We start from the raw sequence: 115,343 nt of genomic DNA, 5'->3' as shown, positions 1-115,343 counted from the left end.
AGTACCATCGAGTCGATCCGCCAGTTGGCCCAGGAAGTGGAGACCGCTTCGGGTACGATCGAGGCATTGGCCCAGGAAACGTCCAGTATCGGCGCCGTGCTCGAAGTGATCCGTGGCATCGCCGAACAAACCAACCTGTTGGCGCTGAACGCTGCCATCGAAGCGGCGCGGGCCGGTGAGCAGGGCCGTGGTTTTGCCGTGGTGGCCGATGAAGTGAGGGCGCTTGCGGCCCGCACCCAGGACTCGACCAAAGACATTCAGGTTCGTATCGAGCGCTTGCAAAGCGGTGTCGCCAAGGCTGTGCAAGCCATGCATGTGGGCAGCAGCAAGGCCCGGGACAGTGTCGAACGTGCAGCGGGTGTCGACCAGGTGCTTAGCGGTACCGGCGGTTCGATCCAGCGGATCAACGACATGGCCGCGCAGATTGCCAGTGCTTGCGAGGAGCAGAGCAGCGTCACCGAGGAGATTGCCCGCAACATCTCCGATATCCGCGACTTGTCCAACGAAGCGGCTGCCAATTCCGCCCAGAGCATGCATGCCAGCCGACAGCTTTCCTCTCTGTCGCAAAACCTGGCTGGGCTGGTCGGCCGCTTCCGCACCTGAGGCAGGCGCGCTGTGACCATCGGCGATAGCCTGCGAGCGTTGCATCAGGACGGTTTCGTCCTGATGCCAGCCGTACTGGATGCCGAGCAGATTGCCGACCTGCGCCATGCCATCGACCAGTTGAAGCCTCAGCACTGGGACTACAGCGGCGTCATCGATCATTACAAATGTGTGTTCAATCGCAACCCGTTCTGGCTGCCGTTCCTGGAGGTGGCCGGCGTGATCGAATTGGCCGAGGCGGCCCTGGGCGATGACTGTCATGTTATCGGCCAGACGGCCTGGCGCTGCCATCCGGGTTTCAAAGGGGCGCCGTTGCACCTGGATTACCTGGCGATGAAATTGCCGCCCACGCTGTTGGCCGACCCGGCCTTCGAGCTGCCAATGCAGGTGTTCACCGCGCAGTTTTACCTGGATGACATCGACGCCGACTTGAGCCCGACCCAGGTGATTCCTGGCAGCCACAAGGCTGGTCGAGCGCCGGTAGCGGGTGAAGCGCAATGGCAGGGGCGCTCCGCGCAGCCCGTGTTGTGCCGGGCGGGCGATGTCTTGATATTGCGCAGCGAACTGTGGCACGCCGGCAGCGACAACCGCACCGCCGACCGCACCCGCTACATGCTCCAAGTGCATTATGGCCGGCGGATGGTCGCACAGAAGTTTTCACCCTATCTGCACTGGCAGTTCAACCCTGAGGTGCTGGCCGCGGCGACACCTCGCCAGCGGCGGTTACTGGGTGATCACCAGGAAGCTGAATACGATTGAGGCTGGCTCAGTCAGATCCATACATCATTGACCGCCGTTCGCTCATTGGTTTCTTCGCCGGTATTGATGACGCCGCGAGGCTCGATCAGCAGCAGTTTCACTTCCTGCGCGGCGCTGGGCTTGTGCTCCACACCTTTTTTGACCACGTACATCTCGCCTGGGCCCAGGGTCACCGCGCCATCGCGAAAGTCGATACGCAGCTCGCCTTCCAGCACGATGAAGGTTTCATCGGTGTCGGCGTGGGTGTGCCAGACGAAGTCACCTTCGAGCCGGGCGAGCTTGAATTGGTAGTCGTTCATTTCGGCCACGACTTTTGGCGTCCACTGTTCCTGGAACAGGGTGTATTTCTGGGCGAAGTTGATGGGGCAATAGCGGGTCATCGAGGCATGCTCCTGGGTGGGTGGTGCGTCCTACTTTATTGTTCGAGCCAACGTGCGTATTGGATGATCGTGCAGCTTTTTGCCGCGCGCAGTCGATGCCTTAGCGCAGCATGTTCAGCCAGCGTGCCGGTGAAATGCCAAAGGCCTGTGTATGCAGCCGGGTCATGTGGCTCTGATCGAAAAAACCACAGGCCAGGGCCACTTCGCTCAATGGCGTGCCGTGGAATGCCAGGCGCCGGGCTTCATGCAAGCGCCGCTGGGTGATGTAGCGATAGGGGCTGGTGCCGTACAGCGCCCGGAAATCCCGGGACAGGCTCCATCGATCCCTGCCGCTTGCTTGCACCAGGTCGTCCAGGGTGATCACCTGGTCGAGGGCATCGTGAATGAACAGGCGGGCACGTTCTGCTGCCGGGTAGTCGATCAATCGCCGTCCACGCCGATTGCCCGCCGCAAGGTCGAGCGCCTGGGCCACGTCGTAGATGGCGTCCTCTTCCTCCAGCGGGTCGAGGGGGTGATCCAGGCTGTTCAACAATCTGCGGGTCGCGATGTTGAGGCGAGCGTCGTTGGACAATCCACCTTCGATGAAAGGCAATGGCTTGCCTCCCAGTACATGCTGGATCATCGACGGTTCTATGTAGAACATCCGGTAGCGAAAGCCCTCGCGCGTCCCGGCTTCGCCATCGTGTACCTCGTCCGGGTGCAGGACGATGGTGCCGCCGGGCTGGCTGTGGCGTTTGCTGTGGCGATAGTTGAAGCTCTGCACACCCGAAAGCGTGATGCCGATGGCGTAGGTGTCATGGCGATGGGTGCTGTAGCCATGGCCACTGAAATAAGCCTCGATGCGTTCCATTTTCCTCGATTCGGGTGCTCGCACCAGCCAGTCGCGGTTGTGGATGGATCGAGTCATTGCGCCGGGCCTCCTGCTTTTTGTCCGTATACCCTACCTGCCTGGAAACTTTCGTCACAGAAAAAAACGGCTCAGGTTGCAACGCCCGTTCACTTGAGAGGATTCACCCTGTGGCGCGGGCGCTTGCTCCCGCTCGGTTGCGCAGCAACCGCAAAATCTTGGGGCCGCTTCGCAGCCCAGCGGGAGCAAGCTCCCTCGCCACAGTTCAGATCTCTTTTACCGGCGTCTCACCCTGGACATTCTTGATCAACCCGATCACATGAAGGCAGTCACTCTTGTTCACATAGGATTCGCCACTGGCGATCGTTTCGTGGTTGCCGGCCCTCAAGCGCCAGCGCCATTGGCCTTTTCCGGTGCTCGGGGTGCCTCGGGTCTGTCGATAGATTTCAAAGTACATCGGTTCGCTCCCTGCGATTGATTCACTCAAGACATGCGTTGGACATGTGGCTGCAAGCCTAGCCAAGTGGGTGGTTTTGGCTACGGGAAAATCGTTTCCATTGGTTATCGAATATTGCCGGATCGGGCATTCGACCATTTCCATGAAGAAAGTCATGTTGCGAACATAGGGTCGGCTGGAAGTTCGGGCTGGATCCTTGCGTTGCCCTGCCTGGTCCTGCTTAATACGTTTCGATGCCTAGGGCCGGAAGCCCGAAGGGACTGAAAACACTATAAGAAAAAGAGCCATCAAGTGACTGAATATCCAGGAGTGGATCTACAAGGTCGTCTAACGCTTTCGCTTGTCATCCCGGTCTACAACGAAGCCCAGTCCATCGATTTGTTCATGGCCCGGATCGACCAGGTCTTTGCCGATGAATCACTGGTGAGCCTGGAGCTGGTGTTCGTCAACGACGGCAGCGCGGACGATACGTTGGTGCTGCTGCTGGACAGGCAGAAGGCCGACCCGCGCATCCGGATCGTCGACCTGAGTCGCAATTTCGGCAAGGAGGCGGCCTTGAGTGCCGGCCTGCAAGCCGCCCGTGGCCAGGCGGTGGTGCCGATCGATGTCGATCTGCAGGATCCTCCCGAAGTCATCCTGGAAATGATCGCCCATTGGCGCAACGGCGCCGAAGTGGTGCTGGGCCATCGGATCAATCGCGACTCCGATTCCTGGGCCAAACAGGTATCCGCCAACGGCTTCTACCGACTGCATAACAAGATCGCCGACCACAAGCTGCCGGAAAATGTCGGCGATTTTCGCTTGATGGATCGCTGCGTGGTCGATGCCTTGCTAACCCTGCCGGAATCGCGTCGCTTCATGAAAGGGTTGTTTGCCTGGGTGGGGTTCCGGACTACCTACGTGGACTACGTCAGGCCTGAGCGCAGCGCCGGAGAAAGCAAGTTCAATGGCTGGCGCTTGTGGAATTTTGCCCTCGAAGGCATCACCAGCTTCAGCACCGAACCGCTGCGTATCTGGACGTACCTGGGGCTTTGCGTCTCGCTGGTGTCCTTTGCGTTCGCCATTTTCATCGTGTTGCGGACCTTGATTTCCGGGGTCGACCTGCCGGGTTATGCCTCGCTGATGGTCGCGGTCACCTTCTTGGGCGGGTTGCAACTGATCGGCATCGGCGTGTTGGGTGAATACCTGGGCCGCACCTATATCGAATCCAAGCGTCGACCGGTTTTCCTGGTGCGGCGCATCTATGACGCCAAGGACTGACCATGGACCTCAAGGAAACCGACATCCTCGGTCCCGATATCGAGCAGCACTGGTACTACCGGTCGAAAGCGCGGGCCATGCTCCACATGCTCAAGGGCACCTCGGCCAGTACGCTGCTGGACGTGGGCGCAGGGTCGGGCTTTTTTTCCCATCACTTGTTGACCCATACCGCAACCGCCCAGGCCTGGTGCGTGGACATCAGCTACCCGGCCGACTCCGACGCCAGTACCGCCGGTAAACCGGTCCGCTACCGACGCGCCATCGACACGCTGGACGCCGACCTGGTGTTGCTGATGGATGTGCTGGAACACGTGGACGATGACGTGGGCCTGCTCAAGGCCTATGTCGACAAGGTGCCGTCCGGCAGCCGCTTCCTGATCACCGTGCCTGCGTTCCAGTTCCTCTGGAGCGGGCATGACGATTTTCTCGAGCACAAGCGCCGCTATACCCTCAAGCAGTTGGAGAGCGTCGTGGCGCAGGCGGGTTTGCAGGTGCAGCAAGGTGCGTACTACTTCGGCCTGGTATTTCCCATTGCCGCCGGCCTGCGCCTGTTGCAGCGCAAAGCCTCCGGGGCACCGGCCAAGTCGCAGCTTGCCCGGCATCATCCGCTGGTCAATGGCGTGTTGAGGACACTGTGCAGCCTGGAGCGTCCATTCATGGGGGCCAATCGCATTGCTGGCCTGACGGTGTTCTGCCTGGCGCAGAAGCCGTGACCTGGACGCACTCGCCCTTGCTGCGACGTGCCTTGCGTTTTGCCATGACCGGCCTGCTCGTCACTGGCATCCACGTGGTGGCGGCCGTGTTGTTTGTGCACCTGGTCCTGGCCAACCCGCCATTGGCCAATGGTTTCGCCTTTGTCGTGGCGACCGTGGTGTCGTACCTGATCAACACCCTCTGGAGTTTTTCCAGCCGCTTGCATGGCCGGACCCTCGGCCGTTTCGTGGTGGTCTCGATCGGCGGATTCGGGCTGGCGATGCTCGTGGCCTGGGCGGCCCAGCGCGTCGGCCTGGATTACCTGGCGGGCATCGCGGCCGTGGCGCTGATCATCCCGGTGTACACCTTCATCCTGCATAATTTCTGGACGTATCGATGACCCTTCGTAGTCAGCGTTTCCCGGTTTCCTTGTTGCCCATATTGTTGGGCGCGCTGGCGTTCCTGTTGGTGATCGGTCCTCGGGTGCTGGATCCGACCAACATCGCCTGGCTGGGGGAGGGCGATGCGGCGACCCATTACATGGGCTGGGCGTTTTTCCGCAGTTCACCCTGGACCTTTCCGTTGGGCATGAACCCTTCCTATGGTCTGGAGTTGGGCAACGGCATCATTTTTTCCGACTCCAATCCGTTGCTGGCGTTCTTGTTCAAACCCTTTCACGCCTGGCTTCCCGAGACGTTCCAGTACTTCGGCCTGTGGTTGCTGGCCTGTTTCGTCCTGCAAGCCTGGTTCGCCTGGAAACTCGTCGGACTGCTGACGCCGTCGCTGTGGATCAGGCTGTTGGGTACTGGGTTATTTGTGTTTTCGCCGCCGATGTTTCTGCGCATGGGCGGGCACCTGTCGCTGTCCGGGCATTTTCTGATCCTCGCGGCCTTGTACCTGGCGCTGCGGCCCGGCTTGCAGAAGCGGCGGCTGGCCTGGGGCGTGCTGTTGGCCGCCACCGCGCTGGTGCATGCGTACCTGTTGGCGATGGTGGCGTTGATCTGGCTGGCCGACCTTGCCAGCCAGGCCACGAAGGGGCGGTTGTCCCGGCGTGATGCCTTGATTGAACTGGGCGGCTTGTTTGTGCTGGTGGCGTTCTGTTGTTGGCAGGCGGGTTATTTCAGCGTGGGTGGCGGGACCGTGGCGGGCGGTTTTGGGTTGTATCGCCTGAATGTGATGTCGCTGGTCAACCCTAGCGGCTGGTCCTATACCTTGCGCGATATGCCCCAGGGCCCCGGGGACTACGAAGGTTTCAATTACCTGGGATTGGGCGTCCTCATGCTGGCGATCTGCGCCGGCGTGGCTTTACTGCAAGGCAACACAGGTTTGGCGAATGCCGTGCGCCACAGGCGCCTGTTGCTGTGGGCATTGATCGGGCTGACGCTGTTTTCGCTGACCAACCATCTCGGCATCGGCATGCAGAACGTGCATTACTGGCTGCCCAAACCCCTTGAGCTTGTGGCGAACGTCTTTCGCGCGTCCGGTCGGATGTTCTGGCCGGTGTTCTACGCCATCATCTTTGCGGTGATTTTCCTGGTGATCCGCGGCAACAAACCACGGGCGGCGGCGTGCCTGCTGGCCATGGCCCTGGTGGTGCAGGTCCTGGATACCCGCGCGGGATGGGCCGGCCTGCGCCAGAGCCGGATGACGCCGGCGGCCTCGAGTTGGCCTACGCCCCTGAATGATCCGTTCTGGGCCAGTGCGGCCGTTCATTATTCGAAAGTCCGCACGTTATTGCCGCAGAACCAGCCGGACAACTGGCTGCTGACCAGCCAATACGCCCTGACGCACGGCCTGGAAACCGATGGCGTGTACTTGGGACGCATGAGTGACCGGGCGATCGAGCGAGCCCAGCGACACGCCGAGCAGATGCTTGCCAGCGGCCAGTACGCCGCGGATTCGCTGTACATCCTCGGCCCTGTCGCCGCGCTCCAGGCGGCGAAAACCGTCAATCGCCCGACCGACCTGTTGACCCGTATCGATGGCCTGGTGGTGCTGGCGCCGGGCTGGAAGACATGCGCCCAATGCCCACCGTTCGCCGATGAAACACTGGACATGCAGGTCAAGCTCGGTGAGCGCCAAGTGTTCAGCCGAGCCAACGCGATGTTGGCCGATGGCTGGGGGCGGGTCGAGGATTGGGGCACCTGGTCGGAAGGGCCTGAGGCTGAGGTTGTTTTACGCATACCGCCAGAAGCGCATGCTATCTCGATCGAAGCCGCCGCGTTCGTGCAGCCCTCCCACACGCGCCAGCGGGTGGAGGTGTCGATCAACGGTGTCGCGGCGCTGGCGACGCAGTTCAACCGACTGCAGGACAACACGCTGGAACTGCCCCTGACGCAGGCCATTCGAGAAACGATTGGCGCGGAGGGGCGGTTGCGCGTGCGGTTCCATTTACCTGATGCCATCAGTCCCAAGGCGCTGGGGTTGGGCAGCGATGAGCGAGTCATGGCGCTGGGACTGAAATCACTGACTGTGAAGTAGTTTTCCACTTCACAATGGCTTACTCACTGTGGCGAGGGAGCTTGCTCCCGCTGGGCTGCGAAGCGGCCCCAAATATTTTGCGGTTGCTGCGCAACCGAGCGGGAGCAAGCTCCCTCGCCACAAAAGCAAGGGCCTCTTCCGACTCTTTGGAGGGTGTGCCCAGGCGACTGGACGTTTAGCGCATAGACGCACCACCCCCAGCGTTCCTACACTGCACTCCATCAAGGGATCGAGGGGCAGTGGATGAACCGCAACGAATTGCGCAAGGCCGACATCAACCTGATGGTGGTGTTCGAAACGTTGATGCTTGAGCGCAACGTGACACGGGTGGCGGAAAAACTGTTCCTGGGCCAACCGACCATCAGCTCGGCCCTCAATCGGCTGCGCAAGATGTTCAACGATCCGCTGTTCATTCGCGTCGGCCACCGCATGGAACCGACGGCCCGGGCCGAGGAAATCATCCAGCACCTGTCGCCGGCGCTCGATTCGCTGTCGGTGGCGTTGAGCCTGACCCACGATTTCGATCCCGCCAACAGCGCCATGACATTCCGCATCGGCCTGTCGGACGACGTCGAGTTCGGCCTGTTGCCGCCCCTGTTGAGCAGCCTGCGGCAAGAGGCGCCGCAAATCGTGTTCGTGGTCCAGCATGTCGATTACTGGCGCATCCCCGATCTACTGGCATCGGGCGACATCACCGTGGGCATCAGCCAGACGCGCGGCCTGCCGGCCAACGCCAAGCGCAAATTGTTGCGACACATCCAACCCCGCGTGTTGCGCGCCGATGCGTCGGACACGCCGCTGACCCTGGACGAATACTGCTCGCGACCTCATGTGCTGGTGTCCCACACCGCCAACGTCGCCGGGTTCGCTGACGAATGGCTGGCGGAGATCGGGCGCAAGCGCCAGGTTGTGCTGTCGGTGCCGCAATACAGCGCATTGCCGGCGTTGCTGGCCGGTACTGACCTGATCGCCAGCCTGCCGGACTATACCGCCGCCGCCATGGCGGCCTCGGGGCAACTGTTCAACGAACCCTTTCCCTTCAAGACCCCGACCCTGGACTTGTCCATGGTCTGGTTGAGCCATGTCGACAGTGACCCGGCCGAGCGCTGGTTGCGCTCGCGGTTGGAGGCCTTCATGGGCGAGCGCGGGCCCTTGGCACAACCTTGACGCGGGCCTGCCGCGAAACAAAATCCTGCCCCAACGAATAAAGTCGAGGTAAGGTTGTGACCGCTGAAACCACCTCGTCATATTTTTCGAATCGGAGTCGAACACATGCCTCACCTGCACATGGAGTACACCGCCAACCTGCCCGAGCTGAAGGCCGAAGTCGCATTGCTGCGCCTGAACAATGCACTGGTGGCCTCCGGTCAATTTTCCGCCGAGCACGACATCAAGAGCCGGGCCGTGAAACTGGAGACGTTCCGGGTGGGTACAGGGATGGGCGAGCGGGGTTTCGTGCATGTGAAGCTGGCCCTGCTCAGTGGCCGTTCGCCGGAAATCAAGAAGCAATTGGCCGAAAGCCTGCTGGCGGTGATCCAGGACCTGGGGCCATGGCCGGCCGAGGTCAGCGTGCAACTGTGCGTGGAGATCCTCGACATCGACCGAGAGCCCTATGCCAAGGCCTTGATCGGTTAATGACGCGCAGGCGTTGCGTGGGCGCAGGCCTTGATGATCTGTTCGCGTAGCCAGGCATTGGCACTGTCCTGATCGAGGGCCGGGCTCCACTGCATGTCCAAGGTAAACCCCGGCAAACCCTTGGGCGCTTCGTGGTGATTGAAGATCGCCTCGTTGGCCAGCAGTTTCTGGATGCGGCGGGGCAGGGTCAGGATGAAGTCAGTGCCGGTGATCATCTTCAGCGCGGCACTGTAGCTGTTGGCGCGCGCGGCGATTTGCCGGTGATGGGCCTGCCGCGACAGCCAGCCGTCCACCCTGTTGCTCGCTGACGCCCAAGGCGTCGCAAACACGTGTCGGCGCTGTACGAAAGATTGAACGCTCAGTTGCGGCTCAAGTGGCGTCGCCCGTTTGTCCACGACGCAGACCCAATCTTCCTCCAGCAACTGCCGGGATCTGAAATCGGCATGGTCGCCGTGAACGTTCGGGCCGAAGCAGATCACCAAGTCCAGGCTGCCGTCGCGTAATTCCTCGGCGGGAATGTCGGCTTCAAGCTTGTGCACGTTCACCACCACCGGCAAATTGGCGTAATCGAAGCCTTGCAGCAGTTGCGGCAGGATCAGGTGTTCGAAATATTCTGGTGCGCAGATGTTGAAGGTGACGGCTTGCCGAGTTGGATCAAAGGTCGGCGGACCGGCATGGCAAAGGTTGATGCTTTGTAAAATGGCGCGCACATGGTTGTACATGCCCTCGGCCTTGCAGGTGGGGCGCATGCCGGTGCGGGTGTTGATAAACAGTTCGTCCTCGAAACAGGTTCGCAGTTTCTTGAGGCAATAACTGACGGTTGACTGGCTGACGCACAAGGCCTCGGACACACCGGTGACGCTGCTTTGCTCGTACACGGCGCTAAACACCATGAGGTCCTGCATGTCGAGCTTTCTGAGGGCGTTACTGTTCAGCATCCGTTCTGTCTCTCACTCTGCTTCCTTGCGCGGATCTTGCGCAAACCAGGCTGACGATCGTAACGGAACGATAGTGCCAAGAGAATGCCAGGCAGGCCTTTTCATGGTCGGGAACGGGACAGATTGTGTAGGGAACACGACGTGTCGATCAACGACCGACTCGTTTGCTTAAGTTTAGTTAGCGATGATCCAAGCTTCATCAAATCCATGTTTAACCGCCCAAGGTGCCGTGGGACGCTTGCCCGATGTGTTTCCTGTGATGCGCTCATGGACGCTTGGCCCCTGGCAGTGCAATACCCTCCATCCGCCGCAGTCGATCCGGTCGGCAGGTGCACGCCTGCCATGGCCCCCTCCCTTAGTGCGCTGCCCTCCGAGCTGGCTTTTTGGGCGCTCTGGCATTGTCGCCATGCGCGTCCTCCGGACACTCGTTTTTCCTGTTGAACCTCCACGGTGCTCGCTCAATGGCGAGCACAAACTGACGGTGCGTTGTCGCCCGTCCGACACGGAAATACGAGTTTTCTCATGAGCCTTGCCAAGATGTCTTTCGCACCCGTGCAACACGCCCAGGCGTTCCTTGCGCAAAACCCCGATATCGAGTTGTTCGAGTTGTTCATTCTCGATAACAACGGCGTGCCCCGGGGCAAGTTGTTGCATCGGGACGAGTTGCTGGCGGTCTATGAAAGTGGTCGGCCGCTGCCCAGTACGATTCTCGGGCTGACCCTCAATGGCGACGATGTGGAAAATTCCGGGCTGGTGTGGGACGTCGGCGACATCGATTGCCGCGCCTATCCCCTCAGCGGCAGTTTGCAGCGTATGCCGTGGCGGTTGATTCCCACGGCCGCGGTGCAGGTCAGTATGCATCCCCAGGAAGGCATGCCAGCGACCATCGCCGATCCGCGTTATCTGCTCAGCCAGGTGATCGAAGCCCTGCAGGCCGACGGTTTTTATCCGGTGATGGCGGCGGAGCTGGAGTTTTATCTGCTGGACACACAGCGCGACAGCCAAGGCCGGCCGCAACCGGCGCGGGACGCTGACGGTGGTCGGCCGCGCGCCACCCAGGTCTATGGTTTGCGTGAACTGGAGCAGTTAGAGCCGTTCCTCGCCGACCTGTACGCCGCATGCAAGCTACAAGGCATTCCGGCCCGCACCGCGATTTCCGAATACGCCCCGGGACAAGTGGAAATCACCCTTGAACACCGCAGCGATGCCTTGCAAGCCATGGATGAAGCGGTGCGCTACAAACGACTGGTCAAGGGCGTGGCCCACAAGCACGGCATGCAGGCGTGTTTCATGGCCAAGCCGTTCGAGCACTTGGCGGGCTCCGGCCTGCACATGCATGTCAGCCTGGCCGACCGCGATGGCCACAATCTGTTTGCCAGTGAGGCCGGCGACGGGACGCCACTGTTGCGCCATGCCGTGGGCGGGATGCTCGATACCTTACTCGATTCGTTGTTGATGTTTTGCCCGAACGCCAACTCCTACCGGCGCTTCCAAAGCAACAGCTACGCACCGCTGGCCGCCACCTGGGGCGTGGACAACCGCACCGTGAGCCTGAGGGTACCGGGCGGCCCGGCGTTCTCGCGGCACATCGAGCATCGTATTTGCGGCGCCGATGCCAACCCTTACCTGGCGGCTGCGGCGATATTGGCCGGCATCCATCACGGCTTGCGTGAACAATGCGATCCCGGGAAACCTGTGGAAGGCAACGGCTACGCCCAGGCGACCGAGCTGCTGCCCACTGACTGGCTCACTACCCTGCGTGCCCTTGAAGCTTCGACTTGGGCGCGGGGAGCGTTTGGCGAGGCGTTCCTGGGTGTTTATCTGGCGGTCAAGCGCGCCGAATACCGGCAGTTCATGGGGGAAGTCGGGGAGCAGGATTGGCGCTGGTATCTGAATCAGGCTTAGCAGCAGATTAAATAATTATTTAACAGCAACTTTTTCACGAAAAATTGATGGTGGGCTACCTAAAGTTTGTGTTGCCGTAGAAAACATTTTTTTCACATGTTTTCTGCGGCATTTCTTTTTCAAAGAGCAACTTCAGGAAGCCGTCAACCCTCATGCTGACTATTAAAGCCGTGCGCCCCGAGTGGGTGACGCTGGCCGCCAGTGCCTTTTTGTTAGTGGGCTTCAACCTCGTGCTCTGGCAACACTTGCTGGCGATCACGACGGCGGACGCTCGGGGCCTGCTGATGTGCGTGGCGTTTGGCCTGATGATTTTCTGTGCGTTCAACCTGGTGTTGACGCTCGTGGCCTTCCGTCCGCTGCTCAAGCCGGTGCTGATGCTGTTATTCCTGATCAGCGCCGGCGTGGCGTATTTCATGGCCCAATACGGCGTCTTGATCGATGCCGGCATGTTGCGCAACTTCGCTGAAACCAATGCCACGGAAGTCCGTGACCTGTTGTCGTTGAAGTTGTTTGTCTATATCGGCTTATTGGGGGGCTTGCCGTGCTGGTTGTTGTTCAAGACCCCGATCAACTACCGTCGTTGGCCAAAGGAGTTATTAAGTAAGTTACTGGTCGGCGTGGCCTCGGCCGCGGTGATCGGCGTCGTTGCCCTGGTCAACTACCAAGGTTTGTCGTCACTGTTTCGCAACCACCACGAGTTGCGCTTGATGGTCGTACCGAGCAATTACATCGGTGCCTCGCTTGGGTACTTGCGTGAACAGGTCGCGTCGGCCAAGCAGCCGTTCATCACCTTGGGCGAGGACGCGAGCCGCAACCCGGCCTGGCAAACCCATGGCCGCAAATCCCTGACCGTCCTGGTGGTGGGCGAGAGTGCCCGGGCCGAGAACTTCGGCATCCTCGGTTATCACCGCGACACTACGCCGACATTGGACAAGGAGGCCGGCCTGATCGCCTTCACCGACGTGCATTCCTGCGGCACCGAGACCGCCGTGTCGGTGCCCTGCATGTTCTCCAACATGGGACGCAAGAACTACGACGCCAGCAAGGCCAAGAATGAGGAGGGCTTGCTGGATGTGCTCAAGCGCGCCGGGCTGGAGGTGATCTGGCGGGACAATCAATCTGGCTGCAAGGGCACCTGCGACCGGGTCACGCTGCAGGATGTCAGCAACCTCAAGGACCCGGCGCTGTGCGCCAACAGTGAGTGCCGCGATGAGATGCTGCTCCAGGGGCTGCAGCATTTCATCGACACCCTCGACAAGGACACGGTACTGGTGCTGCACCAGATGGGCAGCCACGGGCCGGAATACTTCAAGCGCTACCCCAAGGAATACGAGCATTTCACGCCGGTGTGCGAAAGCAATGCGCTGAACAATTGCAGCCGCGAGAGCATCGTCAATGGCTATGACAACACGCTGGTGTACACCGATCATGTGCTGTCGACCCTGATCGATCTGCTGCGGGCCAACCAGGACAAGGTCGACACGGCCATGCTGTACCTGTCGGACCATGGCGAGTCCCTGGGCGAGTACAACCTGTTTCTCCATGGCACGCCCTACGTGCTCGCCCCGGAACAACAGAAACACGTGGCGATGCTGGCCTGGTTCTCCGACAGCTACCAGAAGTCCTTTTCGGTCGACACCCATTGCCTGCAACTGAGTCGTGAAAAGCCCTTGAGCCAAGACAACCTGTTTCATTCGATGCTCGGGTTGCTGGAAGTCAACAGCCAGGTCTACAACCGCGACCTGGACCTGTTCGCCAATTGTCGCGGCGCGGTGATTGATGGTGTCCTGGCACGGGAGTGAACGCCTGGACCTTTTTTTCACGCGGGGTTGGTTAACCTGTCAGCCAGCCTTTTCCAAGAGCCGTTTGTATGTCCGGGTTACCCCCATCCACCATTGAGCTTGAGTTCGCCAGGCAGCATGACCAGGAGCATGCGCAGGTTTGCTGCCGACCGGCACCTCGCCGCTTGCGCCTGGCGTTCTGGCGCGACGAACAAATGGTGCGCAATGCCCTGAAAGTGGCGGGCGAGCCGGGGTTGGTGCTGGACGTGGCCTGTGGGGCAGGGCGGTTCTGGCCGGTGCTGGCCGAGCATGCCAACCGGGTGATCCTGGCGGCGGACCCGTCGCCGGACATGCTCGAACACGCGCTCACCCACCATGGCGACACGTTGCTCCAGCGGGTCAAGACCTTCCCGAGTTCGGCATTCACCCTTGGGCTGTCGGCCAACGCAGTGGACTGTATTTTCTGTTTGCAACTGTTTCGCCACCTCCGCGCCAGCGAGCATCGCCTGGTGCTGTTGCGCGAGTTTCATCGGGTCAGTCGCGATACGGTGATCGTTTCGGTGAAAATCGAAGGGCGTCTCAAGATGGGCCAGGTGCCGCAACGCAGCCTGGCCGACAAGGCCGATGTCGAAGCCGAGTTTCGCCAGGCGGGTTTCAGCGTGCTTTGGTATCAGGATTTCCTACCCGGTTTTGCGCTGACGCGTGTTTATGTATTGCGTAAGACCGGTTAATTCTTGATGTAGGACTATTCTTGCTTTTTCGCAGGCGATTTCTCTCAGACAGATGCTCTACGGATGCTCGCAATCGCCAGCGGCGATATATACTGCGCGCCATTCTTCAAGGGAGAGCCGTGTGGCCATCGATATTCACTGGATTCGCGACAACGATAGCCTCGGTCAGTTTTGCGCCGAGTGGCAGCAGTTGCCATTCGTCGCCCTCGACACCGAATTCATGCGGGTCGACACCTTTTATCCCATTGCTGGCTTATTGCAGATTGGCGACGGCAAGCGTGCCTACCTGATCGACCCCTTGACCATCGACAACTGGCAGCCGTTGGCCGCTCTGCTGGAAAACCCGGCGGTGCTCAAGGTGTTGCACGCTTGCAGCGAAGACCTTGAAGTGCTGCTGCGCCTGACCGGTAGCCTGCCCGCGCCGCTGTTCGATACGCAACTGGCTGCCGCCTACCTGAACCTGGGTTTCTCCATGGGCTATTCGCGGTTGGTGCAGGAAGTGCTGGGCATCGAGCTGCCCAAGGGCGAGACCCGTTCCGATTGGTTGCAACGGCCCCTGTCCGAGACGCAAATCAGCTATGCGGCAGAAGATGCGGTGCATCTGGCGGAGGTTTTCGTAGAACTGCGCCCGAAGCTTTCCGACGAAAAATACCGCTGGGTCTTGGAGGATGGCGCCGAACTGGTGGCCAACCTGCGTCGCGAAGTCGACCCGTACGAGGTCTACCGCGAGGCCAAGCTGGCCTGGAAACTGTCCCGCGCCCAATTGGCCGTGCTGCGCGAGCTGTGCGCCTGGCGCGAACGTGAAGCACGGGCCCGCGACCTGCCGCGCAACCGCATCATCCGTGAACATTCGCTGTGGCCCCTGGCCCGCACCCAGCCGGATAACCTCGGCGCGCTGGCGAAAATCGAAGACATGCACCCGCGTACCGTGCGCCAGGACGGCCAGTTTCTGTTGGATCTGATCCAGCGCGCCGCCAGCATCCCGCCTGAGCAATGGCCGCCGGCCGTGGCCGAACCGTTGCCCATCGAGGCCGCTGCCCTGGTCAAGCGCCTGCGGGCGTTGGGGCAGGTTGAAGCCGAGCGCCTGGGCATTGCCCCGGAGCTGATGCTGCGCAAGAAAACCCTCGAGGCGCTGATCAAGAGCGGCTTTCCCGAGGGCCCCTACCAATTGCCCGATTCGCTGCGTGGCTGGCGCCGCGAATTGATGGGCCAGGCGCTGCTCGACAGCCTGGCCACTGCCGGAGAACAGCCTTGAAACGTATCTGCTCCATCTACCGCAGCTCGAAGAAAAACGAGATGTACCTGTATGTGCTCAAGAGCGATGCCTTGGAGCGTGTGCCCGAGCCATTGATGGCCGCCTTCGGCAAGGCGATCCACGCCTTTGACCTGGTGCTGAGCCCCGAGCGTGAGCTGTCCCGGGAAGACATCAACAAAGTGCTGGAAAACCTCGACACCCAGGGCTATCACTTGCAGATGCCACCGGCCGAAGACGAATACATCGAGCATTTGCCCGAAGAGTTGTTGCGCCGTAACGACCCGGTCTGATGGTATTGGAGGCGCCTGTCCTGGGCGCTTCTTGAAAAACGGAATGATTTATTGACGACGATCGCAAGGATAGAGCGACACTCTGTCGGCGCTCGTCTGCACTGTTTTTGAAAGGTTTGATTCATGCGCGTTCTGATTGCCGAACACGATCACGCGGTGTATGCCCAGCTTCTGCGTCAGGCTGCACCCGATATTGAAGTGCTGACCAGCGGCGATTCCGCCGAGCTGTCGCGACTGGCCACCGATTGCCCGGTCTGGCTCGGCCAGCCTGATCTGCTGGCCACCCTGTTGCGTCAAGGCCACCAACCCCGTTGGCTGCAATCGACCTGGGCGGGCATAACGCCGCTGCTGGCCGATGGCTTGAGCCGCGATTACCGCCTGACCCGTGCCGTGGGCATTTTTGGCCAAGTGATGGCTGAGTATGTGCTGACCTACATGCTCGGCCATGAGCGCGAGGTACTGGCCCGGTTGGTCAGCCAGGTCGAGCGCAAGTGGGACAACCGCCAGGGCCAAGGCTTGGCTGGACGCAAGGTATTGATTGTCGGGACGGGGGACATCGGCCAGCGTGTGGCGCAGTTCCTGGTGCCGTTCGGCGTGCAGCTGTACGGCATCGCCAGCGAAGCCAGGGAAATGGCGCCGTTCATCGAGGTCGGGGCACTGAAGGATCTGCCGCGTCTGGTGGGCGAGGTGGATTACGTGATCAATCTGCTGCCCAACACGCCAGAGACCCATGACATCTACGATGCGGCGCTGTTCAAGCAATTCAAGCCGACCGGGTTGTTCATCAACGTTGGCCGCGGCGTGGCGGTTGTGGACGCGGACCTGGTGCAAGCCCTGAAGGAAGGGCACCTGGCCGGTGCGGTGATCGACGTCTGCCGCCAGGAGCCGCTGCCGCAGCGCCATCCGTTCTGGACCGCCTGGGGCCTGCTGCTGACCGGCCACAGTTCGGCACCGACCTCGCCACCAATGATGGCGCAGTTGTTCCTGGAAAATCTGCGGGCCTATCAGGCGGGCGAAGCACTGCGTGGTGAAGTGGATTTCAGCCGGGGTTACTGAAGCCATCCTCGATCAAACTGTGGGAGCGGGCTTGCTCGCGATAGCGGAGTGCCAGTCGCCATCAAAGTGGCTGAGCTGACGCCATCGCGAGCAAGCTCGCTCCCACAGGGGGAACTCCGGCGGCTACAAAAGGGGCTACAGGGTGAAGTCGCCTTCTGCCACCAGTTCGCTCAGCGGCCGGCGTGGGCTTGGGACTTCGCGGGCCTGGAGGTATTCGGCCAAGGTCGATTTGTCCCCCAGCTTGCCAATCGCCACGGCGGCGTGCAGGGCGTAGCCTTCCGGGATCTTCAGTTCCTTGCGGGTCAGTTCCTGGTCGAAACCGGCCATGCCATGGGTGTGCCAGCCGCTGAGGCTGGCTTGCAGCGCCAGGTGGCCCCAGGCCGCGCCGGTGTCGAAGGTGTGGCTCTGCGCCGGGGTTTCCTCGGTGGCGCCGGGCACCGCGAAGGTGGTTTTCGAGACGATGATCACCAGCGCCGAGGCGTGTTGGGCCCAGCCGCGGTTGAACTCGTTGAGCAAGCCCAGGAAACGCTCCCAGTTCGGCGTGTCGCGCCGTGCGTACAGGAAACGCCAAGGCTGGGAGTTGTAGGCCGAAGGGGCCCAGCGTGCGGCTTCGAAGAAGCTCAGCAAGGTTTCTTCGGCAATGCTTTCGCCGGTAAAGGCGCGGGGCGACCAGCGTTCGATGAACTGAGGGTGGATCGCGTAATCGGCAATGCGGGAGTTGGCGCTCATGGGCTTACCTGGCTCGAGTGTGGAAAGACAATCAAGCAACCTACGTCCCGCCGCCCGGCCTGACAAGCCCCTGTATACCGACAGTCGCCAATGCTTGGCCTCAAGAGGCCCCGGCACTAGACTGTCGGCCTTTTCACCACCTGATGTTGATGCTCGAACCATGGCCGCCAAAGTCGAACCGTTCTGGATACGCAAAACCCTCGATCAGCTCGATCCCCAGGAATGGGAATCGCTGTGCGACGGCTGTGGCCTGTGTTGCCTGCAAAAGCTCGAAGACGAAGATGACAACAGCGTCTACTACACCCGCATCGCCTGCAAACTGCTGGACCTGAAAACCTGCCAGTGCACCGACTACCCCAACCGTCGTGAGTACGTGCCCGATTGCATCCAGCTCACGCCGGGCAAGGCCGATGAGTTCAAATGGCTGCCGCCGACCTGCGGTTATCGGCTGGTCAGCGAGGGCAAGGACTTGCCCTTGTGGCACCACCTGGTCTGCGGGGATCGCGATGCCGTGCACCATGAACGCATTTCCCAGTCCGGACGTATGCTGGCCGAAGGCAGCGTGCCGGAAGACGACTGGGAAGATCATCTGATTTTTCGCGCCGGCTGAACCACCGGGCGGCGCGCCACCTGGGAGAACCCATGGCTGCAGGATTGAAACGGATACTGGCGGCCGGGTTGCTGGCAGTGTGCGGGCCGCTGTGGGCGGCGCAGAAAGTCGACCTGGATTATCACGTGCACCTGTTGCCCCAGGGCGACCAGGCCGAAGTGCGCCTGACCCTGGCCCGGGGTTCAGCGGTGCGCAGCCTGGATTTCGACCTCGGCGACGGCAGTCGCTACAGCGATTTCAAGGCCGACGGCCAATGGCAGCTCACCCCTGGCAAAGAAGCCCGTGGTGTCTGGCGTCCGGCCGCGGACAAGGCGAGCCTGAGCTACCGCGTGCGCATCAGCCATGCCCGCAAGAACGCCACCTTCGAAACCCGCATGACCCCGACCTGGGCGTTGCTGCGCGGCGATGATCTGGTGCCGTCGGCCAAGCTCGATCAGCAGGACGGCATCGAACTGGTGGCGCGTCTTGAGGTTGAATTGCCTGACGGCTGGAAAAGCATCGAGACCCCTTGGCCGCGCATCGGCAAGCAGCGCTTCCGCATCGACAACCCCTCGCGCCTGTTCGACCGTCCCACGGGCTGGATGCTCGCCGGCAAACTGGGCAGCCGCCGTACCCGCCTGGGTGAAACCGAAGTGACCGTGGCCTCGCCCCGGGGCCAGGGCATGCGCCGGATGGATGTGCTGACGCTGCTGACGTTCGTTTGGCCGCAGGTGCAAGCGCTGGTGCCGCGCCATCCGGCCAAGTTGCTGATTGTCGGCGCCGGCGATCCGCTGTGGCGTGGCGCCCAGGCCGGCCATGACTCGATTTACCTGCACAGCCGCCCGCCGCTGGTCAGCGAGCGGGGCAGCAGCCCGTTGTTGCGGGAGTTGGTGCAGGCACTGGCCCGGGTCAATGATCAGGACCGTAGCGATTGGATCAGCGAGGGGCTGACCGAGTATTACGCAGTCGAACTGCTGCGCCGCGCCGGCGGCTTGAGTGATGAGCGCTACCAGACCCTGAACGACCGGCTCGCCCATGACAGCAAGGGCGTCACCACGTTGCGCGGCGAGCAGATCAGCCCGGCGGCCGTGGCCAAGGCGGTATTGCTGTTGCAGGAGCTGGACCGCGAGATTCGCCTGAAGACCCGTAACAAGCGTTCGCTGGATGATGTGTTGCAGGGGGCGATGCGCCTGGAAACCGTCGACACCGAGGAGTTTGTCCAGCTCAGTGAAAGTGTTTTGGGTGGGGCTTCCACTGTGCTGGATACCCAGTTACTTCAGTAATACCGCCTTCGCGAGCAGGCTCGCTCCCACACTGGATCTTCAGTGGACAGATTATTTGTGCATGACTCGATCAATGTGGGAGCGAGCCTGCTCGCGATGAGGCCATCAGCGGCACTGCAAAAATCAGAGCCCAACCTTCGGCGAATTCAACGAATCATTCCCCGTCACCGTAGCCGTGCCAGTCGCCGCCTCGGCGTTGGCCTTCAGGCGACTCAGCTCTTCACCGGCCTGCTCGATGCGGGCGCGGGCGTTGTCCAGGTTCTGGCGATTCTTTTCCAGCAGGCTCTTGGCCGAGCAATGCCCGGTGATGCCCCGCGCCAACGCCATGCCGCCGATCGCCAGTTGAGCCAGCCCGATCACCCCGCCACGGCGTAGACCCTTGCCCATCATCAGCACACCGCCGGCCAACGAGCCAATGCGCTCCCAGCCGTGCACGTTTTGCGGCGGATGGGATTGGAAAGGGGTGCGCTCAATCGGCTCGAACGGATTGTTATCGCTCATGATCTGTCTCCAGTGTGGGGATTGGTATAAAGCTGACTGCCTGAGCGATTGCCTTGTTCAATCGAATATCGCACCGATCAGCGGAATTGCGGTCCCGAACGGGTGTTGTTGCCTTTGGCCATGCGGTCGTACAACACGACGTTGACGGTAGCGGCCAGGTTCATGCAACCGGTGGTGGGGATGTACACCACGTCCTCGCACCAATCGCGAATCTCCTTGTCCAGCGAGCCGTCTTCCGGGCCGAAGATGTACAGCGCCCGGTCCGGGTGGGTGTATTCGGGCAGCGAGCGGGCACCTTCCACCAGCTCGACGGCCACTGGCACACAGCCCAGGGGCAGGATTTTCTTCAGGTCGTCGATACCGATCAGCGGGATGTCGTAGTGGACTTTCTTGGTGTCGGTGACGAAGTCGGCGGCGCGCTCATAGCGCTTGCCGGTGTAGAACACCGACGCCACGCCGTAGCAACCGGCGGCACGCATGACCGAACCGACGTTTTCCGGTGACTTGGGGTTGAACAGACCGATGCAGCTATAGCGTTTGTTGGCCACGGGCGGGGTGCCTTTGGGGAAAAGGCGCGATTATACGGGGAATGGGGGAGGGTGGTCAGGTTCGAGATGTGTGGTGTTTGTTTGATTGCCATCGCGAGCAAGCTCGCTCCCACAGGGTTTTGTGAACGCCGAAAATCCACTGTGGGAGCGAGCTTGCTCGCGATGACGGCCTTGCAGCCTGTAAAAATTCTTGGGTGATGACGATTACTCGTCTTTCTTCATCAACCCAGCCAACGCGGCGAACGGGTTGTGGGTCGCCTTGGCAATCTTCGGGGTGCTCAGGGAGCCGTCGCCGAAGTATTGCTGGTCGGTGTAGCGCGAGTGCTCGTTGTCGTGGCAGTACAGGCACAGCAGTTCCCAGTTGGAACCGTCCTGCGGATTGTTGTCATGGTTGTGGTCGCGGTGGTGAACGGTCAGTTCGCTCAGGCGCTTGCCGGAAAACTCACGGGCGCAGCGGCCACAGACATGGGGATACATTTTCAGGGCTTTGTCGCGGTAGCCCATCTCCCGGTCGCGCTGGGCATCGGCGAGGATGCGGTCCAGCTTGGCGGTGTTGGACGGTGGCGTTGACGAACTCATGGGTTCACCTTTGTAGAAAAGACTGATGACGGTTGGACAGAGTTTAGCTCAGCCCTTGAGCTTCTCGGCAATCCAGATGGTGTGGCGAGTGCCTTTGTTGCCATGGGCGAACACTTGCACCTCTTCGGCCTTGAAACCGGCCTTCTTCAGCTTGTCGGAAAACTGCCGGTCAGCGCTGGCCGACCATACCGCCAGCACGCCCTTGGGCCGCAGGGCCTTGGCGCAAGCGGCCAGGCCACCGGCCGAATACAGCCAACTGTTGGCTTTCTGGGTCAGGCCTTCCGGGCCGTTGTCGACATCGAGCATGATCGCGTCGAACCCCTGGGGTTCGGCTTGCAGCACCTTGGCCACGTCTTCCATGCGGATCACGGTGCGCGGGTCCGCCAGCGGCCGCCCGGCCTTTTCACCCAGGGGGCCACGGTTCCACTCGACCACGCCGGGCACCAGTTCGGCCACCACCACTTCGGCGGTCTTGCCCAGGTGCTTGAGGGCCGAGGCAAGGGTGAAGCCCATGCCGAGGCCACCGATCAGCACGCGCGAGCCGGGACGACCGGCGACCTTGCGGCAAGGAATCTCGGCCAGGGCGTCTTCGGAACCGTGCATGCGGGTGTTCATCAGTTGCCCGCCGTCGCCGCCCTGGATCTTGATGACGAAGTCTTCGCCGTACTCGAACAGGCACAGGGCACCGCCGTTGTCAGGGATGGGCGTGGTGTCGAGCAGAACGAAACGTTTCATGGAGATCTCGTAGGAGGGCAGACCGGCGCGGTAACGACTAGCCTTAAAGCAGACAATAGCCACGGAGCCATTGATGAAGTGCATCATTCTAACGGCCATTGCCCTGGCGGCGCTCTCAATAAGTTGCGCCCAGGCTCAACAACCGACGATCCCGGTCAACCCGCCGAGCATCCCCGGATCGCCGGGCACTGCCACGCCCATGCCGTATCCACCGGTCACGCCCAACGGCGTGCCCAAGGCCGGCCCGGGAAATGGTGGGCCACCCTTGCTGCCGCCGATCGAAATGCCCAAGCCGCCCAAGGACCAGCCGATACCGGGCATGGAGCCGAAGCCGGTGAAGGCCAAGTCGCCGGGGGGGTAGAACGCCCACACGACGCAATAACCTGTGGGAGCGAGCTTGCTCGCGATGGCGGTGTATCAGTCAACATTGATACTGGCTGAACTGACGCTATCGCGAGCAAGCTCGCTCCCACAGGGGGCTCCGGCTAGGTTTAATGGTGCGGTCAGACCTGCTGCGACAACAGCTGCCCATCGGCCATGCGCAGGCGCTTGGACAGGGAAACGGCAAGGGCGCGGATGATCTTGGCGGCGATCTTGGGGGCGTCGTTGAGCATTTTTTCCAAGGAATCCTTGCCCAGGTTCAGCAACTGGCAATCACTGGCGGCGATGCAACTGGCCGAGCGCCGTTCGCCGTCGAGCACGGCCATTTCGCCGAAGGCCCGGCCGCTGCGCAGCGTGGCGATGGTCACGGGTTGGCCGTCGGGGCCGGTTTTCTGCACGGCCACCTGGCCGGTGTGGATGATGCACATGAAGCTGCCGGCATCGCCTTCGCGGAAAATCGCTTCGCCCTCGGCGATGGCGCTGATGCTGAAATAGCCCGACGCCGCGGCGAAGTCTACGGGTAGCAACTGGTCGAACAGGCCGCAGTCCATCAGCCAGTCGCGGATTTCTTTGTTCAGTAAGGTCGGTTCTGACATGTTGGCACGGTCTTTTTCTTGTCGTTTTCTGCGGTTTTTTGGATTGTTTTGAGTGTAGGCGAACCCCTGTGGGAGCGAGCTTGCTCGCGATAGCGGCGTATCAGTCGACAACCATGTGGCTGAACTGGCGCCATCGCGAGCAAGCTCGCTCCCACATTGGAACAGCGTCATGTCTGAGCCTTGCGCATGCAGCTAAGACCCGGCCATCCCACAGAGTTCCTCAGACCCGCCCCAAAACCTTCAAGACAAATGCGTATTCGAGCGCTACGTCACGTAATCCCTGGTAGCGCCCGCTCATTCCGCCGTGGCCGGCGCCCAGTTCGGTCTTGAGCAGCAGGGGGTTGTCGTCGGTCTTGGTGGCGCGCAATTTCGCCACCCACTTGGCTGCTTCCCAGTACTGCACGCGGCTGTCGTTGTAGCCAGCGATCACCAGCAGCGCCGGGTACGCCTGGGCGCTGACGTTTTCGTACGGGGCGTAGGCCCGGATCCGATCATAAACGTCCGGCTCCTCTGGATTGCCCCATTCGTCGTATTCGGTGATGGTCAGCGGCAGGTCTGGGTCGAGCATGGTGTTGAGCACATCGACGAACGGCACTTCGGCAATCGCCACCTTGAACAGCTCCGGGCGTTGGTTGAGCACCGCGCCGATCAGCAGGCCACCGGCACTGCCGCCGCTGATCGCCAGTTGTCCTGCGGTGGTGAAACCGTTGGCGATCAAATGTTCGGCGCAGGCGATGAAGTCGCCGAATGTGTTGTGCTTATGTTCCTGCTTGCCGGCGCGATACCAGGCTTCCCCCAGCTCGCCGCCGCCCCGTACATGGGCGATGGCAAACGCCACGCCGCGGTCGAGCAGGCTCAGCCGCGAATGGGAAAACCACGGGTCGAGGCTTTCGCCATAGGCACCGTAGCCGTACAAGTACAGCGGCACCGGTCGGCCGAGGTCTTCGCGCCTGACCACCAGGCTGATGGGCACCTGGGTGCCGTCCGCCGCCGTGGCCCAGAGCCGCTGGCTGACATAGGCATCGGCATCGAACGGCCCCAGCACCGGGGTTTGCTTGAGCACCACCTGGGCGCCGCTGGCCAGGTCCAACTGGCGGATCTGCGCCGGACGGTTCAAGGCCTCGTAACGCAGGCGAATGCGATCGCTAATGAATTCCAGGCTGTTCTGCACATGCAGGCTGTAGGCCGCGTCCGGTAGTTGCACCCGATACGCCGGCAAACCCTGGGGATGTACCTCGATGATCGGCAGGCCGCCTTCGCGCAGGCTCAAGGTCATGGCCCCGGCGTTCAGGCTCAGGCCGTCGATCATCACCGTGTCGCTGTGGGGGATCAGGTTCTGCCAGTCGGCCTCGGTGGGTGCCACGCCGGTGTCGACGGCCTGATACAGGGCGAAGTTGATCCCGTCGCGGTTACTGCGGATCAACCAGGTCCATTGGCCATCGAGCAGGCCGTGGTCGACGTCGTATTCGTGGTTCTCCAGGCGTGGCGCCAGGCAGGTGAAGGGGTGTTGCGGCTGCGCAGCGTCCAGCACCCAGACTTCGCTGGTGGTCTTGCTACCGAGGGACAGGATCAACTGCTTTTCCGAACTCGAACGATAGCAATGCAAGAAGAAACGTCCGTCCGGCTCATGGAACACTTCTTCGGCGGCCGTGCCGTCCAGGCGATAGCGCCAGAGTTTGTGGGGGCGGTGGGTGTCGTCCAGTTCGCCAAAAAACAGTGTCAGGCTGTCGTTGGCCCAGGTCATGCTGCCGTCGCAATTGTCGAAGGACAGTTCGCTGACCTTGTCGTTGGACAATTCCTTCACGAACAGGGTGTAGATCTCGTCTCCCGTGGTGTCCAGGCTGTAGGCCAGGCGCTGGTGGTCGGGGCTGATGCTGAAGGCGCCCAGGGCAAAGAAACCGCCGCCAGCCAACGCGTTCGGGTCCAGCAGCAGTTGTTCGTGGCGCTCGTCCACGGTCAGGCTGTCGTCAGCCGGGCGCGGGCAACGGTAATGGCGTGGGTATTCGTCACCGGCGGTGGTGCGGGTGTAATACAGGTACGGGCCCCAGGGCGAGGGCAGCGACAGGTCGGTCTCGAGGATCCGGCCCTTGATTTCCTGGAACAGGGTTTCGCGCAGTTCGGCCTGATCGGCGAGTTGCGCCTCCTGGTAGCTGTTTTCCGCCTTGAGGTAGTCGAGCACGGCGTCGGTGTCGCGTTCCTGCAGCCAGGCGTACGGGTCAACACCAGCGTCCCTGCGGGCGATCGGGGCGTTGGAAACGTGGGCAGATAGGGACATGAAAGGCTCTCGAACGTTGTACGAAAAGGGACACGCGGCCTGGACAGAACCCACCGCCCAGGCCATTCGCCAGACGCCGGGGCAGCCTGACGCGCGAAAAGCCGTTACTATAAGCGCCTCTTTGCCTGCCTTGCCATGGACACCATGACCGAGAATGACTATCTGATCGCCTGGGGCCTCTACGCCTTCGCCGCCCTGGGCTGCCTGCTGGTGTGGATGCGCATGACGCGCTGGATGTGGCGCTGGTTGCGTGAACCGCTGCGCTTGCTGATGGCGGTGTTGCTGTTCAGCCCTACCGTCGTCGACCCGGTGAAGGACAAGGTTGCCCCGGCCTTGGCCATTGTCGCCCTGGACATCTTGTTCAAGGTCGGCAACAACGCCTGGCGGGCGGCGTCCGACCTGCTCATGTACGGCATGATCGCCTTCGGCCTCTACCTGGTGATCGTGCTGATCCGCTTCCCCATCGAGCGGGCCGCCAACGCGCGCAAGGAACGGGCTGCCGCCGCCAAAGCCGCCGCCGCGGCCGATGAGCCGGAGGACGAACCACCATTCGGCGTGGCCGGGGATGACCGTTACGGTCGCCCACCCGTGCCGAGCAACCCCCAGCGTTCGCGTATCGAACCGCGCCTGTAAGCAGGCCTGCCCCTTGAAGCGAGAGTTCGAGCATGTGTGAGTTACTGGGCATGAGCGCCAATGTGCCGACCGACATCGTGTTCAGCTTCACCGGGCTGATGCAGCGCGGCGGCAAGACCGGGCCGCACCGGGACGGCTGGGGCATCGCCTTCTACGAGGGCCGTGGCCTGCGCCTGTTCCAGGACCCGGCCGCCAGCAGCGAATCGGAAGTGGCGAACCTGGTGCAGCGTTATCCGATCAAGAGCGAAGTGGTGATCGGGCACATTCGCCAGGCCAACGTCGGCAAGGTCTGCCTGTCCAACACCCATCCGTTCGTGCGTGAGTTGTGGGGCCGCAACTGGTGTTTCGCCCACAACGGCCAGCTCGCCGATTTCCAGCCGGGCGTGAGCTTCTACCGCCCGGTGGGCGACACCGACAGCGAAGCGGCTTTCTGCGATCTGCTCAACCGCGTGCGCCAGGCCTTCCCCGAACCGGTGGAAGTGGAACAGTTGCTGCCGTCGTTGATCGAGGCCTGCACCGAATACCGCAGCAAAGGCGTGTTCAATTGCCTGCTCAGCGATGGCGACTGGCTGTTCTGCTATTGCTCGACCAAACTGGCCCAGATCACCCGTCGCGCGCCGTTCGGCCCGGCGCGGCTCAAGGATGTGGACGTGATTGTCGATTTCCAGGCGGAAACCACACCCAACGACGTGGTCACGGTGATCGCCACCGAACCCTTGACCGAAAACGAAACCTGGACCCGCTACGAACCGGGCCAATGGAGCCTGTGGCGACGCGGCGAATGCGTCAGCCAGGGCCGGACCGAATAAGGACGTCACGCTATGTTGCTCAGTTATCTACGGCTGGTGTTGTTCGCGGTGGGCCTGTTGGTTGGGGTCCAGGTGCCAGGGTTCATCAATGATTACGCCAAGCGGGTCGAGGCTCACCTGATCGAGGCGCAGACCGGCCTGCAAGGTTTCCAGGGCACCGCCAACCAGTTTTTCAAGGGCGACATGCAGGCGCTGGTGGCCCATTACCGCGCCAGCGAAGACCCGATCTTTCGCAGCGATGCCGACAGCCTGAACACCTTGCTCGTGCGCCAGCAGGCCTTGGACAAGCAATTCCAGGCGATGCAAGGCCCGTGGTACATCCGCCTGCTGCAAGTGGCGCTGGCCGCCGATCCGGACATCCGCAAGGAAACCTGGAACGGCTACAGCTACCAGATCCTGCTGACCCCCGAAGCGATGATCTGGGGCATCAGCGGCGCGATGTTGCTGTCGTTCGGCCTGGAATGCCTGTTCCGCCTGATCGACTGGGTGGTGCTGGGCGGCAAGCGCCTGCGCCAGGGCCGGCCGATCGAAGAGCGTGACCTGCGCGGGCTCTGACTCGATGGTTCAGTGAGCTTCCTGTGGCGAGGGAGCTTGCTCCCGCTGGGGCGCGCAGCGGCCCCAAGATTTTGCGAGCGCCACGCACTCGAGCGGGAGCAAGCTCCCTCGCCACAAAAGCGGTCTGCCTTTGCGGGTGATGTGCTGCCCAATCAAATTTTTCTTATGACCCAACCAAGGTTTTATTCGTTGGACGGGATCGGCCGTGCGCTCAAGAATCGGGGCAACGGTCTCCACGTCAGCGTCGTCGAGACTCACAACAATAAAACCGTGGAGAACCACCATGAGTGCACCCGACACGCTCGGCGTCCCCCAACCCCAGGCCCGTTCTGGCCCGTTCGATTGGTATCGCAACATCAACCAGCAGGAACGTCGCACCTTCTGGAGCTGCAAGATCGGTTACGCCCTGGACGGCATGGACACCCAGATGCTCAGTTTCGTGGTGCCGACCCTGATCGCGATGTGGGGCATCACCACCGGCCAGGCAGGCCTGATCCACACCAGCACCTTGATCGCGTCGGCCATTGGCGGCTGGGTGGCGGGTATTCTCTCGGACCGGATCGGTCGGGTGCGCACCTTGCAACTGACGGTGCTGTGGTTCGCGTTCTTCACCTTCCTGTGCGGCTTTGCCCAGAACTATGAGCAGCTGTTGATCGCCCGCACCTTGATGGGCTTCGGCTTCGGCGGCGAATGGACCGCCGGTGCGGTGTTGATGGGCGAGGTGATCCGTGCCAAGGACCGCGGCAAGGCGGTGGGCATGGTGCAATCGGGTTGGGCGCTGGGCTGGGGCATGACGGCGATTCTGTATGCGCTGCTGTTCTCGGTGTTGCCGCCGGAAGATGCCTGGCGCGCACTGTTCATCCTCGGCATCGTGCCGGCGGTGTTCGTGATTTTCGTCCGCCGGCTGGTCAAGGACCCGGAAGTCTATAACCAGACCAAGGCCCGCCTGACGCCGGAAAATCCCGCGAAGTTCTACGAGATTTTTGCCCCTGGCATCCTCTTCACCACCCTGCGTGCCTCGCTGCTGACCACCGGTGCCCTGGGGGGCTACTACGCCATCACGTCCTGGCTGCCGACGTTCCTCAAGAATGAACGGGGCTTGAGTGTATTGAGCACCGGTGGCTACCTGGCGATGGTGATCGTCGGCTCCTACGTGGGCTATGTCATCAGCGCGTACCTGTCGGACATCCTGGGACGAAAGAAGAACTTCGTCCTGTACGCTGTCGGCTCGTTCACCATCGTCCTGCTGTACACCCAGGTGCCGGTGAGCAATAACGTGATGCTGTGGTTGGGCTTTCCCCTGGGCTTTTTCGCTTCCGGGATGTTCAGCGGCATGGGCTCGTTCCTCACCGAGCTGTTTCCTACGCGCATCCGCGGTTCGGGCCAGGGCTTTTGCTACAACATTGGCCGGGCGGTGGCGGCATTGTTCCCGCTGTTGATCGGTATCTTGAGCCAGAAGGTGCCGCTGAGCGTGGGTATCGGCGCCTTCGCGGCGGTGTCCTACGGCGTGGTGATCCTCGCGGCCCTGAGCCTGCCGGAAACCCAAGGCAAGCAGTTGGAAGCCGAGTAACTGATACCCTGTGGGGGCCTGGGCTCCATGGCTTGGCCCCACAGTCAAAGAAGAAAAAACCTACAGGAGCGTTCACCGTGAACCGCCTGCTACTGAATTGCGATATCGGCGAAAGCTTCGGCAGCTGGACCATGGGTCTGGACGCCGAGGTGATGCCCTTCATCGATTGCGCCAACATTGCCTGCGGCTTCCATGCCGGCGACCCGAGCATCATGCGCAAGACCGTCAGCCTGGCCCTGAGCCACGGCGTGCGGATCGGCGCGCACCCGGCCTATCAGGACCTGGCGGGCTTCGGCCGTCGTTCCATGGCCTATGGCGCCCAGGAACTGCAGGACTTGCTGCACTACCAGATCGGCGCCCTCGACGGCATCTGCCGGGCTCAGGGCGGGCGAGTCAGCTACGTCAAGCCCCACGGAGCGATGTACAACGACATGATGGCCAACCCGGCGCAACTGCGCGCCGTGATCCAGGCCGTCGCGGCCTATGACCGGCAACTGCCACTGATGCTCATGGCGACCCGGGACAACAGCGCCGCCCAGGCCCTGGGCGACGAGTACGGCCTGACCCTGTGGTTCGAGGCCTTTGCCGATCGGGCCTATGACAGTGCCGGTCGCCTGGTTTCGCGGCAGGCACCGGGGGCGGTGCATCACGATCCCGAGATTATCATCGGGCAGGCCCTGACCATCGCCCGTGGCGATGCATTGACCGCCAGCGACGGCAGTGCCTTGCACCTCATGGCCAATACCTTGTGCGTGCACGGTGACAACGCCAGCTCAGTGGCGGCCGTGCAGCGCATCCGCGAAGCCCTGGACCGGCAGAGTGCGCCATGAAACCACGCGTGGAAGTGGTGGCGGTGGACTGCCTGATGGTGCGCCTGTTCGATGAGATCGCCGAGGCCAACATGCCCTGGATGCTCGCCGCCAGCGAGCGCCTGCGAGCGGTGTTTGCCGAGCGTTTGATCGATCTGGTGCCGTCCTACACCACCTTGATGGTGCACTACGATTTGCTCGCCCTGAACCCGGTCCAGGCCCGCGATTTGATCGGCGAGGCGTTGCATAACCTCTCGCCGGATGCCCGCTCGGCCGGCCAATGCCATGTGTTGCCGGTGTGGTACGACCTGAGCGTCGGGCCGGAGCTTGAGCTGCTGGCGAGCCGCAGCGGCTTGACGGTCGCCCAGGTGATCCGCTGCCACAGCGAACGGGAGTACCAGGTGTTTGCCCTGGGCTTCGCCCCCGGTTTCGCCTTCATGGGGCTGGTGGACGAAGCGCTGGCCGCACCGCGCCTCGACACGCCACGCAAGCGCGTGGCAGCGGGCAGCGTCGGTATTGCCGAGCGTCAGACCGCGGCGTATCCAGTGGTCTCGCCCGGCGGCTGGAACCTGATCGGGCGCACCCCGGCCAAGCTGTTCGATCGTGAGCGTGACGGCTACAGCCTGATGCAGCCGGGGGACACGGTGCGTTTTGCCCCTGTGGACCACGCCGAATTCATCGCCCTGGGTGGCGACGACACACCGTTGGAGGCCCAGGCATGAGCCGGTTGTTGATCGAGGCCAGCACCCCGCTGTGCCTGTTGCAGGATGCCGGCCGTTTCGGCGTGAGACACCTGGGCGTAACCCAGGGCGGCGCGGCGGATTGGTTGTCGATGGCCTGGGCCAATTGGATGCTGGGCAATGACCTGGACGCGGCGGTGGTGGAAATTACCCTCGGCGGCTTTACCGTGGTGGCCGAAGAAGATTGCGTGCTGGCGCTGGCCGGGGCTGACCTGGGCGCGCGGATAGACGGCCAGGGCGTGGCATCGTGGCGTTTCTTCAGCTTGCGCAAAGGCCAGGTCCTGGCGCTCACCCAGCCCGTGCTTGGTGCCCGGGCCTACCTGGCGGCCCCTGGTGGTTTTGATGCGCCTGCGGTGCTGGGCAGCCGGGCAACGGTGGTGCGCGAGGAACTCGGTGGCCTGGACGGGCGGGGGCGGGCGCTGAGTCGCGGTGAACACTTGCGCTATTCGGGCTTGGCGACGCCGCGGCCCATGCCCCACACGCGGATTCCGGATTTCCAGCAAGCGCAGCCGCTGGACCTGATCCTCGGTGCGCAGAATGGCGCGTTCAGTGGACGCAGTCTGTTCGATGCGTTCAACACTGCGTGGACGCTGGACAGTCGCGCCGATCGCATGGGCATGCGCTTGCTGGGCACGGCGTTGGAATATCAGGGGCCGGCGATGATTTCCGAGGGCATTCCCCTCGGTGCCGTGCAGGTGCCGCCGGACGGCCAGCCGATCGTGTTGCTCAATGACCGGCAAACCATCGGTGGTTACCCACGCCTGGGGGCGTTGACGCCGCTGTCCCTGGCCCGGCTGGCGCAATGCCTGCCGGGGGCGCAGGTGCGGTTGCGGCCGGTGGTGCAGGAGGTTGCGCATCGGCAGCAGGTGGAGTGTATGCAGGTGTTTTTGAACAGCTGAAAAGCATCGCGAGCAAGCTCGCTCCCACAGGGGATTTCAGTGTGACGAAGAACCAGTGTGGGAGCGAGCTTGCTCGCGAAGAGGCCCTGAAGGGCACCAAAGATCACTTGGAGAGAAACCGCATCCCTTCCTCCAACCCCCGCAACGTCAGCGGATACATCCGGTCCTCCACCAACTCGCGCACGATGTTGGTCGAGGCGGTATAGCCCCAGGTGTCCTTGGGGTACGGGTTGATCCAGATGAGTTTCTTGTACTTCTCCATGAAGCGTTGCATCCACACATAACCGGCTTCTTCGTTCCAGTGTTCGACGCTGCCGCCGGCCTGGGTGATTTCATAGGGCGCCATGGCGGCGTCGCCGATGAAGATCACTTTGTAGTCGGCACCGTACTTGTGCAGCAGATCCTGGGTCGAGGTGCGCTCCGAGGTGCGGCGCAGGTTGTTCTTCCACACCGATTCGTAGACGAAGTTGTGGAAGTAGAAATACTCCAGGTGCTTGAACTCGGTCTTGCAGGCCGAGAACAGCTCTTCGCAGATTTTCACGTGTGCATCCATCGAGCCACCGATGTCGAACAGCAGCAACAGCTTGACGGTGTTGCGTCGCTCCGGGCGCATCTGGATGTTCAAGAGGCCGGCGTCCCGGGCGGTGTGGTCGATGGTGCCGTCGATGTCCAGTTCTTCGGCCGCGCCCTGGCGGGCGAACTTGCGCAGGCGACGCAGGGCGATCTTGATGTTGCGGGTGCCCAATTCCACCTGGTCGTCGAGGTTCTTGTATTCGCGCTGGTCCCAGACCTTTACGGCCTTGCCCTGGCGCTTGCCGGCGTCGCCGACCCGAATGCCCTCGGGGTTGAAGCCGCCGGAGCCGAACGGGCTGGTGCCGCCGGTGCCGATCCACTTGTTGCCACCGGCATGGCGCTCCTTCTGTTCTTCCAGGCGTTTCTTGAATGCTTCGATCAGCTTGTCCAGGCCACCCAGGGACTGGATCTGCGCCCGTTCCTCGTCGGTCAGCGAACGCTCGAATTCCTTGCGCAACCAGTCTTCGGGAATCAGCGCCTGGAGGTGATCGTCGAGTTTCTCCAAACCGTTGAAGTAGGCGGCGAAGGCCCGGTCGAACTTGTCGAAATGCCGTTCGTCCTTCACCAGGATCGCCCGGGACAGATAATAGAATTCGTCCATGTCAGCGAAGATCACCCGCTGTTTCAGCGCGTTGATCAGGTCCAGCAGTTCACGCACCGACACGGGCACCTTGGCGGCGCGCATCTCATTGAACAGGTTAAGCAGCATGGCAATCGCCCTCGCTCTTGTTAAACGAAGAGGATCAGCGGGTGCCGCGACGGCTCATGAACGCCAGGCGCTCGAGCAGTTGCACGTCCTGTTCGTTCTTCACCAGGGCGCCGGCCAGCGGCGGAATGGCCTTGGTCGGATCACGCTCGCGCAGCACCGCTTCGCCGATGTTGTCGGCCATCAGCAGCTTGAGCCAGTCCACCAGTTCGGAGGTGGAAGGTTTTTTCTTCAGGCCCGGCACCTTGCGCACGTCGAAGAACACGTCCAGCGCTTCGCTGACCAGGTCCTTCTTGATGTCCGGGTAATGCACATCGACGATTTTCTGCAGGGTGACGCGGTCGGGGAAGGCGATGTAATGGAAGAAGCAGCGACGCAGGAAGGCGTCCGGCAGTTCCTTTTCGTTGTTGGAGGTAATGATGATGATCGGGCGCTGCTTGGCCTTGATGGTTTCGTCGGTCTCGTAGACGTAGAACTCCATCTTGTCGAGCTCTTGCAGCAGGTCGTTGGGGAACTCGATGTCGGCCTTGTCGATTTCGTCGATCAGCAGGATCACCCGCTCCTCGGACTCGAAGGCTTCCCAGAGCTTGCCCTTCTTCAGGTAGTTGCGCACGTCGTTGACCTTGTCCACGCCCAACTGCGAGTCCCGCAGGCGGCTGACCGCGTCGTACTCGTACAAACCCTGGTGGGCCTTGGTGGTGGACTTGATGTGCCAGGTGATCAGGCGCGCGCCGAAGGACTCGGCCAATTGCTCGGCCAGCATGGTCTTGCCGGTGCCTGGTTCGCCCTTGACCAGCAACGGCCGCTCCAGGGTGATGGCGGCGTTCACGGCCAGTTTCAGGTCATCGGTGGCCACGTAGGCGCTGGTGCCTTCGAACTTCATCTGCAATTTCCTCGAACGTGTCGCCGGCCCGGCGAGGCGGGGCGCGCGAAATAAATATCGTGCCCGACTATAACGCGAGGCCGCGCCGACTGTGAACGCAGACGCTGTATTCAGTCTCTGAATGGGGCGTCACATGTTGACTCAGTCTTGTGGCGAGGGAGCTTGCTCCCGCTCGAGTGCGCAGCGCTCGCAGGCTTTTAGGGCCGCTTCGCGGCCCAGCGGGAGCAAGCTCCCTCGCCACTAAAAGCCGCAAACCTTAATCGGGCGAAGGCGGTGGCTGTTCATAACGGGCATTGAAGGCCTGGACGAAACCGTTGCGCAGTATCTGCAGGAAGGCTTCGAAGGCGCTGATGTCCTGCTGGTGAACATTGCCGCTGAGTTCCACCCGGGTGGCGAACTGGTTCTTGCGCTGGTTCTTGAGGGCCGTTTCGCCGGTCCCGACCAGCGCTTCCCAGACCGAGCGGAAGATGTTCTTGTTCTGGTTCTCCACGTCCTGCTGCCAGTCGAATACGTCGACATCCCGCAGCAATGGCTTGATGTAGCCGCTGAGCCGGGCGTTATCGGCTTCAGCCTCGATCACCAGGTCGCCGTGGCCGGCATTGAAATCGAACTTGCCATAGGCGGCGGCAAAATCGTTGAGGCGCTTGAGTTCGATGTTCCTGGCCCGCAGGCGGAAATCGAAATCCTCGAAGTCGCTCAAGGGGTCGAAAGTAGCCTGCATTTCCAGGGGCGCATGCTCGGCCACCAGGGCCTTGCCTTCGAAGCGGGCGTCGCGCTTGCCTTCGGTGTCGACCACGTTGGTCAGGTTATAGAAGCTGGCGTTGACGTCAGTGGCCCGCAGGTTGACCGGGGGCTTGGAGTTGAAGTTGCGAAAGGTGACCTTGCCTTCCCGGATGCGCACTTCGTTGAAGGTGATGGGCAACAGTTTGCTCAGTTGCTCGCGCCAGTTGGTGCCCTGGCCGGTCTGGGAGTTCTGCCGGTTGGCCCCGCCGTCGACGAAGTTCACTTCGGGGCGGGTGAACTCAACCTCGGACACCACCGCATGGTCGTACCACAGCGAGTGCCAGCTCACCGACAGGTCCACCAGCGGGGCGTTGACGAACGGCACCGGGACCTTGCCGTCGACCTTGACGATTTCCAGGCCGTTGATCCGGTAGGCACCGCGCCACAGGGCCAGGTCCACATCAGTGATCTGGCCGCGATAATCGCCCATGTCGGCCAGTTTATCGTTCAGGTAGTCGCGTACCAGGTAAGGCAGGGCGAAATGCAGGGCCACCAGCACCGCGACGAGGGTGGCGAAAACCCACAGTGGCCAGCGGTATCGACGCTTCATGTCTGTCAGTCTCCAGCGTTTGTTGGGGGAGCGCCTCCTAATGCCATTGACTGTCGCAACAACGGGAACGTTCGGTGCAACTGGACGCCCATGGGCAACAGGCATACCTTTAAAGGCTTCAATTCCGCCCCATCAAGGACCCAGCCATGAGCCGCATATTCGCTGACAACGCCCATTCCATCGGCAATACGCCACTGGTACAGATCAACCGCATTGCGCCGCGCGGCGTGACCATCCTGGCCAAGATCGAGGGGCGTAACCCAGGGTATTCGGTCAAGTGCCGGATCGGCGCAAACATGATCTGGGACGCTGAAAGCTCGGGCAAGCTCAAGCCGGGCATGACCATTGTCGAACCGACCTCGGGCAACACCGGGATCGGCCTGGCGTTCGTCGCCGCCGCCCGTGGCTACAAGCTGATGCTGACCATGCCGGCCTCCATGAGCATCGAGCGGCGCAAGGTGCTCAAGGCCCTGGGCGCGGAGTTGGTGCTCACCGAGCCGGCGAAGGGCATGAAGGGCGCCATCGAAAAAGCCGCCGAGATCCTGGCCAGCGATCCGTCCAAATATTTCATGCCGCAGCAGTTCGATAACCCGGCGAACCCGGCGATCCACGAAAAAACCACCGGCCCGGAAATCTGGAACGACACCGACGGCGCCGTGGACGTGCTGGTCGCGGGCGTGGGCACCGGCGGAACCATTACCGGGGTTTCGCGGTATATCAAGAACACCTGTGGCAAGCCGATCCTGTCGGTGGCGGTCGAGCCCGAGGTGTCGCCGGTGATCACCCAGGCGATGGCGGGGGATGAAATCAAGCCCAGCCCCCACAAGATCCAGGGGATCGGCGCCGGGTTCGTGCCGAAGAACCTCGATCTGTCCATCGTCGACCTGGTCGAGCGCGTCACTGACGACGAGTCCAAGGCCATGGCCCTGCGCTTGATGCAGGAGGAGGGCATCCTCTGCGGGATCTCCTGCGGCGCGGCAATGGCCGTGGCCGTGCGCCTGGCGGAAAAACCGGAAATGCAGGGCAAGACCATCGTCGTGATCCTGCCGGATTCGGGCGAGCGGTATTTGTCGAGCATGTTGTTCAGCGATCTGTTTACCGAGCAGGAGACTCAGCAGTAACCGCAGACAGGATGGGTGGCGAGCACTGCTTGTGTGGCGAGGGAGCTTGCTCCCGCTCGACTGCGCAGCAGGCGCCCCGGATTCAACCCGGGTCGCCAAATCCCGGGGGCGCGCTCCGCACGCCAGCGGGAGCAAGCTCCCTCGCCACAAGAGCACTCGCGATCTCAGGTAGGTTGACTGATTGTTCGATGCGTCAGCCAAGGTTCAGGTGGCGCCTGTTAAAAAGTGTTTATTGCGTTTCACTCAACAGAGAATCTTCCGTCAGACGGTTTTTACCCGGGCCATGGGTATTTAACATGGCCCCCGACTACGTCGGGCAGTAGGCGTTGCGTCAGTTGTTTTTGGACAAGGAGTTTAAAAAATGACCGTTTCGTTTGTCGCCAAGGCCTCGGTGTTGCTGCTGTTCCTGGGCAGTACGCTTTATGTGCATTTGCGTGGTAAGGCGCGGCTGCCGGTGTTGCGTCAGTTCGTCAACCACTCGGCGCTGTTCGCCCCCTATAACGCCTTGATGTACCTGTTCTCCGGCGTGCCCTCGAGGCCTTACCTGGATCGCAGCCAATTTCCCGAACTGGATGTGCTCAAGGACAACTGGCAAGTCATCCGCGACGAAGCCATGCACTTGTTCGACGATGGCTACATTCGAGCCGCCGAGAAGAACAACGATGCGGGCTTCGGTTCGTTCTTCAAGAAGGGTTGGAAGCGCTTCTACCTCAAGTGGTACGACAAACCGCTGCCGTCGGCTGAGTTGCTGTGCCCGAGGACGGTTGAACTGGTCAGTCGGATCCCTAGCGTCCGGGGCGCGATGTTTGCCTTGCTGCCCGGTGGTAGCCACCTGAACCCTCATCGAGACCCCTTCGCCGGTTCGTTGCGTTATCACCTGGGGCTCTCAACCCCCAATTCCGAGGAGTGCCGGATCTTTGTCGACGGTCAGATCTATGCCTGGCGCGACGGCGAAGACGTCATGTTCGATGAAACCTATGTGCACTGGGTCAAGAACGAAACCCCGCAGACCCGCCTGATCCTGTTCTGTGATGTCGAGCGGCCCTTGAAAAGTCGGCTGATGACCCGCCTCAACCGCACCATCAGCGCGTTCCTCGGCCGTGCCACCGCGCCACAGAACCTGGACGATGAACACGTCGGTGGCATCAACCAGGCCTATGCCTGGAGCAAGTCGTTCAGCGACGGCATCAGCGGCCGGGTCAAACAGTTCAAACGCAAGCATCCCAAGGCCTACCGGGTGATGCGACCGGTGTTGGCGGTGGCGGTGCTGACGGCGCTTGGCTATTGGTTGTTCGTTTAAAACATTGCGTAGTCCATCGGGCGCTGGTTATAGTCAGCGCTCTTCGGGTTTTCGAACCCACTCTCCAAGAGATCGGCTCATGCCTGCATCCCCTGTCATCGCGGTCGTGGTTCCAGCGTTCAACGCTGGCGTCGTGCCGTGTGGGAACCAGCAGCCTGCGCAGATCGGTCAATACCCCCCACCTGTCCGTAGCTCATCGGTGTACGCCGTCGTATCACCGCCGGGCGCTGGCATTCAGGGCTGATCGGCAACGGTTGCCATCCCCTGTGCCCGCCTGAAAAAAACTACTGGACTTCAGCTTCGGCTGAGTTGGCTTTTTGCCTGACTACAGGTGGTATCCATGTTTTCCCTTTCCAAAAACGCCTTGTTGGCGGCGGCTTCCACGAGCCTGTTCGTTTTGCTGTGGAGCAGCGGGGCGATCTTTTCCAAGCTGGGCCTGGCCCACGCTTCACCCTTCGCTTTTCTGCTGATCCGTTTTGCCATCGCGCTGTTCGCGCTGGTGCTGTTGATTCCGTTGCTCAAGTTGAAGTTGCCCAAGACCGGCAAGCCGATGCTGTACGCGGTGATCACCGGTCTGGTGCTGCTGGGCGCCTACCAGATTTTTTATCTGCTGGCGCTGCAAATGAGTGTCACGCCTGGGGTCATGGCGACCTTGATGGGCGTGCAACCGATCCTGACCGTGGTGCTCATGGAGCGACAACGTTCCTGGTCGCGGATGTTCGGCCTGGTGTTGGGCTTGGTCGGGTTGGTCATGGTGGTGTACCAGGGCATCGGCCTGGCCGGCATGTCCCTGGCGGGGATGCTGTGCGGGTTGCTGGCACTGGTCAGCATGACGGCCGGCTCCATCATGCAGAAGCGCATCACCGACAACCCACTGGGCACGCTGCCGGTGCAGTACCTGGCCGGGCTGGTGCTGTGCGCGGTCTTCGTGCCGTTCCAGCCGTTCCATTTTGAATACAGCACGGGGTTCTTCGTGCCGGTATTGTGGATGGGACTGGTGGTGTCGGTGCTGGCGACGTTGCTGCTGTACCGTTTGATTGCCCGGGGCAATCTGGTGAACGTCACCAGCCTGTTCTACCTGGTGCCGGCGGTGACGGCGATCATGGACTACCTGGTGTTCGGCAACCGGCTGGCGTTGCTGAGCTTGCTGGGGATGGTGCTGATCATCGTGGGGTTGGTGTTTGTGTTTCGTAAGAGCCGCTAGCCCTTAGCTGTTCGCTGGCTGTACCACCGCTATCGCGAGCAAGCTCGCTCCCACAAAGAACCGCGTATAACCCTGTGGGAGCGAGCTTGCTCGCGATGGCGTACTACCGGGCAGACACTTCAGCTGGTTTAACAGCTGCGGGCTTGAGCACCAACCACAACGCCGCCGCAATCAACACCCCGCCATACAAATGCGCCATCCCCAACGGCTCATCCAGCAACAACGCCCCCCACAACACACCGAACGGCGGAATCAGGAATGTCACGGTCATGGACTTGACCGGGCCGATGGAACTGAGCAGACGGAAATAAAGGATGTACGCCAGCGCGGTGCACACCAGGCCCAGGCCCAGCAGTGACAACCAGACACTCCAGCCACCCCAACTGGCCGGCGGTTGGCTGATGACGCTGTAGCCAAACAGCGGCAGCAAGAACACCGTGGCGCCGAACATGCTGCCCAGAGCCGAAAGGCGGCTGTCCAGGCCACCTTGGTGATCGAGCCAGCGCCGGGTGAGGAAACCGGCAAAGCCGTAGCAGGTCGTGGCCAGCAGGCAGGCGAGGGCGCCCATCAACAGTTGCAGGTCGAACGCCACCGGGCCGGCGCGGGTCAGGATGCCCACGCCGAGCAGACCGAGGAAGACCCCGCCGACCTTGGCCAAGGTGAGTTTTTCGCTGAAGAACAAACCGCCGATCAACACCCCCATCAGCGGCGTGGTGGCATTGAAGATTGCCGAGTAACCGGCCGGCAGCACCTGGGCCGCCAGCGAATAGAACGTGGCCGGAATGCCCGAGTTGATCAGGCCCAGCATCATCACGACTTTGAGCTTGCCGCGAAAATTCCAGTCGACGCGCATCAGGGCCAGGATCACCAGCAGCCCGACGAAGGCGATGGACACACGGAAGAAGGCAGTGGGAATCGTGCCGATGACGGGGGCGATAATGCGCATGAACAGGAAACTGGCGCCCCAGATGGCGGCCAATGACAGTAAACGCAGGATATCGACGAGGTTCACGAGCCACTCCTTCCTTGATGGGGGGGCAAGTGTCGCCGCCTTGCATACCGATGGCAATGGTTGCGTTGCCGCGTGATTGGCCTCTAAGCTCAGTCGCCAATAACAAGCATGACCCGCCGAGGTTTACCTTATGCCGCAGCCATGGCCCGCTATCGAAATCGCCCGTTCGATCCTCGACGGCTTCGACGATTATCGTGAGCATTTCCGGCAGATTACCGATGGCGCTCGCGCCCGGTTCGAGCAGGCCCAGTGGCTGGAGGCCCAAGCGGCTTCGGCGGCGCGCATCAACTTGTATGAAGAAAAAGTCTTCGAAACCGTCGCCAAGCTGCACAAGGCCTTCGATGAGGAAGCCCTGATGGATGTGGGCTGCTGGCCGTTGGTCAAAAGTGCCTACATCAGCCTGATCGACCTGCGCTTCGACGATGAGCTGTCGGAAACCTGGTACAACTCGATCTTCTGCGGGCTGTTCAGCCACGACCTGATCAGCGACGGCACCATGTTCATCCACACCACCCGGCCCAGCCTGCGCCGGGCCCGCGCCGCCCAGACGCGCACCTACAAGCCCCAGGGACAGTTGGACCGGATGCTGGAGAGCGTCTTCGCCGATTACCGTTTCAGCGAGGACTACGCCGATTTGCCGGGGGACCTGCAGCGCCTCGAAGCGCAGTTGCGCGAGAACCTGCCGGACTGGGTCTGCAAGGACCCGGAGCTGACGGTGGAGTTGTTTTCCTCGGTGCTCTATCGCAACAAGGGCGCCTACCTGGTGGGCCGGATCTACACCCGCGACGACCAATGGCCGCTGGTGATCCCGCTGTTGCACCGCGAGGGCCGGGGTATCCAGATCGATGCGCTGATCACCGACGAGGCGCAGGTGTCGATCATCTTCTCGTTCACCCGTTCGTACTTCATGGTGGACGTGCCGGTGCCGGCGGAATTCATCGGCTTCCTCAAGCGCATCCTGCCGGGCAAGCACATCGCCGAGCTATACACCTCCATTGGTTTCTACAAGCACGGCAAGTCCGAGTTCTACCGGGCACTGATCAATCACCTGGCGAACACCGACGACCAGTTCATCATGGCGCCGGGCGTGCGCGGGATGGTCATGAGCGTGTTCACCCTGCCGGGCTTCAACACCGTGTTCAAGATCATCAAGGACCGCTTCTCGCCGTCGAAAAACGTCGACCGGGCCACGGTGATCGAGAAATACCGACTGGTGAAAAGCGTCGACCGGGTCGGGCGCATGGCTGATACCCAGGAGTTCGCCGATTTCCGCTTTCCCCTGAGCAAATTCGAGCCGGCCTGCCTGGAGGAACTGTTGGATGTGGCGCCCTCCACGGTGTCGGTGGAAGGCGAGACGGTGCTGATTCGCCACTGCTGGACCGAACGCCGGATGACGCCGCTGAACCTCTATCTGGAAAACGCCAACCCGGACCAGGTGCGCGAGGCGCTGGAAGACTATGGCCTGGCGATCAAGCAACTGGCGGCGGCCAATATCTTCCCCGGCGACATGCTGCTCAAGAACTTCGGCGTGACCCGCCACGGCCGTGTGGTGTTCTACGACTACGATGAAATCTGCTTCCTCACCGAAGCCAACTTCCGCCACATCCCCCAGCCCCGTACACCGGAAGACGAAATGGCTTCCGAGCCCTGGTATTCCATCGGCCCGCTGGACGTCTTCCCGGAGGAGTTCCCGCCGTTCCTGTTCGCCGACGCCGGGCAGCGCAAGCTGTTCGACCAGTTGCACGGCGAGTTGTACAACGCTGACTACTGGAAAGGCCTGCAGGACGCGATCCGGGCGGGGAAAGTGATCGATGTGTTCCCGTATCGGCGCAAGGATCTGGACAGCGAATAACGCCAGGCGAGCAAACGAAGCCACTGTGGCTTGTGGCTTGTGGCTTGTGGCTTGTGGCTTGTGGCTTGTGGCTTGTAGTTTGTGCTCTGTGCTCTGTGCTCTGTGCTCTGTGCTCTGTGTTCTGTGGTTTGTGGTTTGTGTGGCTTTTGTGGCGAGGGAGCTTGCTCCCGCTGGACTGCGCAGCAGGCCCCTGCGTTCTGTCCGTCACATCGCGGTGCCGAATACTGCTGCGGGCTGCTTCGCACCCCAGCGGGAGCAAGCGCCCTCGCCACAAAAGCCCAGCCTTGGCACAAACCTCCTGTGGGAGGGCGGTGGGGCTGCTTTGTGTGCTCGGCGCAATGACCGCAAATCTGCGACAATCGCCCCTTGCTCAAACCGACGACCCTTGCGTACCTGATGACTGACCAAGCCCCCGCTATCGACAAACTGCTGAAAAACCTCGACCACGCCATGCTCGCCGACCGTCACCGGTTGCGGCGGCAGTTGCTCGAGCTGCGCAAGAAGCCCGACGAGGCCAAGCTGGCCCAGTGGGTGGCGCGCATGCAGGCGTCGTGCGATCAGGTGCTGGCGCGCAAGGCGAGCCTGCCGGTGATCCGCTATGACGATAATTTGCCGATCGCCGCCAAGCGCGACGAAATCAAGGAAGCGCTGCTCAAGCACCAGGTGCTGATCATCGCGGGCGAGACCGGCTCGGGCAAAACCACGCAATTGCCGAAGATCTGCCTGGAAATCGGTCGTGGCCAGCATGGCTTGATCGGCCACACCCAGCCGCGCCGGATCGCCGCCCGCAGCGTCGCAAGCCGCGTGGCCGAGGAACTTGCCACGCCATTGGGGGCGCTGGTGGGTTATCAGGTGCGCTTCGAGGACCAGAGCGACGCTAACACCCTGATCAAGCTGATGACCGACGGCATCCTGCTGGCCGAGACCCAGAATGACCGCTACCTCGAGCGCTACGACACGATCATCGTCGACGAAGCCCACGAACGCAGCCTGAACATCGACTTCCTGCTCGGCTACCTCAAGACCCTGCTGCCGCGTCGCCCGGACCTGAAAGTCATCATCACGTCGGCGACCATCGACCTGGAGCGCTTTTCCAAGCACTTCGATGACGCGCCGATCGTCGAAGTCTCGGGCCGTACCTTCCCGGTGGAAACCTGGTATCGCCCGCTGACCCTGGAGCAGGACGAGGAGGGCAACCGGGTCGAGGACGACTTGACCGTCGACCAGGCGATCCTCGCCACCCTCGACGAAATCGCCGCCTACGAGCGCAGCGAGCGCCGCAGCCCCGGGGATGTGCTGGTGTTCCTGCCGGGCGAGCGGGAGATTCGCGACGCCGCGGAAATGCTGCGCAAGGCCCAGCTCAAGCACACCGAGATCTTGCCGTTGTATGCGCGATTGTCGCCGGCCGAACAGCAGCGGATTTTCCAGTCCCACCCGGGCCGTCGCGTGGTGTTGGCGACCAACGTCGCCGAAACCTCGCTCACTGTGCCGGGCATCCGCTACGTGATCGACAGCGGTACCGCACGCATCAGCCGCTACAGCTATCGGGCCAAGGTCCAGCGCCTGCCCATCGAGGCCATTTCCCAGGCCAGCGCCAACCAGCGCAAGGGTCGCTGCGGACGGGTCGAGCCGGGAATCTGTGTGCGGCTGTACAGCGAAGAAGATTTTCTTGGGCGGCCGGAATTCACCGATCCCGAAATCCTGCGCACCAACCTGGCGGCGGTGATCCTGCAGATGCTGCACCTGCGCCTTGGCGAGATCACCGATTTCCCGTTCATCGAGCCGCCGGATGGCAAGGCCATCAGCGACGGTTTCAACCTGCTGCAAGAACTCTCGGCGGTGGACCGCAACAGTCAGCTGACCCCGCTGGGTCGGCAGTTGGCGCGCCTGCCGGTGGACCCGCGCATGGGCCGCATGCTGCTGGAAGCGGCGAAGCTGGGCAGCCTCCAGGAAGTGCTGATCGTCGCCAGCGCCATGTCGATCCAGGACCCGCGCGAGCGTCCGCCGGAACGGCAACAAGCGGCCGACCAGGCCCACGCCCAATGGAAGGATGTCGACTCGGACTTCGCCGGGCTGGTCAACCTGTGGCGCGGTTTCGAAGAGCAGCGCCAGGCCCTGACCGCCAGCCCGCTGCGCAACTGGTGCCGCAAGAACTTCCTCAACTACCTGCGCCTGCGCGAGTGGCGTGATTCCCATCGCCAGTTGAGCTTGATCTGCCGCGACATGCAGTTGAGCCTCAACAAAGACCCGGCCGACTACCCGAAACTGCACAAGGCGGTGCTGTCGGGGCTGTTGAGCCAGATCGGCCAGAAAACCGAAGACGGTGATTACCTCGGCGCTCGCCAGCGGCGGCTCTGGGTCCACCCCTCGTCGGGGCTGGGCAAGAAGCGTCCGCAGTGGCTGATGACCGCCGAGCTGGTGGAAACCACCAAGTTGTATGCGCGCATGGTGGCCAAGATCGAACCGGACTGGATCGAGCCGCTGGCGGGGCACCTGATCAAGAAAAACCACTTCGAACCCCATTGGGAGAAGAAGCGCGGGCAAGTGGTGGCCTATGAGCAGATCACCCTGTTCGGGCTCATCGTCGTCGGTCGCCGGCCGGTGCACTACGGGCCGGTGGACCCGGTGGTGTCCCGTGAACTGTTCATCCGCGAGGCGCTGGTGCGCGGCGAGATCCAGTCCAAGGCCAAATGCCTGGGCGCCAATACCCGGCTGCTGGAACAACTCGACGAACTGGAAGCCAAGGCCCGTCGCCGCGACATCCTGGCCGACGAAGAAACCCTGTTTGCGTTCTACGATGCGCGCCTGCCGGCCGAGATCCACCAGACCGCAACGTTCGACAGTTGGTACCGGATCAACAGCCAGAAAGACCCGCAATTGCTGATCATGCGCGAGGAGGACGTGCTGGCCCGTGAAGCCAGCGAAGTCACCGCCACGCAGTACCCCGACACCTTGCGCGTCGGTGACCTGACCTTGCCGCTGAGCTATCACTTCGAGCCCAACCATCCCCGTGACGGCGTGACGCTACGGGTTCCGGCGCCATTGCTGCCGATGCTGCCGCCGGAACGCCTGGAATGGCTGGTGCCGGGGATGATCGAGGCCAAGTGCATCGCCCTGGTGCGCAACCTGCCCAAGGCCCTGCGCAAGAACTTCGTGCCGGTGCCGGATTTCGTCAAGGCGGCGCTGCAGCGCATCACCTTCGCCGAGGGCTCGCTGCCGCAGGCCCTGGGCCGTGAGCTGCTGCGCATGACCGGGGCGCGGGTCAGTGACGAAGCCTGGGCCGAAGCGGCCCAGCAGGTCGAAAGCCACCTGCGCATGAACCTGGAAATCGTCGACGGCCAGGGCAAGTTCCTCGGCGAAGGCCGCGACCTGGCCGAGCTGACGGCACGCTTTGCCGAGGCCAGCCAGGCGGCCTTGGCCGTGCCGCAAACGGCGAAAAGCCAGGCGCCGGTGGAGGCGAAGGTCTTCGCGCCGGTGGCGGAGAAAACCCAACAGAAGATCGCCGGGCTGTCGATGACGGTGTACCCGGCGTTGGTGGAAGAGGGTGGCGTGGTCAAGGAAGGGCGTTTCCCGACGCCAGCCGAAGCCGAATTCCAGCATCGCCGCGCCTTGCAGCGCTTGCTGATGCAGCAATTGGCCGAGTCGGCCAAGTTTCTGCGTGGCAAGTTGCCGGGGCTGACGGAGCTTGGCCTGCTGTACCGCGACTTGGGCCGTATCGACGGCCTGGTGGAAGACATTCTGCTCGCCAGCCTCGACAGCTGCGTGCTCGAAGGTGAGGCGAGCCTGCCCCGTGACGGCGCCGCCCTGGCCGCCCTGGCCGAGCGCAAGCGCGGCGGCTGGACCGAGCACGCCGAACGCCTGGCGAAGTTGACCCTGGACATCCTCAAGCTCTGGCACAGCCTGCAAAAACGTTTCAAGGGCAAGATCGACCTGGCCCAGGCCGTGGCGCTGAACGACATCAAGCAGCAACTCAGCCACCTGGTGTACCCAGGCTTCGTGCGGGAAACCCCGCACCAATGGCTCAAGGAACTGCCGCGTTACCTCAAGGCCATCGAGCAACGCTTCGAGAAGCTCGGCAGCCAAGTGCAGAAAGACCGGGTCTGGAGCGGCGAACTGTCGAACCTCTGGGCCCAATACCAGGCCCGCGCCAGCAAACACGCCCAGGAAGGCAAGCGCGACCCGCAATTGGAGCTGTACCGCTGGTGGCTGGAGGAATACCGGGTGTCGTTGTTCGCCCAGCAGTTGGGCACCAAGGTGCCGATTTCCGACAAGCGCCTGGGCAAGCAGTGGGGGCAGGTGGAGGGTTGATCAGATAAGTTGGACAGCACCACATTTCCCCTGTGGGTGCCCGCCTGCTCGGGATCGCGTTGTTCCACCAAAAATCAATGCTGCTGACCCACCGCTATCGCGCGCAGGCTCGCTCCCACAGGGTTTTGTGTGGTCAGTAAGGGAGAATGGGCCAAACCCCAGCGTTTATGGCAAACTTCGCGCCTATAAATGCCGGTTCCGTGGTTTTGAGCTTCAATGCCACGGGCGGATCGGAATAAAGCGATGCCAGGGCTGCTTCCCCGGATGGAAAAAGTCCCTTTGCGTGTTGGTACGTCGGTGCCAATACTTTCTGCCTGAACAGATCAGAGACACGACCCATGCATAACGTCGTCATCAGCGGCACCGGCCTGTACACCCCGGCCAACAGCATCTCCAACGAAGAACTGGTGCAATCTTTCAATACCTATGTCGCCCAATTCAACGCTGATAACGCCGCTGCCATCGAGCGTGGTGAAGTCGAGGCCTTGACCGAATCCAACGCCGCGTTCATCGAAAAGGCTTCCGGCATCAAGAGCCGCTTTGTCATGGACAAGGACGGTATTCTCGATCCGCAACGCATGACCCCACGCCTGCCCGAGCGCTCCAACGATGAGTGGTCGGTGCTCTGCGAAATGGCCGTCGGCGCCGCGAAACAGGCCCTGGAGCGCGCTGGTCGTACGGCCGCCGACATTGATGGGGTGATCGTCGCCTGTTCCAACTTGCAGCGTGCGTACCCGGCCATCGCCATCGAAGTCCAGGAAGCCCTGGGCATCGAAGGGTTCGGTTTCGACATGAACGTGGCCTGCTCCTCGGCAACCTTCGGCATCCAGGCCGCGGCCAACAGCGTGCAACTGGGCCAGGCCCGGGCGATCTTGATGGTCAACCCGGAAGTGTGCACCGGCCACCTGAACTTCCGTGACCGTGACAGCCACTTCATCTTCGGCGACGCGGCCACTGCCGTGATCATCGAACGCGCCGACCTGGCGACCTCGCCGTACCAGTTCGACGTGGTCAGTACCAAGCTGCTGACCAAGTTCTCCAACAACATTCGCAACAACTTCGGCTTCCTCAACCGCACTGCGGAAGAGGGCATTGGCAGCCGTGACAAACTGTTCGTCCAGGAAGGCCGCAAGGTGTTCCGCGATGTCTGTCCGATGGTGGCCGAACTGATCGGTGCCCACCTGGAAGAGAACCAGTTGAGCGTTGGCGACGTGAAACGTTTCTGGCTGCACCAGGCCAACCTGAGCATGAACCATCTGATCGTGCGCAAGCTGCTGGGGCGCGAAGCCACCGAAGCGGAAGCCCCGGTGATTCTCGACCGCTACGCCAACACCAGTTCGGCCGGTTCGGTGATTGCATTCCACACCTACCAGGACGACCTGCCCAGCGGTTCGGTCGCTGTCCTCAGTTCGTTTGGCGCCGGTTATTCGATTGGCAGCGTGATTTTGCGTAAGCATTGATCTGGTCTGGTCCAGATTTTTGGGCAAGGGCGCTTGCTGTGGGGGAAGCTTTTGTGGCGAGGGAGCTTGCTCCCGCTGGGCCGGTCCGACGCTTCGGGCGAAGCGGCCCCAAGATTTTGCGGTTGCTGCGCAACCGAGCGGGAGCAAGCTCCCTCGCCACAGAAGCATCGCAGTCTTGCAGATCTTGGGATGTTGAATGACAGTCACCGACGACACCCTCCTGCTCCAACGCCTCCTGGCCGGTGAACAGCAGGCCTACAAGGAACTGGTCAGCGCCTACCAGAGCCCGATGCGCGCCGTGGCCTATGCCATCGTCGGCAGCCGCCATGCCGACGAAGTGGTGCAGGACGCATGGCTGTCGGTGGTGCGCAATCTCCATGGTTTCCAAGGACGTTCCAGCCTCAAGACCTGGCTGTTGACCATCACGGCCAACGCCGCCAAGGGACGTTACAAACAGAACCGGCGGGAAGTGTTGCTCGACGATCTTCCGGCGCCCCACGGCACCCTTGGCGATGAGCGTTTCGCCGCTGACGGCCACTGGCTGCTGGCGCCGTTCGCCTGGCACCAGGACACGCCCGAAGCGCTGCTCACCGAGGGTGAATTACGTGATTGCCTGGAACACACCTTGCTCAGCCTGTCGGAACTGCAAGGCAGCGTGCTGACCCTGCGGGAACAACAGGGCCTGGAGTTGGACGAAATCTGTAATCTTTTGGATATCTCGCTCTCCAATGTACGCGTGCTGTTGCATCGCGCCCGATTGAAGGTCTTCGCGACTGTTGAACATTTCGAGGAAACCGGCGAATGCTGACCTGCAAGGAACAAGTGGCCCGCTCCAGCGATTACCTCGACGGACAACTGAGCTTTCGTGAACGCCTGCTGGTGCGCCATCACCTGATGTTCTGCCCCAATTGCCGACGGTTCATCCGCCAGATGCGCCTGATGCAGGCGACCCTCAAAAAACTGCCGCAGCCACCGATTCCCGACCTGGATCACCTCGCCGAGAAACTCGCCGCCGAACGGCGCAAAGACCTCCGCTAAACCCCTCGATACACCACCGACCCCTTGTGGGAGCGAGCTTGCTCGCGATAGCGGTGTAACAGTCAAATCACTGCCGACTGAACCACCGCTATCGCGAGCAAGCTCGCTCCCACAGGTTCTCCATGGCTGAACTGGTTATTCCCATTCGAAGTAAAAAGTTCCGCTGTCATAAAATCTTTATGTGATAGCAACTCGCCTGACACAACCGGCCGCCAAGATCCCCTCCCAACACCAGCGGGCCCAGTTCCGCGTGTTTTCTAACGCATAGACTACCAACAGGGGAATTCTTCGATGATCCGTAAGCACTTCGCAGGTGTTGCCGCCAGCGCACTGGCAATGGCAGTAACCGCCCAGGCTTTCGCCGGCACCGTCACCACCGACGGCGCCGATATCGTGGTCAAAACCAAGGGCGGCCTTGAGGTCGCTACCACTGACAAAGAGTTCAGCTTCAAGCTCGGCGGTCGTTTGCAGGCTGACTACAGCCAGTTCGACGGTATCTACACCGACAATGGCGACAAGGCCGATGCGGCTTACATCCGTCGTGGCTTCCTGGAGCTGTCGGGTGTGCTGTACACGGATTGGGCCTACACCATCAACTACGATTTCGCCCACAACAGCGGCGACTCCGACAACGGCTACTTCGACGAAGCGTCCCTGGCCTATAACGGCTTCAAGCCCGTTTCGATCAAAGTCGGTCGCTTCGACCCCGACTTCGGCCTAGAAAAAGCCACCAGCTCCAAGTGGGTAACCGCGCCTGAACGTAACGCCGCCTATGACCTGATCGACTGGGCCAACGGCCATCAGAACGGTCTGGGCATCCAGGCTTCCAGCACCTTCGCTGATTCGTTCTACGCCTCGGCCGGTGTATTCAGCAAAGACACCGACGACACCGACGGCAACAGCATCAAGCAAGCCAACGGTCGCTTCGTGTTCGCCCCGATGCACGAAGCCGGCAACGTGCTGCACTTCGGTTTGAACGTGGCCTCCCGCGACGTTTCGGACACCGCATTCGACGCGCGTTACCGCTCCCGCTTGGGCATGCGTGGCGTTGAAACCCTGGGCGGCAACGATGCCGGTCCTAACGGCAACCGTCCGGTCCTGGGCGGCGCCAACAACTCGCCGGCCGGTTCCTACGACACCGACACCGCCTTCGGCCTGGAAGCCGCTTTCGCCATGGGCCCAGCATCGATCCAGGGTGAATACATCTCCCGCAAGACCAAGGCTGACAGCGACGCCTTCGAAGACCTCAAAGGCCACGGCTTCTACGTCCAGGGTGCCTACACCATCACCGGTGAATCCCGTGGCTATAAAGTCGGCAAGTTCGACGCCATCAAGCCTCAGAACAAATCCATCGGCGCCTGGGAAGTGTTCTACCGCTTCGACAGCATGACCGTCGAAGACGACAACATCACCACTGCCTCGGCAACCCGTGAAGTCGGCGATGCCGAAGCCAAGGTGCATAACCTGGGCGTGAACTGGTACGCCAACGAAGCGGTGAAAATCACCGGCGCCTACGTCAAGGCCAAGACCGACAAAGTCACCAACGCCAATGGCGATGACGATGGCGACGGTTTTGTTGTCCGTGCCCAGTACGTGTTCTAAAACGTCTTGATTTGATACACCGCTGCACTTTCATCCGTTAATGCTCCTTTCGACCCCGCCCCTGGCGGGGTTTTTTTATGTGCGCCCGGTCAGGATCGGCGATACTCGTTCCATCCATCGTTTGGCTCTCGAGGAACCGCATGCCGCTTCACGTCTTGGACAGCCTGTCCGCCATCGCGCCTCTGGAGTGGGACGCGTTGGTGCCCGTCAACCAGCCTTTCCTGCGTCACGCCTTCCTGAGCACATTGGAAGACAGCGCCAGCCTGGGCCCGCAATCCGGTTGGCAAGCCGAGCATTTGCTGCACATTGAAGACGGTCGGCTGCTGGCGGCCTTGCCCAGTTACCGCAAGTGGCATTCCTACGGTGAATACGTGTTCGACCACGGCTGGGCCGACGCTTGCGCCCGCGCCGGCATCGACTATTACCCCAAGCTGCTGACAGCGGTGCCGTTCAGCCCGGTCAGTGGGCCGCGATTATTGGCGGCGCGGGTGGAGGACGGCCTGGAGTTGCTGGGCAGCCTGCCGGGTTATCTGGAAATCGAAGGGCTTTCCAGCGCTCACATCAACTTCACCGATGCTTTCACCGACGCGGCGCTCGCCGGGCAAGAAGGCTGGCTGCAGCGGATTGGCTGCCAATATCACTGGCAAAACCGCGGTTATCGGGACTTCCAGGATTTTCTCGATGCCCTCAGTTCCCGTAAGCGCAAGCAGATGCGCAAGGAGCGCGAGCAGGTGGCGGGGCAGGGGATCGAGTTCGAGTGGCTGGAAGGCGGTCAACTGGACGAGGCGCAGTGGGATTTTGTCTACGCCTGTTATGCCAATACCTACGCGATACGACGGCAGGCGCCTTACTTGACCCGGACATTCTTCAGTTTGCTGGCCGAGCGCATGCCCGAGGCCATTCGCGTGGTATTGGCCAAGCAAGGTTCACGGCCGGTGGCGATGGCGTTCAGCCTGGTGGGCGGTGACAGTTTCTACGGGCGGTACTGGGGCTGCCTGGCGGAGTTCGACCGCCTGCATTTCGAGACCTGTTTCTATCAGGGTATGGACTACGCGATTGCCCACGGTTTGCAGCGCTTTGACGCCGGTGCCCAGGGTGAGCACAAATTGATTCGCGGGTTCGAGCCGGTGATTACTCGCTCGTGGCATTACCTGCGCCACCCGGGCTTGAAGGCGGCAGTGGCGGATTTCCTCATGAGGGAGCAGGAGGGCGTGCTGGCGTATGCCGAAGAAGCGAAAACAGCACTGCCTTATCGGCAGTGCTGATTTTTTGCGGGAATGACTCAGCGGTTTTCCTGGCCCAGCCAGCGGTAAGAGACTCCACCGATGATGGCGCCCAGCAGCGGTGCCACCCAGAACAACCACAGTTGCTCAATGGCCCAGCCGCCGACAAGCAGCGCCGGGCCGGTGCTGCGGGCCGGGTTGACGGATGTGTTGGTGACCGGGATCGAGATCAGGTGAATGAGCGTCAGGGCCAGGCCGATGGCAATCGGTGCTAGCCCGGCCGGCGCGCGTTTATCGGTGGCGCCGAGGATGATCAGGATGAACATCGCCGTCATTGCCAGTTCGGTGACGAAACCGGCCGCCATCGAATATCCACCGGGCGAATGCTCGCCGTAACCGTTCGAGGCCAGGCCGGACGCCGCCAGGTCAAAACCTTCCTTGCTGCTGGCGATGAAGTAGATCAACGCGGCGGCCAGCACCCCGCCGATAACTTGGGCGATGATGTAGGCAGGCAGCTCCCTGGCTGGAAACCGACCCCCCACGTACAAGCCCAACGAAACGGCCGGGTTCAAATGGCAACCCGAGATATGACCGATGGCGAACGCCATGGTCAATACCGTCAAGCCGAAGGCCAGGGCCACCCCCAGCACGCCAATCCCGGAGGCGGCCAATACCGCGCCGCCGCAGCCGCCCAGCACCAGCCAGAACGTACCCAACAACTCAGTCGTTGAACGTTTGAGTAAAGACATAAGCATCCTTGAAAAAACAGTCGTGATATTCGGTTATGCATCCCAGCAGCATTACGACAGGTTCATCTCCAGAACCTGGGCTGAGTACAGCAGGATTCATCGACAAATCCAGCGGCATGAAAAAACCGCCAGAGTCAGGGACTGTGGCGGTTTTGGCCGTGGGCGGCGGGGAGTATGGGGTGGCTGTGTGGGCTAAATGGATCCTGGACAGAATTTTTCAGTATTGCGGACTCAAAGCGGATCCCTGTGGCGAGGGAGCTTGCTCCCGCTGGGCTGCGTAGCAGCCCCAATAAGGCTGGGTGTCCAACCGATCTATTGTGTTGGAACTCAGATTTTGGGGGCGCTTCGCGCCCCAGCGGGAGCAAGCTCCCTCGCCACGGGGTCAGTGGTGTCTGGTAGAGATCAGTCGATCCCCACGAATCCACCCGTCTGATGCTGCCACAGCCGCGCATACAACCCGCCATGGGCCAGCAACTCGGCATGGCTGCCGGTCTCGGCAATGCGGCCATTTTCCAGCACCACCAAGCGGTCCATCCGGGCGATGGTGGAGAGGCGGTGGGCGATGGCGATCACGGTCTTGCCTTGCATCAGGGTTTCAAGGCTTTCCTGGATCGCGGCCTCGACTTCCGAGTCCAGCGCTGACGTCGCTTCGTCCATGATCAGGATCGGCGCGTCCTTGAGCAGCACCCGTGCGATAGCGATGCGCTGGCGCTGGCCGCCGGACAGTTTCACACCGCGCTCACCCACATGGGCGTCGAAGCCGGTGCGGCCTTCGGCGTCCGACAGCAACGGGATGAACTCATCGGCCCGGGCCTTGTGCACGGCTTCCCAGAGTTGCGCATCGGTGGCGTCGGGCTTGCCGTAGAGCAGGTTGTCGCGAATCGAACGATGCAGCAGCGACGTGTCCTGGGTGATCATGCCGATGCGCTCGCGCAGGCTTTCCTGGCCGACTTCGGCGATATTCTGGCCATCGATGAGGATGCGCCCGCCCTGTACGTCGTAGAGGCGCAGCAGCAGGTTGACCAAGGTGGATTTACCCGCGCCGGACGGGCCGATCAGGCCGATTTTCTCGCCGGGCTTGATCACCAGGTTCAGGTCGCCGATGACCCCGCTTTTCTTGCCATAGTGGAAATCCACATGCTCGAAACGCACCTCGCCCTGGGCCACCGCCAGCGGCTTGGCCTCGTCGCGGTCGGTGACGCTGACGGGCTGGGAGATGGTCTGCAGACCGTCCTGGACCATGCCGATATTTTCGAAGATGCCGGTGACTACCCACATGATCCAGCCGGACATGTTGACGATGCGAATCACCAGGCCGGTAGCCAGGGCAATGGCGCCGACGCTGATCAGCGACTGGGTCCACAGCCACAGGGCCAGGGCCGTGGTGCCGACGATCAGCAGCCCGTTCATGGTGGTGATGACCACGTCCATGCTGGTTACCACGCGGCCGGCCAGTTGGGCTTTTTCAGTCTGCTCCTCGATGGCTTCGCGGGCGTATTGCTGTTCGAAATTGGTGTGGGCGAACAGCTTCAGGGTGGTGATGTTGGTGTAACCGTCGACGATCCGTCCCATGAGCTTGGAGCGGGCATCGGAGGACACCACGGAGCGTTCCTTGACCCGTGGCACGAAGTAATAAAGTGCGCCGATGTACGAGGCGATCCACATCAGCAGCGGAATCATCAGGCGCCAGTCGGCTTCGGCGAAGAGCACCAGTGAGCTGATGGCGTAGATCAGCACGTGCCACAGCGCGTCCACGGCCTGCACCGCCGAGTCGCGCAGGGAGTTGCCGGTCTGCATGATGCGCTGGGCGATGCGTCCGGCGAAATCGTTCTGGAAGAAGTTCAGGCTCTGCTTGAGCACGTAGCTGTGGTTCTGCCAGCGGATCAGGCTGGTCATGCTGGGACTCAGGGTCTGGTGCACCAGCAAATCATGCAGGGCCACGAAGATGGGCCGAAAAACCAGGGCCACAACAGCCATCCAGGCCAGTTCCAGGCCGTGGAGCTTGAAGAAATCCGCGCTGGGCGTTGCCTGGGTCAGGTCGATGATGCGGCTCAGGTAGCTGAACAGCGCCACTTCGATCAGCGCACCGACCAGGCCCACCACCAGCAACGCGGCGAAGCTTGGCCAGACTTGTTTCAGGTAATACGTGTAGAAGGGCAGGACGCGGTCCGGCGGGGCCGAGGTCGGGGCGTCGCGGAAGATGTCGATCAGTTTTTCAAAACGGCGGTAAACCATGGGTACCTAGCCCGGGCAGGGCTCTCCTTATATTTGCTGTGAGCGGCGCGGGGTTGCCGGCACCGCTCAGGCTTGCCCTGTGTGTTCAGTCGATGCGCTTGGCCGACTTGATGATCACAGGGTCGATCGGCACGTTTTGCATGCCTTGCTTGGTGGTGGTCTGGGAGTTGACGATGATGTCCACCACGTCCATGCCCTTGACCACCTTGGCGAACACCGCGTAGCCAGCGTCACGGCCTGGGTCGAGGAAGGCGTTGTCGGCCACGTTGATGAAGAACTGGCTGGTGGCCGAATCCGGGTTGGACGTGCGGGCCATCGACAAGGTGCCGCGAACGTTGTGCAGGCCATTGCTGGCTTCGTTCTTGATCGGCGCCTTGGTGTCTTTCTGCTGCATCTGCTGGGTGAAGCCGCCGCCCTGGGCCATGAAGCCCGGGATCACGCGGTGGAAAATCGTGTTGTTGTAGAAGCCGCTGTCCACGTACTCGAGGAAATTCTTGGTACTGATGGGGGCCTTGACCGGGTCCAGTTCGATTTCGATCTGGCCGTTGGTGGTGTCCAGCAATACATGCGGTGCCTTGGCGGGTGTCGCGGCCATCAGGTTGGCGGCGAACAGTACGGTGCCGGCGGCGAGGACGATTTTTTTCAGCATGGGGTCAGTGATCCTGAGTGGTGGAATCGGTTGCGGTCAAAAAGTCGAGCAGGGTTTGGTTGAAGCGTTCGGGTTGATCCAGCGGGGTAGCGTGCCGTGAATCGGCGATGACCACCAGCCGTGCGTTGGGCAGATGCTTTACATAGGCTTCTTTCAGTGCCACCGGGGTGTAGTCATGGTCGGCGCAGATGACGAGGGTTGGACAGGTAACCTGTGAAAGTCGTTCCTGGACGCCCCAGCCTACGATCGCATCGAAGCTGGCGAGATAAGCACGTTTGTCGTTCTTTGCCCAGCGCCGGGCCATTTCCAGGCGTAACTCGGTTTGCTCGGGCTTGGGGAACAGCTTCGCACCGAGGGCCTTGCCGATGGTCTCCAGGCTGAGCAGGCGCATCAGGCTCCAGCGCTTGAACCATTGCCAGCAATCGTCCGGCGTGCGGACTTTGACTTCCGGCGCGCTGTTGACGATGCACAGGCTCTTGACCCGTTCGGGTTCATCCACCGCCAATTGGAAACAGATCATGCCGCCCATGGACCAGCCCACCAGATGCACCGGGCCCAGGCCGAGATGTTCGATCAGGGCGCTCAGGTCGGCGCTGAAACCGGCGATGCTGAAGCGCTCGCGGGGCTTGTCGGAACGGCCGTGGCCGCGCACATCCATCACGATCAGGCGGTAGTGGGCGGACAGCGCCGGGATCTGTTTTTCCCAGTCCTGGGTGCTGGAGCCCAGCCCATGGACCAGCACCACGGGCGTGCCGTGGCCGTATTCCTCGTAGTGCAGGTTGCAACCTTCATGCTCGAAATAGGCCATGGGCGAAGTCCTTGTCAGGCTTGTTCAGGGGCGGCGAATGGCGCATCCAGCGGCGCGGTGTCGAAGGTGCGCAGCAGTTCGATCAGGATTTGCGTGGCCGGGCCCAGGGGTTTTTCCTTGTTTGAAAAAAGATAGAAGGTCGAGTTGCGGCTGCCTCCCTGTTCCAAGGGTAGACGCTTGAGCACGCCTTCCTTGAGTTCTCGTTCGATCATGTGCCGGGGCAGCCAGGCGAAACCCAGGCCGCTGCCGACAAAACTCGCGGCGGTGGCCAGGCTGCCCACGGTCCAGCGTTGTTCGGCGCCGAGCCAGCCAACGTCCCGGGGCTGCTGGCGGCCGGAGTCGCGAATGACCACTTGCAACTGGCTTTCCAGGTCCTGGAAGTTAAGCTCGCGATTGAGGCGGTGCAGGGCATGCTCGGGGTGGGCCACCGCGATGAATTCCACGTCGCTCAATTCCGCCCCCAGGTAACCGGGAATGCTGAAACCGCTGATGGCCAGGTCGGCCACGCCTTCGAGCAGGACTTCTTCGACACCCGACAACACTTCTTCCCGCAGCCGCACCCGGCAACCGCGGCTTTGCGGCATGAACGCGGTCAAGGCGCGAACGAGGCGGGCGTTGGGATAGGCCGCGTCGACCACCAGGCGCACTTCCGCTTCCCAGCCCTGCTCCATGTGGTGGGCCAGGTCTTCCAGTTGGCTGGCCTGTTTCACCAATTGCCGCGAGCGGCGCAGCAGCACGCCGCCGGCTTCGGTCAGCACGGCCTTGCGCCCATCGATGCGCAGCAACGGCACGCCGAGTTGATCCTGCATGCGGGCCACGGTGTAGCTCACTGACGACTGGGAGCGATGCAGCACATCGGCGGCCTGGGCGAAACCGCCGTGGTCGACCACCGCCTGCAGGGTGCGCCATTGATCCAGGGTCACGCGGGGCGCTTTCATATCGGGCTCCTCTTGTCCTAAGCTGGCGGTCCCTTGGTGGAGACTGCCGAATGAAGAAAATCTGTTGTGTGGTGCTGGCCTTGCTGCCACTGACGGCGTTTGCCTACCCGATCGATGTGGAAAAACACCTCAACGGCCTGAGCATCGACTACACCGCCTATGACACCGATGCCGACATCGGTTCCATACAGGTCAACAACTACGGCCGTACCGACGCGGCCTGCACCGTCGTGTTCCGCAACGGTCCCGAGTCACCGCGCACCCGCAAGATCGAAGTCGCCGCCGGCAAGTTCAAGAACGCCACGGCCAAGTTCAACCGCAACATCATCAAGCTGCGCATCAAGCTGACCTGTCAGCCGAAATAGGCCGGCAGCGGGGCAGGAGACATTGCTTGCTCCGCTTATAAACGAAAATATCGATGCATTACAGCAGTTATTTGCGCTTTTTCATCGATATGCTCACGTTTAACCTTCACTCCATCGACTGACAACATTCTCAGATGGAGCCTACAAGCCATGTCCCGCGTTCTGATCATCGAAAGCAGTGCCCGCCAGCAAGACTCGGTTTCCCGTCAACTGACCCAAACCTTCATCAGCCAGTGGAAAGCTGCGCACCCGGCCGACGAAATCAGCGTTCGTGACCTGGCCATCAACCCGGTGCCCCACCTGGATGCCAATCTGCTGGGCGGCTGGATGAAGCCGGCCGAGCAGCGCAACGACATTGAGAACGCCTCGCTGGAACGCTCCAACCAACTGACCGATGAGCTGCTGGCCGCCGACGTGCTGGTCATGGCGGCACCGATGTACAACTTCGCCATTCCCAGCACCCTGAAAGCCTGGCTCGACCACGTGCTGCGTGCCGGCGTGACGTTCAAATACACCCCCACCGGTCCCCAAGGCCTGCTGGCCGACAAGCGCGCCTTCGTGCTCACCGCCCGGGGCGGCATTCACGCCGGTGGCAGCACCGACCATCAGGAACCCTACCTGCGCCAGGTCATGGGCTTCATCGGGATCCACGACGTGACCTTCATCCATGCCGAGGGCATGAACCTGGGTGGTGAGTTCCAGGAGAAAGGGTTGAATCAGGCCAACGCCAAACTGTCCCAAGTCGCCTGATCCGTTAATCCTCGGATAATCGCCAGGTGGTCTAGTGGCCTGGCGCTTCCCTTCAAACCGTTTTGCGCATCGAACCTCCCTTTGCACTGCTAATGCTCCTGAGTGCATCAGCCCGATTGAACGCTTTAGCGAGATCGGGCTTTTTTTTGCCTGCAATTCCCGTTCGCGCAATGCCCTGTGTGGGAGCGAGCTTGCTCGCGATAGCGGTGTGTCAGAAACATGGATGCTGACTGATACGCCGCCATCGCGAGCAAGCTCGCTCCCACAGGGTTCTGCGTGTCGAGATATTCGCGACAACCCGTAAAACCCGCTATCTTCGCCGCCATTCGAAACGAGGGGCGGTATGGGCTATCTACTGTTTGTGACATTGATCCAGGCGTTTTCCTTCAGCCTGATTGGCGAGTACCTGGCCGGGCATGTGGACAGTTATTTCGCGGTGCTGGTGCGTGTGGTGCTGGCGGGGCTGGTGTTCATTCCGTTGACCCGCTGGCGCCAGGTGGAGCCGTCATTCATGCGCGGCATGCTGTTGATCGGCGCCTTGCAGTTCGGCGTGACCTACGTCTGCCTGTACCTGAGCTTCCGGGTCTTGACCGTGCCGGAAGTGCTGCTTTTCACCATTCTCACGCCCCTGCACGTGACCTTGATCGAAGACGCGCTGAACCGTCGCTTCAATCCTTGGGCATTGATCGCGGCGTTGGTGGCCGTGGCCGGTGCGGCGGTGATTCGTTATGACCGGATCAACCCGGATTTCTTCATGGGATTTTTGCTGCTGCAACTGGCCAACTTCACCTATGCCGCCGGGCAGGTGCTCTACAAACACCTGGTGGCCCGTCACCCGAGCGACCTGCCGCATTACCGGCGTTTCGGCTATTTCTATCTCGGTGCGCTGATGGTGGCGTTGCCGGCGTTCCTGCTGTTCGGCAAGCCAGACTTCTGGCCCGAAGCGCCGTTGCAATGGGGTGTGCTGGTGTTCCTCGGGCTGGTTTCCACTGCATTGGGACTGTACTGGTGGAACAAGGGCGCGTGCCTGGTCAACGGCGGGACGCTGGCAGTGATGAACAACCTGCACGTGCCGGTGGGGCTGTTGGTGAACCTGCTGATCTGGAACCAGCATGAGGCGTTGGGGCGGTTGCTGCTGGGTGGGGCGGTGATATTGATGGCGGTGTGGATCAGTCGGTTGGGGGTACGCAAACCTCAGCCTGCGTACTGACCCCTGAACCCTGTGGGTGCGAGGTGGCTCTCGATGGCGGAGTATCAGTCAGCATCTATGATTCTGATGCACCGCCATCGCGAGCAAGCTCGCTCCCACAGGGGAATGGGGTTGGCTTTAAGAGCTCCTGCTCTCACAGGGAGATGTGGTTGGCTTTAGACCACCTGCTTCTGCGGCTCCGGCAGGTGACTCGCCCCCAGCACCGCCGGCAGCAGCCCCGAGCGCAGGTCCGTGCCGCTCGGCTGCTGGTACAGGTTTAATCCGAACTCCGGCATCACCGCCAGCAGGTAATCGAAAATGTCCCCCTGGATGCGCTCGTAGTCCGCCCACGCGGTGGTGCGGGTGAAACAGTAGATTTCCAGCGGGATGCCCTGGGCGGTGGTCTGCATCTGCCGGACCATGCAGGTCATGTTCGGCTGGATCTCCGGGTGGCTCTTCAAATAGGCCAGGGCATAGGCGCGGAAGGTGCCCAGGTTGGTCATCCGCCGGCGGTTGGCCGACATCGCCGCGACGTTGCCCTGGGCCTCGTTCCAGGCCTTGAGCTCGGCCTGCTTGCGGCTGATGTAGTCGGTCAGCAGGCGGACCTGGGTCAGGCGTTGTTCCTCCTCGTCATGCAGGAAACGCACGCCGCTCGCGTCGATGAACAGGCTGCGCTTGATCCGTCGTCCACCGGACTGCTGCATGCCGCGCCAGTTCTTGAACGACTCGGACATCAGGCGCCAGGTGGGGATAGAGACGATGGTCTTGTCGAAGTTCTGCACCTTGACTGTGTGCAACGTGATGTCCACCACATCACCGTCGGCGCCGACCTGGGGCATCTCGATCCAGTCGCCGACCCGCAGCATGTCGTTGCTGGTCAACTGCACGCTGGCGACGAACGACAGCAGGGTGTCTTTGTAGACCAACAGGATCACCGCCGACATCGCACCCAGGCCCGACAGCAGCAACAGTGGCGAGCGGTCGATCAGCGTGGCGACGATGATGATCGCGCCAAACACATACAGCACCATCTTCGTCAGTTGCACGTAGCCTTTGATCGAGCGAGTCCGCGCGTGTTCGGTGCGTGCGTAGACGTCCAGCAGGGCGCTGAGCAGGGCACTGAGACTCAGCACCATGAACAGGATGGTGAACGCCAGGGCCACATTGCCCAGGAAAATCATGCTGGTCTTGCTCAGTTCCGGCACCAGGTGCAGGCCGGATTGAATGATCAGTGACGGCGTCATTTGCGCCAGGCGATGAAAGACCTTGTTCTGGCGCAGGTCGTTGACCCAATGCAAGGCTGGCTGGCGCCCAAGCAACTTGGCGGCGTGCAGGATCAGGTAGCGCGCGACGCGTCCGAGCACCAGGGCGATGACCAGCAGCAACATCAGGGCGAGGCTGGAATGCAGGAGCGGGTGCTGGTCAAGGGCACCCCAGAGGTCTTGAATGTTGACCCAGAGTTGTTTGATGTCCATGGACGAAACGATTCTTCTATAGAGACGCGACGGGGCGATTAGAGCATTTAAGCCTGCTCAAGTGACCGTTGATACAATATCGGCTGATAAAAAAGCACTGATTTACCGCCGTTTGTATAAAGAAACTCGGCCTTCGCGCTCGAAACCGTTACCCTATGCAGCTGTTTTTTTGCATTTCTTCGAGGTAGCACCCGTGTTTTCCCAATTCGCCCTGCACGAACGCCTGCTCAAAGCCGTGGCCGAGCTTAAATTTGTCGAGCCAACGCCGGTGCAGGCAGCGGCCATTCCGCTCGCGCTCCAGGGGCGTGACCTGCGGGTGACGGCGCAAACCGGCAGCGGCAAGACTGCCGCGTTCGTGCTGCCGATCCTCAACCGCCTGATCGGTCCGGCCAAGATCCGCGTCAGCATCAAGACCCTGATCCTGCTGCCGACCCGTGAACTGGCCCAGCAGACCTTGAAGGAAGTGGAGCGCTTCTCGCAGTTCACTTTCATCAAGTCCGGCCTGATCACCGGCGGCGAAGACTTCAAGGTCCAGGCCGCCATGCTGCGCAAGGTGCCGGACATCCTGATCGGCACGCCGGGGCGGATGATCGAGCAGTTGAACGCCGGCAATCTCGACCTCAAGGAAGTCGAAGTGCTGGTGCTGGACGAAGCCGACCGCATGTTGGACATGGGTTTTTCCGAAGACGTGCAGCGCCTGGTGGACGAGTGCGTCAACCGCCAGCAGACCATGCTGTTCTCCGCCACCACCGGCGGTTCGGGCCTGCGCGAGATGATCGCCAAGGTGCTGAACAACCCCGAGCACTTGCAGCTCAACGCGGTCAGCCAACTGAACTCCACCACCCGGCAGCAGATCATCACCGCCGACCACAACCAGCACAAAGAGCAGATCGTCAACTGGTTGCTGGCCAACGAAACCTACGAAAAAGCCATCGTGTTCACCAACACCCGGGCCATGGCCGACCGCATCTACGGCCGCCTGGTGGCCCAGGAATACAAGGCGTTCGTGCTGCACGGCGAAAAGGACCAGAAGGACCGCAAGCTGGCCATCGACCGCCTCAAGCAGGGCGGCGTGAAGATCCTCGTCGCGACCGACGTCGCTGCCCGCGGCCTGGACGTGGATGGCCTGGACATGGTCATCAACTTCGACATGCCCCGCAGTGGCGATGAATACGTGCACCGCATCGGTCGTACCGGCCGCGCCGGCAACGACGGCCTGGCGATCTCGCTGATCTGCCACGGCGACTGGAACCTGATGTCGAGCATCGAGCGCTACCTCAAGCAGAGCTTCGAGCGCCGCACCATCAAGGAAGTCAAAGGTACTTACGGCGGACCGAAGAAGGTCAAGGCGTCGGGCAAGGCCGTTGGCGTGAAGAAGAAAAAGGTCGACGCCAAGGGCGACAAGAAAAAAGCCGGTGCCAAGGGCCCGACCAAACGCAAGACTGCCAATCGTCCGAAGTCCGACGCCCCGTCGCTGGTCAGCAAGGACGGCATGGCCCCGCTCAAGCGGCGCAAGCCAGAGGCGCCAGCGGCTGAGTGAAGCTGCGTTAGCGCTTGCTAAAAAGAACCGGACCTTGAGTCCGGTTTTTTATGGGCGGTTACTCAGCCTTACGTCCAACAGGCTCTTGTGGCGAGGGAGCTTGCTCCCGCTGGGCTGCGCAGCAGCCCCGAGAGGGTCACTGGTTTATCAGCCCTGATGTTGACGCTCAGGTTTGGGGGCGCTTCGCACCCCAGCGGGAGCAAGCTCCCTCGCCACAAAAGCTGGCCGTGCTCGCTCGGCGATCACCCCGCTTTCCTCTGCGCCTCTTCCAGCTCCTGCAGACGCTTATCGATCAACTGGCACTTATCCGGCACTTCCTTGCTGGATGTTTCCAGATCCATAGCCTTCAACTCGTCATTCATCTCCTTGGCCTTGGACGGATCCTGTTCGGTGAGCTTGGCGATTTTATCCGCCAGTTGTTCACGCTTGATGGTCGCTTCCTCAGGTGTACACGCGGCCCAGGCGGGCAGGGCGCAGGTGAGGGTGGCGGCGAGGGTGAGCGTCAGGAGAGTTTTCATGGCAGGGCCTCCTATTCCTTGTTGGGCAGGTAATGGGTTGAGGCTGGTATAGGCCGGAAAGTTCATCTTGAGCCGCCATCACTTGAAGTCTTTTTCGGCGTTCTCCTAGCCGATATTAAACAGTCGGCTACCATGGAGGATGCACCTGCCGCACATCCGCCAGCAAAAGCCGGAGCGTGCCTGCAGTCGATGCCTTCCAACCTATGCACTGTCCTTGAATAACAACGGAGGAGACTCCAGAAACGGTTGAGCCTGAACACGTCGCTGTCGGTGCAGATCATGCTTTAGCAATGGAATAACTACCCAGGGACACGTGCGGCCTGGGTAGTCACTCACTCAAGGAATGAAAGCTATGAGCCTTAGAACGATACTCGGTCGGCTGATGTTGTGTCTGTGTGGTCTATTTATTGTCTCCTCAAGCTATGCGGAAAGCGTGATTGTCGCGACGCCGCAACAAGGCGTAGGGATCGAAGTGAATGTCTTTGATAGCCCGGATGACGTCAGTGGCAAGCCGTCTTCAACGAGCGTGGTGCGCTACAGTTCATCGTACTTTGTCCCCGTGGTGCAGTCGTTCAAGGGCAAGGTCTACATGTTCTGGGCCAGCAACAATGATCAAAAAAATATTTATTTCTCTTCTTCAGTAGAGGGAAAAGTCTGGTCCGCACCGAAGCCCATCCCGGTCGGTAACATCTACAGTGGCGTCTCGGCCACCGTCTTCCAGCAAAAACTGATACTGACCTTTGCCGACTCCCCGCGCCAACAGTTAAAGACCATCAATTCCGACGACGGCATCAATTGGTCCGCTGTTGAGTCGGTCAATACAATCCATACTGCCCTTAATAACAAAGCCGTCGTGTACAACGGTCAGTTGTTCGTCTTGTATAACGAAAACAGTGGCAAGGCTGTTTACTACGTGACCTACGACGGCCTTAAGTGGAGCACGGAAAAAACTGCATTCCAGGAAGGTCCCGACACGATCGTGAATCTGGTACCTGTCGTCTACAACGGTGATTTGAGGGTCTATTACTCTTTTTTTAACGGCGGCCTGTTCGAGCGTACTTATGACCGGGGCGGGAACTGGGGCGCGAAGCAGGGCCTGAAGGGTATACCTGACAAGAGTTCCCTGAACAGTGCCGCGATGGTCAATGAACGCTTGTTCATCAGCAGTGGCCCCAATGTTTTTTATTCAACTAGTTCAACCGGTCCAACCGGTTCAGTCAATGGACTTGAATGGGCGCCCTATTTCGCTTTTCCCGGACGTTCCGCCTACCCCTCGGGATTGGGCGTTTCCTACGCCATTACCACAAGCGATCTAACCGCACGCAACCCGAAACTGCCGGCCGATCTGGCCACAGGCCTCAGCCATACCGATTACGCAACGTTCGCCTGGCGCAGCTTTTTCGCCCTCAACAATACGGCAGCGGCACCATTGCCCGCTAACCGCGGCGTAGGCAATCCCGCCAGCAGTTTTGCGGATTCGGGCAAAGTCTCAAAATCTCCCAGCCCCTTGTTATGGCAAACCTTCGCGCACCGTACTGAATTGTTTCCGGCAATCAATAAAAACGGCGCAGGCGGACCTACGCGTCCGTTTGGTTCTGACCCGCAATACAGCTACACCAAATTTATCAAGTCGGGTATACCTTTGGCGTCAGGCGCTACCTTTAGTCATTACAACAATCTGGACGAAGCGACTCAAATCGGTCAGAACGCCATATTTTTTCCGGTGAATCCTCCAAATGCGGCGACGACAACAGATGCAAGGGGCGACTATGCCCCTTCAAATGACAGTCAGATCCTGTTCGAGGCCAAAGCGAATCCTGTCATTTACGAGTATGCAAAGGGCCTGACCAGCTATCCCAAGACCAATATCGTTCTGCCCGATGGCGCGGTGGAGGTCAAGGCGGCATGGCGCAAGCTGGCAGACATTCCAGTACCGAATCAATCGCGCTACCACACGGCAACTGTAGTGACCTATCGGGGCACCGATGCTAAGCCGATTGCATACAATGAAGACTACGCTTTGGTCGCCTTGCACATTATCCATAAGACGCCCAACTACCCGACCTTCATCTTCGCCACGTTCGAGCACGAAGATGCCCTGACAAGTGACGGCAAACCGACAGGTCTCTACTACATCGCCAACTACAACAAGATTGACTATCCCTCCTCCTCAGCAGTAGCGCCTAATCCACCGGTCGCGACCTTCTCTGATGGCAACACAACCCATACGGTTACCCTGCCCAGAGAGGATTTCGTAAAATCGAGCGTTAATCCGCAAATCTATTCCGGCACCAAGGGGATCCCTGAGGGGCAGGCCGGTCCGATTGCCGTAGTGCAACCGCAAACCGTCTTTAACGAAGTTGCTGCGGTCAACGATCAGGTCAAAGCGCTGATGAACGGGAGCAGCGAATTCACCAATTCGGTCTGGAAGCATTACAAACTTAAAGGGGTGCAGGCTATCCCGTCGAGCGAGCAAACAGACCCGGATTACTACCTGGCCAATATCATGGTCGAGAGCAGCCAGCCGGGGATCCAGCTGTTTCGCGGTAGCAACTCATTTCCCATTCCAGAGGACAGCGTCCTGACCAATACTCGCGACTTCCTGAACATCAGGGTGCCCGATTATGATCACAGCACGAAAAGCACCCTGACCATGGGCGGTTGCATGGGGTGTCACGGCATTGCCCAGAGCCAATTGAAGCAAGGTTTCAGCTTCCTGTTCGATGCCATCAATATCGGTAGCTCCGCTCGCCCCACCGGCTTTTCGAACCCCGAAACCGTAGGCTTGCCGGATCCTAAAACCATGAATGCGCGGGCCTTGAAATACTCTTTGGGTTTTCAGAATAAGGATGTGGTGGAGAGTATTGGCAAATAGCGGCCAAACACCTCGAGCAGGGAAGGTCGCAAACGGGGACCACTCTGCTGCCTGAAGCAGAAGCAACACGTTTTCGATAAAAAAACCGGACTTTAGGTCCGGTTTTTTTATGGGCGAAACCCGCCTGCCACGCTGCCTGTTCGTTTTGTAGGCGATTTCCAATCCTGCCCGGGACCTTTCGTACTCCCATACCGGAACCCTCTGATTTCAGATGAATGGTTCTAGGAATAGCCTCAAAGCCAAACCCATTTAGTTGACGTCAAAATGATGGCTCATTAATATCGCGCCACTATTTTGATGTCACTTTCCACTCGAGGGATCGAACATGTCCTCACCCGCCTTTTGGGCGAGGTTGTGCGTGGCTTTGCTGTGCCTTTCTCCACTCACCCTGGCTCACGCCGCCCCCACGCCTGGCGACACGGACCTGATCCGTGAGCGCCAGAATCGTTTGCTCGAAGAGCAGCGCCGTCGCCTGGAGGACCTGAAGGACCTGCCCGGCCAGGAGGCGAAGCCGGCCCAGCCGAGCGCACCTGCCGATACCCGTTGCTTCCCCATCAAGACCATCGAACTCAAGGGCGCCGACAGCCTTTCCGTTGGCGAGCGCGCGCAATTGCTCAAGCCCTACATCGGCCAATGCCTGGGTGTTCCGCAGCTTAACGAACTGCTCAAAGTCATCACTGACCATTACATCGAAAAGGGCTTGGTCACCAGCCGCGCCTATCTGCCGCAGCAGGATCTGTCCGGCGGGCATCTGAGCGTGTTGGTGGTGGAAGGGCGGCTCGAAGGCCTCAAGGGGGCCGAGACCAGCCAGCTATCGGACCGTGAGTTGGCGATGGCTTTTCCCGGTGCGACCGGCGAGTTGGTCAACCTGCGGGAGATCGAGCAGATGGTCGATCAGCTCAATCGCCTGCCGTCGAACCAGGCAAAAATGGAATTGACGCCAGGGCAGAACGTCGGTGGCAGTGAAGTGCGGGTCACCAATGAACCGAAAAAGCCTTGGCGCGCCGGCCTGTCGCGCAGCAACGATGGCCAGCGCAGCACCGGCGAGCAGCAGTGGGGCAGCAGTTTCGAATGGGACAGCCCGCTGGGCCTGGCCGATCAGTTGATGTTGCGCGGTGGTCATGACGCGATGACCGACCACCAGCATACCTCCCGCAACGCCATGCTCTATTACAACCTGCCCTGGGGTTGGTGGAACGTCAGTTATAGCTACAGCCAGAGCGAATACCGCTCGCAGATCCCGGCCAACGGTTTCAACTTCAAGCAGACCGGCGACAGCCAGAACCACCAGGTGCGGGTCGAGCGGGTGATCCACCGCGACGCCCTGAGCAAGACCTCCCTCAATACGGGCCTGGCGTACCTGCGCACCAACAACTTCATCGAAGACAGCAAGCTGGCGGTGAGCAGTAATCGGCTCAGCGAAGCGCAGTTCGGCATCAACCATGGCCGGCGGGTTGGCAATGCTTTCGTCAACCTCGACTTGGGCATGCAAGAGGGGATCGGCGCCTTCGATGCCCAGGACGACAACGATCCGGGTCCCGGCCAGGCCGATGCCCGCTACCGCAAATACACTGCCACCGCCAGCTACCTGCAACCGTTCCAGGTGTGGGGCGAGTCCTTCAGCTTCAGCAGCCTGATGACCGGCCAGCGCAGCGAAGACGTGTTGTTCAGCCCACAGCGCATGAGCCTGGGTGGGCAATCGTCGATTCGTGGCTACAAGGACCAGTCGCTGTCCGGCGACAGCGGCGGTTACTGGCGCAACGACTTGCGCTGGAGTCGCCCGGTGACGTTGGAATGGCTGCGCCCGGTGTTCGGCGAATACGGCACCAGCCTCGGTTATGACCAGGGTGTGATTCGAGGCAGTCGCTACAACGGCGACCAGCACGGACGCATGTCGAGCAACTCACTGGAGCTGTTTGCCCGCGGTGAGCACCTGAACGCCAGCGTCACCTTCGCCCATTCCCTGGAACGTCCGGATGCCCTGACCGAGCGCGAAGCGCCGATCTACTTCCGCGTGGATGTACTCCTCTAATTCCGCTGCAACGAGACCTGAACATGGACGACCGTCAACACGCCTTCCTGGCCCGCCAACCCTCCGCGACCCTGCAATCGCGCGAGCAATTCTGGGGCATGCCCAAGCGCGGCCTGGCGTTCCTGTTGGCCAATGTCATGTTCTGGCAACCGATGTGGGCCCAGGCCGACGGCATCATCGTCAGTGCGCCGGGCACCGGCCTGGATCGGGCGGGCAACGGCGTGCCCATCGTCAACATCGCCAAGCCCAACGGCAGCGGCCTGTCTCACAACCAGTTCAGCGATTACAACGTCGGCAGCAACGGCGTGATCCTCAACAACGCCACCGCCCGCACGCAGTCCACGCAACTGGGCGGGATCATCCTCGGCAACCCGAACCTCAACGGTACGGCCGCCACGACCATTCTCAACGAGGTCAACGGCGGCAACCCCAGCCAGTTGCGTGGCTACACCGAAGTGGCGGGACAGTCGGCCCATGTCATCGTCGCCAACCCCTATGGCATCACCTGCAATGGTTGCGGTTTTATCAACAGCCCGAAAGTGACCTTGAGTACCGGTAAACCGGTGGTGGAAAGCGGTCGGCTGGATCGTTATCAGGTGGACCAGGGCAGCGTCGCCATCGAAGGAGCGGGCCTTAACGCCAACAACGTTGATCGCTTCGAAATCATCACCCGCAGCGCCAAGATCAACGCCGAAATCCAGGCCAAGAACCTGACGATTGTGGCCGGACGCAACGACGTCAACGCTAATACCCTCGACGCCACAGCCCGCGCCGATGACGGCAGCGTCAAACCGCAACTGGCCATCGACTCCTCGGCCTTGGGGGGCATGTACGCCGGTGCGATCAAGCTGGTGGGCACCGAGACGGGCGTCGGCGTGAAGCTGGACGGCAAACTGATCGCCAGCGGCGGCGATATCCAGCTCGACGCCAACGGTCGCCTGAGCCTGGCCGAGACCTCGGCCAGCGGCGCCGTCAACGTCAAGGCTGCCAGCCTCGATGCTCGGGGTGCGGTCTATGCCGGCACTACGCTGAACGCCCAGACACAAGGCAACTTGAGCAACCAGCAAAGCCTCGCGGCGCGGAACAGCATCACGCTGAATGCGGGTGGGCAGTTGACCAACAACGGCATCATCGAAGCCGGGGTCAATGCCGACGCTACGCGCAATGCGACGGGAGATGTAAACCTTACGGCGCAGAGCCTGAGTAACGACGGCAAGAGCATCGTTGCCAGTCGGAACCTCACGGCCAATGTTGGGCAGACCCTGGGCAACCAAGGCGGGACCTTGAGTGCCGGCCAAACGGCCACGGTCAAAGCCGGGAGCCTGGACAACCAAAACAAGGGCAGGGTGCTGAGCGGCACCGCGCTGAACATCACTGCCGATAAGTTGCTCAACGCCCAAGGCGTGGTCAGCAGCAACGGCAACCTGACAGCCAACGTCGGGCAGTTGAACAACAGCAGCGGCGAACTCAACAGCCTGAGCAACATCACGTTGCGCGTCGCCTCGCTGGATAACGTGGCAGGTCTGGTGGCGGCGGGGCAGATGCTTGACATCAACGCCAGCGGCCAAGTGAACAACCGGAACGGGCGGCTCTCCGCCAGCAAACGCGCTCAGTTGACGGCGGCGTCAATGGACAATACGGCGGGTCGATTGCTCAGCGACGGAGCGCTCACCGCCAGTATTTCGGCACAGTTGCTCAATCAGGCCGGGTTATTGTCATCGGCTGGCCTGTTGACCCTCAACGCGGCGAGTCTGGATAACCGCCAGGGTGGCATCGTCACTGCCGCCCAGGCGGGCAGCCTCAACGTCGGCACGCTGGATAACCGTGGCGGCGAAGTGTCGAGCCAGGGCGTCCTGGCCCTGGTCGGCACCGAACTGGACAACAGCGATAGCGGCAAGCTGATTGCCTATGGCGACCTGCGCCTGACCCTCGAACGCTTGACCAACCAGACCAAGGGATTGATCTCCACTCGCGCAGCCTTGGCGATCGACGCGCAACGACTGGACAACCGCCAGGGATCGCTTTATGCCCAGCAAGGCCTGAATCTAAACCTGGACGGGGCACTGCTCAACGCCCAGGGCAGTGTGAAAAGCGACACCACCGCCAGCCTCAAAGCCGCCGAGATAAATAACGACGGTGGCCAGATTTCCAGCATCGGTGCGTTGAGCCTCGACAGCATGGGAGCCCTGAGCAACGTCGGCGGCAACGTGATCAGCAGTGACACGCTGCTATTGAAGGCTGGCCAAGTGAATAACGCCAGCGGCCGCATCGCCAGTGCCAAAGCCCTGGATGCCAGTGTCACCGGCCTCGATCAACAGAACGGCCAATTGTTCAGCAACACCCGCCTATCCCTCGACCTCAACCATGGGCAGTTGAATAACCAGGGCGGGCTGATCAACACCCCGGGCAGCCTGTTGTTGAAAAACCTGGCGGCGGTGAACAACCGCGATGGCGAGATCTCCAGCGACAAGGCGTTCAGCCTGAATGCCACGAGCCTGGACAATCGCGCCGGTTCGATCGTCAGCCAGCAGCGTCTCAATCTGGTCATTGCCCAGGCGTTGAATAACGCCAAAGGCCTGATCTCAGCCAACGGCCTTGAAGCGCGTGCAGCCAGCCTGGACAACAGCGGCGGCAGCCTGGGCAGCGATGCAGACCTGACGGTAAACGTCGACGGCACGTTGACCAACCTCGATGGCGAAATCTCCAGCGCGGGCCTGACCCGGCTCAACGCGATGGCCTTGGATAACCGCAACGGCCAGGTACTGGGCGACAGCGCCTTGAGCATTGATCTTGGCGGCGCGCTGGACAACCGCAACGGCGTACTCGGTTCGGGTAAGGCCGTGGACATCAAGGCGGCCAGCCTGGACAACAGCAACGGCGGCCAATTGATCAGCGACGGCAGCCTGACCGCGCGCATCAGCGGCCTGCTGGACAATCAGGACCAAGGCCAAGTGCTTGCCAAAGGCGCGATCGACCTGCAAACCGGCAGCCTCGATAACCGCAGTGGTCGCCTGGCCGGCAACGACTTGCTGACCTTGCGCAGCGACTCGGTCGACAACCGTGGCGGGAGCATCCGGGCCGACAAGGCGCTGCAACTGACGGTCGATCAACTGGATAACCGTGATAACGGCGTCATCGCGGGCAAGAGCAGCGTCACTTTCGAAGGCTCGCGTCTGGACAATAGCGCCGGGCTGCTGACCAGTGTTGGTGTGCTGACCTTGAAGGCCGCTGAGGTGCAGAACGGCCTCGGTCGTATCTCCAGCCAAACCGACCTCACCGCCATTATCGATACCCTGCAGCAACAGGGCGGTGCGCTGGTAGCCCAAGGCAATTTGAGCCTGACCGGCAAGATTCTCGATAACCGCAACGGTGGTTTGATCGGCACCACAAAAGCGCTGGATTTGCAGGTCGGGCAGATCGATAACCGCGCGGGCGAGCTGTCCGCGGGGCTTGGCATGAAGGCGGGCGGCCAGCGACTGGACAACAGCGAGGGCGGCAAACTCATCGCCGGCACTGATCTGGAGTTGAAGGTCGCTGAGCTGATCAACCAGAGCAAAGGACTCATCCACGCCCAAGGCCAAATGACCCTCAGCGGCACCACGCTGGACAATAGCGAAGGCGTGCTCGACAGCCTCAACGGCCTGGTGATCACCCTCGATAACGCACTGTTGAACAACAAAGGGCTGATCAGCAGCGAAGGGGAATTGAGCGTCGACGTGGGCCGCCTCGATAACACCGCCGGCAGCCTGAGCAGCGCCGGCGTGTTGTCGATTGTCAGTGGTGGCGGGTTGATCAACCAGGGCGGGGCCATCAGCACCGACGCCGCGCTGACCCTCGAAAGCGTCAGCCTGGACAACAGCCAAAAGGGCCTGATCTCGGGCAAAGCCGCGACCCAAGTCACCACCGGTGCCCTCGACAACAGCCAGGGCGGGCGCCTGACCTCGGGCACTACGCTCACGCTCAACGCCACGCAGGTAAACAATGCCTCAGGCCGTATTGCCAGCAGCCAAGCCCTGACCGCGTCAGTCACCGGGCTGGATCAGCAGCAAGGCGAACTGTTCAGCAACACCCGCCTGAGCCTGGACCTGAACCACGGTCAGTTGAACAACCAGGGCGGCCTGATTAACGCCTCGGATGCGTTGCTGCTGAGCAACCTCAAGGACGTCAATAACCAGGACGGGGAAATCTCCAGCCAGCAAGCCTTCACCCTGACCACGCAAAACCTCAATAACAGCGGCGGTAAATTGCTGAGCAGCCAAGGCCTGATGCTCAGAACCGCCCAGGTGCTCAACAACGCCCGCGGCGTCATCTGGGCAGCGTCCCTGGACAGCCGCAGCGCCAGCCTGGACAACAGCGATGGCCTGGTCAGCAGTCGTGGCCGCCTCGACTTGAATGTCGATACCGTGTTCGACAACCAGCGTGGCTCGTTGCTGGCCGACGGTGCGTTGTTGCTGGTCGCTGATCGCCTGGATAACCGTGCCGGCAGCATCGCCGGCAAGACCGGATTCAACGCCACTGTCAGCACGTTGGATAACCGTCAGGGCACACTGATCAGCACCGACGCCCTGACACTGAAGGCCGCCAGTCTCGACAACCGACAGGCCGGTTTGATCGGCGCGACAAAAGCGCTGGATCTCAATGTCGACGATCTTGATAACCGTGGCGGTGAGTTGTCCGGCAGCGCCGATGTCACGCTGGTCAGCCAGAACCTCGACAACAGCGACGGCGGCCAGGTATTCGCCGGGCAAGCGCTGAAACTGACCGTGGATAAATTGCTCAACCGCACCAAAGGCCTGCTCAGCGCCAAGGCCGGGATGGACCTGGAGGGCGGCGCGCTGGACAACAGCGGCGGCTACCTGATCAGCCAGCAGAACCAGCGCATCAACCTGAGCCGCGATCTGCTCAACACCCAAGGCCAACTCAGCAGCGAAGGCACGCTGCATGTCAGCGCCGCCAACCTGACCAACACCGGCGGCAGTCTGTCCAGTGCGGCGGACCTGACCGTGCACAGCCTGGGGCGTCTCGACAACCAGGGCGGCGAACTGGTCACCGACGGCGCGTTGCTGCTCACCAGCGCAGCACTGGACAATCGTCAGCAGGGCAACATCAGCGGTAAAGGCGCGGTAAACGTCACCACCGGCGCGTTCGACAACAGCCAGCAGGGGCGGCTCAACAGTGGCAGCACGCTGAACCTCACGGCCGCCCAGGTCACCAACCAGGAGGGCGGTCGCATCGGCAGCCAAGGCGCGTTGACCGCATCGGTTTCCGGCCTTGATCAACAGGGCGGCCAACTGTTCAGCAACACCTCGCTGAGCCTGGACATGAACAACGGCCAGCTCAATAACCAGAGCGGCTTGATCAATGCTCCCGGGGCGTTGCTGCTGAAAAACCTCAACGGTGTGAACAACCAGGGCGGTGAAATCTCCAGTGCCCTGGCCCTCACCCTGACGGCTAAAAACCTCAGCAACGATGGCGGCCGGCTGCTCAGCAACCAGGGCCTGACCCTGCGCATCGCCCAGGCGCTGAACAACGTCAAAGGCATGATCGGCGCGGCCAGCGTCGATGCCCACGCTCAAAGCCTGAACAACAACAGCGGCACGCTCACCAGCCGTGGCAATCTCGTCCTGACGGTTGATCAGCAACTGGATAACCAAGCCCAAGGCCTGATCAGCGCCGCGCAATTGCTCACGCTCAACAGCGGTGACCTGAACAACCAGGGCGGCAGTGTGCTGGCGGGCGGTGCTTTGGTCCTCAATGCCATGGCCCTGAACAACAGCGCCAATGGTCTGATCAATGCCCAAGGCGACCTCACCCTTAGCGCCGATTCCCTGGACTCCAGCAACGGCGGCGAAGTGTCGGCCAAGGGCGACATGAACCTGACCCTGGCGGCGCTGACGCAAAACGGCGGTCGCCTGATGGGCGAACAGGCCATGACGCTGAACCTGGGCGGCCATGACCTGAACAATCGCAATGGCCTGATCACCGCCAAAGGTCCGCTGACCCTCAACGGCCTGCGCGACCTGAATAACCAGGGCGGTGAAGTGTCCAGCAGCCAAAGCTTCACCCTGGCCGGACGTACGCTCGATAACACGGGCGGCAAGCTGATCAGCAGCAACCTGCTTAGCCTCAACGCCACCAGCCTGATCAACCAGAACGGCCTGATCTCTGGCTGGCAGGGGCTGGACGTCAGGGGTACCAGCCTCGACAACCGCAACAACGGCACGCTCTCCAGCCGCAATGGCGACGTCGGCGTCACCCTTAGCGGGGCACTGCTCAACAGCGGCGCCGGTGCACTGGTCGGTCAGCAAAAACTCACCGTCAGCGCCGCCAGCCTGGACAACAGCAGCGGCGGGATTCTTTCCAGCGGCGGCGACCAGACCCTGACGGTCACTGGCGGTTTGCTCAACAACGCCCAAGGCGGCCTGATCGACAGCGGCGCCCTCCTGGTCATGAACGCCATGACCCTGGGCAACGCTGGCGGTACCGTCAACGCGCAAAAGGCCTTGAAATTCACCGGCACCACCTTGGACAACAGCGGCGGCAGACTAGTCGGTAACGCTGCCGTGACCCTGGACCTGCTGGGTGCGCTGAGCAACACCAATGGCAAAGTCGCCAGTGTTGGCCCATTGCGAGTCGAACGCGCCACACAGATCAGCAACCAGGGCGGCCAGATCGCCAGCCAAGGTTCGTTGACCTTGTCCTCCGATGGCCTGGACAACAGCAATACCGGCACCGTCGCCGCGAAAAATGCGCTGGAGATCACTGCCTCCGGAGCCGTGCAGAACCATAACAACGGCCTGATCTACAGCCAGACGGCCGATGTTGCACTCGATGCCGCGAGCCTTGCCAACGGCCAGGGTGAGATGCAAGGCCAGACTGGCCTCAAGCTTGAACTGGCCGGCAATCTGGATAACCAGGGCGGCAAGCTCATCGCCCAAACCGGCGATGTCAACGTGACCGCGGCGAATATCGACAACCGTGGTGGCACCCTCGCCAGCCTCAAGGGCGCCCTTGAGGCGAGAACCGTGGGCGTGCTGCGCAACGGCTTCGATGTGAACAACAAGGGGGGCGTGATCCAAGGCCAAGGCTTGGACCTGCGCGCCTTGGCCGGGCTGAACAACAACGGTGGTCGGATCGCCGCGCAGGCTGGCGATGTCATCATCGACACCGCCAGCTTCAACAACCGCAACGGCGGTCTTTATGCCTCTGGGCTGATCAAGGTCGCCGGCACCGGTGCCAGAGTGGACAACACCGCCGGGCAGATAGCCGGCAACGCCATCCATTTGGATCTGGACGGTGCCCTGACCAACCGTGGCGGCATTCTGGAAAGCGACAGCACCTTGGTGGTCAGCGCTACGAGCGTCGATAACCAGACCGGCCAACTGCGAGCCCTTGGGGGCGCGGGCAAAACCGACTTCCAGATCGGCAGCCTCTTCGACAACCGCAGCGGCAAGCTGGAAAGCGCCAACACTCACCTGACCCTGTCCGCCAACAGCTTCCTCAACAGCGGCGGCCAATTGCTGCATCTGGGCGACGGCACCTTCGATATCTCCCTGGCCAACGTCACTGGCGCCGGCGGCGACATCGTCACCCGTGGCGGCCTGACGCTCAAAGCCGACACCTGGACCAACACCAGCGCCATCCAGGCCGGACGCCTGACGGTCGACGTCAACAACTTCACCCAGACCGAGACGGGGCAACTGCTGGCTTCGACGCAACTGGAAGGCAAGGGTGGGAATTGGGTCAACAATGGGTTGATCGCCAGTGATGGTGGCTTGGGCTTGCAGTTGACCGGGCGGTATAGCGGCAATGGCCGGGTCACCAGCCTGGGCGACATGACGGTAGACGCCGCTGCGATCGACTTGAGTAGCGTGGCCAGTATTACCGGTGGCGGGACCACGACGATCGGTGGGCGCGGTGGCCTCGGCAGCCTGAACAACTACGGGCGGCTGACATCGGCGAGTGCGCTGAATATCACTGCGAGCACCATTAATAACTATGGGACGGTTGCTGGTGCGGATGGATTGAAACTGACGGCTTCGACCTTGCTGAACGATCAAGGTGGGTTCTTGTTCAGCGGTGGGGACATGAAGCTGCGGGTGGGGAGTTTTACCAACCGTAAGTCGGATGTTTATGCCCTAGAGGACATTGATGTAGCGCGCAATGACCTGGGGGGGCGGTCGGCGTTGATGGAGAATGATTCGGGCACCATGGAAAGTGGGCGGGATTTTTCCATTAATGCGGATTCGATTATCAATAAGCGGGGGGATTTTAAGACTGAGGCGGAGTTGTATTCGTCGGCGGTGGGGGTTCGCTGCTATAGCTGTGATTCGATTCCACGTTATTGGACAGATCGGCAACCTTCTTTATATTTGGTTTATCTACAGCAATATCGAGTTAAAGTTTCTGGAGATGCGACGGCTAAAGCGGCTTCGTTGAGTGCAGGAAAAAATCTGACCGTTAAGGGTTTCTCTTTCTTGAATTCAAATTCACTTGTTAGTGCTGGAGGTGATATCGATGTTGCAGTAAGTGAGTTTGAAAACTCAGGTACAGCTCTGGGAGACTACACGAGCTACCAGTATTTTGACGATGATCTTTCTTTGGAGAGGATGAGGGAGGTTGTAAATTACAATATACGTAACGACGCGGGCTACAAGGAGGATCTGCGTTTCTGGAACGCAGCAGGTACTGAATCCCCAGTTTATTCTGAGGTTCTGCGTACTGGCTCCAAGAATCCGGATAAAGAAACTTACCAGGTTATCGGTCCGGTGGTGTTTTTGCTCGCGGCGGGTTGGAATACATCGTCGGCAATTATATTTGGACAGTCTGAGTTTGCCGCGGGCAATCGTGCGGAGCTACCTGACTTTATAAAAAACCTCAATCCATTCAAACAGGAGGTTTTTACTTCCACCGCATCCGACAATTTTGCCCCTGCCATCATTCAAGCCGGCGGCAACGTCTCCATTACCGCAACAAACAAAATCACCAACGGTGTGGAGCGCCCATTCTCCACCGGCATAACAACGTCGTCCCGCAACACCACAACCGCCGCCGCAGGATCAGGCAAAACCACGGTCGTGACCCTGAACAGCCAACTTCCACCGGACTTGGCCCAACAACAAATAAACCCCCTGACGCTCCCCGGCTTCAGCCTCCCCACCGGGCAAAACGGCCTGTTCCGGCTGAGTGGGCAGGGCGCCAGCGACGCGTCAGCCTCCCAGACCCCCGTCGTGTCGCAGAACTGGACAATCGGCGGCGCCAGCGTGAGCGCATCGAATCGATCCACCGCCGCGCCGATCGCCAATGTGCGCGACATCGAGATCGCCGATGTCACCCAGGTTTCCGCCGCCGAACGACAGGTGCAGTTGTTGAATCGTGACAGCGGCGGCGTCACCGCCGGCGCGTCCGCCATTCAGGTCACCGCCCCAACGGACTCATCCACAGGCAAGCCGCAACTGCCAGGGCATAGCCTCGATGGCACCATCACCCGTGGCGCCGACATTGCGCTGGACACTTCGGGCACGCCGCCAATTGGCGTCAGTCGCCCAACCGACGCCTCGGTAAGCGCGCCAGTGCCTGTCACCGGTCAAACGGTGGCGCGGGTCACGGGGCTACCCAGCACAACCGTGGCTTCCAAACCGCAAAAATACCTGATCGAAACCAACCCGGTCCTTACCAACCTCAAGTCATTCACCAGCTCGGATTATCTGCTGACGAAACTCGGCTACGACGCGGACACCAGCGCCAAGCGGTTGGGTGACGGCCTGTTCGAACAACGACTCATCCAACAGGCCGTCGTCGCCCGTACCGGCCAACGCTTCATCGACGGCCAGACCTCCGACGAGGCGATGTTCACGTACCTGATGAACAACGCCATCGCCAGCAAGGACGCCCTCAACTTGTCGGTAGGCGTCACCCTCACCGCCCAACAAGTCGCCGCCCTGACCCACGACATCGTCTGGCTTGAAGAGCACGAAGTGAACGGCGAAAAGGTGCTGGTGCCGGTGCTGTATATGGCCCAGGCGAATAATCGTCTGGCACCTAATGGTGCGTTGATCCAAGGCGGTGACGTCAATCTGATCGCAGGGCAGGCTCTAGCTAACGCGGGTACATTGCGTGCCACTGATAAACTTTCCGCTAAAGCGGGCAGCGATCTCACCAACGCTGGGCTGATCGAAGCGGGCGGTCGACTTGATCTTCTGGCCGGTAACAACCTTGTCAACAAATCGGGCGGCATCATTGCCGGTCGTTACGTGAGCCTGACCACCACCCACGGGGATGTGATCAATCAACGTGATGTGACGGGTATCGATACCCGGTTCGGCAACAACTCAACTCATCGCGATTATCTTGATAACGCTTCCAGAATCGAGGCAGCGAATGACCTGCAAATCGATACCGGTCGAGACATCAACAACATTGGGGGTGTTATTCAAAGCGGACGTGATCTGGAGTTCACTGCCGGTCGTGACGTGAATATCACATCCATTCAGGACCGCAGTACGGTTTCGCGAGGCAACAACTTCCTCAACCAGACCATCAAGCAGCATGGCGCGGAAGTTACATCTGGACGGGATCTCTCGATTAGCGCAGAGCGTGATGTGACAGCCATTGCCAGTCGGCTGGATGCCAAACGCGATATTGAGATGGGCGCGGACTTCGATTTCCTTATCACGTCGGCCGCCGATATGAGCGATTTTGTTTCCCGCAGCAAAAGACGCAAGGAGGAAAAACACAGCGTCACACAGCAAGCTTCCTCGCTCAATGCTGGCCGCGATATTGCGCTCTACGCGGGCAATGACTTGGGCGTTATCGCCAGCCGAATCAAGGCCGAAGAAGACATCAGTCTCGACGCTGATCAAGACGTCATCATTGCCTCCGCACAAGATGAAAGTTCTTCTTACTACTACAAGAAGAAAAAAGGTTCGTTCGGTCGGAGCAAAACAACGGAGAAACAAAGTTACAGCAGTACCAATGTCGCCTCGGTCATCGAGGCGGGACGGGATCTGACCGTTAACACATCCGTCGACGGAGATGGCAATGTCAGTCTGAATGGCGGGCGAAATGTCACGGTTATCGGTAGCGAGCTGAAGGCCGGCAATGATCTGGTCGTTGGCGCCACCGAAGACGTGGCGGTAGTTTCCGGTACTGAAGAAAGCGGGGCCTACAGCAAAAAGACTAAAACCGGTTTGTTCGGCCTGTCCAAAAGCGGCAAAAGTCAGTTGCAGACTCATGTGACTCAAGTGGGTAGCGAATTGAGCGCTGATAACGATGTGGTGGTCATTGCTGGCCATAACATTGGTATGCAAGCAAGTGAAATCACAGCGAAAAATAATGCAGAGCTGCACGCTGGCTTGGTCGATAAGACTGGCGACATCAGTCTCACCGCTGCGGATGATCTAGCTTACAGTCGGGTCGAGGAATATAAGAAAAAGGTGGGCCTGTCTTTCAAGGACACGGTCGGCCTATTTGCTGGCACGCCGGGGGCAGGGGCCGACATTACCCTGAGTGCATCCCATAAAAAAGGCCGCGAAGTGGTCAGCAACACCAGCGTCGGCAGTCAGATCACGGCGGGGAACGATGCAATACTGGACGCTGCCCGGGATATCAACATCGTCGGCAGTGGCGTCAGCGCTGATCGGAATGCGACGCTTGATGCCGGCCGTGACGTGAACATACTCGCCGGTACCAATCAACACAGGAGCAATAGCTGGAAAACCGATAAAAGCTACGGCATCAAGCAGGATGTCGATAGCAACGGCTTCACCACGTTCGTGGGCAATGAAACGATCAAGAAAGGGCGTGATGCTAACGGCAATACGGCGGCAGGTAGTCTTGTCGAAGCAGGGCATGATGTACGGATTGATGCCGGACACAACATCAATCAATTGGGTTCTGACCTCCAGGCCGATAACGACATCAAGTTGAAAGCGGCTCATGACATCAACATCCTTGCCGTCAACGAGCGTAATCAGGTCACCACCACCGAAAGTGTAAAGCGTAACGGCACCACGACCACCGTTGCTTACAACTTCGGCAAGACCATGGATACCTTGGGCGATTCGGGTAAGGGTGAAGACGGTGTCAGCAAAACGTCGAGCGTGTTGAAAACTGTCGATGCGCTGGATCAGTTTTTTAGCGGACCCAAATTTGACGGGCACATTGGCGGTTCAAGTACGAGCGAGAGTCAGACCCAAACATCACTGACTAATCGCCCTTCAAGTCTTTCGGCCGGTAACGATATCAGCCTTGAGGCCGGTAACGACGTGAATGTAGCTGGCAGTCGGTTCGACGCCGGACATGACATCAACGTCAGTGGACGCAACATCACGCTCGATGTAGCTCACGGGGCTGAAAGCACGGATAGCCGTCAAACCCAAAGCAAAGGCGGTGTGAAGGGCGGGACCACCGGCGGTTTCAAATTGGGTGTCGGGGTGAGCAACGCCGGCGGCAAAGACGAGTCGACACAGGGCACCTCCACGGCGACACAGCTCAACGCCGGTAATGACATCAACCTGAACGCCAAAAACGACCTGACCCTGATCGGCACCGAGGCGAATGCCGAGCGGGATATCAAGCTCAAGGCTGGCAACGACCTGAAGGTCCTGTCGGCGCAAAACGCCTCTAGCAGTGAAAGCAGTCGCCGCAGTTGGGGAGCTGAAGGCGGCCTCATACTGGGACAAGACGGTGTTGGTGTGTATGGCAGCGTTAATGTCGGCCTTGGAAATCTGGAGCGAGAAGGGATCCAGCAGCAAGAGGCGTACCTCTACGCCGGCAACCAGCTGAACTTTGAGAGCGGGCGTGACACTACCGTTGCTGGTGCCACGTTACGCGGGGATGAGGTGATCGGTGATGTGGGTCGTAACCTCACCGTAACCTCGGTGCCGAATACAGGCAAAGCCGAGGGTAAAGAGTTCGATGCGAGCCTTACGGTCGCCGTAAGTTACGGTGTAACCGTCAGCGGCTCGGTGGGTTACGGCCAGACCAATGGCAAAACCAATTGGGTCGAGAACCAGACAGTCATTAGCGGCAAGAACAAAGTCGACATCAGTACGCAGGACCATACGCAGCTGGATGGGGCGGTAGTGGCTGCTGATAATGGCAACTTGAAGCTCGATACCGATACGTTGGGTTTCCGCGATATCACCGGCAAAGACAATGAGCACGGTTACTACCTGAACGTCAGCGGTAGCTACAACACTGGTGGTGGAGCGCAAGCCGACAAACCCAACAAGGGCATGGAAGGAAAGGAGAAAAATAGCTGGGCGCTCGAGGGTTATAACTACAACAAGGATCGTGAGCAGATTCTTCGTGCCACGGTGGGGGCGGGTGAGATTGTTGTGCGTGACGACAATGTCACGGGTACGGACTCCACTGCGGGGCTCAATCGGGATGTGAGCAAGGCGTACGAAGTGACTCGGGATGATGAACATCGCACGGAATTGTATGTGAGTAATACGTCTATTGATGCGGTATTGCACCCGATTGCTACCGTTGAAAGCTGGACCGAGCACGTCGTCAACTTTCCCAAGACTCAGAAGGAGCAGCTCAAGCAGGTCTTAACAACGGTTACCGACACATGGAACGATATCCAGGCTCAACATGTAGATAGCGGTGATATACCGGCAAACGTTCGTAAGGCATTTGACGAGGAGCGTGCCCTTGCGATTACCAAGAACCTCGTTCGTGCGGGTGTTGACCCCAAAACGCTCGGGGCACTCGATGAGAATGTGCTGAAAGCACTAGGTGATTTTGCTGCTCTAGCGGCTTCCTACGATGGACAGCTCCACGTTCTAAACGATGAGAAAAATGGCTCTGTTAACACGCCGTCTGATTCGAAACCGGGTGCGATGGATCTCGAGGAGATAGGAATTGATACCCTTCCGCGCAATATGGGCGAGGCCATGCTCAATCCACTCGTAGAAGCGTTGAAGGTTGCCGGCAAACTTCCAGTAGAGGAGATGCAGGCTATTTCGCTGTCTATCCAAGCGATCATGGGACCCTTGAAACTCACTGTCAGCGTGGCAGCGAATGCGGTGATTGATCAGGTGTTTGGAGAGGAAGCTGAGAAGCTGAAGGAGCAGGCGGCGATTGATTTGGCGGCTAAGCTTACCGACCGGACCTCAGAATTCATGAGGGGGGTGCATGAGGAGGCCAAATCGGATGCCGATAGTATTCTGAACGGCGAACCTTATGTTGTGGCTTCCGAGTTCTTGATTGATGCCGTGCTGGGTGGTGTCCAATCTCTTGGCATAAAGGGGGGCGAAAGGGTACTGTCGGTTGCAGGCAAGGGAGGAGTTTCAGACGGAACCGGGCACATCGTACTTAAATTGAGCCAGGGGCAGCAAAGAGCGATAAATAAGATTGATAACATTCTCGTTAATTTGAAGGAAAGCGACATTATCGGTACCTTGAAGGACATGGCTGGAGATCCTGTTCCGAAGCCAGGTGGTGGTTATTGGGATCACTTGAAAGAAATGAACGATATACTGCGGGGGCTACGGAATCATGCAGATACTTTGAAAGGTGTGAATGATCCGGCTGCACAAGCCGCACGTCAAAGGGCTTTAGAAACTATTCGTCGTATTGAGTCGGCTTTAAATGGTGTGGGTATATGAACTTTCGTGAGCTGGAAAGAAAGGAATCTGTTGGTTGGTTGTCAGAGGAAAACCCATCCGCGCTAACAGAGTGGTACCTCTCAGTGCGTGATACTCCTCTGGCTAAATTAGGGGTGGGAGACATCTGTCGTTCGTTAAGACAGAGCTTGTTTGTTTGTGAAATATTACCTGTGGCTGTAGAGTTGCTAAATAATGATGTTTTGGCGGGCGAGCGCTATGATGGTGAGCTTATTTCTGCTATTGCGAGCTTGGATGTGAGTTTTTTTAAGGAGAACTCATATTTGGTCCACCAAATTGTCGGGGTATTATATAAAGCCATCCAGATAACTAGCGATGCCGAGCTGTTAAAAGAATCTCTTGGTTTAATAGAGTCTCTTAAAAATGTTAATGAATAAAGGATCCCTTAGGGGCATGCGACGCCTTCTAAGGATTGAAAAAAGGGACAGGATTGAAAAAAGGAAAAAAGGGACAGATTTGAATGGCACTTACTTAACCTTCTTCGGGTGACCATTCTTCCTGACCTCAGCCCTGGCTGATCGACGTGTTTTCATCAGCATGGGGTAAGGCTTGAGTCTTCGTTTTATCGCGCGCGGCTCAATCCTGCCAGGACGCCTGCCAACACGTTTCAGGGCAATCAGCTCAAGCAGATTCAGCATCTGATCTTCTTGCTCCTGAACCCCGTACTGCCTCAACGCAAGGCACAGCTGAAGGCTATGTTTGAAGCTCAGCTCGCGAGGCAGACAGTCGGCCAACAGAGCTGATTGCGCCATGAGCATCCGTATCAGGTTGTGCGCATTCCCGAGCGCGATATTGATTACATCCGCCGCCGTATGGTCGATATAGAAGAAATCCATCTGCGCCTGGGCTGGACGCCCCGCGTTGATATTCAAAAAGGTATTGAGTTAACCATCGACTGGTACAAGACCACCTTGTAAATTATTATGCAGACAATACGCAGAACATTCAGATTTCTTTTTGGCCATCCGCTTACGCGCAACAACAAAATAAGTGCGCTCTGGCGGTTTTGGCAATTGTCCTGACCGTCCAGGCGCTCAACTGGATGCTCGACGGTTTTGATCTTGAGCGCGAGTCTAACAAGGCCGCAGCGTTCATCTTGAAGAAGAAAACGCGCTGCTGCGCCAGCGCCTGTTCGGACGTAAGTCCGAGCAGACGGCCGATCTGGAAGCGCCTCAGCTAGCTCTTTTCAACGAGGCGGAAAGCATCGCCGAGCCTGTCGACGAAGACGTTGAAGAAGAGGTTGTCGCGTCGGCCAAGCGTCGCGGCAAACGCAAGCCGCTGCCTGCCGACCTGCCACGTATCGAAGTCATCCACGAACTTCCCGAGCATGAACTGACGTGTGCTTGCGGCTGCCGCAAACACGTCATTGGCGAGGAAGTCAGCGAGCAGCTTGAAATCGTGCCGATGCAGATCCGTGTGATCAAGCACGTTCGTAAAGTGGTTTATGGAGCGCTTACTTTAGGAGCAAGCAAGTGCCTCGTTATTCCACTAATTAGAAAGTGAAATGGGCGACCCAAAGATCGCCCGTTTTCGTTACTCAGCAGCTTGCGCCCGCAACCGCCTCCCAATCACATCCATCACATCACAGCCATCACGCAACGCTATCGTCAGCATCTTGCAAAAGTCCGAAAGCACCACCGTATCGGAGCTGATATCCGAACGGAACGCGATGTTTTCCAGCAGTTGGGTCACGGTGCGGATGCGGTAATCGGCGGTTTCGAAGAGGACGTCGAGTGGGGCTTCGGTGTCGATGAGCAGGGTGGCTGGGGTGCAGTCGATTCCGGTGATGGGCATGTATCGGGTCATAAGCAGAGCCTCGAAAGTTGATGAGTCTCTCTGTAGATCGGGTCGCCAAACCCGGTCGCCTTTTGGGGCGACAGGGGACTATAGGCTGACCCCCTCCAATGCCACAAGACACCGCTTTCCGAGCTTCATGTAGGACGTTTGGCCTGGCATTTGTCGGCTTAAAGCGGGCGACTGCTGCGCAGTCGAGCGGGAGCAAGCTCCCTCGCCACGGGAGCGATGATCGACTTATGGATTGTGCTTAGCCGTATCAGCAACCGTGGGGCTTTCCTCTTTCGTATTCACCGTGATGCGAAGTCAGCCCCCCGTTTCCTACGAGCTGTTTGCCATCATCTCTGTCCATTTCGCAGGAGATTTCCACCTCTGTGGAGGACCTTTCGTACTTTTTTACAGGATGCGTCTGATTTCAGATGGACGGTTACGACAGTAATCATCGGGAAAGGGGCGTCATGCGTCGAATACGGTTGCGTCTTCTGAGCTGTTTCCAATGTCGCTGGTGATCCGGTGGTCATCTCATCGAGCTACCGGGGCTGTGTATTTCTGCAGAGGAGAGTAGTGTGTATGTACGTAAGTAAGTACAGAAGGTCCCATGCTATTTGAATGGGACGAAGCCAAGAACCGGGCCAACATTCTTAAGCACGGCATCGACTTCAACGACGTGCCGGGCATTTTCCAGCATCCGATGCTGGTTTTCCACGATGACCGAATGGCCTACGGCGAAGAGCGTTGGATCACTATCGGAGTGATCAAAACGTTGATTGGCGTGGTCGTGTACACCGAACGGCGGGACGATGTGATCCGCATCATCTCCGCCCGAAAAGCCACTAAGCAGGAGGCCATACGTTATGTCGAAACCATCGAAAACTGACTGGGAGCGCTTGGCCAAGTTGGATGACGCGGACATCGATACCAGCGATATCCCCGAATTGGATGAGGACTTCTTCCGTCGCGCCGAGCTGCGTGTGCCGGTAAAGCAGGCGGTGACTATTCGCCTTGATGCCGATGTGGTTGAGTGGTTCAAGGGGCAGGGCGCGGGCTATCAGACACGCATCAATCAGCTTCTTCGCCAATACATGCAAGCCCAGCAGGGCCAGCGGCGATGAGCAAATTAATGCTATGAAGCGGGCGACTGAGAAGTCGCTCGTTGTCATTAACTCTGTTACCTGCGCTCGCAGCTCTCCCGATTACATCAAACCTATCGCGCAACGCTGTGGTTAAGGCAAAACGGGCGACTACTGCTCAGTCGAGCGGGCGCAAGCTCTCTAGCCACAGGGATCGCGCTCGACTGGGCGGGTTGGCGCATCAGCCGTGGCAGCAGCCGTGAGGCCTGGCCTCTTCGTATTTATCGTGATGCCGCACCCAGTCCATGATTTCGTCTTCATTGCGGCCCTTGGGCGTCAGGTCGAGGTAGTTGTAGGTGCCGACCAGGATGTCGAGGCCGCGGGCGTACGTGGAGTAGGTGTGGAAGATGTCGCCGGCTTCGTTGCGATAGAAGACGCTCAGGCCGGGGAGTTCGCCTTCGGTGGTGTCGGTTTGTTCGTAGTTGTAGGTGGTTTTTCCAGCGGCTGTATCTTCGGCTTTGAAGCTAACGCCGAAGTCGTAGTTGAAGTCGCAGCCTTCTGACGAGACCCAATCGAAGGCCCAGCCCATGCGGCGCTTGAACGGTTGGAATTCGCCGAAGGGGGCGCGGGAGACGGCGACCACGGCCACGTCGTGGTGGGCCAGGTGTTGGTTGGCGCCGTCGATGTGGTCGGAGAGGAAGGAGCAGCCCTGGCAGCCTTCTGCCCAGCCGGGGCCGAACATGAAGTGGTAGATGATCAGTTGGCTGCGGCCGCCGAACAGGTCGGCCAGGCTTAGTTCGCCGTGGGGGCCTTGGAAGCGGTAGGGTTTGTCGATTTTGACCCAGGGCAGGGTGCGGCGTTCGGCGCTGAGTTTGTCCCGTTCGCGGGTGAAGGCTTTTTCGTGGGCCAGGTGCTGGCGACGGGCGGCGAGCCATTCTTCCCGCGAGACGACTGGATGATTCTCTACGTTCATGGTGATTTCTCCTGTAGGCAGTTGCTCAAGTCGGCGCTTCACTCATTGGTCGTTTGGCCTGGGGTAAATTCGACAGGCCGTTGGTCGGCTGGCGGGATGGGCCGTCCGCCAACCCGGCTGAACGGTGGCGTGGCGCCTCGGTCACAACCTAGGTAGGCATCTCACTCTTTAGAGGATGGACCAGGATGACGACTTATAACTGGGACTTGATCGAACGGTTGTTGCACGAAGTGCAGAACGGCGCTGGCCACAGTTTTACCCCTCGGCCCTATGCGGAGCAGTACGCGGCGGCAAAAGCGGCTGAAGGCGAGGAAATCGAGAACCTCGATCATCTGAAAGCGGTCGCCGGGGAGTATGAAAAGTTACTGCTGGAGCGTGGCTATATCGAGCCGCGGCCGGAGGAAGAGGGCGGCAACGGCGAGAATTTTGTGCTGACGCCGCGTGGCTCGCGGTTGTTGAGCCTGATCGACAGCAGCATTCCGGGCAATGATCATCCACGCGAGGTGTTGGATGAGCAGGAAGACGCGCTGGATGAGTTTACCTTTGATGATTTGGCTTCGAAGGCGCAGATTGCCTGACAGGTTGGCACTGAACCCTGTGGGAGCGAGCTTGCTCGCGATAGCGGTCTGACATCCAGCAGATGTGTTGCCTGTTCTGCCGCCATCGCGAGCAAGCTCGCTCCCACATTGGGTCTCCCACAGGATCTCAGTGGTTTTAAGAGCGTGCTGCCTTCAGGCACTTCAAATCAGTGAAATCTTTCTTCACCCCGTCGATTTTCTTCAACAGCTGTTCGCGCTGGGGCGGGGTGCTTTCGGCCATGAGGTCCACCAGCAGGCTGCGGGCCTGCGCTTCGGTTTTGCTGAAGGCCTCGCGGTAGGCGGGAGTCCAGAGGCTTTCGCGGTCGACGAGTAACTGCTCGATGCGTTTGGGGAAGTCCGGGCTGTGGCGTTGGGCCACGGCTTCGCTGAACTGGTTTTGCCAGTGGGCGCGGTTGGCGATCCATTGCTGGTTCTGGTCGCCGAGGGCAGTGGACCAGGCCATCACCCGTTGGCGCTGGGCGTCGTTGAGCGGGCCGAGCCAGTCGTCCAGGCGTTTGACCATGCGTTCGCTGCGTTGCTGGATCTGCTCCTGCAGCGTCGGCTTGAGGTATTGCTGCTGGCGTTTACGCTGGTCCTTGACGAAGGCAGCGTCCATGTCGGCAACTTGGTCGTCGCTCAGGCCTTGCAGCAGTTCGATGGCCGAGGGGGTGATTGCCCGGGCGGTTTCGGCGATGGCGGCCTTGGCTTCCCGGGTGCGCTGTTGTAGCGCTTCGTCGGTGACCTGGTTGGTCTGCACCATGGTCTTGAGGCGATCCAGCCAGTCGAGGTAGCCGGGCAACTGGGTGGTGCAGTGCCAGGTCAGGTGGTCCTTGAGGCGTTCGTTGAACCAGTCTTTTTGCTCGCCTTTGATGTCCAGGTAGTCGTTGAGGGTCCAGGGGATGATCAGGTCGAGGTTGCGGTACGCCAGCCCGACGCGGCTGCAAGCGGTGAGCACGAAGAGCATGGCGATGAACATGGCGGTGCGTGTTAACCAGCGCGACATGAGCGAGTCCTTGCGAATGCGTAAGTGCTTTGTTTGAGCATGGCAGGCGCGCAGCAGTTCAGCTGATTAATGCGTAACGCTTAGTAAAAAGGGTGGGCCATCTTGAGGGTCAGCAGGCTGTTGCATTCGCTGTTGTGGCCGGAGTACGCCGAGCAGCTGCTGCCGCTGAGGCTTGAGTCGCTGTAGATCAGGTCCAGGTCGATGCCCATCCAGGGGCGGGAAATTTTCAATGACCAGTCGCTGAAACTGCCTACAGAACCGTTCTCGACCGAGACCGGCGTATTGAGTTGGTGGGTGGTGTATTTGGCGCTGATGCCAATGCCGAACGGCACATTGCCGCCCAGGTCGGCAAACAGTGTGCTGTTCTGCTTGTCCGGATCGTTGCTCAGGGCCGCGCCGAAGCGGCTGCCCAGCACAGTCAGGCCGCCGTAGAACTCCTGGCTGTCGAGGGTATCGACGGTGGGGTAGCTGTAGTGGATCAGGCCGACTTCGTAGCCCAGGGTCTGGTCGAAGGGTTGTTTAAAACCCATGTAGGAATCGACTTCAAGATCGGCGGATAGGCCGGCGCTGGGTGACCACTGGCCGACGTACCAGCCGCTGTCGTGGCTCAGGTCAAGGCCACCATGGAACGAACCGGTGCTCGACGGCGTGACCAGGCCCTGGGCCATGCTGCGGCTGGGAGTGGTGCCGAGTTTGAGGTCGAAGTCGCCGAGTTCGCGCTGGAACACCTGCCCTTGGGCGAGGGAACAGGTCAGCAGGCTGATCATCAGCAGAACGATAGGGGCGCGCATGCTTCACTCCATGAAAAGCGAGAAGCAGGATCGGTAACTAGGCTGAAACGCTTGGGCTAGAGAGGTGCAAGCATACCGGCGAATACTCGGCAGCGAAGGCCGTTCGTCGATTCATAGGAAAATGAGTGGGGCGGGAAGGGTTCCAGTCCAAGCGCTTCGAAGCTCAAAGCGCTTTGGGACCAGGTGACGCGCAGGTTACTTCTTGCCCAGGCTGATCTGCTTGGACGGGCCGAATGTCTGGCCGCTGACGCCTTTGGCAATTTGCTGGATCTCGCCGCCGGACTTGAGGAACGCAGCGATCTGGTCGTTGATCGACTCGCTGGTTTCAACGGCTGGAGCTGGCTTTGCTTTGCTGTTGGATGCTTTTACGCGCATGACGGCCATTAACCTGTAGATAATTAATTGGGCCAGGCATCGTACAGGAAATACTTGACAATTGCTTGGCAAATATCCTTCTGAATTTTCGTCGGCGTGACGGGAATAATGCGCGGTTATCCGTCAATTATTGCCCTAAGCCCCTGTTTTAAATAACAACCGTGCGAAAAATAATGTGCCGATGGCAAGCGGTACGCACCGCCGCTCGCCTGACGAATGGCCGTGCCCGGGATGAAAACCCAGGAAAATCAAAGGTTGTGCCGGGCCTTGTCGGCAAACCGTGCCGGCGGCCACGAATCGCACCGCAAAACCGGGTAGAATGCCGCCCACGCAATGAGGGTATTGGAAATGGCTTTAGTCGGGCGCTACAACAGTTTGCAAGTGGTTAAACACACTAACTTCGGTTTATATCTGGACGGCGGTGCGGACGGCGAAATCCTGCTGCCCAATCGATATATTCCCAAGGATATTCCCAGCGAAGATGAAGATTGGCTCAATGTTTTCATTTATCTGGACAGCGACGACAAACTGATCGCTACCACAGAAAAACCCAAGGTCCAGGTCGGTGAATTCGCCAGCCTGAAAGTGGTTGAGATCAACAGCATCGGCGTGTTCCTGGACTGGGGCCTGCCCAAGGACCTGTTGCTGCCGTATTCCGAAGAAAAGCGCCAGATGACCGCCGGCGAATACTGCGTGGTGCACGTCTACCTCGACAAGCACACCCGCCGCATCACCGCCACGGCGCGCCTGGATCGTTATCTGGACAAGACCCCGGCCAACTACACGCCGGGCCAGGAAGTGGATTTGCTGGTCGCCGAAGCCACCGACATGGGGTTCAAGGCGATCATCAATAACAAGCACTGGGGCCTGATCCATAAGAATGAAATCTTCAAGTTCATGCGCGCCGGCAAACAGGAAAAGGGCTTCATCAAGGAAATCCGTCCGGACGGCAAGATCAGCCTGAGCCTGCAGCCCGTTGGCCAGGAGGCCGCCACCAGCCTCAACGCCAAGATCCTCGCCAAGTTGCGTGAGAACAACGGCACCCTGGCGGTCAGCGACAAGAGCGACCCGGCGCTGATCAGCAGCCTGTTCGGCGTGAGCAAGGGCAACTTCAAGAAGGCCATTGGTGCGCTGTACAAGAATGGGCAGATTGTCATTCATGCGGATCGCATTGAATTGAGCTGATCGAACGCAGAATCCTTGGCTTGTGAACCTTGTGATCAATGATCCAGTGGCTTGTGACCTTGTGGCGAGGGAGCTTGCTCCCGCTGGCCTGCGCAGCGGGCCCCGGCGTTCTTCCTGACATGCTGTGGTGATACAACCGCTTTTGGGGCTGCTTCGCAGCCCAGCGGGAGCAAGCTCCCTCGCCACGGGTGCTCATCTCTGTATACAAACTCCTGCACCTTTAGCATGCATCCACGCCCTGTTCGTGGGCGCATGCCTGCGCTTGCCTGGCTTTAGCCCCCGCTACACACCCCGGTTTGTCTCATATTCCACGCCTATGGCACGCATTCTGCGTAGCAACCCGTATACAAACCATGCCGGCTCCCGTGCGCAGTATGGTGAGCAGGTCGATACGGGGGCACGGCGGTACTCAAAAGGAGCCCCGCAATGTCCGAGCAATTGCCCAACGGCTACAGCCCCCGCCTCTATAACCAGGACCTGGGCCCGCTGCCGCAGAAATGGAATTGGTACAACATCTTCGCGTTCTGGATGAGTGATGTGCACAGCGTCGGCGGCTATGTGTTCGCTGCCAGCCTGTTCGCCTTGGGCCTGGCGAGTTGGCAAGTGCTGATCGCGTTGCTCGGCGGGATCTGCATCGTGCAGTTGATCGCCAATCTGGTCGCCAAGCCGAGCCAGCAGGCGGCAGTGCCTTACCCCGTCATTTGCAGGTTGGCGTTCGGCGTGTTCGGGGCGAATATTCCGGCGGTGATCCGCGGGCTGATCGCCGTAGCCTGGTACGGGATTCAGACGTACCTGGCGTCCAGCGCGCTGATCATCGTGGTGCTGCGGTTTTTTCCTTCGATGGAAGTCTACGCGACGCCGCATTTTGCCGGTTTGTCCTACCTGGGCTGGTTCGGTTTCCTCAGCTTGTGGTTCGTCCAGGCGCTGGTGTTCTGGACCGGCATGGAGTCGATCCGGCGTTTCATCGATTGGGCCGGACCGGTGGTGTATGCGGTGATGTTCCTGTTGGCCGGCTGGATCGTGTGGAAGGCCGGTTGGAGCAATATCAGCTTCACCCTGGCGGAAAAGTCGTTGTCTGGCTGGCAAGCGTTCGGCCAGGTGATTGTGGCGACGGCCCTGGTGGTGTCGTACTTTTCCGGCCCGACGCTGAATTTCGGCGATTTCAGCCGTTACTGCCGGAGCATGTCTGACGTGCGCCGGGGCAATTTCTGGGGGCTGCCGGTGAATTTCCTGGCGTTCTCCCTGGTCACCGTGGTGATTGTTTCCGGGACCTTGCCGGTGTTCGGTGAAATGCTCCACGACCCGATTGCCACCGTGGCGCGCATCGACAACGACGTGGCCGTCCTGCTGGGGGCCTTTGCCTTCGTGACCGCCACCATCGGCATCAACATTGTCGCCAACTTTGTGTCCCCGGCGTTCGACTTTGCCAACGTCGCGCCGAGCAAGATCAGTTGGCGCGCCGGTGGCATGATCGCGGCGGTGGCGTCGATTTTCATCACGCCGTGGAACCTGTTCAACAACCCTGAAGTGATCCACTACACCCTGGACGTGCTGGCCGCCTTCATCGGCCCGCTGTTCGGGATTCTGCTGGTGGATTACTACCTGATCAAAAAACAGCAGATCGACGTCGATGCGCTGTTCAATGACGGGCCGAGCGGACGCTATTACTACAGCGGCGGTATCAACTGGACTGCGGTCAAGGCGCTGATCCCGGCGACCTTGATGGGTGTGGCAATCACCTTCACGCCGCTGCTGCAACCGATGGCCAACTTCGCCTGGTTCACCGGTTGCTTCCTCGGCGGGGTGTTGTATTTCGCCCTGGCCCTACGAGAGCCGACCGCGCAATCGAGCAAAGCGTTCAGCCCGGCCGGCCAGGCCTGATCAACGCAGGGCGGTCTGGGCGCATGGGCCCACCGCGCCCCGGCTGGCGGGCCGCAGCAACAGGCCGCCAGCCAACAGCAGGCCGCTGCCGGCAATGATCAGCGCCGGTTGCAGGCCGCCGCTGAAATGGCTGCTCAGCGCTGCCAGCAACGGCCCGCTGAGCTGACCCACGGCAAAGCAGGCGGTCAGCAGGCCGGCGTTGCGCTGGGTGGCGTGGGGGGCCAGTTCCCGGGAGCGCAGCATCACCAGCTGCATGCAGGCCAGGAATGGCGCACCACACAGGATCACCCCCAGCGCCAGCCCCGGCCCACTGCCCAGCAGGCAGGCAAACACCCCAGCGGCTTGCAGCCAGAGCGTACCGATCAGCCAGCGACCGGTGCTGTTCGGGTTCGGCCGCCGCAAGCTGACCAGCAACACGCCGATGGCGGCGGCCAGGCCGAAGCAGGGCCAGAACAGGTCCGCCAGCCATTGTCCGTGGAACTGCGCCGAGGCCATTTGTGACAGGAACGTGGCCGGAATGATGTAGCCCACGCCGTACAAGGCATACACCACGCCCAGTCGAGCGATGCCACGATTCGGCGAGGAGGTGACTGGCGCGGCAACGGTCGCGGTTGCGGCGGGTTGCGGCAGGATCGGCAGAATCACCAGCAACATCGCCAGCGCCACGCCGGCGTACGCCAGCCACAGGGTTGCGGAAGTCTGGCCCAGCAGGTTCGAGCCCAACGCCAACAAACCTGTCAGGAAAATCCCCAATCCAGGACCGGCAAACACCAGGGCGCCGAGCCGCGGCCGTCCCGTCGCCGCTGCCAAGGGTTGGCTCAGGGCGGTAATCATCACCATCACCCAGGCGCTCGCTACGCCGGTGCCGAAGCGCAATGCCAGGTGCGGCCAGAAGCCCCAGGCCCAGAACGACGCCAGGGTCAGCAGCACGCACAGCCACAGGCCGCCGAGCAACCGCCGCCGCACCTGTTCCGGGCGCCGGGCGAACATGGCGTCCAGGGCACCGAGGAAATAACCCAGGTAGTTGGCGGCGGCAATCAGACCGGCGGCGGTCAAGTCGACCTGACCTTCGCCGATCAAATGAGGTAACTGCGGTGTGAGGGCGAAGCGGCCGATGCCCATGGCCATCATCAGCGCGATGAAACTGCCAAGCAGGCGAATTAGAGGTGACATGGTCGTTCTCCGGGTGTCGGGGCGAATGACCGTCAGGCTAGGACTGATTGACTTTCATTAAAAATGAATAATAGTGAGTAACTTGTTCTTTTTTGGAGAAGGTCGTGGAGTTCAGCCAGTTAAGGATTTTCCAGGCCGTGGCCGAGGAAGGTTCGATCACCCGGGCTGCGGAGCGCTTGCACCGGGTGCCCTCGAATCTGTCGACCCGGCTTAAGCAGCTCGAAGAGCAGTTGGGCGTAGACCTTTTCCTAAGAGAGCGTCAGCGCTTGCAGTTGTCACCGGCAGGAAAAGTCCTGCTGGACTATGCAACCAAGCTCTTCGCCTTGCACGACGAAGCCCACGCAGCGGTGCAGGGCGGACAGCCGGCCGGGGATTTCCTGCTGGGCACGATGTACAGCACGGCGGCGACGCATTTGCCGGACCTGCTGGCGGCGTATCACCGGACGTATCCAGCGGTGAACCTGCAAGTGCAGTCGGGGCCCAGTGGTGAACTGTTTGAAGGCCTGCTCACCAATCGGCTCGATGCGGCGTTGGTGGACGGTCCGTTGGAGTTGGCGGGGCTGGATGGCGTGCCGTTGTGCGACGAACGGTTGGTGCTGATCACCGAGGCCGATCACCCGCCGGTGCGCAGTGCGCTGGATGTGCAGGGCCGCGCGGTGTTCACGTTCCGCCGTGGCTGCTCGTACCGGATGCGCTTGGAAGCCTGGTTTGCCCATGATCACGCGACCATGGGCCGGGCGATGGAAATTGAGTCTTACCAGGGGATGCTGGCGTGTGTGATCGCCGGATCCGGCGTGGCGTTGATGTCCGAGTCGATGTTGGCCAGCCTGCCGGGCCGCGAGCGGGTGACGGTGCATCCGCTGGCCGAGCCGTTTGCCAGCGCCACCACTTGGCTGATGTGGCGTAAAGGCATGGTCGGGGCCAACTTGAATGCCTGGATTGAATTGCAACAACAGGCGTGGCCGCGAGCGCCAATGATCACGGCGCAATCGGCTTGAACTCCGGGAGGTGGATTTGGATCAATTCAGTAACAGATCATTGCAAACTGAGACGAGCATTGCGTAGCACATCGGACTATTATCAGTGCGAAGGGGCCACAGAAATCTGCCGCTCGCACCACCCTGAGGGGGCACCACGATGAAAGAGAAAATCCAGAACTGGCTTCACGACTTGGGTGTCGCGCTTGGCCTGATCGAGCCGCCGATGCAACCGGTACCGATCCGCACCGATGACGAGCAACGCCGCCGCCAGCCGCGCCGCCGTTAAACCCACCAGGAATTTGCAGAGATCGCAGTTCCGGACCATCTCGATCGAGATGGCCCGGAACTGCGATCTTTTTATTGGCGAAGACAAACCCCTGTGGCGAGGGGATTTATCCCCGCTCGACTGCGCAGCAGTCGCAAACAGGTCATGAGTATCTTCTGAAGGATAGGAAACGCTTAAACTGGACTGCTTCGCAGCCCAGCGGGGATAAATCCCCTCGCCACAAATGTGTTCGGCTTGATTCAGTGGTCGATCAAACCGCCTTGGCCACCACGTTCGACCTGGGCGACAGCAAGCTCACCAGCACGAAACTCACCAGCGCCACGCTCAGGCTGTAGTAGATCGGCGTGTTCGCATCCAGGCCATCCTTGAACATGAAGAACAGCGCGGTCAAGAAGCCCAGCGACATGCTGGTGATCGCGCCAGCGGTGGTGGCGCGTTTCCAGTAGATGGCGCCGATCAGCGGAATCAGCATGCCGCCCACCAACAGGTTGTAGGCCAGGGTGAGGGCGCTGATGACGTCGCTGACCACCAGGGCGATCACCAGGACCACCGCCCCCATCAGCAGGGTGGCGATGCGGTTTTCGTGGACGTCGCCGCTGCCACTCTCACGGCCATGACGCAGGCGGGGCAGCAGATCCTGGACCACCGTGGTGGACGCGGCGAGCAGGCCCGCCGCGGCGGTGGACATCAAGGCCGCCAGGGCCGCGGCGATCACCAATCCACGAATGCCATTGGGCAGGCTGGTCTGCACCACGCTGGCGAAGGCGTTGTTGACGTTTTCCAGATCCGGCAGCAATACCTTTGCCGCCATGCCGATCAACGCCCCAGCCAGGCCGTACAGCACGCAGTACAGGCCGGCGGCGGTGCCGGCCACTTTGGCCACGCCTTCGCTGCGGGCGGTGAACACCCGCTGCCAGATGTCCTGGCCGATGAAGATGCCGAAAAAGTAGATCAGGAAGTAGGTGAGGATGGTGTCCCAGCCAATCGCGGTGAAATCGAAGTAGCTGGCCGGCAAGGCCGCCACCATCGCGTCCCAGCCGCCGGCATCGCCGATGGACATTGGCATCAGCAGGAACACCAGGCCAATGGTCATGATCAGGAATTGCACGATATCCGTGAGGGTCAGCGACCACATGCCGCCAATGGTGGAATACAGCACCACCACACCACCGCCTACGAGGATCGACATCCAGAACGGCAGGCCGAACAGCACCTGCATCACGGTGCCGATGGCGATGGTCGAGGTGGCGCCGATCATCAGCGCATACACCAGCATGATCAGCGCACTGGCCTGGCGCGCGGCCGGGTTGTAGCGGCGTTCCAGCACTTGGGTCACGGTGTAGATCTTCAGTTTGAGCAACGGCTTGGCCAGGAACAGGCTCAGGCCGACGATGCCCAGGCCGATGGCGCCGCACAGCCAGAATCCGGAAATGCCATGGACGTAGCCCAGGCGCACGGTGCCGATGGTCGATGCGCCGCCCAGCACGGTGGCGGCCATGGTGCCCAAGTAGAAGCCTGGACCGAGGTTGCGCCCGGCGACCAGGTAGTCGTCACGGGTCTTGGCGCGGCGCATGCCATACCAGCCGAGGGCGATCATGCCGGCGGCGTAGATGAGAACGACGATTAAATCCAAAGCCATGATGGCGTGTCTCCGATTGTCTTTTTTATGTACGGGACGAAGTGCTGCTGTCCCTGGCGAACGAGCTTTTGTGGCGAGGGAGCTTGCTCCCGCTCGACTGCGCAGCAGTCGCCGCTTTTCAAGTCGGAAAATCTGGGGGTCGCTGCGCAACCCAGCGGGAGCAAGCTCCCTCGCCACGGGAATTGGTCAGTCAGGCGGTCTGCCGCAGTTCTGACGGGGGGAGCGGATCAGTGCTCCGCGGATCCTGCGGCCCATACACCGCCGCCGGCTCTGGAAACAGCCCCAACAACGCCAGGTACACCACCGAGGCCAGGCCCAGGGTCACCGGCAGGCTGATGTCGATCCCGCCGGCCAGTTCCCCCAGCGGCCCGACGAACTGCCCCGGCAGGTTGACGAAGCACAACCCCACCAGCGCGCTGGGGATCCACGCCCCCAGGCCGCGCCAGTTCCAGCCGTGGCTGAACCAGTAGCGCCCGCCGGTTTCGCCGCGGGTGAAGACTTGCAGATCGTCCGGGCAATAGAAGCTGCGGCGCACCAGCAGGCCGATGATCATGATCACCATCCACGGCGTGGTGCAGGTGATGATTAGCACCGCGAAGGTCGACACGCTCTGCACCAGATTCGCCGCGAAGCGCCCGATGAAGATGAAGGCAATCGACAGCACGCCGATCAGCAGCGTCGCCTTGACCCGCGACAGCAGCCGTGGAAACACACTGGACATGTCCAGCCCGGTGCCATACAGCGACGTGGTGCCGGTGGACATGCCGCCGATCACCGCGATCAGGCACACCGGCAGGAAGAACCACCCCGGCGACACCGCCAGCAGCCCGCCCACGTAGTTGTTGGCCGCGATGTAGTCCGGCGCCTTGATCGCCACGATGGTGGCGGTGGCGAGGCCGAACAGGAACGGGATCAAGGTCGCCAGTTGCGCCGCGATCACTGCCAGCATGATGCGGCGCTTGGGCGTGTTGCGCGGGATATAGCGCGACCAGTCACCGAGGAACGCACCGAAGGAAATCGGGTTGCTCATGGCCACCAGCGCCGCGCCGATGAAGGCGGCGTAGAAGCCCGGCTGGCCAAGGCTGACCGTGCCGGCGAACTGGCTGTCAAAGGTCGGTGCGAAGGCGAAAATGCCCAGCAGGAACAGCAGGCTGGCGGCCCACACGGCGATGCGGTTGACCCACAGCATGAAGCGGAAGCCGTAGATGCACACGGTCAACACCAGCAGGGCGAACAGGCCGTACGCCAGGCCCAGGCTCAAGTCGGTTTCCGGCACGCCGATCAGCCGCTTGGCGCCGCCGATCAATGCATCGCCCGAACTCCACACCGACAGTGAGAAAAACGCGATGGCGGTCAGCAACGAGAGGAACGAGCCGACGATTCGCCCGTGCACGCCGAAGTGCGCACCGGATGACACCGCGTTGTTGGTGCCGTTGAGCGGACCGAACAGGCCCATCGGCGCGAGAATGATCGAACCCACCAACACGCCCAGCACAATCGCCCAGACCCCGGCCTGGAACGACAGGCCGAACAGCACCGGAAAACTGCCGAGCACGGCGGTGGCAAAGGTATTGGCGCCGCCGAAGATCAGGCGAAACAGGTCGCCCGGGCCGGCGGTGCGTTCGTGGTCCGGGATCTGTTCGACCCCGTTGGTTTCAATCTGCGTAAGGCTTTTATCGTTATTGTTATTCATGATCTGCTCCGATCATCGAGGCGCATTCATCGGTTGTGAATGTCGCCTGTGGCTAAGGGGGTGGCAGCCCTTCCGGCATTGCGGACAAATGTTCATGACAGGCCAGCCATAGGCCTTGTTGTTCTTGGCGAAACACAATGGTTTCGCGCTCCTGGCTAATGTGAAGCTCCCCTTGCATGCGCAGCTCGGTGGCCACGTCATGGATGAAAATCGCCACGTCCCCTTGCAGGCTGACGAAGGCGTTGCTCGAGGTGCAGCTCAGCACCTCGAAGCCATCCTCGGACCGCCAGCGATCCCACAACGCCTGGTAGGCATCGCGTGACAGCAGGGGCTGTTCGAGGGTGTGGAACACGAAGCTCGCATCGGTGCTGAACGCACTGAAATAAGCCTCGCGATCGTTGCGGGCGAAGGCCGACACCAGCTCGGCGGCGGTCTTGAGAACCTGGTCTCGATGGTTCATGGCGGCGCCTCAGCGATGAACCACGCCAGGCAGTACGCAGAGCATCTCGTACAGCAGGTTGGCGCCCAGCAGCGAGGTGTTGCCGGTGGTGTCGTACGGCGGCGAGACTTCTACCAGATCGCAACCGACCAGGTCGAGGCCCTGGCAGCCACGGATGATTTCGATCGCCTGGATGGTGGTCAGGCCACCGATTTCCGGGGTGCCGGTGCCGGGCGCCCAGGCCGGGTCGATGCCGTCGATGTCGAAGCTCAGGTACACCGGGCCGCCGCCGACTTTTTCACGCACTTCGGCCATCAACGGCGCCAGGGATTTGTGCCAGCACTCTTCGGCCTGGACCACGCGAAAGCCCTGGTGGCGGCTCCAGTTGAAATCATCGGCCGTGTAGCCCTGGGCCCGCAGGCCGATCTGCACCACGCGGTCGCAATCGAGCAGGCCTTCTTCCACGGCGCGGCGGAAGGTGGTGCCGTGGGCGATTTTCTCGCCGAACATGTGGTCGTTCACATCGGCATGGGCGTCGATGTGCACCAGGCCGACCTTGCCGTGTTTCTTGTGGATGGCTCGCAGTATCGGCAGGGTGATGGTGTGGTCGCCGCCCAGGGTCAGGGGGATGACGTTGTGTTCGAGGATCTTGTGGTACGACTCTTCGATGATCCGCACCGCGTCCAGCAGGTTGAAGGTGTTGATCGCCACGTCACCGATGTCCGCCACTGACAGCGAGTCGAACGGTGCGGCGCCGGTGGCCATGTTGTAGGGGCGGATCATCACGGATTCGGCGCGAATCTCCCGCGGCCCGAAACGGGTGCCGGCGCGCAGGGAGGTGCCGATGTCCAGCGGCACGCCGACGAAAGCAGCGTCCAGGCCGGCAGCGGTGGGAAGGTGGGGGAGTCGCATCATGGTGGCGATGCCGCCGAAGCGCGGCATTTCGTTGCCGCCCAGTGGTTGGTGAAGAATCTTGTCCACGGGTAGGGCCTCATCGTTGTTTTATTTATCAGGGGCCGATTCTGCGAAAAGTGTTTGCCGTGAAGAATCCCTGGCGGCAAATACTTAGTTCAGATTTTTCTAAACTAATGGCGGGTGGGGCGATAGACTCCGCAGCAGCGCAATCCTGGGGCAGACGATTACCCCGGTGGCGAGGGAGCTTGCTCCCGCTGGGCTGCGAAGCAGCCCCAAAACCATTCCCCTCGGTGTATCAGGTACATCGCGTGGGTAGGTTTACGACTGCTTCGCAGCCGAGCGGGAGCAAGCTCCCTCGCCACAAAAGCGCGACAAGTACTGTCTATGTGTGATCCGGAGACACCCCCATGGCCAATGCTCTACCCGACCTGAAACTGCTGCGCATTTTCGTCAGCGTGGTCCGGCACCAGGGGTTCGCCAATGCCCAGCACGAGCTCAACCTCTCCACCTCGGCCATCAGCACTTATATGAGCCAACTGGAATCGGCCCTGGGCCTGGTGCTCTGTCATCGCGGCCGGGGCGGGTTCAGCCTGACCAGCAAGGGCGAGTTGTTCCATCAGGAAACCCTGCGCCTGCTGGGCGAGCTCGAAGGCTTCGAACAGTACGCCGCCGCGCTCAAGGGGGAACTGCGCGGCACGCTGAACCTGGGGGTGATCGACTCGACAGTGAGCGACACGGCCTTGCCGTTCGCCGAAGCCATCGGTGCCTACAGCCAGGAGCATCCGGCGGTGCATTTGCACCTGTCGGTCCTCAGCCCTTACGAGCTGCAACTCGGTGTGCAGGACAACCGCCTGGACCTGGCCATCGGTGCGTTTTCCACGCGCATGAGCGGGTTGGTCTACATGCCGTTGTACCGCGAGCAGCACTGGTTGTATTGCAGCAATCGCCACCCGCTGTTCAACGAGCGGCGCATCCCCGAACAGGTCATCACCCAGCAGCGCATGGTCGGGCGCGGCTACTGGAGCCAGGCCGAGCTGGCTCGCCATGGCTTCAAGCACAGTGCGGCGACGGTCGAGAGCATGGAAGCGCAGTTGATCCTGGTGTTGTCCGGTGCCTACGTCGGTTATTTGCCTGAGCACTATGCCCAGGCTTGGGTCGACAAGGGCGACTTGCGCGTGCTGTTGCCGGCGACCTTCGGTTACCAGGCGCCGTTTTCGATGATCGTGCGCCGTGGCCGCAGCCGCGAGCCGCTGATCCAGACCTTCCGTGATTTGCTCAAAGCTCAACTGAACCAGGCCTGATCATGTCCAGAATCCAATGCCCGCGCTGCCAACGACCGCAAAGCCATTGCCTGTGCCCGTTGATCCCCAACCTCGACAGCCGCACCCGGGTCTTGCTGTTGCAGCATCCCAGCGAAGTGAACCACGCCTTGAACACTGCCCGCTTGGCGGCGTTGGGGCTTAATAACGCTGAACTGATCGTGGGCGAGGTGTTCGAGGATTTGCCCAGGTTGCTCAATCAACCGGGTTATCAGGCGCGGTTGTTGTTTCCGGCTGACGATGCACAGCCGCTGCAAGCCTATGCGCCCTCCGATGAGCCGTTGCTACTGGTCGTGCCCGACGGCACTTGGCGCAAGGCGCGCAAGCTGCTGCACCTCAACCCGCTGTTGGCGGCGCTGCCGAGGGTGACATTGGCCGAGGGCGGGGTGTCTCGTTATCGTTTGCGCAAGGCACCGGGGCCGGGGGCGTTGTCGACGGTGGAGGCGATTGTCCAGGCGTTGCAAGTGCTTGAGGCGCCGGTGAGCTTCGAGCCGTTGCTGCGGCCGTTCGAGGCGTTGATCGAGGGTCAGATTGCGGCGATGGGGGAGGAGACGTTTCGGCGTAATCATGCTGAGAAATAAGTCGTGACTGTGCTGGCCTCATCGCGAGCAGGCTCGCTCCCACAGTTGATCTCCAGTGCATGCAAAATCTGCTAACACCACAGAACCAATGTGGGAGCGAGCCTGCTCGCGATAGCGGTAGAGCAATCAAAGAAAGTCTCAGCTCAAGGCCTATCGCTCACGCATCGCCTCGGTCCGCGCCTTCAAGACCGGCTTGAGCAAGTAATCCAGGACACTTTTCTCCCCAGTGATGATGTCCACCGTCGCCACCATCCCCGGAATGATCAGTAACGGCTTGGCATCGCCGCCCAAGTGGTTTTTATCGGTCCGCACCTGGATCAAATAGAAGCTGTTGCCCTTGTCGTCGGTGATGGTGTCGGCACCGATCAGTTCGAGCTTGGCGCTGAGCCCGCCATAGATCGTGTAGTCGTAGGCGCTGAACTTGACCATGGCTTTCTGGCCTGGGTGCAGGAACGCCACGTCCTGGGGGCGGACCTTGGCTTCGATCAGCAAGTTGTCTTCCAGGGGCACGATTTCCACCATGTCGTTGCCCGGCTGCACCACGCCGCCGATGGTATTGACCTTCAATTGCTTGATCACCCCATGCACCGGCGAGACCACGGTGGTGCGGGTCACGCGGTCGTCGATGGCGATGCTTGAGGCGGTGATCTTCGACAGTTCGGTACGTTTCTCGTTGAGGTCCTTGGCCGCCTCGGAACGGAAAGTCTGTTCCGATTCGTCGATCTTGCTCTTGATCTCATTGATCGCCGATTCGGCCCGGGGAATGGCCAGGGTGGTGGCGTTGAGCGAGCCGCGGATTTCCACCGCGCTGCGCTTGAGTCGCAGGATCTCCACCGGCGATACCGCCCCGGTGCGCACCAGCGGCGCGGACATATTCATTTCTTCTTGCAGCAAGGCCAGGGCGGAGCTGAACTGGCCTTGCTTGGAACGAAACTCCGCCAGTTCCTGGGTCTTCTGCCGCAGCTGTTCGGTCAGGGTCCGTTGTTCGCTGGCCAAGCGTCGCTGGCGTTGTTCATACAGCGAGCGTTCGTCCTCGGCCACTTGCGGGGCCTTGGCGGTGACCTCTGCCGAGAGCGCGAAGGGCCGCCCTTCAGCTTCGGCCGACAGGCGCTCGACCTGAGCCGTCAGGGCATAGCGATCAGCCTCGCTCTCGCCCTTGTTCGACAGGAACCGCGTATCGTCGAGGCGCAGCAGGGTGTCGCCCTTGTTCACCATCTGGCCTTCGCGCACGAAAATCTCGGTGACGATGCCGCCCTCCAGGTTCTGGATCACCTGGATCTTGCTCGACGGAATCGCCTTGCCTTCGCCGGTGGTGACTTCCTGCAAGACCGCAAACTTCGCCCAGACCAACCCGGTGACGATCAACCCGGCGGCCAGCCACACGGTGACCCGTGAGCGACGGGGCGAATCCTGCAGCGTGGCGCCGGCGGTTTCCGGCATGAACTCGCTTTCGGCGCTTTTGCTGAAACTGCCGAAGTAGCTTCGGGCGGCTGAATCCGGTGTTTGAGCGGACATGGGGCGGTACCCGTTGGTTAAGTGAAAAGAGCTGGGTGCTGCTTTTTGTGGCGAGGGAGCTTGCTCCCGCTCGGCGGCGAAGCCGTCGTAAAACCTGCCGGCGCGGTCCGCCTGACACAACCGGGTGAATCGCCTTGGGGCTGCTTCGCAGCCCAGCGGGAGCAAGCTCCCTCGCCACAGTGGTTGTGTTGGCAGCTATACCGCCGCGGAGCCCACCCGTCCCTTGCGCAGCGCATCGATCACCGCGTCCTTCGGCCCGTCCGCCACGATCCGGCCGTTATCCAGCACCACCAAGCGGTCCACCAGGCTCAGCATCGAGGTACGGTGGGTGACCAGCAGCACGGTCTTGCCTTGTACGTGGGTGTGAAGCTTCTGCCGCAAGACGTCTTCGCTGCTGTTGTCCATGGCGCTGGTGGGTTCGTCCAGCAGCAGGATCGGCGGGTCGAGCAACAAAGCCCGGGCCAGCAGCACAGCCTGGCGCTGGCCGCCGGACAGCAGTTGTCCGCGCTCGCCCACCGGGCGGTCGAAACCTTGGGGATGCTGGCGCGCCAGTTCGGTGACACCGGTCAGTTCCGCCACTTCCAGCATGCGCGCGTCGCTGACGTAGCGCGCGCCGAGGGTAAGGTTGTCCCGCAGGCTGCCGGCCAGCAGCGGCAGGTCATGGGCGACGTAGCCGATCTGTTGGCGCAGGTCGGCGACGTCCAGTTGCCGCAAGTCCAGGCCGTCGAGCAGCAACTGGCCTTCCTCCGGTGCATAGAAACCCATCACCAGGCGCGCCAGGGTGCTCTTGCCTGAGCCACTGCGGCCGATGATCCCGACCCGTTCGCCGGGCTTGAGGCTGAAACTGATATTGGCCAGTGCCGGGGCGCTCTGGCCGTTGTAGTGGAACGTCACACCGCTGACGTCCAGCGCGCCCTGCAATTGGGTGCGCTCAAGAGGCCGCTGCTTGGCGTCACGCTCCTGGGGCAAGGCCATCAGGGCATCGGTGCTGCGCATGGTGAGCTGGGCTTGCTGGTAGCGGGTGATCAACCCGGCGATCTGCCCGAGCGGGGCCAGTACGCGGCTGCCGAGCATGTAGGTCGCCACCAGCGCGCCGACGCTGAGATTGCCGGCAATGATGCTGTAGACCCCGGCGACGATGGTCGCCATGCCCGCCAGTTGTTGCAGGAACAAGGTGCCGTTGGTCGCCAGTGCCGAGAGGTTGCGCGCATGGCTGTCCAGGCGGGTGAGGGCGCCGTGGGTGCTTTCCCATTGGTGCTGGCGCTCGCTTTCGGCGCTGCAAGCCTTGAGGGTTTCCAGGCCGCCGAGGGTTTCGATCAGCAGGGCCTGGCGCTGGGCGCCGAGGGCCAGGCTTTTTTGCACGGTGTCGCGCAGGCGTGCCTGGATGATCATGGCGAAGACAATGGTGATCGGAAATGCGATCACGGGAATCACCACCAGCCAGCCGCCCAGCAGGCCGATCACCACCAGCATCAGCAGGGCGAACGGCAGGTCGATCAGGCTGGTGAGCGTCACCGCCGTGAGGAATTCCCGCAGGCCCTGGAAGTCGTGGATGCTCTGGGCGAAGCCGCCGATGGTCACCGGTTTGGCCTTCATCGCCATGCCAGTGATGCGTTCGAACAGGGTCGCGGAGAGAATCACGTCGGTTTTCTTGCCGGCGGTGTCCAGCAGATGGGCGCGCACCACCCGCAGCACCAGTTCGAAACCGGTGCCGATCAGCAGCCCCACGGCCAGCACCCATAAGGTCGACGTGGCCTGGTTCGGCACCACGCGGTCGTAGGTCTGCATCACGAACAGCGGCACCATGAGGCCCAGCAGGTTGATCAGGAAACTCGCCAGGATCGCGTCGCTGTACAGCCAGCGCGACAGTTTCAGGGTGTCGCGAAACCACGCCTCGACCCGCGGCACCAGCGGGGCGCGCAAGTCTTCGAGTTCATGGCGCGGCCGGGCGAATAGCGCCTGGCCGCTGTAATCGGTGGTCAGTTCCTCGCGGCTGACCCATTGTTCACCGCCATCGGCTTCGCTGGGGAGGATCAGCGCCTTGCCATCCTCGCCCCAGCGCCGCAATACGGCGCAGCGGCCCCCCGCCAGGATCAGCATCACCGGCAGGTTCAGGGCTGAGATGTCCGCCAGCTCACGACGCAACAGTCGCGCCTGCAAGCCCGCCCGGGCCGCTGCGCGGGGCAGCAGGTCCAGGCTCAAGCGTTGGTGCGCCATAGGAAGCCCGGCGCTGAGGCTGGCGCGACTGGCCGTCGCGCCATGGAGTTTGCAGAGGATCAACAGGCCGTCCAGCAAGGGATCATCGAAGTTCAGGCGCGGATCGGCGCCGGGGGTTGCGGGTTCCATGCTGGTCACATTGATCGCTCCCACTGGATTACTTCAGTTCCGGCAACCGTGCCTGGTTCTTGACTTCGGTCTGCGCGACCGCATCGGCCGGCAGCACGATCCGTTGTTTTTGCAACAACAGGCCCATGTTCGCCAGCACCCGGTACATCGAGTATTCCTCGGTGTAGCGCACTTCGGTGTAGCGACGGTTGGCGTTGTACAACTCGTTTTCGCTGTCGAGCAGGTCGAGCAGGGTGCGCTGGCCGAGGCCGAACTGATCCTGGTAGGCGGCGCGCACACGGGCGGTGGTGTCGGCGTATTCGCGGGCGGTCGGGGTCTGCTTGCGGGCGTTGAGCATGGCGTTCCAGGCCAGGCGCGTGTCTTCGTTGAGCTGGCGCAGGGCGTTGTTGCGGATGTCCATGGCCTGGTTGATCTGGTGGGCGTTGGACGCCAGCCGCGCCTTGTCGCTGCCGCCGCGGAACAGGTTGTAGTTCATCACCACGCCCAGCCGCCAGTTGTTGTCGTGGCCTTCTTCGCCACCGATGTTGTTGTTGGCGCCCACTGCCGCCTCGGCGTCAAAGCGCGGATAGAACGGCGACTTTGCCACTTCATATTGGCTTTCGGCTGACTGGATGTCGGCCTGGGCCGATTTCAGGTACGGGTTGTTATCCACCATGCTTTGCTGGGCTTCGCGCAGGTCGGCGGGAAGCTCGCCTTTGGTCGAGGGCGGTGCTTCCAGTTCATCGGGCATGCGCCCGACCACGCTGTAGAAGTTCGCCTCGGCGTCAGCCAGGTCGACCTGGGCGGTGTCGAAGTTGTTTTCCGCCAGGGCTCGACGGGCGTTGGACTGGTCGGAGTCGGCCGTACTGCCCACCCCTCGCTCGGTGCGCAGGCCGATCTGGTCGTTGACCCGCAGGTGCGCCTGCAGGTTGTTCTTGGCCAAGGTCACCAGTTCGCGACGCTTGAGCACTTCCAGGTAGACCTCGATGGTGCGCAGTGCCAGATCCTGGGCGGTGCCCTGGGCGTAATAGGCCCGGGAATTGACCACGCCCTGGGTGCGCTGCACTTCATTGGCGGTGTTGAACCCGTCGAAGATCATCTGCCGCAGGCGCAGTTCCGATTGGGTGTAGGTCAGGATATTGGTGTGGTGGTTGCCCTGCGCCCGGGTGTTGGTGTTGTCGCTGTAGCCACGGCCATAACCGGCATTGAGATCCACCGACGGGAAAAAGCCCCCCCGGGCGACTTTGACGTCTTCATTGGCCGACAGGCGGCTGTCCACCCGTTGTGCCAATTCCGGGTGAGTCGCGATGGTGCTCTGGATCGCTTCGGTCAAGGACATGGCCTGCGCCTGAGAAGAGCAGGCCATGGCCAGCAAAACCGCGCTGCAGAGGGGGGGTAGAACGCGCATGGGGTGCATCTCCTGAGGTCTGTAGTGCTTCGTTGTCGCCAATTTATTGACGTATTTAAGATCAAAACCGTTTCAACCTTGTAACAACACAGCTAAGAACATCCTGCGCAAAACCTAAGAAGAATTTCTCATAACTCTTATTCCGAAAAAAACTTATGTGCTTGTAAAAAACCGGCACATTGTTCAAAGCGAAAGCCTTTGAATCTGCGGGTTCTGACGGATTTTAGGCGTCAATAAAGTTCCATTCAGATTTTTAAGCGATGTGAAGAAGTGCCGAAAGGGCGATGGATGAGGCGGTTACAGGTGACGGTTTTTTGTCGTTTAGGCGAATTGCCAGCACGTTCTGCCTTCAGGAAAGCTGGCAGATTTTCCAGCTTTGCAGATCGCCAATCTGAGGACGGATTCTTCACCCAAACAGGTGCCGATTGCGGTCGGCAACGGAGGAAATGCACATGGCAGCGCTCATCGGTATCGTCAGCAAAGTGGTCGGGCAAGTTTTCGCGGAAACGGCTGGTGGCCTGCGGCGGCCGCTGGTCGAAGGCGATCGCCTTTATGCCGGCGAACACTTGGTCACCGGTGCCGAAGGGGCCGTGGCTGTCCAATTGCAAAACGGCCAGGCGTTGACCCTGGGCCGCGAAAGCAACCTGACCCTGACCCCGCAGCTGCTCGCCAACCCTGCGCCTCATGTCGACACGCCCGACACGGTGGCACCGAGTGACGCGCAACTGACCGATGTGCAAAAGCTGCAGCAAGCCATCGCCGCCGGTGCCGACCCGACGCAGACCGGTGAAGCCACGGCTGCCGGACCCGAAGGGGGCAACCCGGGTGGCGTAGGGGGCGGGCACAGTTTTGTGTTGCTGGAAGAGGTGGGCGGGGAGGTCGATCCGTTGATTGGTTTCCCGACGGCCGGGTTCAACGGGATTCCTGAGTTTCCAGACCTGCGCCTGGCCGGTGACCCGGATAACACGGGCGACGATGCGACCGTGCCACCGGTCGTGCCTGAGACCCCGGACAACCCCGTGACCCTCGACGGTGTGACTGTCGAGGGCGGCGAACTGACCACCAACGAGGCCAATCTGGCCGATGGTTCGGCCAGCAATCCGGGGGCGCTGGTGCAAAATGGCACGTTCACGGTGTCCGCGCCTGACGGGCTGAACAGCCTGAACATCGGCGGCATCAACGTGATCAGCGGCGGTGTGCCCGCAGGCTTCCCCCAAACCATCACGTCGGCGCTGGGCAACACGTTGACCATCACCGGTTATAACCCGGCTACGGGAGTGGTCAGCTACACCTACACACTGACGGACAATGAAACCCATCCTGCCGGCGGCGGTGCCAACAACATTACCGAGCAGTTCCCAGTGGTGGCGGTCGACACCGACGGCGACACGGCCACTGGCACCCTGGACGTCAACATCACCGATGACGTGCCCCAGGCGATCGACGACAGCCACGCTAACACGGCGTCGGAAACCCTGGTCAGCCTCACCGGCAACGTATTACCCAACGACCTTCAGGGTGCCGACCGGATCCCCACTGGCCCCGACAGCGGACCGATCATTGGCGGGACGTTCACCGGCACCTACGGCACCCTGGTGCTCAACCCCAACGGCACGTACACCTACACCCTGAACACCAGCGACCCGCAGTTCGTCGCGTTGCAGGGCGGGGGCAGCGGCACCGAGACATTCACCTACACCCTGACCGACGCCGACGGCGACACCAGTACCGCGAACCTGGTACTGCAAGTGCACAACAACGACGACCCGGTGACCATCACCGGCCTCGACACCGAAGGCGGCGAGCTGTCGTTGCAGGAGAAAAATCTCAGCGACGGCAGCAGCCCGGATGCATCGGCCCTGACCCAAAGCGGCACGTTCACCGTGACGGCGTTGGACGGTGTGCAGACCCTGAGCGTGGGCGGGATCAATGTGGTGACGGGCGGCGTAGCGGCCGGTTTCCCACAGTCGATCACGACTGCGCTGGGCAACACCCTGACCATCACCGGCTTCAACGCGGCTACCGGTGTAGTGAGTTACAGCTACACGCTTCTGGACAATGAAGCCCATCCAAATGCCAACGGCGGCAACAGCGTTAGCGAGCAATTCGCGGTTGTGGCCACCGATGACAACGGCACCACCGCCAACGGCAACCTCGATGTAAACATCGTCGATGACCTGCCCAAAGCCGTGGACGACAGCAACGGTACCGCCTCGGAAACCAACCTGACCCTGACCGGCAGCGTGCTGACCAACGACACCCAGGGCGCGGACCCTGTGGCGTCCGGCCCAATCACCCCCGGCACGTTCACCGGTACCTACGGCACCCTGGTGCTCAACGCCGACGGTTCCTACACCTACACCCTCAATACCGCCGACGCCGATTTCAAAGGCTTGCACGGCGGCGGCAATGGCAGCGAAACCTTCACCTACACCCTGACCGACGCCGACGGCGACACCAGCACCGCGAACCTGGTGCTGCAAGTCCACAACAACGACGACCCGGTGATCATCATCGGCCTCGACACCGAAGGCGGCGAGCTGTCATTGCAGGAGAAAAACCTCAGCGACGGCAGCAGCCCGGATGCATCGGCCCTGACCCAAAGCGGCACGTTCACCGTGACGGCGTTGGACGGTGTGCAGACACTGAGCGTGGGCGGGATCAACGTCGTCACCAACGGTGTAGCGGCTGGTTTCCCACAGTCGATTACCACCGCGCTGGGCAACACCCTGACCATCACCGGTTTCAACGCGGCTACCGGTGTAGTGAGTTACAGCTACACCCTTCTGGACAATGAAGCCCATCCAAACGCCAACGGTGCCAACAACGTTAGCGAGCAGTTCGCGGTTGTGGCCACCGATGACAACGGCACCACCGCCAACGGCAACCTCGATGTGAACATCGTCGATGACGTGCCCAAAGCCGTGGATGACAGCAACGGTACCGCCTCGGAAACCAACCTGACCCTGACCGGCAGCGTGCTGACCAACGACACCCAGGGCGCGGACCCTGTGGCGTCCGCTCCAATCACCCCCGGCACGTTCACCGGCACCTACGGCACCCTGGTGCTCAACGCCGACGGTTCCTACACCTACACCCTCAACACCGCCGACGCCGACTTCAAGGGGTTGCACGGCGGCGGCAATGGCAGCGAAACCTTCACCTACACCCTGACCGACGCCGACGGCGACACCAGTACCGCGAACCTGGTCTTGCAAGTGCACAACAACGACGACCCGGTGACCATCACCGGCCTCGACACCGAAGGCGGCGAGCTGTCGTTGCAGGAGAAAAACCTCAGCGATGGCAGCAGCCCGGATGCATCGGCCCTGACCCAAAGCGGCACCTTCACCGTGACGGCGTTGGACGGTGTGCAGACCCTGAGCGTGGGCGGGATCAATGTGGTGACGGGCGGCGTAGCGGCCGGTTTCCCACAGTCGATCACGACTGCGCTGGGCAATACCCTGACCATCACCGGTTTCAACGCGGCTACCGGTGTAGTGAGTTACAGCTACACGCTTCTGGACAATGAAGCCCATCCAAACGCCAACGGTGCCAACAGCGTTAGCGAGCAATTCGCGGTCGTCGTCACCGATGACAACGGCACCACGGCCAACGGCAACCTGGACGTAAACATCGTTGACGACCTGCCGACCGCTCATGCTGATTCCGCCTCGGTGGATGAGGGCGGGACGGTCAGTGGCAATGTCCTGAATAATGACGAAGGTGGTGCCGACGGGCCGGCTGCCAGTGGTGCCGTGATCGGCGTGCGCGCCGGCAACGATACCTCGACCCCGGCCATCGGCGGCTTGAACACCCAGATCAACGGCAGCTACGGCTACCTGACCCTGGACGCCAACGGTAACGCCGTCTACCACAGCAATCCGAACACCGTCAGCGCCCCGGGCGCGACCGATGTCTTCACCTACACCGTGCGCGACGCCGATGGCGATGAAAGCACCACCACCATCACCATCGATGTCCACGAAAGCTGCCTCGTCGCCATACCGGATCAAGAAATCAGCGTCTACGAAAAAGCCCTCGACCTGAACCAGGACGGCCAAGACCTGGCCCCCGGCACCGTCACCGGCAGCGCTCCGAGCGCCACCAGCGAGACCGCTAGCGGCAGCCTTGTCGGTTCGGTCAGCGGCGCCGTGGGTGCAGTGACCTTCGCCCTGGTGGGCAACGCCACCGGTGCCTACGGTCAATTGTCGCTACAGCCCGACGGCTCCTACACCTACACCCTGACGGCGCCGGCCACGACCACGCCCCACGCCAACGATGGCCCGAACGTATTGAGCGAAAGCTTCACCTATCAGGCCACGGACTCGTTGGGCAACACGGTCACCAGCACCATCGTCATCGACATTGTCGACGATGTGCCCAAGGCTCATGCCGATGTTGCCTCGGTGCTGGAGGGCGGCACGGTCAACGGCAATGTGCTGGACAACGACGTGCTAGGCGCGGACGGTGGCGTGGTGGTCGGTGTGCGCGCCGGCAACGACACCTCGAACCCGGCCGTCGGCGGCCTCAACACCCAAATCAACGGCACCTACGGCTACCTGACCCTGGACGCCAACGGCAACGCTGTCTACCACAGCAATCCGAACACCGTCAGCGCCCCGGGCGCGACCGATGTCTTCACCTACACCGTGCGCGACGCCGATGGCGATGAAAGCACCACCACCATCACCATCGATGTCCACGAAAGCTGCCTCGTCGCCATACCGGATCAAGAAATCAGCGTCTACGAAAAAGCCCTCGACCTGAACCAGGACGGCCAAGACCTGGCCCCCGGCACCGTCACCGGCAGCGCTCCGAGCGCCACCAGCGAGACCGCTAGCGGCAGCCTTGTCGGTTCGGTCAGCGGCGCCGTGGGTGCAGTGACCTTCGCCCTGGTGGGCAACGCCACCGGTGCCTACGGTCAATTGTCGCTACAGCCCGACGGCTCCTACACCTACACCCTGACGGCGCCGGCCACGACCACGCCCCACGCCAACGATGGCCCGAACGTATTGAGCGAAAGCTTCACCTATCAGGCCACGGACTCGTTGGGCAACACGGTCACCAGCACCATCGTCATCGACATTGTCGACGACGTACCCAAGGCTCACTGCGACGCTGCCTCGGTGGTGGAGGGCGGGACGGTCAATGGCAACGTGCTGGACAACGACGTACTCGGTGCCGACGGCGGCGCAGTCATCGGCGTGCGCGCTGGCAACGACACCTCGAACCCTGCCATCGGCGGCCTCAACACCCAGATCAACGGCACCTATGGCTACCTGACCCTGGACGCCAATGGCAACGCGGTCTACCACAGCAACCCTGGCTCTGTCGGTGCACCCGGCGCGACCGATGTTTTCACCTACACCGTGCGCGACGCCGATGGCGATGAAAGCACCACGACCGTCACCATTGATGTACACAACAGCTGCCTCGTCGCGGAAACCAACCATGACGTCACCGTCTATGAACAAGCCCTCGACCTGAACCAGGACGGTCAGGACCTGGCCCCCGGCACCGTCACCGGCAGCGAGCCGAGTGCCATCGGTGAAACCGCCAGCGGCAGCTTGGTCGGTTCGATCAGCGGAGCCACCGGCGCCGTCACCTTCACCCTGGTGGGCAACGCCACCGGTGCCTACGGTCAACTGTCGCTTCAGCCGGACGGTTCCTACACCTACACCCTGACGGCGCCAGCCACGACCACGCCCCACGCCAACGATGGTCCGAATGCCCTGAGTGAAAGCTTCACCTACCAGGCCACGGACTCCCTGGGCAACAGCACCACCGGCAGCCTGGTGGTCAGCATTGTCGATGACGTGCCCAAGGCTGTCGCGTCCGAGCGTTCGGTCACGGCGACCGAGATCGATTCCAACCTGCTGATCGTGCTCGACGTCTCCGGCAGCATGAAAGACCCCTCCGGCGTGTCGGGGCTCTCGCGGATGGACCTGGCCAAGCAGGCGGTCAGCGCCTTGCTCGACAAATACGACGACATGGGCGATGTAAAAGTCCAGCTCGTGACCTTCAGCGGCAGCGCTACCGACCAGAGCGCCGTGTGGGTAGACGTGGCAACGGCCAAGACGCTGATCGCCGCGCTGACGGCGCACGGTGACACCAATTACGATGCGGCCGTGGCGATGGCCCAGACGGCGTTCGCAACTTCCGGCCAACTGACCGGCGCACAGAACGTTGGCTATTTCTTCTCCGACGGCAAGCCGACCTTGGGCGAAATCGGCTCGGCGGATGAAGCCGCGTGGAAAGCCTTCCTCGACGCCAACGGCATCAAGAACTACGCCATTGGCCTGGGCAGCGGCGTCAGCAATGCCCACCTCGACCCGCTGGCCTACGACGGCAGCACCCACACCAACACCAACGCGGTGGTGGTCACTGACCTGAACCAGCTCAACTCGGTGCTCGCCGACACCGTGCAAGGCGCGCCGGTCACCGGCAACCTGCTGGGCGAAGGGGGTTCGTTCGGTGCCGATGGCGGGTTTGTCAAAAGCCTGGTGGTCGATGGCACCACGTACAGCTACGACCCGGCGGCCAACGGTGGTCACGGTGCATTGACCGCTAGCGGCGGGCTCAACCACGGCTCCTTCAATACCGCCACCAACACACTGAGCATCGCCACCGACCACGACGGCACTCTGGTGGTCAACCTGGATACCGGTGCGTTCAGCTATACCTCCCAGACCGTCACCCATACCTTGATCACCGAGAATATCGGCTACACCGTCAGCGATAACGACGGTGACCTGGCAAGCTCCAACCTAGTGATCAAAGTCGTTCCGAACAGCCCGCCGATCGCTGTCGATGACAACGTCATCACCAACGTGCTGTCGGGCAACATCGTGATCCCGGGTGAATTGCTGCTGGGTAACGACAGCGACGCCAACGGCGATCCGCTCACGGCTTCGCCCACCAGTTTCAATACCGGTTGGCTCGCCAAGGGCGCGGACTTTACCGGCAGCATCGGCACGGCGAGCTTTACCGGCAACAACGTGCAGTCGATCAACCTCAACCGCAGTGCTTTCGTTGCCAATACCGCGAGCATGACGGCGATGCTGGTGGTCAGCGGTGCCCTGGGAATGGTCTCCAACAACAACGCCAACGACGAAGACCGGCTCAACATCAGCCTCAAGCAGGGCGAAACCCTCACCCTGGACCACAACCTGTCGGCCGGTCGCATTGCGATGGAGTATTCGCTCAACGGCGGACCGTTCATCGCAATCAACGACGGCGCATCTTTCACCGCGGCAGCGGATGGCAACTATCAGATCCACGTCACCAACATCGCCAATCCCGGCGGCGGCAACGCCAACGCTGCGGAAAACTACCAACTGACTCTGACTGTCGATTATGCCGGGGCGCAGGACAAGACCGCGGATTTCCACGGCAGCTACACCGCCAGCGACAACCACGGCGGCAGTGACAGCGCCTCGGTCGGCATCAGCTATCAGGCGGGCCACACCCTGACGGGCACCAGTGGCGACGATGTGCTGTTGGCCGGCAATGGCGACGATGTCCTCAATGCGGGGGGCGGCAATGACACCCTCAGTGCCGGTTCGGGCAACAACACCTTGCAGGGTGGGGCGGGCGATGACGTGCTTTACAGTGGCGCGGGCAATGACCTGCTCGATGGCGGCAGCGGTCATGACACCGCCAGCTACGCCCACGCCACCTCGGCGGTCACGGTGAACCTGGGCCTGCTCGCGGCACAGAACACCTTGGGCGCCGGCACCGATACGTTGGCAGGCATCGAAAACCTGGTGGGCTCGAACTTCAACGACACCCTCACCGGCGACGGTGCCAGCAATCGCATCGACGGCGGGTTGGGCCATGACGTGCTCAATGGCGCGGGCGGCGATGACCTGCTGATCGGCGGCCAGGGGAACAATACCCTGACCGGCGGCAGTGGCGCCGATACCTTCCAATGGCAGGCGGGCAACAGCGGCCACGACGTGATCACCGACTTCGCGCCCGGCGTCGACAAGCTCGACCTGTCCCAACTGCTGCAAGGGGAGAACGGCAGCGCGGCGTCACTGGATGACTACCTGCATTTCTCCGTCAGCGGCAGCGGTGCATCAGTCACCACTAGCATCGACATCAGCGCCCTTGCCGGCGCCACGCCGAACCAGACCATCGACCTGGCCGGCGTCAACCTGGCCAGTCACTACGGCGTCACGCCGGGCGCGGGGGGAATCATCGGCGGTGCGGACACGGCGACCATCATCAATGGGATGTTGAATGATCACTCGTTGAAGGTGGATACGGTGTGAGGTGAGCTGAGCTGAAATGACAAAACCCGCCATGTCCGGTTTGGATGTGGCGGGTTTTGTTTATTTCAGTGAAGACAAATGGGGGACCCACAGCTACCTGAAGACACACAGGCCCCTGTGGCGAGGGAGCTTGCTCCCGCTCGGCTGCGCAGCAGTCGCAAAAGGCCTGGCGCGCAATGCCTGGGAGATTGAATAATCCTGAGAGGGGCGGCTTCGCCACCCAGCGGGAGCAAGCTCCCTCGCCACGTTAGATATTCAGGGCTTGCGCAGCGTTTTTTGCCTGAGAATATAAACCGTCACCAGCACCGCACTGGTGAGCATGAACCCCCGCGCCCATGGCAATGGCACCAGGTAGCAGGACAACAGGATGCTGGCCCACATCAGCCCGATGGCATAGACCTTGCCCTTGAGCGGGATGCCGTTGCCGCTGAGGTAGTCGCGGATCCACGGGCCCAGGTGGGGATGCCCTACCAGCCATTGGTAGAAGCGCGGTGAACTGCGAGCGAAGCAGGCCGCGGCCAGCAGCAGGAAGGGAGTAGTGGGCAGGACGGGAATAAAGATGCCGATGACCCCCAGCACCACGCTCAACCAGCCGATGGCCAGTAGAGCGTAACGCAGGATCAGCGGGCGGTTGCCGACGGGCGAGGGCACCCGGTCACTCAGTGGTGGCGAGGCTTGAGGATCGCCGGTTTCTCGTCCGGGGCGTTGCACAGCAGGTACAAGGCGGTGAGGGCTTCGGGGATCTGGACGATCATGTCGTCCATCAGGTTCGCGTCGGCGGCGATGTCGGAAAACTCCGGTTGCTCGTCGAACAGGCCGGAACCGACCATGATCGGCAACAGCATTTCGCTGACTTCCTCTTCGGCGGTTTCGAACCAGGCGGCTTCGCGCAGGAACACGCCTTCCATGAAGCCGATGCACCAGCCGCGCAGCTCCGAATCGTCCGGGTCATCGCCCAGGTCCAGCTCGCACGGCAGCTCGAATTCTTCATCGGAAGCCAGTTGGCGGGCGATGTGGGCCTTGAGGCCAATCAGCGTGGCTTCGATTTCGGCGCGCTGGGCTTCGTCGCTGTAGTGCGGCTCTTCGGCGAACAAGGCGTCGATCCACTCACGCTCCGGCACTGTTTCTGCGCAGATGGACAGGGCGGTCAAGTAGCCATGAGCGGCCACGTAGTCCAGCGCTTCGTCGTGCAGCTCATCGGCGTCGAGGAAGACTTGCAGGCGGGTCAGTTGCTCAGCGAAGGACATTACGGGCTACCTTGGGGAATAAACAATGCGGGAATTCTAGGCCTTCTTGAGCGCCCAGGCCAGCCGCGTGGTGGATTTGCCTTCTCATTGGGGGCTGGGTTGCCCCAATGTCCAGGCGCATACCCCCTGTGGGGGGGGGGGGGGGGGGGGGGGGGGGGGGGGGGGGGGGGGCCGCCACACACCGCCGCCGAGGCCGCCCCCCCGCCCCCCGCCGCCCC

General features: G+C 61.0%; 89 protein-coding genes and 2 pseudogenes (1 of these 91 running past the window's edge). 53 read left to right on the top strand and 38 right to left on the bottom strand.

The features are described from left to right. Positions 1-603 carry the 3' portion of a methyl-accepting chemotaxis protein gene (locus tag ACIPQ1_RS19795; protein ID WP_434576595.1) on the top strand. 186 nt of this gene lie to the left of the window's left edge, so the window shows 603 of its 789 coding nt (coding positions 187-789); the start codon falls outside the window, past its left edge; the stop codon is at positions 601-603. Positions 604-615: 12 nt separating this feature from the next. Continuing rightward, on the top strand, positions 616-1,362 hold the full coding sequence (locus tag ACIPQ1_RS19790) for a phytanoyl-CoA dioxygenase family protein (RefSeq protein ID WP_446534659.1): 747 nt from the start codon (positions 616-618) through the stop codon (positions 1,360-1,362). Between the two features lie 11 nt (positions 1,363-1,373). Here ACIPQ1_RS19790 and ACIPQ1_RS19785 read toward each other — a convergent pair whose 3' ends face one another. The 3 genes from ACIPQ1_RS19785 to ACIPQ1_RS19775 form a co-directional block, all read right to left on the bottom strand. Continuing rightward, positions 1,374-1,742 (bottom strand): cupin domain-containing protein, encoded by a 369-nt coding sequence (locus tag ACIPQ1_RS19785; protein WP_186704558.1) that lies wholly within the window; start codon positions 1,740-1,742, stop codon positions 1,374-1,376. Between the two features lie 100 nt (positions 1,743-1,842). Continuing rightward, a complete protein-coding gene (locus ACIPQ1_RS19780; RefSeq protein ID WP_446534658.1) occupies positions 1,843-2,649 on the bottom strand; it encodes an AraC family transcriptional regulator in 807 nt (268 codons plus the stop codon). A 205-nt stretch (positions 2,650-2,854) separates the two neighbouring features. Further along, on the bottom strand, positions 2,855-3,046 hold the full coding sequence (locus ACIPQ1_RS19775) for a YegP family protein (protein WP_014337049.1): 192 nt from the start codon (positions 3,044-3,046) through the stop codon (positions 2,855-2,857). Positions 3,047-3,337: 291 nt separating this feature from the next. On the opposite strand from ACIPQ1_RS19775, the gene ACIPQ1_RS19770 reads away from it, so the two are divergent. The 6 genes from ACIPQ1_RS19770 to ACIPQ1_RS19745 all read left to right on the top strand — a co-directional run bounded on the left by ACIPQ1_RS19770 (position 3,338) and on the right by ACIPQ1_RS19745 (position 9,115). Then, positions 3,338-4,306, top strand: a complete 969-nt coding sequence (locus ACIPQ1_RS19770) for a glycosyltransferase family 2 protein (protein ID WP_411386744.1) — start codon at positions 3,338-3,340, stop codon at positions 4,304-4,306. A 2-nt stretch (positions 4,307-4,308) separates the two neighbouring features. Further along, positions 4,309-5,019, top strand: a complete 711-nt coding sequence (locus ACIPQ1_RS19765) for a class I SAM-dependent methyltransferase (RefSeq protein ID WP_250962760.1) — start codon at positions 4,309-4,311, stop codon at positions 5,017-5,019. A 44-nt stretch (positions 5,020-5,063) separates the two neighbouring features. Further along, positions 5,064-5,399, top strand: a complete 336-nt coding sequence (locus ACIPQ1_RS19760) for a GtrA family protein (RefSeq protein ID WP_411387474.1) — start codon at positions 5,064-5,066, stop codon at positions 5,397-5,399. Continuing rightward, positions 5,396-7,480 carry a DUF6311 domain-containing protein gene (locus ACIPQ1_RS19755; RefSeq protein ID WP_446534657.1) on the top strand — a complete coding sequence of 695 codons (2,085 nt, stop codon included), beginning with the start codon at positions 5,396-5,398 and terminating at the stop codon, positions 7,478-7,480. The genes ACIPQ1_RS19760 and ACIPQ1_RS19755 overlap by 4 nt, the downstream gene beginning before the upstream one ends. A gap of 243 nt (positions 7,481-7,723) precedes the next feature. Beyond that, positions 7,724-8,647 (top strand): LysR family transcriptional regulator, encoded by a 924-nt coding sequence (locus tag ACIPQ1_RS19750; RefSeq protein WP_186704563.1) that lies wholly within the window; start codon positions 7,724-7,726, stop codon positions 8,645-8,647. Between the two features lie 105 nt (positions 8,648-8,752). Further along, entirely contained in the window at positions 8,753-9,115 is a 363-nt protein-coding gene (locus ACIPQ1_RS19745) for a 5-carboxymethyl-2-hydroxymuconate Delta-isomerase (RefSeq protein WP_446534656.1), read from the top strand. On the opposite strand, the gene ACIPQ1_RS19740 is transcribed toward ACIPQ1_RS19745, so the two are convergent. Further along, on the bottom strand, positions 9,112-10,053 hold the full coding sequence (locus ACIPQ1_RS19740) for a LysR substrate-binding domain-containing protein (RefSeq protein WP_446534655.1): 942 nt from the start codon (positions 10,051-10,053) through the stop codon (positions 9,112-9,114). The genes ACIPQ1_RS19745 and ACIPQ1_RS19740 overlap by 4 nt on opposite strands. 537 nt (positions 10,054-10,590) lie before the next feature. On the opposite strand from ACIPQ1_RS19740, the gene ACIPQ1_RS19735 reads away from it, so the two are divergent. From ACIPQ1_RS19735 to ACIPQ1_RS19710, 6 genes are all read left to right on the top strand, one after another. After that, entirely contained in the window at positions 10,591-11,958 is a 1,368-nt protein-coding gene (locus ACIPQ1_RS19735) for a glutamine synthetase family protein (protein WP_411387475.1), read from the top strand. Between the two features lie 152 nt (positions 11,959-12,110). Continuing rightward, positions 12,111-13,760, top strand: coding sequence for a phosphoethanolamine transferase (locus ACIPQ1_RS19730; RefSeq protein WP_446534654.1), 1,650 nt, complete (start codon positions 12,111-12,113; stop codon positions 13,758-13,760). 68 nt (positions 13,761-13,828) lie between these two features. Continuing rightward, positions 13,829-14,470, top strand: a complete 642-nt coding sequence (locus ACIPQ1_RS19725; protein ID WP_411386747.1) for a class I SAM-dependent methyltransferase — start codon at positions 13,829-13,831, stop codon at positions 14,468-14,470. Between the two features lie 121 nt (positions 14,471-14,591). Beyond that, positions 14,592-15,725, top strand: coding sequence for a ribonuclease D (gene rnd, locus ACIPQ1_RS19720; RefSeq protein WP_446534653.1), 1,134 nt, complete (start codon positions 14,592-14,594; stop codon positions 15,723-15,725). Continuing rightward, positions 15,722-16,015 carry a YcgL domain-containing protein gene (locus ACIPQ1_RS19715; protein WP_186704569.1) on the top strand — a complete coding sequence of 98 codons (294 nt, stop codon included), beginning with the start codon at positions 15,722-15,724 and terminating at the stop codon, positions 16,013-16,015. The genes rnd and ACIPQ1_RS19715 overlap by 4 nt, the downstream gene beginning before the upstream one ends. A 123-nt stretch (positions 16,016-16,138) precedes the next feature. Further along, positions 16,139-17,071, top strand: a complete 933-nt coding sequence (locus tag ACIPQ1_RS19710; protein WP_250962770.1) for a D-2-hydroxyacid dehydrogenase — start codon at positions 16,139-16,141, stop codon at positions 17,069-17,071. Positions 17,072-17,206: 135 nt separating this feature from the next. Here ACIPQ1_RS19710 and ACIPQ1_RS19705 read toward each other — a convergent pair whose 3' ends face one another. Next, complete coding sequence (locus tag ACIPQ1_RS19705; protein WP_446534652.1) at positions 17,207-17,800, bottom strand: nitroreductase family protein; 594 nt, start codon at positions 17,798-17,800, stop codon at positions 17,207-17,209. Positions 17,801-17,960: 160 nt separating this feature from the next. On the opposite strand from ACIPQ1_RS19705, the gene ACIPQ1_RS19700 reads away from it, so the two are divergent. Next, positions 17,961-18,410, top strand: a complete 450-nt coding sequence (locus ACIPQ1_RS19700) for a YcgN family cysteine cluster protein (RefSeq protein ID WP_186704572.1) — start codon at positions 17,961-17,963, stop codon at positions 18,408-18,410. Positions 18,411-18,442: 32 nt separating this feature from the next. Continuing rightward, complete coding sequence (locus tag ACIPQ1_RS19695; protein WP_446534651.1) at positions 18,443-19,672, top strand: hypothetical protein; 1,230 nt, start codon at positions 18,443-18,445, stop codon at positions 19,670-19,672. A 123-nt stretch (positions 19,673-19,795) separates the two neighbouring features. Here the strand turns inward: ACIPQ1_RS19695 and ACIPQ1_RS19690 are convergent, their stop codons facing one another. From ACIPQ1_RS19690 to ACIPQ1_RS19675, 4 genes are all read right to left on the bottom strand, one after another. Beyond that, a complete protein-coding gene (locus tag ACIPQ1_RS19690; protein ID WP_186704574.1) occupies positions 19,796-20,173 on the bottom strand; it encodes a YgaP family membrane protein in 378 nt (125 codons plus the stop codon). 77 nt (positions 20,174-20,250) lie between these two features. After that, positions 20,251-20,721, bottom strand: coding sequence for an RNA methyltransferase (locus tag ACIPQ1_RS19685; RefSeq protein WP_250962773.1), 471 nt, complete (start codon positions 20,719-20,721; stop codon positions 20,251-20,253). Positions 20,722-20,925: 204 nt separating this feature from the next. Further along, positions 20,926-21,300: a YajD family HNH nuclease gene (locus ACIPQ1_RS19680; protein ID WP_003184246.1), complete on the bottom strand. Its 375-nt coding sequence runs from the start codon at positions 21,298-21,300 to the stop codon at positions 20,926-20,928. 48 nt (positions 21,301-21,348) lie between these two features. Beyond that, a complete protein-coding gene (locus ACIPQ1_RS19675; protein WP_018607541.1) occupies positions 21,349-22,035 on the bottom strand; it encodes a spermidine synthase in 687 nt (228 codons plus the stop codon). Positions 22,036-22,108: 73 nt separating this feature from the next. Here ACIPQ1_RS19675 and ACIPQ1_RS19670 point away from each other — a divergent pair, with 73 nt between their 5' ends. After that, positions 22,109-22,396, top strand: coding sequence for a hypothetical protein (locus ACIPQ1_RS19670; protein WP_207965389.1), 288 nt, complete (start codon positions 22,109-22,111; stop codon positions 22,394-22,396). A gap of 142 nt (positions 22,397-22,538) precedes the next feature. Here ACIPQ1_RS19670 and ACIPQ1_RS19665 read toward each other — a convergent pair whose 3' ends face one another. Continuing rightward, positions 22,539-23,012, bottom strand: a complete 474-nt coding sequence (locus ACIPQ1_RS19665) for a cyclic nucleotide-binding domain-containing protein (RefSeq protein ID WP_014337065.1) — start codon at positions 23,010-23,012, stop codon at positions 22,539-22,541. A gap of 220 nt (positions 23,013-23,232) precedes the next feature. Then, the gene (locus tag ACIPQ1_RS19660; RefSeq protein ID WP_250962774.1) at positions 23,233-25,287 is read right to left on the bottom strand and encodes a S9 family peptidase; all 2,055 of its coding nucleotides are present in this window, start codon (positions 25,285-25,287) and stop codon (positions 23,233-23,235) included. A 135-nt stretch (positions 25,288-25,422) separates the two neighbouring features. Between ACIPQ1_RS19660 and ACIPQ1_RS19655 the strand changes: the two genes are divergently transcribed. From ACIPQ1_RS19655 to ACIPQ1_RS19625, 7 genes are all read left to right on the top strand, one after another. Next, the gene (locus ACIPQ1_RS19655) at positions 25,423-25,920 is read left to right on the top strand and encodes an MFS transporter (RefSeq protein ID WP_250962775.1); all 498 of its coding nucleotides are present in this window, start codon (positions 25,423-25,425) and stop codon (positions 25,918-25,920) included. A gap of 32 nt (positions 25,921-25,952) precedes the next feature. After that, entirely contained in the window at positions 25,953-26,729 is a 777-nt protein-coding gene (locus ACIPQ1_RS19650) for a class II glutamine amidotransferase (RefSeq protein WP_446534650.1), read from the top strand. Between the two features lie 12 nt (positions 26,730-26,741). After that, positions 26,742-27,284, top strand: coding sequence for a DUF2937 family protein (locus ACIPQ1_RS19645; RefSeq protein ID WP_039593345.1), 543 nt, complete (start codon positions 26,742-26,744; stop codon positions 27,282-27,284). 283 nt (positions 27,285-27,567) lie between these two features. Continuing rightward, the gene (locus ACIPQ1_RS19640) at positions 27,568-28,854 is read left to right on the top strand and encodes an MFS transporter (RefSeq protein ID WP_060738732.1); all 1,287 of its coding nucleotides are present in this window, start codon (positions 27,568-27,570) and stop codon (positions 28,852-28,854) included. A 77-nt stretch (positions 28,855-28,931) separates the two neighbouring features. Further along, on the top strand, positions 28,932-29,684 hold the full coding sequence (locus ACIPQ1_RS19635) for a 5-oxoprolinase subunit PxpA (RefSeq protein WP_446534649.1): 753 nt from the start codon (positions 28,932-28,934) through the stop codon (positions 29,682-29,684). Next, positions 29,681-30,385, top strand: coding sequence for a 5-oxoprolinase subunit PxpB (gene pxpB, locus ACIPQ1_RS19630; protein ID WP_446534648.1), 705 nt, complete (start codon positions 29,681-29,683; stop codon positions 30,383-30,385). Before ACIPQ1_RS19635 ends, pxpB begins: the two co-directional genes overlap by 4 nt. Further along, positions 30,382-31,302 carry a 5-oxoprolinase subunit C family protein gene (locus ACIPQ1_RS19625; protein ID WP_446534647.1) on the top strand — a complete coding sequence of 307 codons (921 nt, stop codon included), beginning with the start codon at positions 30,382-30,384 and terminating at the stop codon, positions 31,300-31,302. The genes pxpB and ACIPQ1_RS19625 overlap by 4 nt, the downstream gene beginning before the upstream one ends. 103 nt (positions 31,303-31,405) lie before the next feature. On the opposite strand, the gene ACIPQ1_RS19620 is transcribed toward ACIPQ1_RS19625, so the two are convergent. The 3 genes from ACIPQ1_RS19620 to ACIPQ1_RS19610 all read right to left on the bottom strand — a co-directional run bounded on the left by ACIPQ1_RS19620 (position 31,406) and on the right by ACIPQ1_RS19610 (position 34,797). Beyond that, positions 31,406-32,584, bottom strand: coding sequence for a vWA domain-containing protein (locus ACIPQ1_RS19620; protein ID WP_249873728.1), 1,179 nt, complete (start codon positions 32,582-32,584; stop codon positions 31,406-31,408). Positions 32,585-32,618: 34 nt separating this feature from the next. Beyond that, positions 32,619-33,464 carry an AAA family ATPase gene (locus ACIPQ1_RS19615; RefSeq protein WP_411386756.1) on the bottom strand — a complete coding sequence of 282 codons (846 nt, stop codon included), beginning with the start codon at positions 33,462-33,464 and terminating at the stop codon, positions 32,619-32,621. A gap of 256 nt (positions 33,465-33,720) precedes the next feature. Continuing rightward, the gene (locus ACIPQ1_RS19610) at positions 33,721-34,797 is read right to left on the bottom strand and encodes a DUF748 domain-containing protein (RefSeq protein WP_411386757.1); all 1,077 of its coding nucleotides are present in this window, start codon (positions 34,795-34,797) and stop codon (positions 33,721-33,723) included. Between the two features lie 146 nt (positions 34,798-34,943). Here ACIPQ1_RS19610 and cysK point away from each other — a divergent pair, with 146 nt between their 5' ends. From cysK to ACIPQ1_RS19595, 3 genes are all read left to right on the top strand, one after another. After that, entirely contained in the window at positions 34,944-35,918 is a 975-nt protein-coding gene (cysK, locus tag ACIPQ1_RS19605) for a cysteine synthase A (protein ID WP_411386758.1), read from the top strand. 361 nt (positions 35,919-36,279) lie between these two features. Next, a complete protein-coding gene (locus ACIPQ1_RS19600) occupies positions 36,280-37,218 on the top strand; it encodes an aspartyl/asparaginyl beta-hydroxylase domain-containing protein (protein ID WP_446534646.1) in 939 nt (312 codons plus the stop codon). Positions 37,219-37,558: 340 nt separating this feature from the next. After that, on the top strand, positions 37,559-38,422 hold the full coding sequence (locus tag ACIPQ1_RS19595) for a DMT family transporter (RefSeq protein ID WP_411386760.1): 864 nt from the start codon (positions 37,559-37,561) through the stop codon (positions 38,420-38,422). A gap of 103 nt (positions 38,423-38,525) precedes the next feature. Here the strand turns inward: ACIPQ1_RS19595 and ACIPQ1_RS19590 are convergent, their stop codons facing one another. Then, positions 38,526-39,434, bottom strand: a complete 909-nt coding sequence (locus ACIPQ1_RS19590; RefSeq protein ID WP_411386761.1) for a DMT family transporter — start codon at positions 39,432-39,434, stop codon at positions 38,526-38,528. A 130-nt stretch (positions 39,435-39,564) separates the two neighbouring features. Here ACIPQ1_RS19590 and aceK point away from each other — a divergent pair, with 130 nt between their 5' ends. The 7 genes from aceK (at position 39,565) to ACIPQ1_RS19555 (ending at position 50,959) form a co-directional block, all read left to right on the top strand. Continuing rightward, a complete protein-coding gene (gene aceK, locus ACIPQ1_RS19585) occupies positions 39,565-41,286 on the top strand; it encodes a bifunctional isocitrate dehydrogenase kinase/phosphatase (RefSeq protein WP_411386762.1) in 1,722 nt (573 codons plus the stop codon). 396 nt (positions 41,287-41,682) lie between these two features. Then, positions 41,683-45,594 (top strand): ATP-dependent RNA helicase HrpA, encoded by a 3,912-nt coding sequence (gene hrpA / locus ACIPQ1_RS19580; protein WP_446534645.1) that lies wholly within the window; start codon positions 41,683-41,685, stop codon positions 45,592-45,594. A 338-nt stretch (positions 45,595-45,932) separates the two neighbouring features. Continuing rightward, on the top strand, positions 45,933-47,054 hold the full coding sequence (locus tag ACIPQ1_RS19575; RefSeq protein ID WP_411386764.1) for a beta-ketoacyl-ACP synthase III: 1,122 nt from the start codon (positions 45,933-45,935) through the stop codon (positions 47,052-47,054). Between the two features lie 196 nt (positions 47,055-47,250). Then, positions 47,251-47,862, top strand: a complete 612-nt coding sequence (locus ACIPQ1_RS19570; RefSeq protein WP_411386765.1) for an RNA polymerase sigma factor — start codon at positions 47,251-47,253, stop codon at positions 47,860-47,862. Next, entirely contained in the window at positions 47,856-48,092 is a 237-nt protein-coding gene (locus ACIPQ1_RS19565) for an anti-sigma factor family protein (protein ID WP_446534644.1), read from the top strand. The genes ACIPQ1_RS19570 and ACIPQ1_RS19565 overlap by 7 nt, the downstream gene beginning before the upstream one ends. A gap of 291 nt (positions 48,093-48,383) precedes the next feature. Further along, the gene (locus ACIPQ1_RS19560; RefSeq protein ID WP_053120140.1) at positions 48,384-49,694 is read left to right on the top strand and encodes an OprO/OprP family phosphate-selective porin; all 1,311 of its coding nucleotides are present in this window, start codon (positions 48,384-48,386) and stop codon (positions 49,692-49,694) included. A gap of 140 nt (positions 49,695-49,834) precedes the next feature. Then, positions 49,835-50,959, top strand: a complete 1,125-nt coding sequence (locus ACIPQ1_RS19555; RefSeq protein WP_446534643.1) for a GNAT family N-acetyltransferase — start codon at positions 49,835-49,837, stop codon at positions 50,957-50,959. A gap of 17 nt (positions 50,960-50,976) precedes the next feature. Here the strand turns inward: ACIPQ1_RS19555 and aqpZ are convergent, their stop codons facing one another. The 5 genes from aqpZ to ACIPQ1_RS19530 all read right to left on the bottom strand — a co-directional run bounded on the left by aqpZ (position 50,977) and on the right by ACIPQ1_RS19530 (position 56,296). After that, positions 50,977-51,666, bottom strand: a complete 690-nt coding sequence (gene aqpZ / locus ACIPQ1_RS19550; protein ID WP_446534642.1) for an aquaporin Z — start codon at positions 51,664-51,666, stop codon at positions 50,977-50,979. 402 nt (positions 51,667-52,068) lie between these two features. Further along, complete coding sequence (locus ACIPQ1_RS19545; RefSeq protein ID WP_250965625.1) at positions 52,069-53,901, bottom strand: ABC transporter ATP-binding protein; 1,833 nt, start codon at positions 53,899-53,901, stop codon at positions 52,069-52,071. An 85-nt stretch (positions 53,902-53,986) separates the two neighbouring features. Next, positions 53,987-54,550 (bottom strand): peptidylprolyl isomerase, encoded by a 564-nt coding sequence (locus ACIPQ1_RS19540; protein ID WP_411386769.1) that lies wholly within the window; start codon positions 54,548-54,550, stop codon positions 53,987-53,989. A gap of 4 nt (positions 54,551-54,554) precedes the next feature. Then, complete coding sequence (locus ACIPQ1_RS19535; protein ID WP_411386770.1) at positions 54,555-55,358, bottom strand: alpha/beta fold hydrolase; 804 nt, start codon at positions 55,356-55,358, stop codon at positions 54,555-54,557. Positions 55,359-55,372: 14 nt separating this feature from the next. Next, positions 55,373-56,296, bottom strand: a complete 924-nt coding sequence (locus ACIPQ1_RS19530; RefSeq protein ID WP_053120154.1) for a LysR family transcriptional regulator — start codon at positions 56,294-56,296, stop codon at positions 55,373-55,375. 50 nt (positions 56,297-56,346) lie between these two features. On the opposite strand from ACIPQ1_RS19530, the gene ACIPQ1_RS19525 reads away from it, so the two are divergent. The 3 genes from ACIPQ1_RS19525 (at position 56,347) to ACIPQ1_RS19515 (ending at position 58,621) form a co-directional block, all read left to right on the top strand. Further along, the gene (locus ACIPQ1_RS19525) at positions 56,347-56,661 is read left to right on the top strand and encodes a 3-phosphoglycerate kinase (protein WP_411386771.1); all 315 of its coding nucleotides are present in this window, start codon (positions 56,347-56,349) and stop codon (positions 56,659-56,661) included. A gap of 150 nt (positions 56,662-56,811) precedes the next feature. Beyond that, positions 56,812-57,411 carry an FMN-dependent NADH-azoreductase gene (locus ACIPQ1_RS19520; protein ID WP_411386772.1) on the top strand — a complete coding sequence of 200 codons (600 nt, stop codon included), beginning with the start codon at positions 56,812-56,814 and terminating at the stop codon, positions 57,409-57,411. Between the two features lie 343 nt (positions 57,412-57,754). After that, entirely contained in the window at positions 57,755-58,621 is an 867-nt protein-coding gene (locus ACIPQ1_RS19515; RefSeq protein WP_411386773.1) for a carboxylate/amino acid/amine transporter, read from the top strand. A 155-nt stretch (positions 58,622-58,776) separates the two neighbouring features. Here ACIPQ1_RS19515 and ACIPQ1_RS19510 read toward each other — a convergent pair whose 3' ends face one another. Next, positions 58,777-60,075, bottom strand: coding sequence for a mechanosensitive ion channel family protein (locus tag ACIPQ1_RS19510; protein ID WP_186704601.1), 1,299 nt, complete (start codon positions 60,073-60,075; stop codon positions 58,777-58,779). A 193-nt stretch (positions 60,076-60,268) separates the two neighbouring features. Here ACIPQ1_RS19510 and ACIPQ1_RS19505 point away from each other — a divergent pair, with 193 nt between their 5' ends. After that, a complete protein-coding gene (locus ACIPQ1_RS19505; protein ID WP_446534641.1) occupies positions 60,269-61,615 on the top strand; it encodes a DEAD/DEAH box helicase in 1,347 nt (448 codons plus the stop codon). Between the two features lie 242 nt (positions 61,616-61,857). Here ACIPQ1_RS19505 and ACIPQ1_RS19500 read toward each other — a convergent pair whose 3' ends face one another. After that, a complete protein-coding gene (locus ACIPQ1_RS19500; protein WP_446534640.1) occupies positions 61,858-62,133 on the bottom strand; it encodes a hypothetical protein in 276 nt (91 codons plus the stop codon). 352 nt (positions 62,134-62,485) lie between these two features. On the opposite strand from ACIPQ1_RS19500, the gene ACIPQ1_RS19495 reads away from it, so the two are divergent. The 4 genes from ACIPQ1_RS19495 (at position 62,486) to ACIPQ1_RS19480 (ending at position 82,053) form a co-directional block, all read left to right on the top strand. Then, the gene (locus tag ACIPQ1_RS19495) at positions 62,486-65,008 is read left to right on the top strand and encodes a sialidase family protein (RefSeq protein WP_446534639.1); all 2,523 of its coding nucleotides are present in this window, start codon (positions 62,486-62,488) and stop codon (positions 65,006-65,008) included. A gap of 325 nt (positions 65,009-65,333) precedes the next feature. Then, positions 65,334-67,040 carry a ShlB/FhaC/HecB family hemolysin secretion/activation protein gene (locus ACIPQ1_RS19490; RefSeq protein WP_446534638.1) on the top strand — a complete coding sequence of 569 codons (1,707 nt, stop codon included), beginning with the start codon at positions 65,334-65,336 and terminating at the stop codon, positions 67,038-67,040. A 23-nt stretch (positions 67,041-67,063) separates the two neighbouring features. Beyond that, a complete protein-coding gene (locus ACIPQ1_RS19485) occupies positions 67,064-81,658 on the top strand; it encodes a hemagglutinin repeat-containing protein (RefSeq protein ID WP_446534637.1) in 14,595 nt (4,864 codons plus the stop codon). Continuing rightward, entirely contained in the window at positions 81,655-82,053 is a 399-nt protein-coding gene (locus ACIPQ1_RS19480; protein WP_446534636.1) for a contact-dependent growth inhibition system immunity protein, read from the top strand. Before ACIPQ1_RS19485 ends, ACIPQ1_RS19480 begins: the two co-directional genes overlap by 4 nt. Before the next feature lie 90 nt (positions 82,054-82,143). Here ACIPQ1_RS19480 and ACIPQ1_RS19475 read toward each other — a convergent pair. Further along, a pseudogene (locus ACIPQ1_RS19475) lies at positions 82,144-82,452 on the bottom strand (IS4 family transposase); the annotation flags it as partial. A gap of 266 nt (positions 82,453-82,718) precedes the next feature. Here ACIPQ1_RS19475 and ACIPQ1_RS19470 point away from each other — a divergent pair. Next, positions 82,719-83,125: pseudogene (locus ACIPQ1_RS19470) on the top strand (IS66 family transposase); the annotation flags it as partial. An 84-nt stretch (positions 83,126-83,209) separates the two neighbouring features. On the opposite strand, the gene ACIPQ1_RS19465 reads toward ACIPQ1_RS19470, so the two are convergent. After that, positions 83,210-83,482 carry a hypothetical protein gene (locus tag ACIPQ1_RS19465; RefSeq protein WP_003184161.1) on the bottom strand — a complete coding sequence of 91 codons (273 nt, stop codon included), beginning with the start codon at positions 83,480-83,482 and terminating at the stop codon, positions 83,210-83,212. A 586-nt stretch (positions 83,483-84,068) separates the two neighbouring features. Here ACIPQ1_RS19465 and ACIPQ1_RS19460 point away from each other — a divergent pair. Both ACIPQ1_RS19460 and ACIPQ1_RS19455 read left to right on the top strand, forming a co-directional pair. Next, positions 84,069-84,347 carry a BrnT family toxin gene (locus ACIPQ1_RS19460; RefSeq protein ID WP_446534635.1) on the top strand — a complete coding sequence of 93 codons (279 nt, stop codon included), beginning with the start codon at positions 84,069-84,071 and terminating at the stop codon, positions 84,345-84,347. After that, positions 84,325-84,582: a BrnA antitoxin family protein gene (locus ACIPQ1_RS19455; protein WP_446534634.1), complete on the top strand. Its 258-nt coding sequence runs from the start codon at positions 84,325-84,327 to the stop codon at positions 84,580-84,582. The genes ACIPQ1_RS19460 and ACIPQ1_RS19455 overlap by 23 nt, the downstream gene beginning before the upstream one ends. 199 nt (positions 84,583-84,781) lie before the next feature. On the opposite strand, the gene ACIPQ1_RS19450 is transcribed toward ACIPQ1_RS19455, so the two are convergent. After that, positions 84,782-85,513, bottom strand: coding sequence for a DUF899 domain-containing protein (locus tag ACIPQ1_RS19450; protein ID WP_446534633.1), 732 nt, complete (start codon positions 85,511-85,513; stop codon positions 84,782-84,784). A gap of 185 nt (positions 85,514-85,698) precedes the next feature. On the opposite strand from ACIPQ1_RS19450, the gene ACIPQ1_RS19445 reads away from it, so the two are divergent. Beyond that, positions 85,699-86,091: a transcriptional regulator gene (locus ACIPQ1_RS19445; RefSeq protein ID WP_446534632.1), complete on the top strand. Its 393-nt coding sequence runs from the start codon at positions 85,699-85,701 to the stop codon at positions 86,089-86,091. 136 nt (positions 86,092-86,227) lie between these two features. Here the strand turns inward: ACIPQ1_RS19445 and ACIPQ1_RS19440 are convergent, their stop codons facing one another. The 3 genes from ACIPQ1_RS19440 to ACIPQ1_RS19430 form a co-directional block, all read right to left on the bottom strand. Then, complete coding sequence (locus ACIPQ1_RS19440) at positions 86,228-87,094, bottom strand: DUF6279 family lipoprotein (RefSeq protein WP_434705353.1); 867 nt, start codon at positions 87,092-87,094, stop codon at positions 86,228-86,230. Positions 87,095-87,174: 80 nt separating this feature from the next. Continuing rightward, positions 87,175-87,885, bottom strand: coding sequence for a TorF family putative porin (locus ACIPQ1_RS19435; protein WP_446534631.1), 711 nt, complete (start codon positions 87,883-87,885; stop codon positions 87,175-87,177). Positions 87,886-88,080: 195 nt separating this feature from the next. Continuing rightward, positions 88,081-88,269, bottom strand: coding sequence for a hypothetical protein (locus ACIPQ1_RS19430; protein ID WP_018607615.1), 189 nt, complete (start codon positions 88,267-88,269; stop codon positions 88,081-88,083). 339 nt (positions 88,270-88,608) lie between these two features. On the opposite strand from ACIPQ1_RS19430, the gene ACIPQ1_RS19425 reads away from it, so the two are divergent. Beyond that, positions 88,609-89,445, top strand: a complete 837-nt coding sequence (locus ACIPQ1_RS19425) for a CvfB family protein (protein ID WP_186704614.1) — start codon at positions 88,609-88,611, stop codon at positions 89,443-89,445. 426 nt (positions 89,446-89,871) lie between these two features. Beyond that, positions 89,872-91,326, top strand: coding sequence for an NCS1 family nucleobase:cation symporter-1 (locus ACIPQ1_RS19420; protein ID WP_186730818.1), 1,455 nt, complete (start codon positions 89,872-89,874; stop codon positions 91,324-91,326). On the opposite strand, the gene ACIPQ1_RS19415 is transcribed toward ACIPQ1_RS19420, so the two are convergent. After that, on the bottom strand, positions 91,327-92,499 hold the full coding sequence (locus ACIPQ1_RS19415) for an MFS transporter (protein ID WP_446534630.1): 1,173 nt from the start codon (positions 92,497-92,499) through the stop codon (positions 91,327-91,329). A gap of 104 nt (positions 92,500-92,603) precedes the next feature. Here ACIPQ1_RS19415 and ptrR point away from each other — a divergent pair, with 104 nt between their 5' ends. After that, on the top strand, positions 92,604-93,497 hold the full coding sequence (gene ptrR / locus ACIPQ1_RS19410; protein WP_411386785.1) for a putrescine utilization regulator PtrR: 894 nt from the start codon (positions 92,604-92,606) through the stop codon (positions 93,495-93,497). A gap of 139 nt (positions 93,498-93,636) precedes the next feature. Continuing rightward, the gene (locus ACIPQ1_RS19405; RefSeq protein ID WP_003198971.1) at positions 93,637-93,765 is read left to right on the top strand and encodes a PA1414 family protein; all 129 of its coding nucleotides are present in this window, start codon (positions 93,637-93,639) and stop codon (positions 93,763-93,765) included. A 250-nt stretch (positions 93,766-94,015) separates the two neighbouring features. Here ACIPQ1_RS19405 and ACIPQ1_RS19400 read toward each other — a convergent pair whose 3' ends face one another. The 4 genes from ACIPQ1_RS19400 to speB form a co-directional block, all read right to left on the bottom strand. Next, a complete protein-coding gene (locus tag ACIPQ1_RS19400) occupies positions 94,016-95,404 on the bottom strand; it encodes a sodium:solute symporter (protein ID WP_411386786.1) in 1,389 nt (462 codons plus the stop codon). A gap of 190 nt (positions 95,405-95,594) precedes the next feature. Next, on the bottom strand, positions 95,595-97,100 hold the full coding sequence (locus tag ACIPQ1_RS19395) for a purine-cytosine permease family protein (protein ID WP_446534670.1): 1,506 nt from the start codon (positions 97,098-97,100) through the stop codon (positions 95,595-95,597). 49 nt (positions 97,101-97,149) lie between these two features. After that, a complete protein-coding gene (locus tag ACIPQ1_RS19390; protein WP_250961990.1) occupies positions 97,150-97,557 on the bottom strand; it encodes a YybH family protein in 408 nt (135 codons plus the stop codon). Positions 97,558-97,566: 9 nt separating this feature from the next. Beyond that, positions 97,567-98,517, bottom strand: coding sequence for an agmatinase (gene speB / locus ACIPQ1_RS19385; RefSeq protein WP_411386788.1), 951 nt, complete (start codon positions 98,515-98,517; stop codon positions 97,567-97,569). A 341-nt stretch (positions 98,518-98,858) separates the two neighbouring features. On the opposite strand from speB, the gene ACIPQ1_RS19380 reads away from it, so the two are divergent. Further along, positions 98,859-99,752, top strand: coding sequence for a LysR family transcriptional regulator (locus ACIPQ1_RS19380; RefSeq protein WP_186704621.1), 894 nt, complete (start codon positions 98,859-98,861; stop codon positions 99,750-99,752). A gap of 2 nt (positions 99,753-99,754) precedes the next feature. Then, positions 99,755-100,351: a tRNA-uridine aminocarboxypropyltransferase gene (locus ACIPQ1_RS19375; RefSeq protein WP_446534629.1), complete on the top strand. Its 597-nt coding sequence runs from the start codon at positions 99,755-99,757 to the stop codon at positions 100,349-100,351. Between the two features lie 150 nt (positions 100,352-100,501). Here ACIPQ1_RS19375 and ACIPQ1_RS19370 read toward each other — a convergent pair whose 3' ends face one another. The 3 genes from ACIPQ1_RS19370 to ACIPQ1_RS19360 form a co-directional block, all read right to left on the bottom strand. Then, complete coding sequence (locus ACIPQ1_RS19370) at positions 100,502-101,866, bottom strand: HlyD family type I secretion periplasmic adaptor subunit (protein ID WP_186704623.1); 1,365 nt, start codon at positions 101,864-101,866, stop codon at positions 100,502-100,504. Positions 101,867-102,061: 195 nt separating this feature from the next. Then, positions 102,062-104,221: a type I secretion system permease/ATPase gene (locus ACIPQ1_RS19365; protein WP_446534628.1), complete on the bottom strand. Its 2,160-nt coding sequence runs from the start codon at positions 104,219-104,221 to the stop codon at positions 102,062-102,064. A 19-nt stretch (positions 104,222-104,240) separates the two neighbouring features. Next, the gene (locus ACIPQ1_RS19360) at positions 104,241-105,599 is read right to left on the bottom strand and encodes a TolC family outer membrane protein (RefSeq protein ID WP_446534627.1); all 1,359 of its coding nucleotides are present in this window, start codon (positions 105,597-105,599) and stop codon (positions 104,241-104,243) included. 452 nt (positions 105,600-106,051) lie between these two features. Between ACIPQ1_RS19360 and ACIPQ1_RS19355 the strand changes: the two genes are divergently transcribed. Beyond that, a complete protein-coding gene (locus tag ACIPQ1_RS19355) occupies positions 106,052-113,878 on the top strand; it encodes a retention module-containing protein (protein ID WP_446534626.1) in 7,827 nt (2,608 codons plus the stop codon). A gap of 255 nt (positions 113,879-114,133) precedes the next feature. Here the strand turns inward: ACIPQ1_RS19355 and ACIPQ1_RS19350 are convergent, their stop codons facing one another. Further along, positions 114,134-114,529, bottom strand: a complete 396-nt coding sequence (locus tag ACIPQ1_RS19350) for a YbaN family protein (protein ID WP_446534625.1) — start codon at positions 114,527-114,529, stop codon at positions 114,134-114,136. A gap of 8 nt (positions 114,530-114,537) precedes the next feature. After that, positions 114,538-115,125 carry a UPF0149 family protein gene (locus ACIPQ1_RS19345; RefSeq protein ID WP_186704628.1) on the bottom strand — a complete coding sequence of 196 codons (588 nt, stop codon included), beginning with the start codon at positions 115,123-115,125 and terminating at the stop codon, positions 114,538-114,540. Positions 115,126-115,343 lie beyond the last annotated feature (218 nt).

Source organism: Pseudomonas sp. LARHCG127, from assembly GCF_052871455.1.
The sequence above is the reverse complement of the archived record's forward strand: the minus strand, read 5'-3'. Positions and strand labels throughout refer to the sequence as shown.

What these genes read in the sequence shown, in the direction of transcription:
- ACIPQ1_RS19785 (WP_186704558.1), bottom strand. Translation starts at nt 1,742, where the DNA reads ATGACCCGCTATTGCCCCATCAACTTCGCCCAGAAATACACCCTGTTC.
- ACIPQ1_RS19780 (WP_446534658.1), bottom strand. Translation starts at nt 2,649, where the DNA reads ATGACTCGATCCATCCACAACCGCGACTGGCTGGTGCGAGCACCCGAA.
- ACIPQ1_RS19775 (WP_014337049.1), bottom strand. Translation starts at nt 3,046, where the DNA reads ATGTACTTTGAAATCTATCGACAGACCCGAGGCACCCCGAGCACCGGA.
- ACIPQ1_RS19765 (WP_250962760.1), top strand. Translation starts at nt 4,309, where the DNA reads ATGGACCTCAAGGAAACCGACATCCTCGGTCCCGATATCGAGCAGCAC.
- ACIPQ1_RS19760 (WP_411387474.1), top strand. Translation starts at nt 5,064, where the DNA reads ATGACCGGCCTGCTCGTCACTGGCATCCACGTGGTGGCGGCCGTGTTG.
- ACIPQ1_RS19755 (WP_446534657.1), top strand. Translation starts at nt 5,396, where the DNA reads ATGACCCTTCGTAGTCAGCGTTTCCCGGTTTCCTTGTTGCCCATATTG.
- ACIPQ1_RS19750 (WP_186704563.1), top strand. Translation starts at nt 7,724, where the DNA reads ATGAACCGCAACGAATTGCGCAAGGCCGACATCAACCTGATGGTGGTG.
- ACIPQ1_RS19745 (WP_446534656.1), top strand. Translation starts at nt 8,753, where the DNA reads ATGCCTCACCTGCACATGGAGTACACCGCCAACCTGCCCGAGCTGAAG.
- ACIPQ1_RS19740 (WP_446534655.1), bottom strand. Translation starts at nt 10,053, where the DNA reads ATGCTGAACAGTAACGCCCTCAGAAAGCTCGACATGCAGGACCTCATG.
- ACIPQ1_RS19735 (WP_411387475.1), top strand. Translation starts at nt 10,591, where the DNA reads ATGTCTTTCGCACCCGTGCAACACGCCCAGGCGTTCCTTGCGCAAAAC.
- ACIPQ1_RS19730 (WP_446534654.1), top strand. Translation starts at nt 12,111, where the DNA reads ATGCTGACTATTAAAGCCGTGCGCCCCGAGTGGGTGACGCTGGCCGCC.
- ACIPQ1_RS19725 (WP_411386747.1), top strand. Translation starts at nt 13,829, where the DNA reads ATGTCCGGGTTACCCCCATCCACCATTGAGCTTGAGTTCGCCAGGCAG.
- ACIPQ1_RS19710 (WP_250962770.1), top strand. Translation starts at nt 16,139, where the DNA reads ATGCGCGTTCTGATTGCCGAACACGATCACGCGGTGTATGCCCAGCTT.
- ACIPQ1_RS19705 (WP_446534652.1), bottom strand. Translation starts at nt 17,800, where the DNA reads ATGAGCGCCAACTCCCGCATTGCCGATTACGCGATCCACCCTCAGTTC.
- ACIPQ1_RS19700 (WP_186704572.1), top strand. Translation starts at nt 17,961, where the DNA reads ATGGCCGCCAAAGTCGAACCGTTCTGGATACGCAAAACCCTCGATCAG.
- ACIPQ1_RS19695 (WP_446534651.1), top strand. Translation starts at nt 18,443, where the DNA reads ATGGCTGCAGGATTGAAACGGATACTGGCGGCCGGGTTGCTGGCAGTG.
- ACIPQ1_RS19690 (WP_186704574.1), bottom strand. Translation starts at nt 20,173, where the DNA reads ATGAGCGATAACAATCCGTTCGAGCCGATTGAGCGCACCCCTTTCCAA.
- ACIPQ1_RS19680 (WP_003184246.1), bottom strand. Translation starts at nt 21,300, where the DNA reads ATGAGTTCGTCAACGCCACCGTCCAACACCGCCAAGCTGGACCGCATC.
- ACIPQ1_RS19675 (WP_018607541.1), bottom strand. Translation starts at nt 22,035, where the DNA reads ATGAAACGTTTCGTTCTGCTCGACACCACGCCCATCCCTGACAACGGC.
- ACIPQ1_RS19670 (WP_207965389.1), top strand. Translation starts at nt 22,109, where the DNA reads ATGAAGTGCATCATTCTAACGGCCATTGCCCTGGCGGCGCTCTCAATA.
- ACIPQ1_RS19665 (WP_014337065.1), bottom strand. Translation starts at nt 23,012, where the DNA reads ATGTCAGAACCGACCTTACTGAACAAAGAAATCCGCGACTGGCTGATG.
- ACIPQ1_RS19660 (WP_250962774.1), bottom strand. Translation starts at nt 25,287, where the DNA reads ATGTCCCTATCTGCCCACGTTTCCAACGCCCCGATCGCCCGCAGGGAC.
- ACIPQ1_RS19655 (WP_250962775.1), top strand. Translation starts at nt 25,423, where the DNA reads ATGGACACCATGACCGAGAATGACTATCTGATCGCCTGGGGCCTCTAC.
- ACIPQ1_RS19650 (WP_446534650.1), top strand. Translation starts at nt 25,953, where the DNA reads ATGTGTGAGTTACTGGGCATGAGCGCCAATGTGCCGACCGACATCGTG.
- ACIPQ1_RS19645 (WP_039593345.1), top strand. Translation starts at nt 26,742, where the DNA reads ATGTTGCTCAGTTATCTACGGCTGGTGTTGTTCGCGGTGGGCCTGTTG.
- ACIPQ1_RS19640 (WP_060738732.1), top strand. Translation starts at nt 27,568, where the DNA reads ATGAGTGCACCCGACACGCTCGGCGTCCCCCAACCCCAGGCCCGTTCT.
- pxpB (WP_446534648.1), top strand. Translation starts at nt 29,681, where the DNA reads ATGAAACCACGCGTGGAAGTGGTGGCGGTGGACTGCCTGATGGTGCGC.
- ACIPQ1_RS19625 (WP_446534647.1), top strand. Translation starts at nt 30,382, where the DNA reads ATGAGCCGGTTGTTGATCGAGGCCAGCACCCCGCTGTGCCTGTTGCAG.
- ACIPQ1_RS19620 (WP_249873728.1), bottom strand. Translation starts at nt 32,584, where the DNA reads ATGCTGCTTAACCTGTTCAATGAGATGCGCGCCGCCAAGGTGCCCGTG.
- ACIPQ1_RS19615 (WP_411386756.1), bottom strand. Translation starts at nt 33,464, where the DNA reads ATGAAGTTCGAAGGCACCAGCGCCTACGTGGCCACCGATGACCTGAAA.
- ACIPQ1_RS19610 (WP_411386757.1), bottom strand. Translation starts at nt 34,797, where the DNA reads ATGAAGCGTCGATACCGCTGGCCACTGTGGGTTTTCGCCACCCTCGTC.
- cysK (WP_411386758.1), top strand. Translation starts at nt 34,944, where the DNA reads ATGAGCCGCATATTCGCTGACAACGCCCATTCCATCGGCAATACGCCA.
- ACIPQ1_RS19600 (WP_446534646.1), top strand. Translation starts at nt 36,280, where the DNA reads ATGACCGTTTCGTTTGTCGCCAAGGCCTCGGTGTTGCTGCTGTTCCTG.
- ACIPQ1_RS19595 (WP_411386760.1), top strand. Translation starts at nt 37,559, where the DNA reads ATGTTTTCCCTTTCCAAAAACGCCTTGTTGGCGGCGGCTTCCACGAGC.
- aceK (WP_411386762.1), top strand. Translation starts at nt 39,565, where the DNA reads ATGCCGCAGCCATGGCCCGCTATCGAAATCGCCCGTTCGATCCTCGAC.
- hrpA (WP_446534645.1), top strand. Translation starts at nt 41,683, where the DNA reads ATGACTGACCAAGCCCCCGCTATCGACAAACTGCTGAAAAACCTCGAC.
- ACIPQ1_RS19575 (WP_411386764.1), top strand. Translation starts at nt 45,933, where the DNA reads ATGCATAACGTCGTCATCAGCGGCACCGGCCTGTACACCCCGGCCAAC.
- ACIPQ1_RS19570 (WP_411386765.1), top strand. Translation starts at nt 47,251, where the DNA reads ATGACAGTCACCGACGACACCCTCCTGCTCCAACGCCTCCTGGCCGGT.
- ACIPQ1_RS19565 (WP_446534644.1), top strand. Translation starts at nt 47,856, where the DNA reads ATGCTGACCTGCAAGGAACAAGTGGCCCGCTCCAGCGATTACCTCGAC.
- ACIPQ1_RS19560 (WP_053120140.1), top strand. Translation starts at nt 48,384, where the DNA reads ATGATCCGTAAGCACTTCGCAGGTGTTGCCGCCAGCGCACTGGCAATG.
- ACIPQ1_RS19555 (WP_446534643.1), top strand. Translation starts at nt 49,835, where the DNA reads ATGCCGCTTCACGTCTTGGACAGCCTGTCCGCCATCGCGCCTCTGGAG.
- aqpZ (WP_446534642.1), bottom strand. Translation starts at nt 51,666, where the DNA reads ATGTCTTTACTCAAACGTTCAACGACTGAGTTGTTGGGTACGTTCTGG.
- ACIPQ1_RS19545 (WP_250965625.1), bottom strand. Translation starts at nt 53,901, where the DNA reads ATGGTTTACCGCCGTTTTGAAAAACTGATCGACATCTTCCGCGACGCC.
- ACIPQ1_RS19540 (WP_411386769.1), bottom strand. Translation starts at nt 54,550, where the DNA reads ATGCTGAAAAAAATCGTCCTCGCCGCCGGCACCGTACTGTTCGCCGCC.
- ACIPQ1_RS19535 (WP_411386770.1), bottom strand. Translation starts at nt 55,358, where the DNA reads ATGGCCTATTTCGAGCATGAAGGTTGCAACCTGCACTACGAGGAATAC.
- ACIPQ1_RS19530 (WP_053120154.1), bottom strand. Translation starts at nt 56,296, where the DNA reads ATGAAAGCGCCCCGCGTGACCCTGGATCAATGGCGCACCCTGCAGGCG.
- ACIPQ1_RS19525 (WP_411386771.1), top strand. Translation starts at nt 56,347, where the DNA reads ATGAAGAAAATCTGTTGTGTGGTGCTGGCCTTGCTGCCACTGACGGCG.
- ACIPQ1_RS19520 (WP_411386772.1), top strand. Translation starts at nt 56,812, where the DNA reads ATGTCCCGCGTTCTGATCATCGAAAGCAGTGCCCGCCAGCAAGACTCG.
- ACIPQ1_RS19515 (WP_411386773.1), top strand. Translation starts at nt 57,755, where the DNA reads ATGGGCTATCTACTGTTTGTGACATTGATCCAGGCGTTTTCCTTCAGC.
- ACIPQ1_RS19510 (WP_186704601.1), bottom strand. Translation starts at nt 60,075, where the DNA reads ATGGACATCAAACAACTCTGGGTCAACATTCAAGACCTCTGGGGTGCC.
- ACIPQ1_RS19500 (WP_446534640.1), bottom strand. Translation starts at nt 62,133, where the DNA reads ATGAAAACTCTCCTGACGCTCACCCTCGCCGCCACCCTCACCTGCGCC.
- ACIPQ1_RS19495 (WP_446534639.1), top strand. Translation starts at nt 62,486, where the DNA reads ATGAGCCTTAGAACGATACTCGGTCGGCTGATGTTGTGTCTGTGTGGT.
- ACIPQ1_RS19490 (WP_446534638.1), top strand. Translation starts at nt 65,334, where the DNA reads ATGTCCTCACCCGCCTTTTGGGCGAGGTTGTGCGTGGCTTTGCTGTGC.
- ACIPQ1_RS19485 (WP_446534637.1), top strand. Translation starts at nt 67,064, where the DNA reads ATGGACGACCGTCAACACGCCTTCCTGGCCCGCCAACCCTCCGCGACC.
- ACIPQ1_RS19480 (WP_446534636.1), top strand. Translation starts at nt 81,655, where the DNA reads ATGAACTTTCGTGAGCTGGAAAGAAAGGAATCTGTTGGTTGGTTGTCA.
- ACIPQ1_RS19465 (WP_003184161.1), bottom strand. Translation starts at nt 83,482, where the DNA reads ATGACCCGATACATGCCCATCACCGGAATCGACTGCACCCCAGCCACC.
- ACIPQ1_RS19460 (WP_446534635.1), top strand. Translation starts at nt 84,069, where the DNA reads ATGCTATTTGAATGGGACGAAGCCAAGAACCGGGCCAACATTCTTAAG.
- ACIPQ1_RS19455 (WP_446534634.1), top strand. Translation starts at nt 84,325, where the DNA reads ATGTCGAAACCATCGAAAACTGACTGGGAGCGCTTGGCCAAGTTGGAT.
- ACIPQ1_RS19450 (WP_446534633.1), bottom strand. Translation starts at nt 85,513, where the DNA reads ATGAACGTAGAGAATCATCCAGTCGTCTCGCGGGAAGAATGGCTCGCC.
- ACIPQ1_RS19445 (WP_446534632.1), top strand. Translation starts at nt 85,699, where the DNA reads ATGACGACTTATAACTGGGACTTGATCGAACGGTTGTTGCACGAAGTG.
- ACIPQ1_RS19440 (WP_434705353.1), bottom strand. Translation starts at nt 87,094, where the DNA reads ATGTCGCGCTGGTTAACACGCACCGCCATGTTCATCGCCATGCTCTTC.
- ACIPQ1_RS19435 (WP_446534631.1), bottom strand. Translation starts at nt 87,885, where the DNA reads ATGCGCGCCCCTATCGTTCTGCTGATGATCAGCCTGCTGACCTGTTCC.
- ACIPQ1_RS19430 (WP_018607615.1), bottom strand. Translation starts at nt 88,269, where the DNA reads ATGGCCGTCATGCGCGTAAAAGCATCCAACAGCAAAGCAAAGCCAGCT.
- ACIPQ1_RS19425 (WP_186704614.1), top strand. Translation starts at nt 88,609, where the DNA reads ATGGCTTTAGTCGGGCGCTACAACAGTTTGCAAGTGGTTAAACACACT.
- ACIPQ1_RS19420 (WP_186730818.1), top strand. Translation starts at nt 89,872, where the DNA reads ATGTCCGAGCAATTGCCCAACGGCTACAGCCCCCGCCTCTATAACCAG.
- ACIPQ1_RS19415 (WP_446534630.1), bottom strand. Translation starts at nt 92,499, where the DNA reads ATGTCACCTCTAATTCGCCTGCTTGGCAGTTTCATCGCGCTGATGATG.
- ACIPQ1_RS19405 (WP_003198971.1), top strand. Translation starts at nt 93,637, where the DNA reads ATGAAAGAGAAAATCCAGAACTGGCTTCACGACTTGGGTGTCGCGCTT.
- ACIPQ1_RS19400 (WP_411386786.1), bottom strand. Translation starts at nt 95,404, where the DNA reads ATGGCTTTGGATTTAATCGTCGTTCTCATCTACGCCGCCGGCATGATC.
- ACIPQ1_RS19390 (WP_250961990.1), bottom strand. Translation starts at nt 97,557, where the DNA reads ATGAACCATCGAGACCAGGTTCTCAAGACCGCCGCCGAGCTGGTGTCG.
- ACIPQ1_RS19380 (WP_186704621.1), top strand. Translation starts at nt 98,859, where the DNA reads ATGGCCAATGCTCTACCCGACCTGAAACTGCTGCGCATTTTCGTCAGC.
- ACIPQ1_RS19375 (WP_446534629.1), top strand. Translation starts at nt 99,755, where the DNA reads ATGTCCAGAATCCAATGCCCGCGCTGCCAACGACCGCAAAGCCATTGC.
- ACIPQ1_RS19370 (WP_186704623.1), bottom strand. Translation starts at nt 101,866, where the DNA reads ATGTCCGCTCAAACACCGGATTCAGCCGCCCGAAGCTACTTCGGCAGT.
- ACIPQ1_RS19360 (WP_446534627.1), bottom strand. Translation starts at nt 105,599, where the DNA reads ATGCGCGTTCTACCCCCCCTCTGCAGCGCGGTTTTGCTGGCCATGGCC.
- ACIPQ1_RS19355 (WP_446534626.1), top strand. Translation starts at nt 106,052, where the DNA reads ATGGCAGCGCTCATCGGTATCGTCAGCAAAGTGGTCGGGCAAGTTTTC.
- ACIPQ1_RS19345 (WP_186704628.1), bottom strand. Translation starts at nt 115,125, where the DNA reads ATGTCCTTCGCTGAGCAACTGACCCGCCTGCAAGTCTTCCTCGACGCC.